Below are 110,977 nucleotides of genomic sequence, written 5' to 3'. Positions count from 1 at the left end.
TCCGCCTTGGCCGCGGCTTGGTAGTAGTAAGTGTCCAGACGCTCATGCAGATGCCAAGGCTCTTTCATGCCGGCCCACTGATCCATGCGCAGGATCTTGAACTGGATCAACTTCATCCAGCCATCACTTACCACGGCCTGATAGAGCGCAGTGCCACCGGCCACGAGGGTCAGCAAACGAGCCTTGAAGACACCCGTCGCTGCGTCGCCCATGTAGAGCGCATCCAGCACCACGCCGCTGGCACGACCCTCGGGAAAAGGCAGCTGATCTTCATTGATGAAGCGCCGCTTCATGGGGAAGGCCACCAGCACGCCAAGAATGGATGTCACTGCCATCCAAATGATCATCTGCCACCAAGGAATGATGCGGCCCGTGATCAACATATAGGCTGCCAGGCTGGTGTAAAGCGGCGCCACCACATAGCCCGCCGCAGTCGCGATCGATTGCGTGCAGTTGTTCTCGAGGATGGTGTAGTCCTTGGCCAGACCCGAAGCGTGCAAGGCGCGGAACAAGCCAAACGACAGAATCACCGCGGTCAGCCCCACGCCGATGCCGATGCCGGTCTTGCCGCCCACATAGAGCGCGGTGGCTGCCAGAACGGCGCCGAGCAAGAAACCCGTCAGGGCAGATCGCAGGGTCAGCTGCGGCATATCGCCGCGGAAGATGTTCTTGAACCACCACTCGTCCTTTTGGGCGCGAGTCCAGGTCTGGATTTGCTCTTCGGTCAGTTGTTGGATAGCCATGGCATCAAGTCATGTTGAAGGGCGGGCTCGATCAAGCCCAGTCGCGCGCAATTCTGTGGTTCGAGCTGCGGCCAGAGAAGTCGCGCTAACCCAGGGCGCACAAACCCCGGTGTCAAATACGACTGCCTTACCTTTCTCCAGCACAAACAAAAAACCCGCTGCAAACTCGCGCTTGCAACGGGTATTCGATAAGGGTCTTGGTCGGGGCGGCGGGATTCGAACTCGCGACCCTCTGCTCCCAAAGCAGATGCGCTACCAGGCTGCGCTACGCCCCGACGAAGACCACTATTCTAGCCTGGAATTCAAGCGCTCCCAAGAAAACTCCAAAAACTTCTTCCAGGCCACTGCAAACAACAAGCCATTGCCGAAATCATGCCCCCCCCCGAAAAACATCCGAGTTGTTTTCACGTTAGCGACCCAGCAGCCAAGAATCAGAAGGCAAGCGCAGAACACAAGTCGTTGCGCTGATTCGCGAGCACGTGAAGCCGACCGCTCCACCATGGCCCCATCGTCACGACCCCAAATCCTTTGTGTCAAAATCCAACGACACTCAAGCCAGCCACGTCTGGCCACTTTGTCGGCAGCCCTGCCGAGACCCCGTCCAAGGACACTCCATGAGCAGCGAACTGATCAAACACATTTCCGACGCATCCTTTGACGCCGATGTGATCCAAGCCGGCAAGCCCGTGCTGGTGGACTACTGGGCCGAATGGTGCGGCCCCTGCAAGATGATTGCCCCCATCCTGGACGAAGTGTCCAAGGACTATGGCGATCGCCTGCAAATCACCAAGATGAACGTGGACGAAAACCGCGAAGTGCCCGCCAAGTTCGGCATCCGCGGCATCCCGACCCTGATGCTGTTCAAAGACGGCCAGCTGGCCGCCACCAAGGTCGGTGCTTTGTCCAAGGCCCAATTGACGGCCTTCCTGGACGCTAACCTATAATCTCCTCCAATCTGTTGCCGGGAACATATCGAATCCTCTCGGATTCCCGGCTCCCGGCGACAGTGAATTGCCAACACGCCCTGGCCGCATCGACGGCTCTGGCGCGTGGACTCGGCGCCCAAGCTCCCTCGTTTTTTGTTTCGCGGTTTCGCTGACTGATTCTGTGCCGTTGGCGTGGCTTGCAGGGCAATGTGCGCTTGCCGCTGAAGTTTTAAGTCCCCGGTCCTTGGCAGGACCCTGACGACCTACCGGGTGTTCACCCATGCATCTTTCCGAACTGAAAGCGCTTCACGTCTCCGAGCTCATCAAGATGGGCGAGGCGCTGGAGATCGACAACGTCGCTCGCATGCGCAAGCAGGAGTTGATGTTTGCGATCATGAAAAAGCGCGCCAAAGCCGGCGAACAAGTGTTCGGCAACGGCGTGCTCGAAGTGCTGCCGGATGGCTTTGGCTTCCTGCGATCCATCGACGACAGCTATATGGCGTCAACCGATGACATCTACCTGAGCCCCAGCCAGATCCGCCGCTTCAACCTCCACACCGGCGACATGATCGAAGGCGAAGTGCGCGTGCCCAAGGACGGCGAGCGCTACTTTGCCCTGGTCAAGGTTGACCGCGTCAACGAACTGACGCCCGAGGAGAGTAAGCACAAGATCATGTTCGAGAACTTGACGCCGCTGTTCCCGCGCGAACAGTTCAAGCTCGAACGAGACAACTTCAAGGGCGAAGAAAACGTCACCGGCCGCATCATTGACCTGATCGCGCCGATCGGCAAAGGGCAGCGCGCTCTGATCGTCGCCCAGCCCAAGACCGGCAAGACCGAGATGATGAAGAGCATCGCTCATGCGCTGGTCGCCAATCATCCCGAGTCTCACCTGATCGTGCTGCTGGTGGACGAGCGCCCCGAAGAAGTGACCGAGATGATCCGCACCGTGCGCGGTGAAGTGATCAGCTCCACCTTTGACGAGCCGGCCGCCCGCCATGTGCAGGTGGCCGAGATGGTGATCGAGCGCGCCAAGCGCCTGGTCGAACTCAAGAAGGATGTGATCATCCTGCTGGACTCCATCACCCGCCTGGCTCGCGCCTACAACAATGTCCTGCCCTCCTCCGGCAAGGTGCTGACCGGCGGCGTGGACGCCAACGCCCTGCAGCGCCCCAAGCGCTTCTTCGGCGCTGCGCGCAAGGTGGAAGAAGGCGGCTCGCTGACCATCATCGGCACTGCGCTGATCGACACCGGCAGCCGCATGGACGAAGTGATCTACGAAGAGTTCAAGGGCACCGGCAACTGCGAAATCCATCTGGATCGCCGCATGGCCGAAAAGCGCGTCTACCCTTCGATCTTGATCAACAAGTCCGGCACCCGCCGCGAAGAACTGCTGCTCAAGCCCGAGATCCTGCAAAAGAGCTGGATCTTGCGCAAGCTGCTCTACAACATGGACGAGATCGAGGCGATGGAGTTCGTGCTGGACAAGATGAAGTCCACCAAGAACAACCTCGATTTCTTCGACATGATGCGTCGCGGCGGTTGATTCTCCAGCCCCTGCCGGCGCAGGGACGGCCGCGGCATGCTGCGGCGGTGGACACCCGGCCCGCTGGTTTCGGTGGGCCGACGGGCACCTTCAAACGGTCGCCCTGAAAAATTTTGCTACAATCCGCGTTTTTGTCGCTGTCGGAAAGTGCGTCGCATGGTGCGACATGGCTCCCGGCACGTCAGCGCAAAGCGAGAGGTCTCTCATGAAAGACGGCATTCACCCCAATTACCGCGACGTTTGCTTCGTGGATCAATCCAATGGTTTCAAGTTCATCACGCGTTCGACCGTGAGCAGCAAGGAAACCATCACGCTGGACGACGGCCGCGAAGTGCCGCTGGTCAAGCTGGAAACCACCAGCGAATCGCACCCCTTCTACACCGGCCAGCAAAAGAGCATCGACAACCTGGGCGGCCGCGTCGAGAAGTTCCGCAACAAGTTTGCCGGCTTCGCCAAGAAGTAAATCCGATTCGACCCGGACTTCGGGTTCTCGGTACAGGAAGGCAGCTCTGGCTGCCTTTTTTCATGCCCGCTTCGCCAAGCCCCGTGCAGCCCTCGCCCCACACGCTCATCTTCGCAAGACGCTCGCCTCGCTGCCATCACAGCTTTGCGGCATGATCCAGGCATCTTTCATTCACACCCAACTGCTCCACGCGTGAACCTGCCCACCCCTGCCATCGTTGCTGAGCGAAGTGCGCAGCGCCTGCCCCGCCTGGCACTGCTGCTGTTTTGCGCAGCCTATGTGCTGCCTGGCCTGTTCGGCCGAGATCCCTGGCGCAATGCAGACCTGAGCGCCTTTGGCTTCATGGCCAGCATTGCGCAAGGCAGCGCCCCATGGTGGCAACCTGCGATCGCGGGCATTCCGGCAGAAGGCGGCCCCCTGCCCTACTGGGTGGGTGCGGCAGCCATCCAGGCCCTGCCTTTCGCCGACGCTGCTTTCGCGGCGCGCCTGCCATATGCACTGATGCTGGTCCTGGTCCTGGTGCTGGTTTGGTACAGCAGCTTCCATCTGGCGCGCACCGATGCAGCACAACCCGTGGCCTTTGCATTTGGCGGGGAAGCACAGGCCGTCGATTACGCCCGCTCACTGGCCGATGGCGCCCTACTTGCCTTGATCGCCAGCCTGGGTCTGCTGCAACTGGGTCACGAAACCACGCCCGAATTACTGCAGTTGCTGGCTGTCAGCCTCTACCTATACGGCCTCGCCGCGGCCCCCTATCGCCCCAGCAAATCGCGCTGGGCGATTCTTGGAGCACTCCCCATTTTGGCAGCCAGTGGCGCGCCCGCGGTGGCGCTCGCGCTGTCGCTCATTGGCGCCTGGCTTTGCCAGCGCTCGCGGTATCTGGAAGTGCGGAGCCTCATCTTATGGCTGCTTGCTTCAGGCTGCTTGGCCGCCATGAGTGCCTGGGAATTCAATGCCTGGGCTTGGCGAATCAAAGGCGAACTGGATCTGGATCAGTTGCTGCGCACCCTCAATTTGCTGGCTTGGTTCTGCTGGCCGGTCTGGCCCATGGCCCTCTGGACCCTGTGGCGCTGGCGTGCACATTGGCAAGGCAGGCATATCCTTCTGCCACTGATCGCCGCCCTGATCCCTTTGCTGACCAGCATCCTGATGGGCGGCTCGGATCGCGCTTTGTTGTTGAGCTTGCCGGCGCTCGCAGTGCTCGCCAGTTTTGCGTTACCCACCTTGCAGCGCGGCATCGCCGCAGCCATGGACTGGTTCTCGGTGTTCTTCTTCAGCGCCTGGACATTGCTGTTCTGGCTGCACTACATCTCCATGCATCTGGGTGTGCCGCGCACGCCCATGACCAATCTGCGCCGCCTGGGTTTGGGTGAAGAGTTCGAACCACGCTTCAGCGCACTGGCCCTGGTATTGGCCGTATTGGCTACTGCGGCATGGATCGCACTGGTTCGTTGGCGCACCGCCCGGCATCAGCATGCGCTTTGGAAGAGCTTGGTCCTGCCCGCCGGTGGCGTGGCCCTTTGCTGGCTCTTGATCATGACCTTGTTGCTGCCGCCACTGGATTTCATTCGCAGCAACGGCCCCTTGGTGGAGCGCTTGCGGGCTCACCTGCCGCAGAACGCCAACTGTGTCGCAGCACCGGATCAGTCCCTGGCAACCTTGGCCTCGTTGCAGTTCCAGGGCCGATGGAGGGTCGATGCTCAGCATTCCCTGCAAAACACCCGCTGCAGCCATGCGCTGCAGAGCAACAGTCAGGAGATTCCCTCCGGCTGGAGCGTGGTAGCGGCCGTAAGTCGGCCTTCCGACAAGTCGGGCGGGTTCTTGGTTCTCAAGCGCCCCTGAATCGACCACTGCCTGGCAATCAAGCAAAAAGCCCCAGATGACATGTCACCTGGGGCTTTTCATTTCAGCGTCAAGGGTTCGGGCAAATGCAACACACTGCAGCACACCCGCCCCGAACCATCATCACATCAGGCCTTGACGGCCTCCGCCAAGCGTTGCGCACTTTGCTGTGCCAAGGCCGCATCGCTGGCCTCCACCATCACCCGCAGAAGCGGCTCGGTGCCGGAGGCGCGGATCAGCACACGGCCGCGGTCGCCGAGCTCAGCCGTCACTTCGGCTTGCTCGCGCGCCAGGCGGGCATTGCTGCGCCAATCCTGACCCGGCTGCAAACGCACATTGATCATGGTCTGCGGGAACAAGGTGACGTCTGCCAGATGCTCCGACAAAGAGCGGCCGGTGCGGCTGACGGCCTGCAGAATCAGCAAGGCGCTGACGATGCCATCGCCCGTGGTGTGTTTGTCCAGGGCCAGCAGATGCCCTGAGCCTTCGCCACCCAGCTGCCAGCCGCGCGCGCTCAGCTCTTCCAAAACATAACGGTCACCGACCTTGGCACGGACGAAGTCCACATCGCGCGAGCGCAGCGCCAGCTCGACCGCCATATTGGTCATCAAGGTGCCCACCGCGCCAGGCACACGCAGGCCCTGACCCAGGCGATCGGCCACCATCACATACAGCAACTCGTCACCGTTGTAGAGGCGGCCTTGTGCGTCCACCAGTTGCAGGCGATCGGCGTCACCATCCAGCGCGACGCCGTAGTGCGCGCCGTGCTCATGCACGGCCTTGACCAGGGCGGCGGGCGAAGTGGCACCAAAACCGGCGTTGATATTGAAACCATCGGGGCTGCAGCCAATGGAGATGACCTCGGCACCCAGCTCGTGGAACACATCGGGTGCCACGTGGTAGGCCGCGCCATGCGCTGCATCGACCACGATCTTCATGCCCTTGAGGGTCAAATCGGAGCCGAAGCTGTTCTTGCAGAACTCGATGTAACGACCACGCGCATCGCCGATGCGGCGAGCACGGCCAAGATTGGCCGAATCAATCCAGGTCGGCGGCTCGTCGAGTGCCGCTTCGACGGCCAGTTCCCAGGCATCGGGCAGCTTTTCACCCTTGGCCGAGAAGAACTTGATGCCGTTGTCGGCGAAGGGATTGTGCGAAGCACTGATCACCACACCCAGATCCTGGCGCAGCGCGCGAGTCAGGTAGGCCACGCCCGGCGTGGGCAGCGGGCCCGTCAGCTGCACATCGACACCGGCCGAGGCAAAACCGGCCTCCAGGGCCGACTCGATCATGTAGCCAGAAATACGCGTGTCCTTGCCGATCAAGACGCTGGGGCGGCTCGACTGCTTGCGCAGCACCTGGCCCACCGCATGGCCCAAGCGCAACATGAAGTCGGGCGTGATCGGCGCTTGGCCGACCGTGCCACGAATCCCATCGGTACCGAAATACTTGCGGCTCATTGTGAGCACCCTCCTGAAAATCAATCCGCTATTGTCGGTCAGCGGCTGTGGCAACCGCGTAACAGTATTCACGCTCCGCCGGCAGCCGCATGCCAGACCTTGAGCGCATCGACCGTCGCCGCCACATCGTGCACGCGCACGATGCGGGCGCCGCGTGCCACCGCGGCCAACGCCGCGGCCAAACTACCGGCCAGGCGCTGGTCCACAGGCCGGCCGGTCACATCTCCGATGGCCCGCTTGCGCGACCAACCGATCAACAATGGGTAGCCCAAACCTTGCAACTCTTGCAGTCGCGCCAGCAGCTCAAAATTCTGTGCCGTGGTTTTCGCGAACCCGTAACCGGGGTCCAGCACGATACGCTCCGCCGCCACGCCGGCTTCACGCAAGACGCGCGCCCGGTCGACCAAGAAGGCAGCCACCTCCGTGACCACATCGCCGTAGTCCACCAAAGCCTGCATGGTGGATGAGTCACCGCGCATGTGCATCAGGCACACGCCCGCATCTGCATGGGACGACACCGCCTTGAGCGCACCTGGCATTCGCAAGGCCTGAATGTCATTGATGATGTCCACTCCGAGATCGAGCGCACGCGCCATCAGTGCCGGTTTGTAGGTGTCGATGGACACCGGCACGCCCAGCTTAACCGCCTCGGCCAGCACAGGCGCCACACGCGACCACTCGTCGTCCTCGCTGAGCAACTGCGCGCCGGGGCGGCTGGATTCGCCGCCAATGTCGAGGATGTCCACACCGTCCGCCAGCAGGCGCTCGCAATGAGCGATGGCGCTGCGCGCTGTCCCGTGCTGGCCACCGTCGGAAAAGGAATCCGGTGTGACATTGACGATGCCCATGACCTGGACACGCTGCAGATCGATGGCAAAGCGGCGGGTGCGCCAGGTCGGCGCGGACTCAATAGGTGATGCACTCAAAGCAAGACTCAAGTCGTAAGAAAGAACTGCGAGCAGGCTGCAGGCAACTCGGCGAGCCTGAAGGAATGCGCCAAAGAAAAAAGGCCCGGCTTCAGAAGCCGGGCCCCACTCAATTTCAGCCTTTGTCAGGCGGCAGCAGGCGCTCCATCGGTGCTCACGGGCGGAGTGCCGCCGCTGCTGGCACTGTTGCGCGGCTGCGAGCCGTCACCCGGATCGCGGGGCGGGCGACCAGCCATGATGTCCAGCACCTGATCCCGGTCGATGGTTTCCCACTTCATCAGCGCCGCGGTCATCTCTTCAACCTTGTCGCGATGGGTTTCCAGAATATTGCGAGCCACCGCGTACTGCTCGTCCAGGATTCGGCGCATTTCGGCGTCGACCTTTTGCTGCGTGCTTTCGCTGATATTGGACGTCTTGGTCATGCTGCGGCCGAGGAAGACTTCGCCCTCGTTCTCTGCATACACCATGGGGCCAAGCACCTCGCTCATGCCGTAGCGCGTGACCATATCGCGCGCGATGCGGGTGGCACGCTCGTAGTCGTTGGACGCCCCGGTGGAGATGTCCTTGACGAACAGGTCTTCGGCGATACGGCCACCGAACAGGATGCTGATTTCATTCAGCATCTGCTTGTAGTAACGGCTGTACTGATCGCGCTCCGGCAGCTGCCAGGTCACCCCCAGGGCGCGGCCACGCGGCATGATGGTGACCTTGTGAACCGGGTCCGTACCCGGCAGCATTTCGGCCACGATAGCATGGCCGGACTCGTGATAGGCGGTCGCCCGCTTCTCCTCTTCCGTCATCACCATGCTCTTGCGCTCGGGGCCCATGTAGAGCTTGTCCTTGGCGCGCTCGAAGTCGATCATCTCGACCAGGCGAGCACCGCGGCGGGCGGCGAACAAGGCGGCTTCGTTGACCAAGTTGGCCAAATCGGCACCGCTCATACCGGGCGTGCCACGCGCCAGGATACTGGCGTTGACGTCCTGACCCACGGGCACCTTGCGCATGTGCACATTGAGGATCTGCTCACGGCCGCGGATGTCCGGCAAGGTCACATAGACCTGACGGTCAAAACGACCGGGGCGCAGCAGCGCCGGGTCCAGGATGTCCGGGCGATTGGTCGCAGCGATCACGATGACGCCGAGGTTGGTTTCAAAACCATCCATCTCGACCAACATCTGATTCAGGGTCTGCTCGCGCTCGTCATTGCCGCCACCCAGGCCCGCTCCGCGATGGCGACCGACCGCATCGATTTCGTCGATGAAGATGATGCAGGGCGCGCTCTTCTTGGCCTGCTCGAACATGTCGCGAACACGGGCAGCACCGACGCCGACGAACATTTCCACGAAGTCGGAGCCCGAGATCGTGAAGAACGGCACCTTGGCTTCACCGGCGATGGACTTGGCCAGCAAGGTCTTGCCGGTTCCCGGGGGGCCGACCAGCAACACACCGCGCGGGATACGACCGCCCAACTTCTGGAATTTTTGCGGGTCTTTCAGGAAGTCGACCAGCTCCTTCACTTCTTCCTTGGCCTCGTCGCAACCGGCCACATCAGCAAAGGTGATGTTGTTGCTGGCTTCATCCAGCATGCGAGCCTTGCTCTTGCCGAAGCTGAAAGCGCCACCCTTGCCGCCACCTTGCATCTGACGCATGAAGTAGACCCACACGCCGATCAAGAGCAGCATCGGGCCCCAGCTGACCAGCATGCTGATCAGGAAAGAAGGCTCTTCGCGAGGCTTGACGTCGAACTTGACACCGTGATTGCGCAGATCACCGACCAGACCGCGGTCCAGATAGGTGGCTGTGACACGGATCTTCTTGCCATCCGAGCCCTCGGCAATGATGTCGGTGCCGCCATTGCCTTCTTGCAGAGTGACCTGCTTGATGCGGCCGGACTGGACTTCATCGAGGAACTCCGAGTAGCCCATGGCATTGCCCGGGGCTGCGCTGCGGTCAAACTGCTTGAAGACCGTGAACAGCACCAGAGCGATCACGATCCAGACCGCTACTTTCGAGAACCACTGATTGTTCACCGCCACTCCTTGTTCATTACGGCCAGGCTGCACTATTTACAGCCACGTGCACGGCATATGGGGTTGATTCTATTGCAGTCAAGAGGCCAGGCTGATTTGCATGGCCATGCGAAATCACCGGCATTCACGCCGGCGTGTCTGCCTTCGGTACGGCAGGCTTCTTGAGGCCGATGCCGATCAGGAAAGTCTCGGACGAACGATCGCGCGAGGCTTTGGGCTTCAGGGGCTTGACCTTCTTGAAAGTCGCCTTGAAGAGTTCCACCAGCTGCGTGTAACCGCTGCCATGAAACACCTTGGCCACCAGCGCACCTTCAGGCTTGAGATGCGCTTGCGCGAACTCGATGGCCAATTCGACCAAGCCGGCCACACGCGCCGCATCCGAACTCTCGATACCCGAAAGATTGGGCGCCATGTCGGACACCACCACATCGACGGACTTGCCGTCCAGGGCAGCCTCCAACTGATGCAGCACCGCCTTCTCCTGGAAATCGCCTTTGATGAAATGCACGCCCTCAATCGGCGCGCAATCGAGCAAGTCCAGCGAGATGATGGTGCCGTTGAGCTGCCCCACGGCTGCGCCGCCGGTACCTGCCTCCTTGGGGGCAAAGCAGCGCCGCAAATACTGGCTCCAGGCGCCCGGTGAAGCACCGAGATCCACCACGACCTGGCCCGGGCGGATCAGCTTGAGCTCTTCGTCAATTTCTTTGAGCTTGTAAGCCGCGCGGGCGCGATAACCGTCACGCTGGGCCATCTTGACGTAGGGATCATTGATGTGATCATGCAACCACGCCTTATTAAGTTTTTTGCTTTTTGTTGTGAACTTCATGTTGCACGGATAATACGCCTATGCCTGCGATTCAATTGACCCCTGCCCAGCGCAAGGAAAAACGCTCCGAAGCCCATCATCTCGACCCCGTGGTCATGATAGGCGCGGATGGACTCACCCCTGCCGTCGTGAAAGCGACCGACGCCGCCCTCAATGCCCACGGGCTGATCAAGGTGCGGATCTTCTCGGACGACCGCGCCAACCGCGAAGGCATCTTCGCCAGCCTGTGCGGCGAGCTGAATGCAGCGCCGATTCAGCACATCGGCAAGCTGCTCATCATCTGGCGCCCGATTCCGCCCAAGGAAGACGAAGCCAACACCCGCGCAGACAGCAAGCTGGGACCGCGCGTGGTCAAGATCGTCAAGTTCTCGAAGAGCGGCAACCACCGCCCGCAGACCAAGAAGCTGCGCGTTTTGGGCAACGAACGCGTTGCCCAGGGCGGCGAGATCAAGCGCGCCAAGCGCCGCCTCACCAGCATCAAGAAGAGCTCGCAGGATCAGTGATCCTGCTGCATGCCACCCAGCCTGGGCCCCGCCCGAGGCTGGCTGGCATCAGAGCGCCACGCGCTCAGGCCCGGCTGCTACGCCAGGCCAGTGCCAAGACCAGCAAGGTCTTGAGCCCGTAAAACCCAAACGACACCGCATGCAGGCTCATGAACGACCATGAGCCCTGCCCGGCACGCGCGGCCGCCATCAAGGGCTGCAGCGCAAAGTAACCCAGCACGGTACAAAACAAGGCGCCCGCCGGCAGAAGGAACTCGGCAGACAAGGCACGAGCCTGCTCGTCGCGCGCCAGGCGGCGCTCCATCAGCATCAGCAGCACCGCAGCCGCCAAACTCAGGTTGGCTTCCTGCGCAAACAGGCGGCCGACAAAAGCACCGGCCTGCGCCTTTTCCAGCGCCGCAAATGCACTGGGCGCCGCCACAAAGGCCACGCACAGCAGCAAACCTGCCCAGAGGGCAGCCAGCAGCAGGCGCGAACGCTGGAGCAGAGTCACGAAACCGCCTGCGTCATCAAACGTAGCGGACTTCCACCACCTCGTAGCGCTTGACGCCGCCGGGCGCCTGCACATCGGCCACGTCGCCCGCTTCCTTGCCGATCAGCGCGCGCGCGATGGGCGAGCTGATCGAGATCAGGCCCAGCTTCAGGTCGGCCTCGTCGTCACCGACGATTTGGTAGGTCACCTCGGCGCCTGTGGCCTCTTCTTCGAGGTCCACGGTCGAGCCGAAGACGATGCGGCCGCCGGCATCCACCGAGGCCGGATCGATGATCTGGGCCGCAGCCAGCTTGCCTTCGATCTCCAGGATGCGGCCTTCGATGAAGCCCTGCTTGTCCTTGGCGGCTTCGTATTCGGCGTTTTCAGACAGATCGCCTTGAGCACGCGCCTCGGCAATCGCATTGATCACGGCATGACGCTCAACGCTCTTGAGTTGATGCAGCTCGGCTTTGAGCTTCTCGGCACCGCGGGTGGTCAATGGAATGGTGGCCATGATTTGAATGAATGAAACCTTGAAAAAGCCTGGGCGCCGACCACGTCTGCGGCGCGGCGCCGGGAGAACGGCGAGTCGCAAGCCCGAAAGGGGCTCATTTCCTCGCTCCACAAAATGAAGCCGCCGCTGCGACCCTGCTTCCAGGGGCGCGGCGGCGGACTTCATTCAGACGCAGTTTAGTGCAGTTCGGCGTGCAGTTCCTGCAGGGATTGCACCAGCAGGCCGTTCTGGTGCTTCATGCCCTCCACCGCGGCCTCACAACCCGCCATGGTCGTGTAGTAGGTGACTCGCGCGGCCAGCGCTGCCTGACGGATGTGGCGACTGTCGGCGATGGCGGTGCGGGTCTCGTCCACGGTGGTGAAGACCAGCTGAATGTCGCCGCCCTTGATCATGTCGACGATGTGCGGGCGGCCATCCTTGACCTTGTTGACCACGGTCACCGGCACGCCGGCTTCGCTGATGGCGGCCGCAGTGCCCTTGGTGGCCACGACGCCGAAGCCCAAGGCATGCAGATCCTTGGCCACGGCCACGGCACGCGCCTTGTCGCCGTTCTTCACGGTGATCAGGATATTGCCCTGACGCGGCAGGCGCGAGCCGGCACCGAGCTGGCTCTTCAACATCGCTTCACCGAAGGTGCGTGCTGCCCCCATCACTTCGCCGGTGGAGCGCATTTCCGGGCTGAGGATGGGGTCCACGCCGGGGAATTTGTTGAAGGGGAAGACGGCCTCCTTGACGCTGTAGTACGGCGGAATCACCTCGGCCGGGATGCGACCCAGGCGGTCCTTCTGGTCCTTGAGCTTCTGGCCCGCCATGCAACGCGCGGCGATCTTGGCCAGCTGCTGGCCGGTCGCCTTGCTGACAAAGGGCACGGTGCGCGAGGCACGCGGATTCACTTCCAGCACATAGACAGTGGCGCCGTCGAGGCCGCCCGTCACGTCACCCTGGATGGCGAACTGCACATTCATCAGGCCCACGACCTTGAGCGCCTTGGCCATGGCCGCGGTCTGACGGCGCAGCTCGTCCTGCAGCTCTTGCGACAGGGTGTAGGGCGGCAGCGAGCAGGCCGAGTCGCCGGAGTGGATGCCCGCGGCTTCGATGTGCTCCATGATGCCGCCGATCATGACAGTCTCGCCGTCGCTGATGCAGTCGGCATCGACTTCCACCGCGTCCTCCAGGAAGCGATCGAGCAGCACCGGTGACTTGTCGGTGACGCGCACCGCTTCGCGCATATAGCGCTCCAGGTCCTTGTCGCCGTGCACGATTTCCATGGCGCGGCCGCCCAGCACATAGCTGGGGCGCACGACCAGGGGGTAACCGATCTCGTTGCCCAGGGCCACGGCCTGCTCTTCGGTACGAGCGGTGCGGTTGGGCGGCTGCTTCAGGCCCAGCTCATGCAGCAGCTTCTGGAAGCGCTCGCGGTCTTCGGCGATGTCGATGCTGTCCGGCGTGGTGCCGATGATGGGCACGCCGGCGCGCTCCAGATCCAAGGCCAGCTTCAGCGGCGTCTGGCCGCCGTACTGCACGATCACGCCGACGGGCTTCTCCTTGTCGACGATCTCCAGCACGTCTTCCAGGGTCACCGGCTCGAAGTAGAGGCGGTCCGAGGTGTCGTAGTCGGTGGACACGGTCTCCGGGTTGCAGTTGACCATGATGGTTTCATAACCGTCTTCGCGCATGGCGAGCGCGGCATGGACGCAGCAGTAGTCGAACTCGATGCCCTGGCCGATGCGGTTCGGGCCTCCGCCCAGCACCATGATCTTCTTGTTGTTCGTCGGCTCGGCCTCACACTCCTCCTCGTAGGTCGAGTAGAGGTAGGCGGTTTCGGTGCTGAATTCGGCAGCGCAGGTGTCCACGCGCTTGTAGACCGGGCGAACGTTCAAGGCATGGCGCGCAGCGCGCACCTCGTGCTGGTTGGTGCCCAGCAGCTTGGCCAGGCGGCGGTCCGAGAAGCCCTTCTTCTTGAGCAGGCGCAGCTCATCGGCGCTCAACGAGGCCAGGCCGCGGCCGGCCAGCGATTGCTCGATCTTGATGATCTGCTCGATCTGGGCCAGGAACCAGGGGTCGATGGCGGTCTCTTCGAAGACCTCTTGCAAGCTCATGCCCAGGCGGAAGGCGTCGCCGACGAAGAGGATGCGCTCCGGGCCGGGCTCGCCAATTTCCTGGATGATTTCTTCGCGATCGCTCGAGCGTTCGCTCAGGCCGTCGATGCCGGTTTCCAGGCCGCGCAAGGCCTTCTGGAAGGACTCCTGGAAGGTGCGCCCCATGGCCATCACCTCGCCCACCGACTTCATCTGCGTGGTCAGACGCGAATCGGCCATGGGGAACTTCTCGAAGGCGAAACGCGGGATCTTGGTGACCACGTAGTCGATCGAGGGCTCGAAAGACGCCGGAGTCACACCGCCGGTGATGTCGTTCTTCAGCTCATCCAGGGTATAGCCCACGGCCAGCTTGGCCGCGATCTTGGCGATCGGGAAGCCGGTGGCCTTGGAGGCCAGCGCCGAGGAACGCGACACACGCGGATTCATCTCGATCACGGTCATGCGGCCGTTTTGCGGGTTGATCGAGAACTGCACGTTCGAGCCGCCGGTGTCCACGCCGATCTCGCGCAGGATGGCGATCGAGGCGTTGCGCAGCAGCTGGTATTCCTTGTCGGTCAGCGTCTGGGCCGGGGCGACGGTGATGGAGTCACCGGTGTGGACGCCCATGGGGTCCAGGTTCTCGATTGAGCAGACGATGATGCAGTTGTCGCGGCTGTCGCGCACCACTTCCATCTCGTACTCTTTCCAGCCGATCAGCGATTCTTCGATCAGCAGCTCATTGGTCGGCGACAGATCCAGGCCGCGCTTGCAGATCTCTTCGAACTCTTCGGGGTTGTAGGCAATGCCACCGCCGGTGCCACCCAGCGTGAAGCTGGGGCGGATGACCATGGGGAAGCCGGTGCCGCCGATTTCGTCCTTGATGCGCTTTTGCACGGCCAGCGCTTCTTCCATGGAATGCGCAATGCCGGACTTGGCGGAGTCGAGACCGATCTTGGTCATCGCATCCTTGAACTTCAGGCGGTCTTCGGCCTTCTCGATCGCCTTCTCGTTGGCGCCGATCATCTCCACGCCATACTTGGCCAGCACGCCGTGCTTGTGCAGATCCAGGGCGCAGTTCAGCGCGGTCTGGCCACCCATGGTGGGCAGCACGGCGTCCGGGCGCTCCTTGGCGATGATCTTCTCGACCACCTGCCAGGTGATGGGCTCGATATAGGTTACGTCGGCCGTGTCCGGGTCGGTCATGATGGTCGCCGGATTGCTGTTGACCAGGATGACCTTGTAGCCTTCCTCACGCAGGGCCTTGCAGGCCTGGGCGCCGGAATAGTCGAACTCACAGGCCTGGCCGATGATGATGGGGCCGGCGCCGATGATGAGGATGCTCTTGATGTCTGTACGTTTGGGCATGTCTTTACTCCATCAGGCCGTGATCAGGACTTGGCCATCAGACCGATGAAGCGGTCAAACAGGTAGGCGATGTCGTGGGGGCCGGGGCTGGCTTCGGGGTGACCCTGGAAGCAGAAGGCCGGCTTATCGGTGCGGGCCAGGCCTTGCAGCGTGCCGTCGAACAAGCTGATGTGGGTGGCGCGCAGATTGGCGGGCAGGCTGTCGGCATCGACCGCAAAGCCGTGGTTCTGGCTGGTGATGCTGACGCGGCCGTTGTCCAGGTCCTTGACCGGATGGTTGCCGCCGTGATGGCCGAACTTCATCTTGAAGGTCTTGGCGCCCGAGGCCAGAGCCATGATCTGGTGACCCAGGCAGATGCCGAAGGTCGGGATGCCCGATTCGATCAGCTGCGCTGCGGCTGCGATCGCGTAATCGCAAGGCTGCGGATCGCCAGGGCCGTTGGATAGAAAGACACCGTCCGGCTCCAGATCGAACACGGCCGAGGCCGGGGTCTGGGCCGGCACCACGGTGATCTTGCAGCCGCGCTCGGCCAGCATGCGCAGGATGTTGCGCTTGACGCCGAAGTCATAGGCCACCACATGGAAACGCGGCTGGCTCAGCTGGCCATAGCCCTTGCCCAAGGTCCACTCGGTTTCGGTCCAACCGTGGCGCTCGGGGGTGCTGACCACCTTGGCCAGGTCCAGTCCGGACATGCTGGGCGCAGCCTTGGCCTTGGCGACTGCGTCGGCGATCAGCGCCTCGGTCACGACCTGACCCTCGGGCACTGCCAGGATGCAGCCGTTCTGGGCACCGGTCGTGCGCAACAGGCGGGTCAGACGGCGGGTGTCGATGTCGGCAATGGCGACCGTGCCTTCGTCGCGCAGGTACTGCGCCAGGCTGCGGGTCTTGCGGAAGTTGGAATCAAGGATGGGCAGCTCCTTGATGATCAGGCCAGCGGCATGGATCTTCGGGGCCTCGACATCCTCGTCGTTGACGCCGTAGTTGCCGATGTGCGGATACGTGAGGGTCACGATCTGCCGGCAGTAGCTCGGGTCGGTGAGGATTTCCTGGTAGCCGGTCATGGCGGTGTTGAACACCACCTCGCCGACCGTGTGACCGGCTGCGCCGATCGAGGTGCCTGTGAAGACCGTGCCGTCTGCCAGGGCGAGAATCGCTTTGGGGGTTTGGAGCAGATCGGGCAGCACGGGGAACTCCGGTGAGGTGCGCACGCCCAGCTCTGCTCTTGCAGCCAGCCGGGCTCAGGGGAGAACCGGGCCGAAAGAGCCTGAGTTTGGTGGAGAAACTGAAGCGAGTTTCGCTGGGGTGGCGGTGGTTGCGGGTAAACCTGCTAAGTATAACCCACCAGGGTTATCACCAAGCCCGGTTTTGCCTACTTTGCGCAAATGACGGCATCAAGTCAGCCTTCGCCAGATGCCATGCCAGCCGCCACAAACCACCCCAAGTTCAAGGGGAAGGAGGCAGCGCCCCCCCTGCCCCAGCCCTCCGCGGGCTCAAGCCAGCGCCGCGATGCCCGCGCGCGCGATCTGCGCGTCTTCGCTGGACTTGACGCCACTGACACCCACGGCGCCAATGCAATGACCGTCTACCAGCACCGGCACGCCACCCTCGAGCAAGCCGCTCAAGCCCGGCGCGCTCAGGAAGGACACGCGGCCCTGGTTGATGATGTCCTCGTACACCTTGGACTCGCGACGACCCAGCGCGGCGGTGTGCGCCTTGGCCGGAGCGATCTGGGCCGACACGGCAGGCGCGCCGTCCAGGCGCTGCAGCCACAGCAAATGGCCGCCGTCATCGACGATGGCGATGGTCACCGCCCACTGGTGCGCCAGGGCTTCAGCCTCGGCAGCGGCGGCAATGCGCTTGACGTCTTCCAGGCTCAGATACGGCTTTTGTTTCATGGTCTCTCTTGAATCGGAACGGGGAAGGCCGCACTTTAGCTGCATGGGTGCCAGCCATTCATGCGCTGGCATGCAGCACTGCCCTGACCCACCCGCGCAGCCTCACGCGCGCGCAGAGCACCATTTGCGCGATCGCGCCACAGGGCACAGCACGGCGGGCCGACACGCGCTACATTTCGCCCTGAGTGACGCGGCGCACTGGGACAAGCCAAGCCGGACCATCGCCGCGCCGCCGATGGTTTGGATGATGGAGGACGCTTGAAATGAATGAAACCCTGCAAACCCAACTGAACGCGAGCCTGGGCCAAGGCCTGGCGGCCGAGCGCCAGCGCGTGCTGCGCAACACCTACTGGCTGCTGGCCCTGTCCATGGTGCCCACCGTGCTGGGCGCCTGGGTGGGCGTGTCCACCGGCCTGATGGCCAGCATGGGCACCGGCATGAGCTTGATCGTCTTCATGGCCGGCGCATTCGGCCTGATGATGCTGGTGGAAAAAACCAAGAACAGCAGCACCGGCGTCTACGCCCTGCTGGCCTTCACCTTCTTCATGGGCCTGATGCTTTCGCGCCTGCTGGCTGCGGTGCTGGGCTTCAAGAACGGCAGCAGCCTGATCATGACGGCCTTTGGCGGCACGGGCGCCATCTTCTTCGCCATGGCCAGCCTGGCCACGGTGATCAAGCGCGACCTGTCCAACATGGGCAGGTTCCTGTTCGTGGGCGCCATCATCATGCTGGTGGCCGGCGTGGTGAATGTGTTCCTGCAGTCCTCGGCCCTGATGCTGACCCTGCTGGTGTTGTCCATGGCCGTGTTCTCGGCCTTCATGCTCTACGACATCAAGCGCGTGCTGGACGGCGGCGAGACCAACTACATCTCGGCCACCCTGGCCATCTATCTGGACCTCTACAACGTGTTCCAGAGCCTGCTGTCCCTGCTGGGCATCTTTGGCGGAGAAAGGGACTAACACCCCCTACCGGCTGCGCCGGCCCCCTCAAGGGGGCGAGCCCGACGGCCCGGCAGAGCCGGATCCGCGGACTCCGCGCGATGAGCGCCAACTGCGTGGCGCATAAAAAACGAAAGGGCCTGACGGCCCTTTCTTCATTTCAGCGCTCGAACACCGCAATGCTCTCCACATGCGAGGTGTGCGGGAACATATTGACCGCACTGGCCGCCGTGCAGCGATAGCCCGCCACATTGACCAGCAAGCCTGCATCGCGCGCCAGTGTGGACGGGTTGCAGGACACGTAGACGATGCGCTTGGGCAAGGTCCAGCCGGGCGACAGCTCCGGGTTCTGCGCAATATCGGCTACCGCCTTGGCCAAGGCGAAAGCACCGTCGCGCGGCGGGTCAACCAGCCATTTGTCGGCCACGCCATCGGCCACCAGCAGTTCCGGCGTCATCTCGAACAGATTGCGGGCTACAAAGCGGGTCTTGTCGGCCAGACCATTGCGCGCGGCGTTCTCGCGCGAGCGCTGCACCAAGGTCTCGCTGCCCTCGATGCCCAAGACCTCGCGCGCCTGCGTCGCCAAGGGCAAGGTGAAGTTGCCCAGGCCACAAAACCAATCGATCACCCGCTCATCAGGCTGCACCGCCAGCAAGCGCAGCGCGCGACCGACCAGCACGGTGTTGATGTGCGGATTGACCTGGGTGAAATCGGTGGGCTTGAAGGGCATGACCACGCCGAACTCGGGCAGGCGGTAGGCCAACTCGGGGCCGCCTTCATCGAGCAGATGCACGGTCTCCGGCCCCTTGGGCTGCAACCACCATTGCACGCCGGGGTGCAGCGCCGCAAAGTCACGCAGGCGCTGACGATCCGGCTCCAACAGGGGATTCAGGTTGCGCAGCACCAGGGCGATGACCTCGTCCCCCATGGCCAGCTCGATCTGCGGCAGGCGGTCGCGCTCGTCCATGCTGGCGATGAGATCGCGCAGCGGCATCAGCAGGTCGCTGACGCGCTGCGGCACCACCTTGCAGACCTGCATATCGGCCACGTAGCGGCTCTTGCGCTCGTGGAAGCCGATCAAGACCTGACCCTTCTTCGGCACATAGCGCACCGAAAAGCGGGCGCGGTAGCGGTAGCCCCAGGTCGGCCCCTCGATCGGACGCAGCAGCATCTCGGGCTTGACCTTGCCGAGGTGCCAGAGGTTGTCCTCCACCACACGCTGCTTCACGGCAACCTGGGCACCAGCGTGCAGATGCTGCATCTTGCAGCCCCCGCAGGCGCCAGCATGGAGACCGAAGTGCGGGCAGCCGGGCGTGACGCGCTGGGCGCTCTCGCGCCGCATGGCCGTCATCGTGCCCTGCTCCCAGTTGTTCTTCTTGCGGCCGGTGCTGACCTGGACCTGTTCACCCGGCAAGGCGCCTTCGATGAACACCACCTTGCCGTCTTCCTTGTGGGCCACGCCCTGGGCATCCAGGTCGATCGATTCGACCGTCAGCCATTCTGTTTCTTGACTCATGCTGCAATTATCGCCGCGCGCCGCGGCGGGCCGACCGGCCGCTCAGAAGATGGAGTCGCGGTCGATGCCGTGGCGCATCATGTTGCGCTTGAGCTTGGCCAGCGCTTCGATCTGGATTTGGCGGATGCGCTCGCGCGTGAGCTTGAGCCGCACGGCCAGCACATCGAGGGTTTCGGGCTCGCGGTCGAACAGACCGAAGCGGCCGGCCAAGACCTCGCGCTCTCGCTCGTTCAAGGCCGACATGCCGTGGCGCAGCAGCTCATCCAGCTCATGGCTGAGACGCAAGCCCAGCGGATCGACGGTCTGCTCATCGGCCACCAGGTCCATCATCGATTCGCCGCCCTCGCCGTTGCGATCGACCGGCGCATCGAGCGAGCTGGGCAGCTCGGCATAGGCCAGCAACTCAGACACCTCGGCCAAAGGCCGGCCCAGCGCGGCAGCGATGTCTTCGGCCCGCACCTGGCCAGCGCCGCCATTCTGGCTCTGCACGGCTTCGAGTGCCCGCCGCGCCTTCAGCACATGGTTGAGTTCCCGCACGATGTGCACCGGCAGACGCACCAGGCGGGCCTGGTGCATCAAGGCGCTCTCGATGCTCTGGCGTATCCACCAGCTGGCGTAGGTGGAGAAACGAAAGCCACGCTCGGGCTCGAACTTGCCGATGGCATGCATGAGGCCGAGATTGCCATCTTCGATCAGATCACTAAGCGGCAGACCGCGGCCCAGGTAGTTCTTGGCGATGGAGACGACCAAGCGCAGGTTGTGCTCGATCATGGACTGGCGGGCCGCGAAATCACCGGCGCGTGCGCGCTGGGCGGTCTCGAACTCCTGCTGCGGGCTCAGCAAAGGTGTGCGGCGGATGTCGCGCAGATAGGCCTGCAGCGCATTGCCCACTTCCAGATCGCTGCCGGTGTTGAGGCGGCCATTCAGGCCGGCCACTTCGTCTTCGGCTTCGTCGGCAGCGCGCTCGCGAGCATCAGAGATCGAGCCCGCGGCCTGCCCCGCCAATCCCGCCGCCAGCGGCAGCGAATGGGACAGGGGCGATGGCGAGGACGGGCTGCGTTTCATGGCGGGCTCACATCGAACGCGCCAGCCCGAGATCAGGCTAGCGAGCGGGCAGGACCTTGGCAGGGTCGATCGGCTTGCCCAGCTTGCGCACCTCGAAATGCAGTTTCACCTGCTCGGCGTCGCTGGACCCCATTTCCGCGATCTTCTGTCCCTTGCGCACGGCCTGATCTTCTTTGACCAGCAGGGTTTGGTTGTGTGCGTAGGCCGTCAGGTAGGTCGCGTTGTGCTTGATGATGACCAGATTGCCGTAGCCGCGCAAGCCCGAGCCTGCGTAGACCACGCGGCCATCGGCAGCCGCCAGCACCGCATCCCCCGGCTTGCCGAAGAAGGCCAGGCCCTTGTTGCGCTGCTCGTCAAAGCCCGCCCCCACAGCCGTGCTGGTCGGCCAAGCCCAAGCAGGATCCTCGTCGTTGTCTCGGCTGGCCACGGTACCCGACGCAGCTGCGGACGCAGCCGAAGCCGAGCTGGAAGCAGCCGAGGCGGACTTGTCCGCCGCCGTGGGAGCCGAGGCCGCACCGGCATTGGGCTTGCTGTCCAGCGGGCGGGTTTCCACCTTGGCCGTGCTCACGGGGCGGGCCGCCACGCTGCCGGCATCGACGCCAGGCGGCAGCACGCGCAAGACCTGACCCACCTCAATCAGATTGGGCTTGTCGAGGTTGTTCCACTTGCTCAGATCCCGCCAGTTCTGGCCGTTATCGAGGGCGATGCGGATCAGGGTGTCACCGGGTTTGACGGTGTAGTAGCCGGGCTTGCCGGCGTTCTCGGCGCCGGGCAGGGGCTTGGCTTCAGCCGCAGGAGCGCTGCTCGGCGATGGAGCCACGGGCGCGGCGGGCGCGGGCTTGACGCTGCCCCCCACCGGTCGCTCTTCCACCGGCGCGCGATTCAGGCTGGTGCCGCAAGCCGTCAAGGAAAGCAGGCCGCAGGCCAGCAAGAGCTTGATGGAAGGATGAAATGTCGGTTGCATGCGTCGCTGTCGGGGCTGGTGCGTTGGAAGGCTCCGGCCTTCATTCATTCACACATTCATTCAAAGCCGGAGTCCAAAAAGGGCGAGGCCGGCCGAAGGCCGCCTCACATGACGCCGGATTTTAGGGGCACGAAGAGCACTGCCTCGTGCTCTGTGCGCACAAAGCGACTGCGGCCGTTTTCCAGCAGATGATCGACCCGCACCAAGACCTGACCCCGCCCCCCCGGCGCGGCCATGGGCGCGATCAGGCGGCCACCCGGCGCCAATTGCTCCAGCCAGGCGCTCGGGATGTCATCACCACCAGCCGCGGCGACGATGCTGTCGAAGGGCGCCGCGCCCGGCGCACCGAGCCGGCCGTCGCCGTAAATCAGGCGCACCTGGGGCAGATGCAGCGGCGCCAGATTGTTGCGCGCCTTGTCGTGCAAGGGCTTGAGACGCTCGATCGACACCAGGCTCTGCGAGAGCAAGGCCAGCACCGCCGCCTGGTAGCCACAGCCCGTGCCAATCTCCAGCGTGCGGCCGAGATGGCCGCGCTGGCTGGCCGACTGACCGCCGAAGAGCATGGCGATCATGCGACCCACGACCGAGGGCTTGGAAATGGTTTGCTCGTGACCGATGGGCAGGCTGGTGTCTTCGTAGGCCTGGATGGCCAGGGCGCTGTCCACGAACTCATGGCGCGGCACGCGCGACAGGGCTTCCAGCACGCGCTCATCGTGCAAGCCGTCGCGGCGCAAACGCAGCACCATGCGCTGGCGCACCTTGGCCGAATCCAGGCCGAGCCCGCTGGGCGCCAGCTGGCGCGCCGCATCCAGCGCCGCTTCGCGCAAATGGCGCTGCGGCATCAGCACTTCACGCGCCACACCGCCGCCCACGCTGGCATTGGCCCCGCCCACCTTACCCAAGGGCAGAGGGAATCGTGACGCACGAACCACGGGTTTACCGTCGCTGCCGCTGTTGCTCATGCCGGCCGGTCCATGCGCTGCGCCCATGCACCCAAGGCCGCATGGTGGGTCAAATCCACCTGCAGCGGTGTCAGGGAGACCATGCCGTTCGCGGTGGCGTGGAAATCGGTGCCCTCGCCCGCTTCACGCGCATCGCCAGCAGGGCCGATCCAGTAGATCGGCTCGCCACGCGGGCTCATCTGCTTGATCACTGGCTCGCTGGCATGACGCCGGCCCAGGCGGGTGACACGCCGCGGCAGATCGCAGGCATCCGCCCGGTTCGGAATGTTCACATTGAGCAAGAAGGCCGAGCCCAGGCCGCCGGCCAGTACCTGCTCGACCACCTGGCGCGCCAGCGCTGCCGCAGCATCGAGATGACCCCAACCTTTGTCGACCTGGGAAAAGGCGATCGAGGGGATGCCGAACAGGAAGCCCTCGGTGGCCGCGGCAACGGTGCCGGAATACAGGGTGTCGTCGCCCATATTGGCGCCGTTGTTGATGCCCGAAAGCACCAGATCGGGCTTGTAGTCCAGCAAGCCGGTCAAGGCCACGTGGACGCAGTCCGAGGGCGTGCCGTTGACGTAGCGAAAGCCGTTGCTGGCGGTGTAGACGGACAGCGGGCGACCCAGAGTCAGCGAGTTGGAAGTACCGCTGGCGTTCTGCTCGGGGGCGATGACTTCGATCTGCCCCAGACCATCACAAGCCTTGACCAGCGCATGCAGCCCCGGCGCCAGGTAACCATCATCATTGGCGATCAATATGCGCATGGGCGGCATTGTAGGCAAGCAGAGACTCGCCCACCCCTTCCGCAACCCTGCCCCAGTGGCACACCATGTCCCAGTCGGAGGCCACGGCAGCATCCCGACGCGCAGGCCAGCGGGCGCCGTGTCTCCGCCCTCCGTGGATTCCCTAGCTTGTGACGCAGCGCTCGGACAACAGCCGAGCCGGGATGTGTAAACAGCTGTCTCCGCGACGGCTTCGGGTGGCGGTTGTGCGCTAGGATGGAATTTGTGCTGACCTTCTCACTATGGCCGTCAAAGTACTGATCATTGAAGACAACCCGGTTGCCCGGAGCTTTCTCTGCCGCGTGGTGCGCGAGAGCTTCAGCGATCCCATGGACATCTCCGAAGCCGGCGACCTGGAAGGCGCGCGCCGCCACATCAGCCAGTTAAGCCAGAGCGACCCGGAGGCCAGCTTCCGCCTGGTGCTGGTGGATCTGGAGTTACCCGATGGCAACGGCATGGAGCTGCTGGCCGAGATGGCCGGCTCGCCGGCGCTGAAGATCGTCACCACCCTGTACTCGGACGATGACCATCTCTTCCCCGCCCTGCAATGCGGCGCCGACGGCTATTTGCTGAAGGAAGACCGCTTCGAGGTGCTGGTCGAAGAACTGCAACGCATCGTCAAGGGCCAGCCGCCGCTGTCACCGGCGATTGCGCGCCGCCTGCTCTCACACTTCCGCCCCAACTCCAGCGGCGACAGCGGCCCCATGGCCCTGAATTCAGGCTTCGGCACCTTGTCGTCCTCCGGGGTGCACAGCACCTTCGGCAACGGTCGCGGCGTGGTGCTCGACCCACCGCCCGAGTGGGAACGGCTGACTCCGCGCGAAAGCGAAGTCCTCACCTACCTCAGCAAGGGCTTCACCATCAAGGAAATCGCCAACCTGATGGGCATCAAGTGGTTCACGGTCAACGACCACATCAAGAGCATCTACAAGAAGCTCAATGTGTCCAGCCGCGCCGAAGCCGCTGTGCTGGCGAGCAAGCAGGGCCTGGTCTGAAATCCTGACTGCACTCAGTCAACGGACTCTCACGGCCAGATCACGGCGCAGCTGCGCCTCATTGCCCTGCTGGTCGCGGGCGATCACGCGGAGCAGATAATCTCCCGGCGGTAAGGGTGCATCCAACAGCGCTGAGGGCGCACTGAGCCCATCGCGCACCTGCGCCCCCAGCTGGTAGCGAAAGCGCGTAACGGCGCTGCCATGCACGGTCACGCCGCTGCGCGCGGCATAGGCCTGCTTGACCGCCTTGTCGTCCACCGGCAGGCGGCTGAAATCCAGCGTCATGCGCGGCTGCTCGAAACCAGTGACCGGTCGGCCGTCCTCGTGCAGCAGCTGGTAGCCCAGGCTGTGCAGGCCCAGGCGGCGGCGCTCCTCGTTGCCATCGACCTGGTCCCAGGCATCGACCACAAACTGCAGCTCACGCCAATCGGCAGGCAGGCGCAGGCGCCCCTGCTCCAGCTGCCGCAAGCGCCGCCCTGCGACGTCAAAGACTTCGATGCCCTCGATCAAGGGCGGCTGCTGGTCGCTGAAACTGGCAAAGCCCATTTGCAAGGGGTTGCGGTGGTAGCCGCCTGTGCCCAAATTGATGTGCACATGGGCCATGTGATTGATGTTGCCGAGGGCATCGCCCGCCGCGAAACGCGTGCCGCGACGCACGCGGATGCGCTCGGGCCGACCAGCCGCATCGAGCACCAGCTGGAACTGCCGAGGGTTGAGCAGATGGCCCCGCTTGTCACGCCCCACCCGGATGTGGATGTAGGCCAGACGATCCAGAGACAGGCCCTCGGCATTGCTGCCGTAGGCCCAGTTGGCCAGCGGGCTGCTGACTTTGGCATCGGCCATGGCCACCACCAGCTCGCCGACATCGCCCTTCACATCCAAGCCCTCATGCAGATGGTCGCGCGCATCGCCGCCGCGGCGGCCGCGCACCTCGCCCGGCGTGCCCACCACCTCGTGCCAGCTCTGCTGGGGCAGCAGCGGCCAACGCCCTTCGGTGCGCGGCAAGGCCAGATCGGGCGCAGGCCCGACATCGGCGCGCGGCGCGGTGCTGGCGTCTTCCGGCTCGCCCTGCCCCCAGCTCAGGCGATGGATGCGAAACGAGGCCGCGTCGGTGATCAAGAGCTCACCGCGCGGCGTCAGCGCCAGCCCGGCGGGCCGGGCCAGGTGGGCGCGCGGTCCACCGCTGAGGCGGTGCACGCGGCCATCCGGCGCGATCTGCAGCAAGGCACCCCGGCGCAGGACACCGACGTAAAGGTAGCCGTCGTGGCTGCGCGTCAGGCTCAAGGGGCGGCGCAGCAGTTCCTCTTCGTCCTCCTCATCGCCGCGCGCAAAGGTGCTGACCGTGCCGTCCGGCTGCACCAGGCGCACCGCGTCATTGCGGCTGTCCAGCACCCAGACGCGATCCTGTTCGTCCACAGTCAGGGCGGTCGGCGTGTCGAACCGGGCCTTGGCGCCCGGTCCATCCTGCTCGCCCGGCCAGGCGCTTCCGGCCAGGGTGCGCACCTGGCCCGCAGGGCTGATGACACGGATGCGGTCGTTGTAACTGTCCGCCACATAGACCGAGCCATCGCGCCCCACCGCCACGCCCAGTGGACCGTTGAAGCGGGCCTGCTCGGCCGGGCCGTCGCGAAAGCCCGGCTGGCCATTGCCGGCCACGGTGCTGACCTGGCCCTGCGGGCTGATCTTGCGAATGGCATGGTTGCCGGTGTCGGCGACAAAGAGATTGCCCTGCGCATCGACCGCCAGGCCCGAAGGGGTGTGGAACGCAGCCTCGGCCAGCGGGCCGTCACGGAAGCCTTCGACGCCGCCACTGAGGGTGTCCACCTGCCCGTCGGTTCGCAAGCGCCGGATGCGGTTGCTGTCGCCGCCATCGCTGATGTAGATCACGCCGGCTGCATCGACGGCGATGCCGTAAGGATCGGCAAATCGCGCTTGCGCGCGCGGGCCCTCGCGCAAGCCGGCATGGCCATCACCGGCCAGCAACTCCAGGCGGGCGGGCGCAGCAAACTCGCTGGGCGGCGGCAGGGCCGGCGCTGGCGGGGCTGCGGGCTCCACGGCAGCAGCCGCCGGCGCCGACGGCGCCTCAACCGGCGCGACGGGGCGCTCGCGCTGCAGCTTGAGCAGGGCCAGCACGATGATGATCAACGCGGCCCCGCCCGCGAGCGTCAGCCACAGGCCGCGAAACGAAGCCCGTGCTTTGGCTGGCGAGAAATTTGGAACTGGCGGCATGGTCGCTGCGGTGCAAGTGCTGAACAAGACAGGTGGATTGGAGCGGCGCAAGTCGCTTGTGCTGAGGCGGAGGCGGGCTCGAAACCGTCGCGAGAGGGGCACAACTCGCGGCTTGCATCACGGAGTGCGGCGCCATTGACGCGGCCGACTCAAGGGCCTGACCGACGCCCGCAGAAGGGCAAGAAAAGCCTGTGCTTCAGGCCATCAGGGCTCAGCGCTTGCCTTTTTTCTTGTTCGGGTCAAGTTGACCCAGCGCTTCCATGGCCTTCTCGCGCCGCGCGGCTTTCTTTTCATCCATGCGCTGCATGGCCTTGCGCTGGGTGTAGCCGGTGCCATCGGCCCAGGCCCACCAGGCCACGGCCAGACCAAAGGGCAGCAACACCAGGAACCAACTGCTGCTGGCCACAGGCTCGACGCCCAGCCATTTCAGCAACACCGCCAAGACACCTATGGCCAAAAACAACATAGAGAGAAACCCCTTGCGCAAGCAGTTCAAGCCCATTGCTGAACACTACAATTCTCCCAGCGCTGGTTGGCCTGAACTGTAGAGCACAAAGCCGACCGGCATCTGCGGAATTGCCCCTTGGTCTGCCCCCGAAAGGAAGTCATGAAGTTCGCATTCATTCTGGCCGCTCTGGCCACCGCCGCCGCTGCACCGGCCGCTTTCGCCAACGCTGAACTGGCACAAAAGAAAAACTGCATGGCCTGCCACGCCGTCGACAAGAAACTGGTCGGCCCGGCCTACAAGGATGTCGCTGCCAAGTACGCCAAGGACAAGGACGCCGCCACCAAGCTGGCCGACAAGATCATCAAGGGCGGCTCCGGCGTCTGGGGCCCCGTGCCCATGCCGGCCAACACGCAGGTGAGCGCGGCTGAAGCCAAGCAACTGGCCACCTGGGTGCTGAGCGCCAAGTGAAGCCACCCCGCTGAAGGGCCAACAGCTCTTTCAGCCCAGCACGTAAAAACAGGCCCCGCGGGGCCTGTTTGTTTTTCTGGAGCCGCGGCGTCAGTAAGCCTGACCCAGTGGCTCGAGGATGGCCGGGTTCTGATGATCCCCCACATCGCTGCGCGATATGAGTGATCCCCGAAACCTCGCCAGCAGCTGCGCTGCCCTCGCGCTCAAGCGCGACTCAAGCACCAGGGTCAGTAAGCCTGCCCCAGTTGTTCGAGGATGGCCGGGTTCTCCAGCGTGCTGGTGTCCTGGGTGACGGCTTCGCCCTTGGCGACCGAGCGCAGCAGGCGGCGCATGATCTTGCCGGAACGGGTCTTGGGCAGGTTGTCGCCGAAGCGAATGTCCTTGGGCTTGGCAATCGGGCCGATTTCCTTGGCCACATGGTCGCGCAGTTGCTTGGCGATGGCCTTGGCCTCGTCACCCGAAGGACGGGGGCGCTTGAGCACCACGAAGGCACAGATGGCCTCGCCCGTGGTGTCGTCCGGGCGGCCGACCACGGCGGCTTCGGCCACCAGCTCGGTGCAGCTGACCAGGGCCGACTCGATCTCCATCGTGCCCATGCGGTGGCCGGACACATTCAGCACATCGTCGATGCGGCCGGTGATGGTGAAGTAGCCGGTGTCGGCGTCACGGATCGCGCCGTCGCCTGCCAGGTAGTAGCCCTTGAGCTCGCTCGGGTAGTAGCTCTTCTTGAAACGTTCAGGGTCGTTCCAGATGGTGCGGATCATCGAAGGCCAGGGCTTCTTGACGACTAGGATGCCGCCTTGACCATTGGGCACATCGTTGCCGGTCTCATCGACGATGGCGGTGGTGATGCCCGGGAAGGGCAAGGTGCAGGAGCCCGGAATTAGGGGCGTGGCACCCGGCAGCGGCGTGATCATGTGGCCGCCGGTTTCGGTCTGCCAGAAGGTGTCGACGATGGGGCAGCGGCCGCCACCGACATGCTTGTGGTACCACTCCCAGGCGGCGGGATTGATGGGCTCACCGACCGAGCCCAGCAGGCGCAGGCTGCTCAGGTCATAACGAGCCGGATGCACGGCTTCGCTGGTCTCGGCCGCCTTGATCAGCGAGCGGATGGCCGTGGGCGCGGTGTAGAAGATGCTGACCTTGTGCTTCTCGATCATCTTCCAGAAGCGGCCGGCATCCGGGTAGGTGGGCACGCCCTCGAACACGATCTCGGTGCCGCCCAGAGCCAATGGGCCGTAGGCGATGTAGCTGTGGCCGGTGACCCAGCCGATATCGGCCGTGCACCAGAACACATCGTTGTCCTTGAGGTCGAAGGTCCACTTGGTGGTCAGCGCGGCATGCAGCAGATAGCCACCGCTGGAATGCTGGACGCCCTTGGGCTTGCCGGTGGACCCGGAGGTGTAGAGCAGGAACAGCGGGTGCTCGGCCTCGACCCACTCGGGCTCGCAAACGGTGGACTGAGTGGACAGCAACTCGTGCAGCCAATGGTCGCGGCCCTCGACCCAGCCGATCTTGCCGCCGGTGCGCTGGTAGACGATCACGTCCTTGAGCGTGGGGCAACTGCCATCGGCCAGGGCTTCATCGACGATGGATTTGAGCGGCAAGGCCTTGCCGCCCCGCAATTGCTCATCGGCTGTAATGACCATCACAGCGCCGGCATCCTGCACCCGGTCGCGCAGGCTCTGCGCCGAGAAGCCACCGAACACCACCGAGTGGGTGGCGCCGATGCGGGCGCAGGCCTGCATGGCCGCGACACCCTCGACCGACATCGACATGTAGATGACGACGCGGTCGCCCTTCTTCACGCCGCGCGACTTCAGCACATTGGCCAGCTGGGCCGTCTTGGCCAACAGCTCGCTGTAGGTGACCTTGGTGACCGCGCCATCGTCGGCTTCAAAAATGATGGCGACCTTGTCGCCCAGGCCGCGCTCGACATTGCGGTCCAGGCAGTTGTAGGAGACGTTCAGGCGGCCGTCTTCGAACCACTTGAAAAACGGGGCGTTGCTCTCGTTGAGCACCTGGGTGAAGGGCGTCTGCCAGGTGACGAACTCGCGCGCCAGACGGGCCCAATAGCCCTCGTAATCGGCTTCGCTCTCGGCCACCAGGGCCTGATAGGCGGCCATGCCCTTGACGTGGGCCTGTTCTTGCCAGGCGGCGCTGGGCAGGTACGCTTGTGTCTCGCTCATGAAGGTGTCTCCTCGGGCAGGGCTTGATTGCAAACTGTGCGAATGTTTGCAACTGTGCGTCTTGTCTCTGACGAAGCGCTTACTCTAGCGCGGTAACTCAGCGTACCGAAGCGCGTGCCAGCCACGCCTTCCTCTGTTCGCACACCCTGGGCTGCCCTGCCTCGGCCTGCTGTTTTCTCCTGGGGAATCAACAAGTTCGGGGCCTGCCTTCATGGGCATGCAAAGCGCGGCCCCTAGAATCGCGCCAGTTCAAATCGACCACCGAGTGAAAACCCTATGAGCACACCGTCGCGCCCTTTGCGCCCCTTGCCCAACGTCATCTTCGCCAGCCGCTGGCTGCAGCTGCCCCTGTACCTGGGACTGATCCTGGCGCAGGCGGTCTATGTGTTCCAGTTCTGGACCGAGCTGGTCCATCTGATTGAAGCGGCCTTTGGCAACCAGGACGCCCTGGGCATGTTGGTCAAGAGCATTGGCTACAAGGCCACCGCCATCAAGGACGCGACCGGAGCCGTGATTGGCTATGAACCGATTGCCAAGCTCAACGAGACCATCCTGATGCTGGTGGTGCTGGGCCTGATCGATGTGGTGATGATCTCCAACCTGCTGATCATGGTGATCGTCGGCGGCTACGAGACCTTTGTGTCGCGCATGGGCCTGGACGGCCACCCCGACCAGCCCGAATGGCTGAGCCATGTGAACGCCTCGGTGCTCAAGGTCAAGCTGGCCACCGCCATCATCGGCATCTCGTCCATCCACCTGCTCAAGACCTTCATCAACGCCGACAACTACAGCGAGAAAACGCTGATGTGGCAGACCTTGATCCACATCGCCTTCCTGTTCTCGGCCATCGCCATTGCCTACACCGACAAGCTGCTCAACAGCAGCCACGGCAAAGAGTCAGCTCACTGAAGCACGCTGCCCCACGCTGGGGCCTGGCCAAGAACAACGGCCGCCCAAGGGCGGCCGTTTCGCTTTTGCAGGCCCCATGGAGACCCGCTGGACCCCATGCCCGCGGGGGGCTTCTGCAGCTCAACCCGGCTGCTCGTCACCCAGGCGAAAGGTGTGAACCACCTCGGCCAGCCGCACCGCCTGTTCCTTGAGACTCTCGGCCGCTGCCGCCGATTGCTCGACCAAGGCCGCGTTCTGCTGCGTCATCTGATCCAGCTGCAAAACCGATGAATTCACCTCACCGATGCCGCTGGACTGCGCGGCGGCGGCCGAGGAGATGTCGCCAATGATGTCGGATACCTTCTGCACACTGGCCACGATCTCATCCATGGTGCGGCCAGCATCGGCCACCAGGCGGGTGCCGCCCTCGACCTTGTCCACCGAGGCGCCGATCAAGGTCTTGATCTCACGCGCCGCCTGGGCGCTGCGCTGGGCCAGGGAGCGCACCTCGCTGGCCACCACCGCAAAACCCCGGCCTTGATCGCCCGCCCGGGCCGCTTCCACCGCGGCATTCAAAGCAAGGATATTGGTCTGAAAGGCAATGCTGTCGATCACGCCGATGATGTCGCCGATCTTGCGCGAGCTGGTGTTGATGTCCTCCATGGTGCTGACCACCTGGGCCACCACCTCGCCGCCGCGCGCTGCCACCTCGGCCGCCGTGGCGGCCAGGCGGTTGGCCTCGCCGGCAGAACTGGCGGAGTGCTTGACCGTGCCGGTCAGGTGATCCATGGACGAGGCTGCCTGCTGCAGATTGGAGGCCGTCTGCTCGGTGCGGGTGCTCAGGTCCTGATTGCCATGGGCGATCTCGGCACTGGCGGTGCGGATGGATTCCGACGAGGCCATCACCGTGCGCAACGAACGCCCCAGCTGTGCGGCCATGGCCGCCAGGGCCCGCATCAGATCACCGACCTCGTCCTGGCGCTGACTGCTGGCATCGATGGTCAGGTTGCCTGCCGCCACCTCGTTGGCCAGATCGGCCGCACGGCGCAGCTCGGCGGTCAGGGCCCGCTGCATCAGCCAGGACGCGGTCACGGCCAGCACACCGCATAGCAGACCCAAGGCTCCCAAGCCCCAGGCCAGGTGCTTGGAGGTCCGGTCCGATGCATCCATGCTCGCAGTGGCGAACTCGTCCGCATGCTCGACCACCGCATTCATCTGCGCGGCCAGGGCCTTGAAGGTAGCGTCCGCCTCCTGCATGGACGCCACGCCAATATTGGGGTCCATGGTGGCCAGGTCCAGGGCGGAATCGGCCTGCTTCAAGTACTTGTCGATCAGCACACCGAGTTTCTCAGCGGCGGACTTGACATCTTCATCGGCCGCCGGTGAATCCCCCAGAGCCAGGGTGACCCGTTTGACGCCCGCCAGCTGCAATGCCAAGTCATCACGCACGCTCTTGACCTTGGCTTCGTCCAGCGACGCAATGATGGTCAGCGTGCGGTAGACGCTGGCATGAACCAAGGCCAATTGCTCGCGCGAGCTGGTCAGAGTGCGAAAGACATCTTTTTGCGCCTCAAAGCTGGCGCGGTTTTCGCTCGCCGCTCGACTCAGAAAAATGGCATTGATCTGCCCGGCGCCGAACACGAGGACCGCGGTCAACAGCGGGGCGGCGAGCAATTTGCTTGCGAGTTTCATAGGACTCCCTGGGGATGGTGCACATGATGCAGGCGGGCGTTTTGTTTTACTTGTAGATGCCGCCGCAAACCACCGTCTCTTCGAGCCGCTCGCAGTACATGCTCTTGGGCTCGATCTTCTTGGTCTCGGGATTGGTGAACTTGTAGTCCTGCCAGAAGCTGGGCTTGGCCTTGCCCATCTCCACGCGCTCCTTGACGAAGGCCTTGCCGTCCACGTCCTTCAGATCGATCAGGTTCTTGCCCACCATCTTGATGTTGGCCCCATGTGCATGGACGACGCCGTCCAGTCCATAGACCACCAAATAGAGATCCTCAAAGCTGAACTGACCACCCTTGACCGAGATCTCGGCGTAGCCCTTTTCCTTGCCTTCCTTCTTGATGAAGGCCACGCCCTTCTTGACCATGGCCACCGCCTGTTCAGGCGTGGCACCGCCGTCGGCCGCCAGGGCCGGGCGCGGCAAAAGCGCGGAGAACGCCAGCAAGGCCGGCGCGACCAAGCTCATCAAGAGAGCCGGTGCGGCAGAGACCGCGAAGGAGCACGGGGCAGCGTGGACAGGCAAGGATTTCATAGCGGGTTCCTTTTCTGAGATCGAGCGGATGAATGACGACGAAGAAGTCGCTGCGAAGCCATTGAAGCTCGGTCTCATGACAAAGATCCGACTTGCGAAGCGACGCAGCCCCAAACTGACAAATCTGGCACGCAAATGACGCGTCAGCACCGGCCGAACGCCATCCCGCGCCAGTCTGCTTCTTCGACCCGATGCCGTCGAGCTTGAGCGTTTTTCCTGGGCTGCCCCGCAGCAGCCCAGCGCTTGGGGAATTTTTACCTGCTCGCCGCCGGCGCCGCCTTGCTCAGGATCAAGGCGCCCAAGACTCCGGCCAGGAGTGAGCCGCTCAGCACGCCCAGCTTGACCCGCGTCTCAAAGCTCGGATCCAGGCCGGCAAAGGCCAGGCCACCGATGAAGAGGCTCATGGTGAAACCAATGCCGCAGAGCACGCAGACGCCGAAGAACTGAGTCCAGCTGGCGCCCTGCGGCCGGCTGGCCGCGCCGGTTTTGATCAACAGCCAGGCGCTGCCGAACACGCCCAGGGCCTTGCCCAGCACCAGTCCGGCGGCAATGCCGAGAGGCAGAGGCTCCAGCAAGGCCGCAGGGCTCAGGCCCGCCAGCGAGACCCCGGCATTGGCAAAGGCAAACATGGGCAGGATCAGGAACGACACCCAGGGATGGAGGCCATGCTCCAGGGTCTCCAGCGGCGAGTGACCGCCTTTGGGGTCGTGCATGGGGATGAAGAGGGCCGTGGCCACGCCGGCCAGAGTGGCATGCACGCCCGACTTGAGCACGCACAGCCACAGCAGCAGGCCCAGCACAATGTAGACATCGCTGCGCATCACACCGGCGCGGTTCAACAAGGCCAGGCCCAGCAGGCACAAGGCCGCCAGGCCCAGCATCAGCAGGGACAGCTGCTGCGTGTAAAACAAGGCGATCACGACGATGGCGCCCAGGTCATCGATGATGGCCACGGCCGTCAGGAAGACCTTGAGCGAGGCCGGCACGCGCGAGCCCAGCAGCATGACGATGCCGATGGCAAAGGCAATGTCGGTCGCCGCCGGAATCGCCCAGCCGCGCAGGGCCTGGGCATCGCCCCAGTTGATGGCGCTGTAGATCAGGGCCGGCACCACCATGCCGCCCAGGGCGGCCACCGCCGGCAGCACCGCCTGGCGGCGCGAGGCCAACTCGCCCGCCACAAACTCGCGCTTGATCTCTAGGCCGACGAGGAAGAAGAACACGGCCATCCAGAGGTCATTGACCCACACCAGCAAGGGCTTGGCCAGCAGCAGGGCCGTACCGCCGGCGCCATCGCCGATGCGCACCTCGCCCGGGATGCGAGTGAAGGCCTGGTAGGCCTCGGCCCAGGGCGAGTTGCTGATGATCAAGGCCAGCACGGCGGCGCAGGCGAGGATGATGCCGCTGGCGGACTCGCTGGCAAAGAAACGGCGCAGGGCTGGGGTCACGACGGGATCCTCCTCGACATTACACTGGTGGGCATGCTTGACCTGGCGCGCCCGGCCGGCCATCTCGTCCTGGATGTCCCGGCCCATTCAGCGCCCCGCAAGCTCAGCCCGGCATGATGCCGCAAGAATTTCTCAGTTCCTCCCACTTCTCCCCTCCCCTGTACGGACTCACACCATGAGCACACAGATTCGCTACCAAGATCTGGTTGACAGCGTCGCCGGCGCCCTGCAATACATCAGCTACTACCACCCGGCTGACTACATCGCCCATCTGGCCCGCGCCTACGAGCGCGAGCAAAGCCCGGCCGCCAAGGACGCGATCGCGCAGATCCTGACCAACTCGAAGATGTGCGCCGAGGGCCGTCGCCCGATCTGCCAGGACACCGGCATCGTCAATGTGTTCCTGAAGATCGGCATGAATGTGCGCTTCGTGGACTTCCCCGGCTCGATCGAGGATGCGATCAACGAGGGCGTGCGCCAGGCCTACAACCACCCGGACAACAAGCTGCGCGCCTCGGTGCTGAACGACCCGATCTTCGAGCGCAAGAACACCAAGGACAACACACCCGCCGTCATCAACATGACCCTGGTGCCCGGTGACACGGTCGATGTGATGGTGGCCGCCAAGGGCGGTGGCTCCGAGAACAAGAGCAAGTTCGTGATGATGAATCCCAGCGACAACCTGGTCGACTGGGTGCTCAAGACCGTGCCCCTGATGGGCGCGGGCTGGTGCCCGCCGGGCATGCTGGGCATCGGCGTCGGCGGCACGGCCGAGAAGGCCATGCTGATGGCCAAAGAGTCCTTGATGGACGACATCGATATGTACGAGCTGCTGGCCCGCGGCCCGCAGAACAAGCTCGAAGAGCTGCGCATCGAGCTCTACGAGAAGGTCAATGCCCTGGGCATCGGCGCCCAAGGATTGGGCGGCCTGACCACGGTGCTGGACATCAAGATCAAGACCTACCCCACCCACGCGGCCAGCAAGCCGGTGGCCATGATCCCCAACTGCGCCGCCACCCGCCACGGCCACTTCGTGCTCGACGGCTCGGGCCCGGCCTTCATCGAGCCGCCCAGCCTGGACCTCTGGCCCGATGTGAAGTGGGCGCCGGACTACAACAAGAGCAAGCGCGTCGACCTGAATACCCTGACCAAGGAAGAAGTGGCCAGCTGGAAGCCGGGCGATACCTTGCTCTTGAACGGCAAGATGCTGACCGGCCGCGACGCCGCGCACAAGCGCATCGCCGACATGTTGGCCAAGGGCGAAAAGCTGCCGGTGGACTTCACCAACCGCGTCATTTACTACGTCGGCCCGGTCGATCCGGTGCGCGAAGAAGTGGTGGGCCCCGCCGGCCCGACCACCGCCACCCGCATGGACGGCTTCACCCGCATGATGCTGGAGAAGACCGGCCTGATCGCCATGGTCGGCAAGGCCGAGCGCGGCCCGGTTGCGATTGAAGCCATCAAGGACAACCAGAGCGCCTACCTGATGGCCGTGGGCGGCGCCGCCTACCTGGTCAGCAAGGCCATCAAGGCCGCGCCCGTGGTCGGCTTCGCCGACCTGGGCATGGAAGCGATCTACGAGTTCGACGTGGTCGACATGCCGGTGACCGTGGCCGTGGATGCCGGCGGCACCAGCGCCCACATCACCGGCCCGGCCGACTGGAAGGAACGCATCGCCAGCGGCAAGACGGTGAGCATTCCGGTGAACGCGGGCTGATCGCAGCGCCCACCAGCCCATCAGAAGAGCCGGCAGCGATGCCGGCTTTTTTCGTTCTCGTTCTCGGCACATCGCGGACCATCGTTGTGCTCGTCACTCTCGCTGCGGTGTCTCGGCCCGCCGCCGGGCTCATGGTTCGCGGGTCGGCTCTGCGAGCCGACTCCCCTCGCTGCTCACTCCGCGGCTCAGCGGCGCCAAACTCCCTCCGTTCGCTGCGCTCACTGTGGTCAAACAGTGGCGCCGAGTCAAAGGTTGAAGCGCGCGAGCACGCGCGCCTGAGCCGCTCCGCTGCGCCCTCGGCCGCGCACAAATCGCCCGTCGGCGGGCCGAGCCACCTCCGGAAGTGGCGTGTTCCACCGTGGAAGGGGCACATCGCCCGCGATGCAAGCGCCCTGCAGCCCGTGCCGCTGCCGGGCGATTTGTGCCGGGCCGAGCCGCACAGCGACTCGTGCGCTTCAAGTACTGACTTGGCGCTTCTGTCTGAACGAAGCGAACGCAGGGAGCGAAGTGAGTTATGCGCCAGCCCCGAGGCGCGAGCAGCGCAGGGAAGTCGGCCCGTCAGGGCCGACCCCGGAACCATGAGCCCAGTGGCGGCACGGGCGGCAGGGCCTCACGAGAAAAACCAGCGGCTGCTCTGTGCCGCGACCAGACAACGCTAGGCCTGCCGCACCACCCGCTGCGGGAAGGGGATCTCGATGTTCATGCCATTGAGCAGGCGCAGGATGGCCAGATTGACATCGGAGCGCACGCCGCCCTGGCCGTTCTCGGGATCGGCGATCCAGAAGAACACGGTCAGCTCCAGGCCGTCGGCGGCAAAGCTGCTCAGTTGCACCGAAGGACCGGGCTCGCCGAGCACGCGGGGCACCTCGCCCACCCGCGCCACCAGCTTGGGGATCAGATCCTCGACATCGGTCCCGTACGCCACCTGCACCACGGTGCTGAGCAGCACCTTGGGATCGGCCAGCGAGGAGTTCTCCACCCGCTGGGTGATCATCATCTCGTTGGGCACCACGGCCTCGCGGCCATTGAGCGCGCGGATCACGGTGTAGCGGGTCTTGATGTCGCTGATGCGACCCTCGAAATTGTCGACCCGGACCATGTCGCCGATGCGCAGCGAGCGCTCGGCCAGGATGACAAAGCCCGAGACGTAATTGGCCGCCAGGCGCTGCAGGCCCAGACCGATACCCACGCCCAGCGCACCACCCAGCACGCCCAGCGCCGTCAGGTCGATGCCGGCCGCCGACAAGGCAAACAAGAGGCCCACCAGCAAGAGCAAGGCACGGGTGATGTTGGCGGCGATCTTGCGCAGGGACAGGTCCATGCCGCCGCCGCGCAGCAAGCGCGCCTCGATCACGGACGACACCCACAAGGCCAGGACCAGCACCACCACCGCGGTGAAGGAGCCTTCGATCAGATTGCGCAGCGAGATCTTGGTCACCCCGACCTTGAAATCGATCGCATCCAGCTCCTCCAGAAACCAGGGCAGCACGCCCGTCACCCAGAGGATGGAGCCGCCCCAGGCCATCCAGGAGACCGTGCGCTCGATCACCTTGACCAGGCCCGAGGTGGGCATGGCCGCGCTGAGCACGCGCACCGTCATGCGAATCGCGAGCAGGGACACCAGCACCGGCACCGCCAGCTTGAACACCGCCGGCGACAGGCCGAAGTGCGGCAGCACCTGCTTGGCCAGCAAGGCCAGCAGCAGGGCCAGCACGGGGAACAGCGCGCCGTCCACCACATGACGGCCAAACAGCACGGACGCCGGCCGGTGGGCCACGCGCCGGTTCAGCACGCTGACCACCAGCCAGGACAGGCCCAGGCAGGCCACCAGCACCACCAGACCGACCAAGGCGGTCGGGCTGAACAGGGCCGCGGTCAAGGCATGAAGTTCTTGGAAATCGATCGGTTTGCTGTTGCTCGTGCTCATGCGCTCAGTGAAGCGCAGGCCTGTGAAGCCTGCGTGAAGAAGAGAAATCAGTGAAAAGGAAGGCGGCGGCCGAAACGCCGCCGCCAGGGTTCAGATGCCGGCCAGCACCCGCAGATGCACACCCACGCTGCGCGCCAGCGCATCGAGGTTGTAGCCGCCCTCCAGGCAGGACACGATGCGGCCCTGGGCATGGCGCTCGGCCACATCCTTGATGCGCTGGGTGATCCACTCGTAGTCGGATTCCACCAGGCCGAGCTGACCCAGATCGTCCTCGCGGTGGGCATCAAAACCGGCCGAGATGAAGATCATCTGCGGCTTGAAACGCTCCAGCGCCGGCAGCCACATGGCCTCGATCATGGAGCGCACCTCCATGCCCCGGGTGTAGGCCGGCACTGGCACATTGACCATGTTCTCGCCCTTGGGCACGGCGCCGTTGTAGGGGTAGAGCGGGTGCTGAAAGATGCTGACCATCAGCACGCGGTCATCGCCGGCGATGATGTCCTCGGTGCCATTGCCGTGGTGCACGTCGAAGTCGACGATGGCCACACGCTTGAGGCCGCGGTCGTCCAGCGCATGACGCGCCGCCACGGCCACATTGTTGAAAAAGCAAAAACCCATGGTCTGGTCGCGCGTGGCATGGTGGCCAGGCGGGCGCACGGCGCAAAACGCGTTCTCAGCGCCACCATCAATCACCAGATCGGTGGCCCGCACGGCCGCACCCGCGGCGCGCAAGGTGGCGGCCCAGGTGTGGGGCGTGGCCACGGTGTCCGGGTCCACCGCATGCGATTCGCCACGCTCGGCCAGGCCTTGCAGCAGATCGGCCAGCTCGGCCACATAGCTGTGGCTGTGCGCGCGCTCCACGGCGGCCAGATCCACCAGCGGAGCCTCGTGGCGCTCCAGCGCCTGGTCGATGCCGGTGGCCAGCAGCCAGTCGTCGATGGCCGTCAGGCGCTGCGGGCATTCCGGGTGGCCAGGGCCCATGTCATGCCGGCGGCAGTCGGGGTGGCTGAAATAGGCTGTCGACATGGGGGCGCAAAGTTGAGGGGACGGAACCAGCCGCACGGTTTTCCGCTATGGTGTCCTGCATGACGCGTGAAACACAGACCCTACAAGACAGCGCAGCGCAACTGACGGCTTTGCAGCAGCAGGTTAGCACGATCATCAAGGGCAAATCGGCGCAGATCCGCGACGGACTGGCCTGCCTGATTGCCGGCGGCCACCTGCTGATCGAAGACCTGCCCGGCGTCGGCAAGACCACCCTGGCCCATGCCCTCGCCATCAGCCTGGGCCTGCAGTTCTCGCGCCTTCAGTTCACCGCCGACCTCATGCCCTCGGACCTGCTCGGCGTCAGCATCTACGAGCGTGAGAAGGCCGGCTTTGTCTTCCACCCGGGCCCGGTGTTCGCCCAGGTGCTGCTGGCCGACGAGATCAACCGCGCTGGCCCCAAGACCCAGAGCGCCCTGCTCGAGGCCATGGAGGAGAACCAGGTCAGCATCGACGGCGCCAGCCACGCCCTGCCCCAACCCTTTTTTGTGATCGCCACGCAAAACCCCAGCGAGCAGCTCGGCACCTACCCCTTGCCCGAATCGCAGCTGGATCGCTTCCTGATGGGCATCTCGCTCGGTTACCCGGACGAAGCCGCCGAGCGCGAGCTGCTGGCCGGCCAGGACAGCCGCGAGGCCTTGCGCGCCCTGCGCCCGGTGATGACGCCCGCGCAGCTGCTGGCCACCCAGGCCGCAGTGCGAAACATCCATGCCGCACCGGCCCTGCTGGATTACCTGCAAGCGCTGATCAAGGCCACCCGCTCGGGCGAGTGGTTTCGCGAGGGCCTGAGCCCGCGGGCCGGTCTGGGCGTGCTGCGTGCGGCGCGCGCGCGGGCCTTGCTGGAGGGGCGCGATTTCGTCTCGCCGGACGATGTCCAGGCCATCCTGCCGCAGACCATCGCCCACCGCCTGCGACCCAAGGCCGGCGCGGGGCGCGGGCCTCGCGAGCAGGTGAGGGCCATGATCGAGGCCATCGCCCTGCCCTGAGCCCGCGCCATGGCCCTGACAACCGCAAGCCCGCTGCGCCAACGCTGGCAGGCCTGGTGGCTGGCGCGCCACCAGCGCAGCGACCAATGGCAGCTCAGCCAGCGCAACCTCTACATCCTGCCCAGCCGGCCCGGGCTGTTCTTCTGCGCCACCTTGCTGGTTCTGCTGCTGGCCTCGATCAACGAGCAGCTGAGCCTGGGCTATCTGCTGACTTTTTTGCTCGGCGGTGCGGGCCTGGCCTCCATGCACAGCACGCACGGCAATCTGCAAGGGCTGAAGCTGGAGCTCAAAGCGCCCGAGCCCGTGTTCGCGGGCGACGATGTGCAACTGGAGCTGCGCCTGCACAACGACGACGCGCGGCCGCGCTGGGGCGTGAGCCTGGCCGTGCAGCCGCAGCGCCTGTCCAGTTTCAAGACCGGCAGCGAGTTCGCCTGGACCGATGTGCCGGCGCGCGACCAGGCGCCGCTGCAGCTGCGCTTTGCCAGCCCGGCACGCGGCCACCACCCGCTGCCAGCCTTGCAGATCATGAGCCGCTTTCCGCTCGGCCTGTTCCGCGCCTGGAGCGTCTGGCGGCCCGCGGCCGGGCTGTGGGTTTATCCGCAGCCCGAGCGCTCGCCACCGCCCTTCCCCGAAAGCGCCGGCGGCGGCGAGGGGCAGGCGCAAGCTCAGACCCGCGGCCTGCGCCAGCCCGGGCTGGAACTGGACGGCGTGCGGGGCTACCAGCGCGGGGACTCCATGCGCCAGGTGCTGTGGAAGAAAGCTGCGCTGAGCCTGGACAGCGGCGTGCTCGGCGCGCCGCTCTGGGTGCGCGACAGCCAGGCCCTGGCCTCGCAAGAGCTGTGGCTGGACTGGCGCGACACCGCCGGCCTGGCCGATGAAGAGCAACGCCTGTCGCGCCTGTGCGCCTGGCTCTTGGCGGCCGAAGCATTGCAGAGGCCCTACGGCCTGCGCCTGGACGGCCAGGAATGGCCGCCCGCCCTGGGCCCGGCGCAGCAGCAAGCCTGCCTGCGCGCCCTGGCCCGGCATGGTCAGACCGAGACCTTGGACACTCCGCACGAGGATGAGAGCGAGGGCCTAGCATGAGCCGCGCCGGCATCCCCATGGTCCAACGCTCTGGCAGCCTGCCGCGCGAGGCGCGCGACACCCTGTTCCTGCTGGCCACCATCGCCGCCGTGCTGCTGCCCCATCTGGATCACCTGCCGGCCTGGGCCAGCGGCATCACGGCCCTGGTGCTGGGCTGGCGCGGCTGGCTGGCCTGGCGGGGTCAGGCCTTGCCCGGGCGCTGGGCCCTGGTGGCCGTGCTCCTGCTCACCGCCGCGCTGACCTGGCTGACCCACCGCACCCTGCTGGGCCGCGAGGCTGGCATCACCATGCTGGTGATGCTGATGGCGCTCAAGACCCTGGAGCTGCGCGCGCGGCGCGACGCCTTCGTCGTGTTCTTCCTCGGCTTCTTCCTGGTGCTGACCAATTTCTTCTACTCCCAGTCGCTGTTGACGGCGATCTGGATGCTGGCCAGCGTCTGGGCCCTGCTCAGCGCCCTGGTGCTGGCGCAGATGCCTGTGGGCCAGCCCAGCCTGCGCATGGCCGCAGCCCAGGCGGCGAGCACCACGGCCTGGGGCCTGCCGGTGATGGTGCTGCTCTTCCTGCTGTTCCCACGCATCGCGCCGCTCTGGGGCGCGCCGACGGATGCCGTCGGCCGCACCGGCCTGTCCAACACCATGGAGTTTGGCGCCATGGCCGAGATCGCCAACGACGAGGCGGTCGCCATGCGCCTGCGCTTCGAGGGCGATCAAGCGCCGCCACCGCCCGAGGCGCGCTACTTCCGCGGCCCGGTGCTGGCCCAGTTTGACGGCCGCAGCTGGCGGCCCGCCCCGCAGACCTGGCCCGGACGCAGCGACAGGCTGACGCTGAGCGGCGCACCCCTGCGCTACGAGCTGACCCTGGAGCCGCTGCGCATCAGCGTGCTGCCCCTGCTGGAGATGAGCCCCGGCCAGGCCGGCGAGGCCCTGGAGCTGGACGGGCTGAGCCTGCGTCGCGCGCCGGAGCTGCAGTGGCAGGCCCCGCGCCCCATCACCGAGCGCGTGCGCCTGAGCACCAGCACCTACCGCGACTACCGCCATGGCCCGCAGCAGAACGAGCTGGTGCTGCAGAACTACCTGGATCTGCCGCCGGGCCTGAACCCGCGCACCCTGCAATGGGCGGCCGATCTGCGCCGCCAGCCGCGCTATGCGGGCCTGGAGGAAGCGCAGCTGACGCCCCGTCTGGTCGAGGCGGTGCTGGCCCACATCCGCAGCGCCGACTTCATCTACACGCTCGCGCCGGGCCGCTACGGCGCCGAGTCGCCGCATCTGATCGACGAGTTCTGGCTGGACCGGCGCCTGGGCTTTTGCGAGCACTTTGCCTCGGCCTTTGTCGTGGTGCTGCGGGCCATGGGCGTGCCGGCGCGCGTGGTCACCGGCTTCCAGGGCATGGACCCGATGCCGCAGGACGGCTACTGGATCGTGCGCAACAGCAATGCCCACGCCTGGGCCGAGTACTGGCTGCCTGGCCGCGGCTGGCTGCGCGCCGACCCCACGGCGGCCGTGGCGCCCGAGCGGGTGCTGCAGGGTCAGGCCTTGCGCCCGCCGCCGGGCCTGCTCGCCAATGCCCTGGGTCAGATCAACCCCACGCTGTGGCTGAACCTGCGCCGCGGCTGGGAGCTGCTCAACAACCGCTGGCAGCAGCAGGTGCTCAACTACTCGCGCCAGAACCAGTTCGACCTGCTCAAGCAACTGGGCGTCAGCCAGCCCGACTGGGCCGCCCTGGGCCAGCTCAGCGCCGGCGTGATCGCCGCCCTTGGACTGCTGGGCGCCGCCTGGAGCCTCTGGCAGCGCCACCGCCCGCAAGACGCCTGGAGCCGCCAGCGGGGCCAGGTCTTGCGTGAGCTGCAGGCCCTGGGCCTGCTCGAGGCCGGCCCGCATCAAGGGCCGGGCGCCTGGGCGCAGATGCTACGCGCTCGCTTCGGTGCCAGGGCCGAGCCGGCCGCGCGCCTGCTGCAGGCACAGGAGCTCGCGCGCTACGGCCGGGGCGCCGAAGCCCAGACAGCGGGGTGGCGCGAACGGCGGCGCTGGCTGCTGGCCTTCCGCAGCGCCTGCCAGCAATGCCGCGGCTGAGGCCCTGACGCCCTGCTTCAGTGCCATGGGCGACGATGGAGGCGGCAGCAAGCCGGGTATGCTGGGCCCCGTTTTCTGATCGATTGGATGTCTTGTCTTTCTGTCTGTCTGCCTGCCCGCCTGCTTGCTTGCTTGCTTTTTCGATGCGTCTGCCTTCTTTGCTCTTCCACTCCCCCGTGCGGCCGCACGCCCCCGTTTCCCAAATGTCAGCGCCACCGTCACCCTGGCTGCGTGGACGCTGCGCGGGGCTGATCTTCTGCGCAGGCCTGCTGCTGGGTCTGAGTGCACCCAGCACCAGCCTCGCCGCGGCCTCTGCCATCACGGAGGCCGGCAGCCCAACAAGCAGGCCTAAAAAGGCCCCGGCAAAGACTGCGGCCAAGCGGAGCGCCAAGCCGGCCGCCAAACCGCCAGCCAAAGCCAAGGCCAAGCCGGTGGCGCTCAAGCCCTTGGGCAGCCGGCCCGATGTGCTGGCCTTTGCCGCCGGCCTGGCCAGCGAGCAAGGCTGGGACGAAGCCAGCCTGCAGCGCCTGCAGCAGCAATTGGCACAGGCCCACATCCACCCCACGGTGCAGCGCCTGATCATGCCGCCGCCGGCCGGCACGGCCAAGGATTGGGCGGCCTACCGCGCCCGTTTTGTCGAGCCGCGCCGCCTGCAGGCCGGCCTGCGATTCTGGGAGCAGAACGCCGCCAGCCTGGCCCGCGCCGAGAACGAGTACGGCGTGCCGGCCGAGCTGATTGCCGGCCTGATCGGCGTCGAGACCTTTTACGGTCAGATCACCGGCGGCTTTTCGGTGCTGGACGCGCTGGCCACCCTGGCCTTCGAGTTCCCCAGCGGCCGCAGCGACCGCAGCTCTTTTTTCCGCAGCGAACTGGCCGAGTTCCTCAAGCTCTGCCGCCGCGAGGGCCTCAATCCCGCCGAGGTCAAAGGCTCCTACGCGGGCGCCATGGGCTGGCCGCAGTTCATGCCCGGCAGTTGGAACCGCTATGCCGTGGACTTTGACGGTGACGGCCACATCGACCTGATCCAAAGCCCGGCCGATGCCATCGGCAGCGTCGCCCACTACCTGGCCCGCCACGGCTGGCAGCGCGGCCTGCCCACCCACTACAGCCTGGCCATGCCGGTGGACACCAGCGCCCGCGCGCGTCTGCTGGCTCCCGACATCAAGCCCAGCTTCACCGTGCAAGAACTGCGCGCTGCCGGCGCGGAGCCCAGCGAAGCTGCGCTGGAGCACCCGCCCAAGCAGCTGCTCGCCGTGGTGGAGCTGCAAAACGGCGAGGCCGCACCGAGCTACTGGATCGGCACCGAGAATTTTTATGTGCTGACCCGCTACAACTGGTCCAGCTACTATGCCTTCGCGGTGATCGAGCTGGGTCGCACCCTGGCCGGCATGCGGGCGGCGGGGCGCTGAGTGAGCGCCTCATTGATGAGGAGAGGATGCCGCATGAAGGAGATGATGATGAAGCTCGTGGTCTGTGGACTGGCCACTTGCGGGTTCCTGTCGGCACAAGCAGTTCAGCCGGTCGATGCCGGCTTGCAGCCTTTGCATGAGCGCTTGAGTGCCCTCGCGCAAGATCAGAAGCGTCTGGACGAACAGCTCAGCCGTGAAGACTGCAGCGCCGAAGCACTCGCCCATGCCTGGCGCCGCAGCAAGGCCCTGGCCGCGGAGCGCGCACAGCTGGAGCGTGACATCGCTCTGGCACGGCTCCGTGCGCAATCGCCCTTGTTGATGCATGCAAGCCCGAGCCCCAGCGAGTCGAGCCCAGCAAGCCAAGCACCAGCGAATCCATGAAGGCAAACGAACTGTCCTACACCGTGCTGCTGGCCACCCCCAGCATCGAGACCTATCGCCATCTGCGCAGCGCCAGCGGCCTGAGCGCCAAGACCGAGGAGGCCGCCCGCCGCGGTCTGGCCGGCAGCTTGTTTGCCGTCCAGATTCAGCATCAGGGCGAGACCGTGGCCATGGGCCGCCTGATCGGTGACAGCGGCTGCTTCTACCAGGTGACCGACATCGCCGTCCTGCCCGCCCACCAAGGCCGCGGCCTGGGCAAGCGGGTGATGGCCGAGATCATGAAACACATCGAGACCGAGCTGCCCGAATCGGCCTACGTCAGCCTGATCGCCGACGGCCAGGCCCATGAGCTCTATGCCCAATTTGGTTTCAAGCCGACCGCACCACGCTCGGTGGGCATGGCGATCCTCGTGGGCCCGCGCTCGGCGCCCGTCTGAAGCCATCCCACCGGTTCATCGTCCCGCCAGGAGTGCCTCCATGTCGTCTGATGCCCTTGCTTTCGGCGCCGTCGTGTTCGCCAAGGATGTGCCCGCACTGGCCCGCTTCTACGAAGCCGTGCTCGGCCTGCAACGCATGCACAGCGCCGACGATCACTGCGTGCTGCGTGCCGACTCGGGCATGGAGCTGGTAGTGCATGGCATCCCCCGCGCAATTGCCGACAGCTTCAGCATCAGCAGCCCGCCCGAACGCCGCGAAGACTGCGCCCTCAAGCTCTTCTTCCCCGTGCCCAGCCTGGCCGCGGCGCGGGCGCGAGCCCGGGCACTGGGTGGCGATGTGCTGGGCCCGGAGCGCGAGTGGCAGATGCGCGGCTTTCGCGCCTGCGACGGGCATGACCCGGAGGGCAATGTGATGCAGCTGCGAGAGCCGGTTCTGGAATCGCCTCGGTCGACATGAATCCCATCAAGGAACCCACCACCTGGCGCGCCGCCTGCTATTGCGGCGCCGCTTCCTTGAGCTGCAGCGCCGCACCGCGCGGTTTCATGCACTGCCATTGCGGCCAATGCCGGCGGCTCAGTGGTGGCGCCTTCAGCTCCTGGCTCAGCCTGCCCGGGGAAGCCGTGCAGATCCAGGGTCAGGCCGCCTTGCGCGAGTTCGCACCCACGGCAAACGGCCGGCGCTTCTTCTGCGGCCACTGCGGCAGCCATCTCTACACCCTGGACTCGCGCATGCCCGAGATCATCGGCGTGCCTGCCGGTGCCGTGCTCAGGCCCGAAGCTGGCGGCCCGGCCGTCGACGCGTGGCCATGTGCCAGCGGGCACTACTTTTGCAGCGATGGCGCACCTTGGGTGGCCTTGCCGGAGGACGGCCTGCCTCGCCGCGGCGGTGTGGATGGCATGAGCCCGCTGCCCGACTGAAGGATCGACGGACGGAGTGACGGACAGGGCGGCGCGCCCGTCACACGCAACCCAGCACTGCCGTAACCCCCGGTCCAGCTGAGGCACACTGCGGCCTGCGCCGCGCCGCCCCCCCGTTCTCAACCACCGCACCGTTCTCATGACCCCTGCTGCCTTGCCGCACACCCGCCGCATCTGGTTTCGCCATGGCCTGAACCTGGCCTTGCTCGCCGCTGCGCTGGCTCTGGGGAGCTGGAGCCCGGCGGCGCGCGCGCAGCGCGTGGCCTTGCCGGTGGACGAGCCCGAGGTGGTCAAGCGTTACCCGCATGACCCCACGGCCTTCACCCAGGGCCTGCTGTTCCGCGACGGCCAGCTGTTTGAGAGCACGGGGCTGAACGGTCGCTCCAGCATCCGCCGTGTGCGCCTGGACGATGGCCAGGTGCTGCAGAAACGGGACATCGCGCAAGAGCATTTCGCCGAAGGCCTGACGGCCTGGAAGGACGAGCTCTACCTGCTGACCTGGACGACGCACAAGGTCTTTGTCTTCGACCTCAAGAGCTTCGAGCCCAAGCGCGAATACAAGCTGCCCGGCGAAGGCTGGGGCCTGACCCACGACGAGCAGCACCTCTACCTCAGCGACGGCAGCGCCGAGCTGCGCGTACTCGACCCCAAGACCTTGCGCGAGCTGCGCCGCATCCCGGTGCGCGCCCTGGGCCAGCCGGTGGACCAGCTCAACGAGCTGGAATGGGTGGACGGGGAGATCTACGCCAACATCTGGCAGGCCGACATCATCGCCCGCATCGACCCGGCCAGCGGCCAGGTGCGCGGTTGGATCGACCTGCGCGGCCTGCGCAGCCAGCTGCCGCCGCAAACCCGCAGCGGGCCGCGCAAGCCGCAGGCCGAGGACGCGCCCGAGGTGCTCAACGGCATCGCCTGGGACGCGATCGGAAAGCGCCTTTTCGTCACGGGCAAGTTGTGGCCGGCCCTGTTCGAGATCAGGCTGAAGCGTCGCCACTGATCCCGAGCCCGGTCAGCGCGAGGGGTTCAATCGGCCGTCGAGCTGACGCAGCAAGGCTGCCACCACATCACGGGTGGACTCCCAGCTCATGCCTGTGATCAGGCGACCGTCCACTTCCACATGCGGCTGGTTGCGCGGGCCCTGGGTGAAGACGGCCTTGCGCTCCAACAAGCGCTGTTCGATCGAAAAGGGAAAGCTCTTGTAGTAGGCCGCGTTCTTGTTCTCGAAGGCATCGGGATAGCCTGTGACCCGCTTGCCGCGAACCAGGGGCGTGCCATCGGCCAGGTGCAGTTCGGTGAGCCCCGCGCTGCCATGGCAGACCGCCGCCAGCAGCCCCGACTGCTGCTCGTAGATCTGCAGAGCCAGGGCGCGCACAGCCGGGTTGTCGGCCACGCCGAACATGGCTGCGCTGCCGCCCATGTACATCAACGCCACGTAGTCAGAGGCCTGGACTTGCTCAGGCTTGCGGCTGTGGGCCAGCGCCCACATGAAGTCGGCGTCGTACACATGGGCGCGCTGATCAACGTCGCGGGTATCCACATAGGCCAGGGGAACCGCCCCGCCTTCCGGGCTGACGAACTGAACGCCATAGCCGGCCTCACGCAAGCGCGAATAGGTATGCACCAGCTCCACAAAGCTATTGCCAGCGCCGAGTGTGGTTCCAGGCATCTGGCTCACATTGGACAGCACCACCAGCACCCGCTTGACATGGGCCGGCCCAGCATGGCGGGTGGCCGTCTTGCTGATGATCTTCCACTGGCCCTCAAAGCGTCGCAGCAGGAACAAATCGGTGAATCGCGCGGGCTCACGCCCCATCACTATCTCGGCCTTGGCGCTGGCGATATCGCCATCGACCTGCACATTCAGCAAGTGACCCACCCGACCATTGAACTGGCCCGGAGAATCGTTGAACCAGGCGGCGTACTCCGCGATGCCCACCTCCCGCATGGCGCCGTCCTTGCCGCTCAGGTAGAGCCGGGCATCGGCATGAAAGGCGCGCCGCAACTGATCGCTGCGGTTGTAGCTGCTGCCGTCGAGATAGTCCTGGATGACGGCGGCGACGCCAGCGCGCTCGGCGCCCGACGAGGCCGATGCCTGAGCTCCAATGAAAAGCAGGCAAGCCGCCAACGCCAGGCTCCAGGCCCTGGCGTCAGCCAGGCGCAAACTCAGTCGAGCCATGGCGCGGAAAAAAAGCGGCGACGGTTGAGAACAAGATCGCATGAACAAGCTCCGATTGAAACGAGAGCTCGATGTTGCGCAAAGCCCTTGTCAATCAACAGCTTGCCATCGGTTTCCGGAGTCCGAGAACCGGTTTCAGGAGCCCTCGGCCACCTGTCGAGCCTGTCGCCAGGCGGCCGGCGTGGCGCCTTCGGCCTTCTTGAAGCTGCTGTAAAAGGTCGACATGGACAGAAAGCCCGAGGCCTCGGCCACTTGCTCCATGGGCAAGGCCGCCCCCTCGCTCAGCAACTGTTTGGCGGCATCGATGCGCAGCTGGTTCAGGTACTGCCGGAAACTGATGTCCTGGTTGTCGTTCAGCAGTTGGGACAGTCGCGCCGGCGGCATGGACAAACGCCGAGCCAGCTTGTTCAGGCTGAGGCCGGGGTCGCGGTAGAGTTGCTCTTCGGCCATCAGGCGGTGCAGGGCCGCCAGCTCAGCCTCCGCGTCGGCCGGAGCAATCTTGCGCTGCTGATAGGGTTCGTGAATCGGAGCCGTTGGGCTCAAGGCCGGTCGCCGAAACACGGCCAATCCGATGCTCAGACACACCAGCACCGTGAAAGACAGTGCGCCGGCAATGTAGGAAGTCCAGCCCGACCAGAAGTACGCCGCCCACACCAGGGCGACTCCGGCCGTGACCGCCGCAGCGAAGCCCGGCCCAAGGTTCAAGTACCGTGCCTTGCTCAATTCGCGGCGCTGCGCTGCAGCCCATGCGAGGCGATGACGCCAATGCTGCACAAGACAGGCCAAACTCAGCAGCAAACAGGCCAGCCAGAAGTACTGGATCGAATGCCAGATCGGCCCCCGCCACAGCGCAAGGTGGACCGAGTAGGGGTACAGCCAGCCAAAGACCAGGGTCAGCCCAATGAGTCCGAGCACAAGGAAATGGTCTCGGCCGCTGCGCTCGCCCAAGGGATCAAGGCAGGCCCGCACGAAACCGAGCAAGCAAGGCCCAATCAAGAAGCAGGCCGACAGCCCGACCTGCAGCACCAGCTTGCCGATATCGGGCCAGAAGTAAAACAACACCGACTTGCCCGTGCGCACACTGAGCATCAAGACCAGGGCGGCCAGCCAAGGCTGCGCCGGGCTGGCCGGGCGATGCCAAAGCAACCAAGCCGCGATCGCCAATCCATTGAACGCGCCCAGACCGGCGAAGAAAAACAGCAAATACGACACATCCATCGAACAAACCCGATTGAAGGAAGGGACTCAGCCCGCCAGCGAGCCGCCCCGCACGCTACACCACAAGCCCCACACCAGAAATGAAGCAGAGGACATGCGCAATCATCTCAGCCGGACCGTTCAGCCATCCTCTTCGAGATGAGCGCCTGGCGCCGGCGGTCCCTGCCATGACAAGCCCGCTCGATCCGCAGAGGGCTGGCGATGCCAGTAACGCCGACCCAGCTGGCGTTGACAGCTGGGCGCCACAGCATCGCTGCGCCAGCGCCAAGCGCCACAGTCGGGGCTGTTGAAGACCTCGATGCCGGCCGCCTGGTAGCGCGCCAGCACCGGCAGCGCCGGGTGGCCAAAGCGATTGCGGTAGCCCGACTGCACCACCGCCCAGCGCGGCGCCACGGCCGCCAGCAGCTCCGGCGTGGACGAGGTCTTGCTGCCGTGGTGCGGCACCAGCAACAGCTCGGCGGGCAGGTCTTGAGGACGATGGCGGCGCAGCAGCTCTGCTTCCTGCCCCGCCTCCAGATCGCCCATCAGGAGCGCGCTGCGCTGGCCCGAGGCACTGCGCACGCGCAGCACGCAAGACAGCTCATTGCTCTTGAGCTGTTGCCGCTGCAGCTGCTCGGCGCTTGGGTGCAGCAGCTCGAACTGCACGCCGTCCCAGACCCAGCCCTGGCCGGCCTCGCAAGGCAGAGAGCTCGGAAACAGGCGGTGCAGCGGATGGCTGGGCTCCAGCGAGCTGTGCAACACGCGCACAGGCAGGCCGGCGGCCACAGACGCCGCACCGCCCACATGGTCGCTGTCACGGTGGCTGAGCAGCAGCTGGTCGAGCTGGCGCACACCGAGCGCGCGCAACAGCGGCAGCAGCACACGCTGGCCCGCGTCCACCCCGGGTGCGTACTGCGGGCCGGCGTCGTAGAGCAAGGCATGGTTTGCCGTGCGCAGCAGCACGGCCGTGCCCTGCCCCACATCGGCGGCCAGAAACTCGAATTCGCCCTCGCGCGGGCGCTCGGGCGCCGGCCACAGCAAGGGCAGCGCCAGCGCCAAGCCCAAAGCACGCAGCCGCCACGGCAGGGGCAACACCAACACAATGCCGCCCGCCAAGCCTGCAGCCTGCGCCCACAAGGGCGCCACCGGCACCGTCCAGACCGCCAGCGGCCAGCTCACCAATCCGCGCAGCAGGGCCATCATCAGGTCCACGCACCAAGCACCCCAGATCCACAAGCCCGGCAGGATCGCCCCACCCAGGGCCAAGGGCGTGATCACCAGGCTGACCCAGGGAATCGCCAGCAGATTGGCCAGCACGCCCACCACGGACAGCTGCTGAAAGAACAGCAGGCTCAGCGGCGCCAGGCCCAAGGTGGCCACCGCCTGGTTGCGCAGGCCGGCCATCAGCTGGGCCCGCCAGCCGCGCGCGGGTTCACTGTCACCCGCCGCCATCAAGAGACCCACGGCACAGAAGGACAGCCAGAAACCGGCCTGACAGACCGCCCACGGGTCAACCGCCGTGACCAGCAGGGCGGACAGCAGCAAAGCCAGCGGCCAGGGCCAACGCACACCCGCGCTGCGCAGCAGGGCCAGGCTGGCCAGCATCCAGACCGTGCGCTGCGCCGGCACACCCCAACCCGAAAACAAGGCATAAGCCAGGGCCGCCGCCACCCCGCCCCAACGGGCGACTGCGGGCGCCGGGCAGCACAGGCACAGGCGCGCACTGCCGCGCCAGGCCCAGCCCAGCAAGCCCTGGGCCGCCCAGGCGAACATGGTCACATGCAGGCCGCTGACGCTGAGCAAATGACTCAGGCCGGTGTCGCGGAACAAGGCCCAGTCGCTGCGGCTGATGGCGGCCTGGTCACCCAGGCTCAAGGCCGCCAGCACGCCGGCCGCGCTGGGCTCGCTGACGCGGCGCTGCAAGGCCTCGCGCAGGCGCTGGCGCGCCGCATCGATGCTGGCGAAGGGTGCCTCGGACAGGCGCCGCTGCGCCCCACCCGGCCGCAGCACGCCGCTGGCGCGCAGGCCTTGCTCGAACAGCCAGAGTTCGTAGTCAAAACCGTGCGGGTTCATCAGGCCCTGCGGCTGCTTGAATCGCACCAGCAACTGCCAGCGTTCGCCCGCACGCAGCGGCGGCGGCGCGGCATCGGCATGCTCAGCAAACGCGCTCAGCAGCAGGCGCGCCGGCAACAGCAGCGGTGGATCGCTGGCCAGCGGCCCGGCATGGGCGGCCTCCAGCGCGAACTCGAAGCGCCAGCCCGGCGCCCCGGCCTGGCCCAGGGTGGCGGCCGGCAGCGAGTCGACACGGCCGATCAGCAGCAGATCGCGCCCCTCCCAGGCCTCGGGCAAGCGCTCGGCCAGGCGCTGTTCGGCGCGCCAGCTGCCGTAGCTGAAGGCCAGCATGCCAGCCGCAAGACTGAAGCCGAACAGGCGCAAGGCAGCCACAGCGCGGCTGCGCATGGCCGCAATCAGGCTGGCCAGGCCGAACAGCAGGACCGCCGCAAACGCGCCCTCGCCCGGCAGCTCACGCTGCAGCTGCACACAGGCCAGACCGCTCAGCCAGGCCAGCGCCGGCAGCGCCAGGCGAAACGGCCAGAGCGACGCCGGCCCACGGCGCGCCACAGCCTGCAGCGGCTCAGCAGTTGCGGGAGAGTGCATGCGTCTCATGGGCTCCGGCAGCAGCGCTTCCCAGCAGGGCGGTGGCCGTGTCGAGGCGGCCCGTCGGGCCGCTCGGTGTAGGATGCGCGCCACCCGATCGTAGCCAGGGCGGAGCCGCTTTCACAGCCGGCTGCCCGCGCCGCGATCCCCCAGATTCAGCATCAACTCGAGTGAGCCCGCAAATGAGCAACACCAATATCTACACCACGCTAGAAACCCTGGGCATCACCCTGCCGCCCGTGGCCGTGCCCGTGGCCGCTTACGTGCCCTTTGTGCGCACCGGCAACCTCGTCTTCCTGTCCGGCCACATCGCCAAGAAGGACGGCAAGGTCTGGGTCGGTCAGCTCGGCCGTGACACCGACACCGCCACCGGCCAGGCTGCCGCGCGCGCCATCGCCATCGATCTGATGGGCACCCTGCACGCCGCCGTGGGCGATCTGAACAAGATCAAGCGCATCGTCAAGCTGATGAGCCTGGTCAACAGCGCACCGGACTTCACCGAGCAGCACCTGGTCACCAACGGCGCCTCCGAGCTGCTGGCTCAGGTCTTTGGCGACAAGGGCGCCCATGCCCGCAGCGCCTTCGGCGTGGCGCAGAACCCCATGGGTGCATGCGTGGAGATCGATCTGGTGGTGGAAGTGGAAGCCGACTGATGTTCCTCAAGGTCTCGAAGTTCCCCGAGCAGGCCTTGGCCGGCATCGGGCTGGGCAGCCTGGCCGCCGTGGCCTTCGCCCTGGTCGCCCAGCATGGCTTCGGGGTCAAGCCCTGCCCCTGGTGCGTGATGCAGCGTGGCATCTTTTTGCTGATCGCCGCCGTGGCCCTGCTGGGCTGGCTGTTCAAGCGCCAGCGCCCGCTGCGCACGGCCAGCCTGACGGCACTGCTGATCCTGGCGGCGGCTGGTCTGGCTGCGGCCTACTACCAGCACGAAGTGGCCGCGTTGATGGACACCTGCAAGCTGACCTTTGCCGAAACGGTGCTGGAGGCGCTGGATCTGGAAATGCGCTGGCCTTTCGTCTTCATGGTCACCGCCACCTGCAAGGAGGCTGCGGCCTACCGCCTGCTGGGCCTGCCCTACGAGATCTGGAGCGGTCTGTCCTTCCTGCTGGTCGGCGGCCTTAGCCTGCTGGCCCTGAGCAAGAAGACGCAACGCTGATCCCGATCAAGGCCGCGGCGCTCGCCCGGCCTTAGGCTGGGCGACCATGTCGATCCAGCCCTCTTCCACCTCCTCTTCCACCCCCTCCTCCTCGCTGCCAGACGAAACGCAGCGCGTGCTAATCGTTGGCGGCGGCCCCGCCGGCCTGAGCATGGCCTGCGCCCTGGCCGATGCCGGCATCCGCAGCTGCGTGCTAGAAGCCGCGCCCCTGAGCGCCCTGCAAGATCCGGCCGAGGACGGCCGAGAGATCGCCCTCACCCACCCGGGCCGGGCGGTGCTGGAGCGCCTGGGCCAATGGGCCCTGCTGCCACCGGAAGAAATCGCACCGCTGCGCCGCGCCCATGTCTTCGATGGCACCGCGCCCGAGCACCTGGGCTTCGGCACCGCCGACGGCCAGGGCGAGCTGGGCTATCTGGTCGCCAACCACTGGCTGCGCCGGATTGCCTATCGGGCCGTCGAGCGGCGCGCCGAGCACATCGAACTGCGCAGCGACTGCCGCGTCAGCGGCCTGAGTTTGAACGCCACACCGGAGCTGGCCGAAGTGCAGCTGAGCACCGGCGAGCGCCTGCGGGCGCCCCTGGTGATCGCCGCCGACAGCCGCTTTTCCGCCCTGCGCCGCATGGCCGGCATCGGCGCACAGATGCGCGACTTCGGCCGCAGCGTCATCGTCTGCCGCCTGGCCCACAGCGCGCCCAACGAGGGCATCGCGCTGGAATGCTTTCACTACGGCCACACCCTGGCCCTGCTGCCACTCAAGGGCAGCTGCAGCTCCCTGGTGCTGACCGTCAGCGCCGACCGCGCGGCCGAAATGCAGGCCTGGGAGGCGGAGCGCTTCCGCGCCTGGGTGCAGACCCAGCTGCAAGGCCGGCTCGGCGAGATCCGCCTGGCCAGCCCTCGCCACCTCTACCCCCTGGTGGCCTGCTACGCCCACCGTTTCGCCACCCGGCGCCTGGCCCTGGTCGGCGATGCCGCCGTGGGCATGCACCCGGTCACCGCGCATGGCTACAACTTCGGGCTCTACGGGGTGCAGACGCTGGCTGATCTGCTGGGAGGTGCCCAGCAGCGCGGCCAGGACCTCGGTGATGCCGAGCTGCTGCAGCGTTATGCCGACCAGCACCGCCGCCGCACCTGGGCCATCTACCAGGGCACCAATGCGGTGGTGAATCTGTTCACCGACGAGCGTGCGCCGGCCCGGCTCTTGCGCAAAGGCGTGCTGACCCTCGCCCGCCATCTGCCGCCGCTGCAGGCGGCCATCAGCGCCCAGCTGACCGGCCGCCGGCCATCACTGGGGATCACGCGCCTGCCGCGGGCGAGCCGCAGGCCTGTGGGCTGATCGATTCAGCGATCGTAGGGGCGGCCATGGTGGTGGCCATGATGATGGCCTTGGCCATGGCCGCGCCCGTGACCCGGGCGCCACGCCTGTTCACCGCCGCGCCGCGGGCCATAGATCTCCCGGTACCAGCCTTCCTGCACAAAGTACACCGGCCGGCCGCAGGCGCCGTAGTCGCCGCAATGGCGCGCCCAATGGCGGGCATGGCCCGGGGGTACATAGAGATACCAGGGCTCCACGCGCTCGCGCGCGCGGTGGTGGTGATGCGGGCGGCCCTGCACCCAGACCGGCTCGTTGTAGATCAGGCGTGGCGCCGGGGCGGCCGAGCCGAGATCGATGCGGCCGTAGAAGCCGGGTTGGCCGACCGCCACCGACACGCCGATGTCCGAGGCCTGAGCGGCCGATCCCAAACCAGCCAGGCCCAGGGCCAGGCCAGCCACAAAGGCTGAGGTGCGCGAGGTCCGCATGATGCAAGCTCCGAGAAGAAGGTGGCGATGAGCTGCCCAACGCCCGAGCTCGACCGGGCGATGACGAGATCGCGCCTCAGGCTGTAAGCAAATGCGAAGCCCGCGCACTCCGGGCCGGCTCAGTCGCCGCGCACCGCGCCGTCGCGCCGCGGGTCGGCCCCACCCAGCCAGCCCGTGGGGCTGCGCTGGATGGCCTGGATGCCGCTGGTCAGCTCGGTTTCCACCAGGCGGTGGCCGCGCGCCTGCAGGTCCTCGCGCGTGGCCGCCGGGAAGCGCCCTTGCTCCAGGAACACCGGGCCGCCGAAGTTGGCGAAATTGGGCTGGTCCAGCGCCTGCTGCACATCGAGCTGCCAGTCGGCCGTAGCCAGCAAGGTCTTGGCCACGAAATGGATGATGGCCGGTCCGCCGGGCGAGCCCAGGCTCATGCTCAGACGGCGGCCGCTGGCGTCGAACACCAGGGTCGGTGCCATGCTGGAGCGCGGGCGCTTGCCCGGCTGCAGGCGGTTGGCCACCGGCCGGCCCTGCTCGTCGCGTGGCGCCAGGGCAAAGTCGGTCAGCTGGTTGTTGAGCATGAAGCCGCCGGGCAGGCCGGTGCCGCCGTCGCTCATGATCCGGGCGCCAAAGCCAGCCTCGATCGAGGTGGTCATGGCCACCGCCCGGCCGGCCGCATCGATGATGCTGATGTGGCTGGTGCCATGCTCGGGCTGATCGGGCATGGGTGCCCAGCCGACGCGCAGCGCTGCGGCGGGCTGACCGGCGGCGGCGCTGGCCATGCTGCGTGGGCCGATCAGCGCTGCGCGCGCCTGCAGGTACTCGGGCGCCAGCAGGCTGCGCCAGTCGCCGCCGGGCGCGGCTACGAAATCGGGGTCGGCGATGAATTGCGCGCGGTCGGCAAAGGCCAGCTTGCTGGCCTCGGCATAACGGTGCAGCCAGGCGGCACTGGGCACACCCTCGCTGAAGGCCTGGGCCGGGGTCTGCGCCGGCATCATGCCCAGCATCTGCATCACGGTCAGATGGCCGGAAGACGGCGGCGGGAAGCCGCAGACCTGCTGGCCGCGCCAGGGCGTGCACAGCACCTCGCGCTGGCGCGGCTGGTAGCCGGCCAGATCGGCCTCGCTGAGCAGGCCGGGGTTGCTGGCATGCCCGCGCACGCGGCGCACGATGTCCTGAGCAACAGTGCCTTTCAAGAAGGCATCGGCGCCACCGGCCGCCACCTGGCGCAACACGGCGGCCAGGGCCGGGTTGCGCAGCCGGCTGCCCTCAGGCAGCGCCTGGCCTTGGGCATCGAAAAAGTAGGCGCCGGCCTGCGGGTCCTGGCGCAAGGCCGTGTTGTTGAGCAGCTGCTTGTGGCTGCGCCCGCTCAAGGCATAGCCCTGCTCGCACAGGCGGATGGCCGGCTCGAACAATCGCGCCCAGGGCAGCTTGCCATGCTGGGCATGGGCTTGCTCCAGCATGCGCAAGAGGCCTGGCGTGCCCACCGAGCGGCCGCCGACCACGGCCTGCAGATAGGGCATGGGCTTGCCGTCGGGCTTGAGGAAGAGGTTTTCGTCGGCGGCGGCCGGCGCGGTTTCGCGGCCATCAAACGCCTGCACCTTGGCGCCGTCCCAGTGCAGCAAAAAGGCCCCGCCGCCGATGCCGCTGGACTGCGGCTCGACCAAGGTCAAGACCATCTGCACGGCGATCGCCGCATCGAGCGCGCTGCCACCGGCCAGCAGGATCTCGCGCCCGGCGTCCGAAGCCAAAGGATGAGCGGCGGCCACGGCGAAATGGGCGCTGGCCTGGGCCTGCTTGGCCGTCCAGCCGCTGGCGGACTCGGGCTGGATCAGATCGGGCGATGTGGGCTTGCTGGACGGTGCCAGGGCGCCGGGCGTGGTGCAGGCGGCCAGCGCCAGCAGGGAGAGCAAGGCCAGCGCGCGTGGGTGCAGCGCCGGCCGCAAGAAGCGAACGAAACGTGGGGGCATGGGGCGAACGATCGGACAAGGATCGAAAAGATGGGGACGGGGGGGACCCGTCGATCCTAGTCCAGCCGCTGCCTGGGCCTCAGAGGAAGAATCCCAGGTCGGCTTGCGAGTAGTTCTTGATCTGCGGCATCACCCGGCCCAGGTCGCTGGCCGGCACACCCATCCAGCTGGCCAGGGTGGCGCCGAGCTGATCGACCGAGCTGGTGGGCAGCAAGCGGCCCTGGCCGACATCGTCCGGCCCGTTGACCGCCACCACCGGCGCCTGGCCCCAGAAGCGCCCGCCCTTGACCGCGCCGCCCAGCACGAAGTGATGGCTGCCCCAGCCATGGTCGGAGCCATCGCCATTGCTGCTCAAGGTGCGGCCGAAATCGCTGGCAGTGAAAGCGGTGACCTGGTTGGCCACGCCCAGCTCCACCGTGGCGTCGTAGAAACTGCCCAGCGCCTCAGACACCTTGCGAAGCAGGCCGGGGTGCTGGTCGGGCAGGAAATCATGCAGATCAAAGCCGCCGATGGAGACGAAAAACACCTGGCGCTTGGCGCCCATGCTGCTGCGCGCGGCGATCATCTTGGCCACCATCTGCAGCTGGGTGGCCAGGCTGTTGGTGGTGTCGAAGACCGTGTTCAGGGCCGGTAAGGTGTTCAGGGCCGAGGCGACGATGGCCTGGGCATTGACCGAGCGGCTGACCACGCGGTTGAGCTCCTGTTCCATCCAGTGGCTGCGTTCGGCCGTGATCAGGCTGCGCAGTGCATCGGCGCAGGCCTGCGAGCCGTAGAGCGGCCGCGTGACGCCGTTGATGGCGACCGCACCGCTGGTCGACATCTGGTACTGCACCGCCTGCTGTCCGGCCATGAAGACCGCATTGCCCGAGACATTGATGCAAGTGAAAGTGGCGTTGCCGTTGGCGCTGAGGAACTGGTCACCCAGGCGACCGCCCCAGCCGGAAATGGCCCCCTCGGGGTTGCTGGCCTGCCAGACGCTTTGCTGATCGTTGTGCGAGAACAGCTTGGGCGGCAGGGGCACGCTCTGCGCCTTGTACTGCGCCAGGGTGGTGGGTTGGACCAAAGGGCCGACATTGAGCAGCACGCCGAGCTTGCCCGCGTCAAATATCGTTTTCAGCCGCGTCATCTGCGGCGACAGCGCCATCTGCCGCGCATCGGGCAGGGCCACACGCGGTGTCAGCGCCGTGGCGGCCAGTTGATCGCGCGGGATGGCCAGGGTCTGGCGTATGGTCTGGTAGGCCGTGTGGCTGGGCGCGTCGTAGGGAATGACGGTGTTGCCGTAGTCATTGCCGCCGTAAAGGAAGACGCAAACCAGGGCTTTGTAATCGCTGGGCGCCGTCTGCGCCGCGGCTTCGCCCAGGGCAGCCAGATTGAGGGCCCAGGGAGCTGCGGCACCGGCCAGGCCAAGCGCGGAGGCACGGCGCAGGAACTCGCGGCGTTGCAGGGTGGGCAGACGGTGAACCGATGTCATGGCGGATCTCTCTCGTTTCACTTCTGGATCAGGTATTCAGGGCTGGCCATGACCAGGAGGACGGCGGCCTGCACACGGTTCAGCTTGCCGGCATCGCTGCTGGCATTGATCGTGGCCACCGCGGTAGCGATGGTGTTGACCGTGGTGGGGCTCAAACCACCGCCAGCCAGCAGCAAAGCAAGCCGCTGCACCAGGGCCAGCGCATCGGCCGCCAGCGCCAGCTCGGCCGTGTAGCTGGGCTTGACCTCGCCCGTGCCATTGGCGATCACGTTCTGCATGTAGTTGAGGTAGCCGGCCACCGTGCTCTCGTTGCAGAGCTGGAACTCGGGCGCTGTGATCTGGGCCGTGCCCAGCTGCGAATTGGGCGGCACATAGCCAGGCCGGAAAAAGTTGAAGACCGAGGGGCTGCGCAGCGGGCTCTGACCCAGGCGGCTGGCCGGGTTGCTCAGATCGCCGATATTCCAGAGTTCGGTCGGTGAGCTCACACCAAAGCTGCGGCCCCATTGAATGAAGCGCTGGATGGGCTCACGCAGGCGGCCGCTGGAGGGCGAACTGCCGGGCGTGCGCGCTTCGCTGTCCAGCAGCACCGCACGGATCACCGCCTTGAGGTCGCCGCGCTGGCCCTGCCCATTGTTGTTGAACACGGCCGCCACGCGCTGCACATAGGCCGGGCTGGGGTTGGACGCGACCAGGCGCTGGATCAGCTGGCGGCTGAAGAAGGGGCCGACATTGGCATGGTTGGCGAGGGTGTCGAGCACGATCTTGAGCGCCTCCGGCCCGGTGGCCGAGGCCGGCACATCGGCCGACAGCACCTTCTTGGGCCCGACCGAGAAGCGCGCCGCCAGGTGCACCATGGGCTTCTTCATGAAGGCAGGATCGGTGGCGCTGGCGCCATCGAACTCCCAGCCGGTCAACACCCGTGCCAGCTCGCTGATCTGTGCCTGGGTGTAGGTGTCCTTGGGCTTGCCCGCAGCATCGAGCACCGGTGTGCCATCGAGATTGAGCTCCACCAGGCCGATGGTGAAGAGCTGCATCAGTTCGCGCGCATAGTTCTCGTCCGGCACCCGGCCGGTCTTGGCGTCCTCCTTGCGATTGCCGCGCATATTGAGGTAGACGCCCATGGCGTTCGACAGGCTGACGCCCTCGATCAGCTCGCGGAAGGTGCCGAAGGCGCGCTGCTCCAGCATGTCCACGTAAGCCGCGACCGCAAAGCCGGCCCAAGCCACTGGCAGGCCGGCCATGGAGACCACAAAAATCTCCGACAACGCCAGCACCACCTTCTGCCGCAACAGATCGGGCGAGCTCAGCAGCTTGCGCCAGAGCGTGTTGTCCACGCCGTTGAAGTTGTTCTTGTTGGCCTCGACCGCATAGCCCTTGGCCACCATCCAGTCGAAATGCCCCTGGCTGCCTGTGGCCGCGAACTGCTCGTTGAGCCAGGCGCTGTAGCCGTGGGCCTGGACCTTGGCCATCTCGGCCGTGCTAGCGGCGAAACTGGCCTGGGCCAGAAACCGCGCCGCTTCCGCCTCGGTGGGCGGCGCCGGCGGCGGAGCCGGGGTGGGCGCAGGGGCCGGGGCCGCGCCGCTGTCACCGCCGCCGCCTCCACCACAGGCGCTCAAGGCCGCCAGCGAGGCCAGAGACAGGGCCTTCTGCGGCTGCGAGGCCGTGGCCGGAGCCTGAAGCCCGCCGGCCTCACGCGGCGGGCTCGGAGCCGGTGCAAGTAGCGGGCGCTGATCGGTGCAGTCTTCGGCAATCATGGCAGCAAGAGGCAAGCGGCGCGCCGTCCCGGGCAGGCCCGGCGCAGGAGGACGATCGCTCACTCTAGCGGCTGCGTGCCCCGGGCTTGTGAAGACCTGCTTCGGGCTTGCAAGCAATTGTTGCCGACCGTCGATGCGCGGCTGCGCCCTGCGGGCTTCAAGCCGGGGGGGTCGTGGACTCGTCCGCCGGTGCTGCAGGCGCCTGCATCTCGGTCAGAAGCGCCAGGAAGCGCCGCACCCGGTCCTGCGCCTGGCGAGCCTGCGTCTCAGCGCCGCCAGCCAGATGCCGGCCCAGGCGCTCGAGTTCGGCGGTGCAGCCGGGCGCGCCCCGGCGGCAAGCCGGGTCAAGCAACCACTGCACGGCATCGATCTGCGGCGCCAACTCGGCCCGGGCCAGATGCAGGGCGGCCAGGGCCACCACCTCCTGCTCCTGCCACTCGGGCGGCTCGGGCAGCAGCGCTTCCATCCGCTGCCGCAAACCTGGCCACCAGGCCAGCCCGGAGGGCAGGCGCGCATAGCTGCGGGCATTGACGCGCAAGGCCAGATAGCGGCTCAGGTTCATGAAGCGCTTGATCTCACGCGGCGCCCGCAGCGACTCCAGCTTTTGCAGCAGGGGCCGGCAATCTGCCAGCGCATCTTCATAAGCCTCGCTGGCGCGAATCTGCTGGCGTTGCCGGCTCAATAGGATCCCGGCCAGCATCAAGGCGGTGAACACCATCATGGGCAGGTAGATGGCCCAGACCTCGGTGGGCAGCTGGGGCGAGGCTGGCGTGGGCCGAGCCTCGGCCAGACGGGCCATCTGCGCCTCGGAAGCCCGGGGCGCCGCCGGTCTGTCGCCCGGGCGCTCGGCGGCATCTGGATCCAGGCGGCACACAGGGCCCTGCTCCGCCGCCCGGAAAGCCTGCAGGCCCTCGGCCAAGCCGGCCAGGCTGTCATCCAGGGCTTGCACGCTGCGCTCCATGTCCTGATAAGCCTCGTCGCGGCGCTGCTGGCTGAGCTTGTCCAGCCAGGCTTGAGCCTCCTGCGAGCGCTGCCAGGCCTGCTCCTGCTGCAGCACCTGGCGAGCCTGCTGGGCACGAAGGTAAGCCTCGTCCGGCGGCGGGGCGGGAGGGACGCTGGGCGCGCGCCGAAGCGCACCGGAGTCCAGAGCTGTCGAGGCCGCCGGCCTGGGAGCCGGCGCTGCCACCGACGACGGCGCCGGCATGCGCTGAAGCGAGAGCCAATGGGCATAGCGGCGCGCCTCGGCCACGGCCGCCTGGCGCTGCAGCAGGGTCTGATCCCAGGCTTGCATCTTCGCCGTCGCATCATCGCGGCGGGCCTGTTCCCGCTGGGCGTTCCACTGCTGGCCCTCCGATGCCAGCCACAGCAGGGCCAGCAAGACGAAGGCGAAGCGAAACACGCTCCAGAAACGCCGGTTGAACTGGGCCAGGCTTTGCTCCAATGCCAGCGCCCGGGCCACGGCGGCGCGCTGCGGCAGCGTGGGACCACCCTCGGCCAGCAGCTGCGCCAGGCCCTCCTCGCTGGGCGAAGGCACGGGCACATAGATCTGCACCAGCTTTTCCAGATACTTGCGGGCATAGCTCAGCTGCACCTGCTGGCTGCTGGGCGCAGCCTTGGGCGGCGGCGCCTCTGATGCAGCCGCAAGATCATCCGAGGCCTTGCCGCTGGCATGGGTCCGCGCACCCTCTTGCGCCTGGCGCGCGAGATCGAAATCATGCTTGCGCTGTGCCAGGTCCTTGTAGGTTTCACCCAGCTGGGCCTCCACCACCTCCATGGCCATGCCCAGAACGATGAAGCAGGGGCCGGCATCGCTGAGGTAGTTCACCGCCTCCAGCATCTCGGCCGCCTTGGCCGGCTCGCAGCGGTCCAGGTCGTCGATGAACACGGTCAAGGTGCCCGGCCGCAGGGCCTGGGCCACGTCGAGAAAATGGTCGCGAAAGCGCTGGCGAAAGCCGGTCTGTTCCTCCGCCGCGGCAATCGAAAAGCGGGGCCCCAGGCTGCTCAGCAGCGCCCCTGGCCGCGCCGGAAAGGCGCGCGCGAAATGACTGAACAGAAAGAAGACCGAGAGCAGCCCCCACAGCGTCAGCAGCAGGGGCACGATCTTGGCCGGCTGGCTACCCAGGGCGCCCACGGTCTCGCGCAGGAACTTGCTCCACTCGCCGGCCATCAAGGCCTCGCTGGCCGGGTTGCCGGTCACCAGGGCCGCCAGCGCCAGCAGGCCGTCGGCGAGCGAGGCGAAAGCCGGGCTGCCCTGAGAAAGCGCCACCCCCGAGAAGCCATACATCAGCGTGCCCACCAACAGGTACAAGGGCACGAAAAGCGTCATGAAGAACCAGATCAGCAAGGGGCCCAGGCCCAAAAAGGGCTGGCGGGCAAAGCGCAGCCACACCAGCTTGCTGCGGAACGCCCAGCCGCTCACCGTCAACCAGCCCGGCACCGCCTGCGCACTCAAGGCATTGAGCAAGGCCGCCAGCAGCACCGGCTCCTTCTGGTGGTGCCAGACATTGAACCAGACCGTGTGCAGGCCGCCGCGCTGCAGCTTGTCCTCCAGCATGCGCATCATCGAGCTCTTGCCCCGGCCCCAGGGGGCGGCCAGCGCCACGGTCAGAGGCGCTTGCGTGGCCTGGTGGCGCAGAAAGTAGCTCAGCGCATCCACCACGGGGCGGAAGTTGAGCTTGTCCTGGTCGCCCCGGCTGATTGGCGTGTCGGCTTCGGCACGGGCATTGAGCAGGCCGCGCAAGCTCTGTGGTGTGCCCCGAAAGCGCCAGGCCATCACCCCCACCAGGGACAGCAAAAGCAGCGACAGGCCCGCCAACAAGGCCCAGAAGCCGGGCACCGGCCACTGCGCATGACCGCTGCTGGCCAGGGCCCAGCTCTGGCCGCCATCACGGCTGCTGAGGATGAGCCCGCCCTGGCCGGCTGCCAGACCCGTCAAGCCATCTTCAAGAAAGCTGACGCTGGCCAGCGCTAAGCGCTCGACACCGGCCGGCAAGGTCTTGGCGGCCTGCCAGCTGCTGCCGCCGTCGCGGGTGTAGAGCAAGCTGCCCTTTTCTCCCGCCACCCAGCCGCGTTGCCCATCGGAAAGAAAGCTCACACCCAAGAGAAACCCGCGGGCAGACGCCAACTGCTGAAACTGCCAAGTCTGCCCGCCGTCCTGGCTGCGCAGGAATCGACCGCCCTCGCCCACAGCCCATAGCCGCTGGCCATCTGACGAACCGGTCACAGCCAACAACCTAACCTTGAAGGGCGTCGCGCCAGCACGTTTCCAGCGCTCGCCGCCATCCTCACTGAGCCATACGCCGTGATCGCCCACCACGCACAGACGCCGCCCGTCCGCCGAAGCGTGAATGCCGAACAGCGCCACCTCCTTCTGAGCCTCAGCGTCCAGGCTGCGGTCCAGCCAGGTCAGGCCGCCATCGACCGTGGCCCGGATCAGCCCCTTCTGACCCACCGCCCAGCCCCTGAGTCCGTCAGGCAGGAAGTACACGTCCACGAGATCCCTATCGACTTGGCCACGGGCCTGAGGCAGCCAGGTCTTCCCACCATCGCGGGTCGCCAAAATGGCGTCGCGGTTGCCGACCACCCAGCCACGCAGCCCATCGATCAAAAATGCACCTCGGTGCAAATCATCGCGCGCGCCCGTGGCCTGCACCTGCCAGACTCGCCCCCCGTCCACCGTGCGCTGGATCACACCCGGCGGACCGGCCACAAAAGCCTGCCGCCCATCTGGCATCAAAGCGACCTGGTGCCAGGTCGGGCGCAGGCTGGATTGCTGCAATCGCCAGTGCTGCCCACCATCGACGGTACGCAGCACCGTCCCTTGCTCGCCGACGGCCCAGCCTCGCAGGCCATCGGGTGCAAAGCTCACTGAGTGCAAATCGGCGCTGCTGGCACTGGCCTGCAGCGCCCAAGTGCGTCCGCCATCGCGGCTGAGGGCGATGCGCCCACGCCGGCCCACCGCCCAGACACTCAGGCCATCCTCATGCGCGTGGACCGATGAGATCTCCAGATCCGGAAGCTGGGCGGGTGAGGCCCAGCTCGCGCCGCCATCCTCGGTGAACTGCAGCAAGCCTGAACGGCTCAAGGCCCAAGCCCTGGTGCCCAGGGCGGAAAGCTGGACGCGGCTCGGAATGCCCAAGGGGTCCCGCGTCTGAAAGTGCTGCCGCTCGCTCAAACTGCGCGAGCGCCAGGGCTCACTCAGGCTCGCGCGGTCCCAGGCCTGCCCGTTGCCGTCCATGGCCCACAGGCGCTGGCCTCCGGCTTGCAAGGCCAGCCCCAGGATGCGTGCCGGCAGCTCCGCCGCCTGAGAAGCCCAGGTTTGGCCACCATCCGCCGAAGTATGGACCTCACCTTGCTCACTCAAGGCCCAGACTTTCAAACCATCGGCCGTGCTCAGCAGCTGCATCCAGCGCTTACCCGCTTCACGCCGCTGCAGCTTCCAGTTCTTGCCGCCATCGAGCGTGGCCAGGATCTCGCCGCCCTCCGCCGCCGCCCAACCGCGCAAGCCGTCGGCCGCGAACACCAGGGCGTTCAGGATGGGCGAGTTCAGCTCGGCAGGCAGATCCACCAGATCCCAGGAGTGGCCACCGTCCTCGGTGCGCAGCAGGGCGCCACGGCTGCCGACGGCCCAGCCGCGCTGCCCGTCCGCATGGGTGTGGACGGCGCGCAGCTCGGCCAGCAAGTCCATGCCATGACGGCGCTCAGCGCGGTTGCGCTCGATCGGACAGGCCCACCACTCGCGGCTCCAGGCTGCCGGGCCGGGCTCCAGCGGGTTGCCACAGGGCTCGAAGCGCGCCTGAAAAAAATAGGCCGCCGGAATCAGCAGCAGGGCCAGCATGCTCAGAAAGAACAGGGCGGCCCGCCAGCGCAGACGCGCTTCGGCGGCACCATCGGCGCCAGTCTCCTGAGACTCGCGGCTCGCACTAGCGGATACCATACAGCTGCGGCGCTGCTCACGCCGATTGTCGTGGAAGGCCTCACTCTAGCCAGCACCCTGCCGCTTGAAATTCTGGTTAATGCGGGGGCCGATCCCAGCCCCCCATGAAACACAGGCCAACAAAAAGCCCCGCAACCATGCACGATGGCGGCGGGGCTAGACGCCCGAGCGGGCGCCGTGAATCTCAGCCTCGGCTCAGAGCAGGGGCACGCCGGTCTTGCTCTGCACCTCTTCGCGCGTCACGCCTTCGGCCAGCTCGACGAGCTCGAGACCCTCGGGCGTCACGTCGATGACGGCCAGGTCGGTGATGATGCGGTTGACCACGCCCAGGCCGGTCAGCGGCAGGGTGCACTGGGGCAGGATCTTGAGGTCGGTCGTGCCGTCCTTCTTGCGCGCCACATGCTCCATCAGCACGATCACGCGCTTGACGCCGGCCACCAGGTCCATGGCGCCGCCCATGCCCTTGACCATCTTGCCCGGGATCATCCAGTTGGCCAGATCTCCCTTCTCGCTGACCTGCATGGCGCCGAGGATGGACAGATTGATCTTGCCGCCGCGGATCATGGCGAAGCTCTCATGGCTGCCAAAGATGCTGGAGCCGGGGATGGTGGTGACGGTTTGCTTGCCGGCGTTGATCAGGTCGGCGTCGACCTCATCCTCGGTCGGGAAGGGGCCGATGCCCAGCATGCCGTTCTCGCTCTGCAGCCAGACTTCGATGTCCTTGGGCACGAAATTGGCCACCAGGGTGGGAATGCCGATGCCGAGGTTGACGTAGAAGCCGTCTTGCAGCTCCTGGGCCGCGCGGGCGGCCATTTGGTCTTGGGTCCAGGCCATGATCAGGCTTCCTTCACAGTCAGGGTGCGTTTCTCAATGCGCTTTTCGGGCGTGGCATTGACCACGATGCGCTGGACGTAGATGCCGGGCAGGTGCACCGCATCAGGATCGATCTCGCCGACCTCGACCAGTTGCTCCACCTCGACCACGGTCACCTTGCCGGCCATGGCCACGGCCGGATTGAAGTTGCGCGCCGTGCGGCGGAAGACCAGATTGCCGCTCTTGTCGGCCTTCCAGGCCTTGACCAGGGCCACATCGGGCAGCAGGGCGTGTTCCAACACATAGGTCTGGCCGTCGAACTCGCGCAACTCCTTGCCTTCGGCCACGATGGTGCCGACGCCGGTGCGGGTGTAGAAGGCCGGAATGCCGGCGCCACCGGCGCGCAGCTTCTCGGCCAGCGTGCCTTGCGGGGTGAACTCCAGCTGCAGCTCGCCGGCCAGGTACTGGCGCTCGAACTCCTTGTTCTCGCCCACATAGCTGGAGATCATCTTCTTGATCTGGCGCGTTTCCAGCAGCTGGCCGAGGCCGAAGCCGTCGACGCCGGCGTTGTTGGAAATGACCGTCAAGTCCTTGACGGCGCTGTCGCGCAGCGCGGCAATCAAAGCCTCGGGGATGCCGCAGAGGCCAAAGCCGCCCACGGCCAGCAGCTGGCCGTCTCGGACCAGGCCGGACAGCGCCTCAGCCGCGCTCGCAAAAACCTTGTTCATCGATGCTTCTCCATCAATCCACCGGAAGATTCGCAGCTTACTACTTACTCCATTACGTAGAATCGCCTAACACTCGACGGTCGGAATGCGCACATGCGCTCACTCCAGGAGAACCGCATGAAGGGATGGCAAAAGCCTCGACCCGCCTGGGTCGCGCGGCTGATGGGGCTCGGGTGCCTGCTCGGCGGCCTGTCCAGCCCTGCGCTCGCTGAGGGCGCTCCCGGCGCGCAGGGCCTGCAGCTGGAAGGCTTCGGCACCCTGTCGGCCTACCGCAATGACGATGCCGTGGTGGCGGCCCGGCCCGGCGAGCGGGTGCGGCTGGCCTCGCAAGCGGGGCAATGGCGCGCCGATGGCGACACCGTGCTGGGCCTGCAACTGCGATGGTCCAGCAGCGACACGGTGGAATGGGTCTGGCAGGTGCAAGCCCGGGACGAACTGTCCCGCGGCTACCGACCGAACACCGAATGGGCCTATCTGGGCTGGCAATTCGCGCCGGATTGGTCCTTGCGCATCGGGCGCCAGCCGCTGCCGATTTTTCTGAGCTCGGAGAGCAGCCGCGTGGGCTTTGCCCACACCCCCGTTCGCCCCATGTCGGCCGTCTACGGCCTGAACAGCAGCGAACCGGTTGACGGCATCAACGCCAGCTGGAGCGGCGCAGCCTTGGGTGGCACCCTGAGCTGGGACCTGGGCGCCGGGCGCAACCGCCTGACCGTGCCGCGCGGACGGGTGGACACCCAGGCCCTGCTGGCCAGCGCCCTGCGCTGGCAGCGTGAGGGCCTGGCCTTGCGCCTGGGCGGGGCCGCATTTCGCTTTGACTTGATCTCGCCCGGCCTGGAGGCGCAGTTGCAGGCGCTGAGCAACTCGCCGCAGCTGTGCCTCAATTGCAGCGAGGTCCTGCCACAGCGCGCGCGCACCCGGGGCGTCCAAGGCCATGTGATCAACCTCGCCCTGGTCTGGGAGCATGCGGACTGGACGCTGACCGCCGAGGCCATGCAGCGCGGCGGCAACTCGGTCTTCAACGCCAAGGTCCAGGCCTGGTACGCCCTGCTGGCGCGCCGTTTCGGGCGCTGGACGCCTTATGCCGCGGTCGGCCGTTCCGCCCACACCGAAGCGCCGCTGGGCTTGCAAGCAGCACCCGGCAGCCCCGAAGCGAGCGCGCAAAGCCTGGCCGACCTGGACCGCAGCCTGCAGCGCCCCTGGGACCGCCGCATCGAACTGCTGGGCCTGCGCTGGGATTGCTTTGAGAAGCTGGCCCTCAAGCTGCAGCTCGAACGCTGGACCGCCACGCGCGACCGCAGCACGCCGCGCGATGGCGAGATCCGCCTGCTGCCCAACAGCGCCCCCTGGGATGGGCGCTTGAACCTGCTGACGGTCAGCGCAGATTTTGTGTTCTGAACAGGCTGCGGACATGCGCCACTCTCAAGACACCGAGCGCCGCAGGTCCCGCAGGCCGGGCAAATGGCTCGCGGGCTGGTGGGCCCTGTGCTCGACCTTGGTCCTGTGCGGCAGCCTGCCCGAGCCCGCCCGCTGTGCAGAGGAGCCGCCGGCCCTGCGGGTCGCGATCTCCCGGGCCAACAGCCCGCCCTTTGTGATCTGGCGAGAGCAGCAGGTCAGCGCCGGCATCGATGTCGAGATTGGCCAGGCTTTGGCGGCACTGCTTCATGCACGCTTCGAATGGCAGGCCCTGCCACGGCTGCGCATCGAAACGGCCTTGCTGAACGGCGAGGCCGACATGGCCTGCAATCTCAGCCCCTTGCAGGCCCCTCGTCCGGAGCCGCTGCCGCAAAGCCCGGGTCTGTTCGATGTTCAGGACCTGTTGGCAGCCCACCCCGACGCAGCGGCAGTGGACTCGCTGGAGCAAGTGCCTCTCGGCAGCACCATCGGCGCCTTGCAAGCCCAGGCCTACCCCGTGCTCGACACCCTGGTTGCGCAGGGCCACCTCAAGCGCGACGACGCACTGGACGAGGAGCGCATGCTGCGCAAGCTCGCCCTGGAGCGCCACCCGTATGCCGTTGGCAGCCGACAGACACTGAGCTGGTTCACCAGCCAGAGCGGCAGCGAAGGACCGGCAGGGCTGGCGTCCTGGCGCCTGCTGCTGGGCACACGGGCCTACCGCTGCTGGTTTTCGCCGCGTGGCCGCTACGAGGTCAAGCACATGCTGGCGGGTATGGAGCAACTGCTCAGCAGCGGCCGCATCGAAGCCATCGTCACCGCGCGCAGCGCACCCGCGTTGGCGGTGGTGGTGTCCGTACGCAGCCCTCTGCGGCAAGTCAGTCGCAAGGCACTGGCCGAGCTGTTCCTGGGCTTGCGCCACAGTCTGCAAGACGATCTGCCGGCTCTGCCGGTGATGAGCAACGGCCCCGAGCGTCAACAATTTTTTGCGTCGATACTCAAGCGAGAGCCCGCCCAGTTTCGAGCCTCCTGGGCGGCGCAACAGTTCGGAGGTCGCCGTAAAGCCCCCGCAGAATTGAGTTCGGCCGAAACCACCAAGCTCTTCTTGCAGCGTCACGCGGAAGCCGTGGGTTTTTTGCCCCTGGCCCTGGTGGACCCGAGCCTGCGCATTGTCTACATGCCTTGAGAACCAGCCATGAGCACCCACACCCCTCCGCCGGCGCCCGGCCTCCAGGCCTCGGACCTGCAAGCCGCCCTGCCCCGAATCTTCGCGCCCTGGATCGTCGACATGGGTCTCGAGGTGCTGAGCTGCAGCCCTGGTGAAGTGAGCCTGCGCCTGCCGGTCAAGCCCGCGTTTGTCCATGTCGGCGGCGTGATGTGCGGCCAGGTGGCCATGGCCGCGGCCGATACGGCCATGGTGCTGGCCATGATGACCGAGCTGGGTGAATTCAAACCCATGACCACCGTGCAGTTGCAAACCAGTTTTTTGCGTCCGATCTCGGGGCCCTTCTGCCTGATTCGCGCCACGGTGCTGCGACGGGGCAAGAGCCTGGCTTTTGGCAGCATCGACATCCTCAACCCCGATGAACGCCTGGCCGCCCAGGCCACCACCACCTACGCCCTGCTATGAAGGACGCGGCACACCACGGCTGGCGACCATCGGTGCTGTCGGCCCTGCTGCTGGCCGCGGGCGCCATGGCTGTGCGTGCCGAACCCGAGCCTATGCCGAACGCGGAAATCGGCGCCGCACCGGCCGCCGGCGACCTGGCCGAATGGGTCAAGCTCGATGGTTTCGGCACCCTGGGCGCCTACCGCTCCAACGACGCCGTGGCCAGCATGCGGCCCGATGCGCGCAATGCCAATGCCTCGCTGCGCGACTGGCGCTTCGACGGCGACAGCCAGCTCTCCGGGCAGCTCACCCTCAACCCCAACGGGCCGCTGCGCCTGGTGTGGCAGGTGCTGGCCAAGGACGATATCGTGCTGCGTTTCCGGCCCCGCACCGAATGGCTCTACCTCGGCTGGGAGACCTCGACCCCGCTGAGCCTGCGGGCCGGTCGCCTGGCACTGCCGGTGTTCATGTTGTCTGAGACCCGCAATGTGGCCTACGCCCTGACCAATGTGCGGCCATACAGCTCGCTCTACCACCTCAACCCCATCACCAAGGTCGATGGCCTGGGCGCCATCTGGCGCCACACCTTGGGTCCGGGCGAGCTGAGCCTGGACGCGGTCCACGGCCGCGCCAAAGTGGACCTGACCACCGGACGCATCAAGGCTCGCGCCATCACGGCCCTGGCAGCCCAATGGCGCCAAGGGCACTGGAGCTTGCGCCTGGGGCGCTCGGAGTATCAGATCGACGCCCAGCTGCCCGCCACCTTGGCCCAGTTGCAAGTGCTGGCCTCGGGCGCCACAGGCTGCGCCAACTGCGCCAGCGTCCTGAGTGCCCGAGCGCCGGCTCAGGTGCGCGCAGTCATCGATACCGGGGGGTTCAATCTGGAGCAAGGTGCCTGGACCCTGAGTGCCGAATGGATGCGGCGCCGCTCCGACTCCATCCTGGTGGCCGACGCCAATGCCTGGTATGCCCAGCTGTCTCGCCGCATGGGCGCCTTCACGCCTTTCCTAGGCATTGGCCAGACCCGCTTCATCGAGGCAGCGTTGGGATTTCAGAGCGCTGCCGGAACGCCGCCGGCCGCGCAGGCGGCCAACGCTGCCTTTGATCGCTTCCTGCAAAGCGCCAACGGACGGCGCAGCTGGCAGGCCGGCCTGCGCTGGGACTTTGCAGAGAACCTGGCACTCAAGCTCCACCATGAATGGCTGAAGAACACCCAGGAGATCCGCCTGGGCCAGACCGGCAGCGTGAGCTACCCGGCGCCTCCGCCCATCGGCAGCTACCGCGGCCCAAGCTGGGACGGCCAGTTGCGCGTGCTCAGCCTGAATCTGGATTTTGTGTTCTGAGGTGAAGCACCCATGAACGCACGCGCCCGCCCCTGCACCTGCGCCAGCCTGCGGCTCCGCCCGGTGCCGGGCCGGGCCGGACGTGCCTGCCTGCCAGCTTTGCTGCTGGCGGCCTCGGCGATGCTGGCGACACCGGCCCTGGCCCAGCCGTCGGTTCAGACGCCGCTTCAAACGCTGGCTTCGGCGCCCGCCAGATCGGAGGCCGGCAAAGCACTCCGAGTCTCGGCCGTGCAGTCGTGGTCGGCGCCCTATGCCTTTTACCGCGATGGGGCACTGGTGGCAGGCATCAACCACGACATCGTCCACACCCTGGCCGAGCAACTGGGTCTGACGGTGCAAACCCAGGTACTGCCGCGCACCCGGGTCGACGCGGCGGTGCTGGCCGGTGATGTGGATCTGCGTTGCCACCTGAGCCGCGACTGGGTGCGCAACCCCGAGGCTTACCACTGGGGTCCGCCGCTGTTCGAACTGGCCACGGTGCTGGCCGGTCATGAATCGGCTGTGCCCATCACAGCACTCGATCAGCTGCACCGCGGCCAGACCATCGGCACGGTGCTGGGCTTTGTCTACCCCGGGCTGGAGGAGCGCTTCAATGATGGGCGGCTGCGCCGGGACGACACCTTTGCCGTCGATCGCAATCTGCAAAAGCTCAAGCTGATCCGCTCGCCCTACATCGTGTCCGACACGCGCGAGATCGAATGGCATATGCGCAACACCCCCGGCCACCAGTTCGCCAACTGGCGGCTTCCCATCACGCGCACCGAGTTCCGCTGCGCCGTGCCGCGCAACGGCCGGCTTGATGCCGCCATGCTGCTGGCCGGACTGGAGCGGCTGCAGGCCAGCGGTCGCATCGAGCAGATCATCAGGAACTACAGCCCGCCCCAGCCGGTGCTGGTGATGTCGGCCCAGAGTTCGGTCAAGCTGCTGAGCCAGCAGCAGGTGGCGGCCTTGTTCCTGGGCGAAACACTGGAACTGCCCGGCGGCGGCCGGCCGGTGCTGGGCAGCCAGAGCGGTGAGCTCAAACACGAGTTCTACAACCGGGTGCTTGAGAAGGATGCGGCCCAGGTCAAAGCCATCTGGTCACGCATGACCTTCAGCGGCCGTGGCCGCGCGCCGCGCGAGTTCGGGCAGAGCGCAGCGCTGCGCGCCTGGTTGTTGAACACACCCAATGCCCTGGCCTTCATGGACAGCAGCGGCCTGGATCCCTCGCTCAAAATCGTCTACATGCCGCCGGTCAGCCCACCCTGAACGCTGCGCAGCGCCCTGAAGCGATCCGCCTGAGCCACAATCGCGCCCCACAATCGCGCCCCACAATCGCGCCCCGCCATCGCTTGCCTGCCGACTGCCCATGCCGCTCGACTACCGCACCGCCTTTGACCTCGCCCCCATGGGCCTGGTGCTGTCGGCGCAGCGCCTGATCCAGGACTGCAACCAGCAACTGCTGGCCATGTTCCAGGCGCGGCGCGAGGATCTGGTCGGCCAGAGCCTGGAGATCCTCTACCCCAGCGTGGTCGAGTTCGAACGCACCGGCGAGCGCATCATCGCCAGCCTCGACGCCCAGGGCTGCTATGCCGACGACCGCCTGATGCGCCGCCTCGGCAACGGCCAGCTGTTCTGGTGCCATGTCTCGGGCCGCGCGCTCAAGCCCAGCGATCCGCATGCGGAAGGCATCTGGAGCTTTGTCGACCTCTCGCCGCACCGCCGCCTCAAGGCCGAGCTGACCCCGCGCGAGCGCGAAATCGCCGCCCTGCTGATCGAGGGCCTGACCAGCAAGCTGATCGGCCGCCGCCTGGCCATCAGCCCGCGCACGGTGGACGTCTACCGCGCCCGGCTGATGAAGAAATACGGCGCCGCCTCCACGCCCGACCTGATCCACAAACTGCTGGTGGTCTGAGCCGGCTGCTCTCTTCTTTTCTCCTGCGACATGCCTCCCATGAACCACGCCCCAGTGAACAGCATCTTCGACACCGAGTTCACCGAGCGCCTGTGCGAGATGTTCGAGCGCCAGATCTGCTTCAACCAGGTTCTGGGCCTGCAGATCGAATCGCTGACCGCCGATGCCGCCAGCGCCCGCCTGCAGATGCGGCCCGAGCTGATCGGCCATTTCACGCACCAGCGCCTGCACGGCGGCGTCATCAGTGCCACGCTCGATGCCATGGGCGGCCTGGCCGTGATGGCAGCCATCGGCGCGCGGCACCTCGATGAGAGCGCTGAGGCGCGCCTGCAGCGCTTTGGCAAGCTGGGCACCATCGACCTGCGCATCGACTACCTGCGCCCGGGCAACGGGCCCGCCTTTCGCGCCACCGCCCAGGTGCTGCGCCTGGGCAGCCGGGTGGCCTCCACCCGCATGGAGTTCTTCGATGCTGAAGGCCGCCTGATCAGCTGCGGCGCCGGCGCCTACATCGTGTCCTGAGACGGCTCGGACCGGGCTGCTTCGCGCCGCGCCAGGCGCAGCAGCAGCAAGGACGCGGCCACGCAGCAGACGCCGCCCAGGCCCATGATCCAGCGTGTGGACAGCAGGGCCAGGCCGCCGCCGATCAGCGCCATCAAGACATTTGACAGGCAGAACACCGTGGACAGCAGGCCCATCACCCGGCCCTGGCCATGGCCGGCAAAACGCTCGGACATCCAGGCCGGCAGCACCGCGTTGTAAAGCGCCAGCGGCAAGCCCAGGCCGACGATGGCCGCCAGGCCCAGCGGCCCGGGCAGCAGCACCAGGCTGCTCAGGCCCAGGGCGGCACACAGCGCCAGCAGGGCCGCCCGCCGCAGCGGCCGGCGGCTGGCCGGCAGGCGGCCGGCCACCACACTGGCCGTGGTCATGGCTGCACATTGCGCCGCCGTCACCCAGGCGATGCCAGCGCTGCCCAAGCCCATGTTCTCCAGCATCCACAGCGGCGCGAACTCGTACAGCGCGTTGACGCCCAGGCAGTACATCAGCTGCAGCGCAAACAAGGCCGCCAGCACCGGGTCGGCACGCAAGAGCCCCAACACCTGCTGCTCGCGCAGCTGGCGCCAGAAACCCGAGAAACCCGGCTGAGGGGCGCTGCCGGCCGCTGGAGTCGGCCGCCAATCGGGCACCCAGAGCGTCAGCACCAGCAGGCAGGGCAGCATGGCCAGGCCGGCCAGCAAGAACGGCACGCTCTCGCCCAGCGGTAGGGTCAGGCCACCGACCAGGGGGCCCAGCAGCCAGCCCATGTAGAGGCAGGCATTGAGCCAGGCAAAAGCCTGGGTGCGGTCGATCTGCTCATGCATATCGGCCAGCAGAGCGCGCGCCACCGCCACATTGCCCTCGGTCAGGCCGGTGATGAAGCGCGCCAACACAAACAGCAGGTACCAGCGCTGGCCGAGGGCAAAGGCCGTGAGCCCGTAGCTGAGCAAGGTGGCGGTGATGGTCACGGCCAGCACGCGGCGCCGGCCATGGCGATCGGACAGCGGGCCGATGAAGAGATTGCCGATCAGGATGCCGAGCGGGTTGGCCGCCAGCGCCAGCCCCATCAGCAGGCGCGGGTCCAGGCCGGCGAAATGGGTGAAGTCATCGACCGGCCCGCCGACAAAGATCGGCGCCAGGATGGGATAGGGCAAGGCCATGCCCACCGTGCTCATCAAGGACAGGGCGCAGATGGCCAGCAGCACCCAGCTGGGGTGGCGGATGGCGGGCGCGGCGGTAGCTGGACTCATCGGGGACAGGGCATGAAAAGAATGTGTTCGCCATGCAAAACAAGACGGCCGCCATCATGGCAGCTTGGCTGCATGAGAAGCCGCTTGCAGGGCACAATCGCGACGCCTTTCGCCCCGCCCTTCAAAGCCTGTCCACCCTCCTCTTCTCAGCTCATGCGCATCAAAGACTGCAACTGGTCCATGGTCGAGCGCTACCTGCGCCAGGACGACCGCGCCGTGCTGCCCCTGGGCAGCGTCGAGCAGCACGCGTTTCTGTCCCTGGCCGTGGATGCCATCCTGGCCGAAGAGGTGGCGGCGGCGGCAGCCGAACCGCTGGGTGTGCCTGTTTTTCCGGCCCAGGCCTACGGCGTCACACCCACTTACATGGCCTACCCTGGCACCATGAGCTTGCGCCTGGAGACCTTGCTGCAGGTCTTGCGCGACCTGATCGGCTCGCTGCACCAGCATGGTTTTCGCCGCATCGTCATCGTCAACGGCCATGGCGGTAACTACGGCGCCTCCGCGCTCTTGCAGGCCTTGGGCGCCGAGCTGCCGGGCATCCAGCTCAAATGGCACAACTGGTGGGCGGCACCGTGCACCATGGCTTTTGTGCGCGAGCACGACCCGCAGGCCTCGCACGCCAGCTGGACGGAGAATTTCGAGGGCCTGACCCGCCTGCCCGGCGTCGCCCTGCCCGATGCACCCAAGCCCCTGGTCGACTACGCCCGCATGGCCTTGATGGACCCGGTCGCCAAGCGCGCCTACCTCGGCGATGGCTGCTACGGCGGCCACTACCAGCAGCCGCCCGAGGTGATGGAGCGGCTCTGGACCATCGCTGTGCAAGAAACCCGCGATATCCTCGATGGTCCCTGGCTGGACTCCGCGTCCGCCCGCCTTCCCTGAAGCCCTGACAACATGCCGTTTCGCCCCGTTTCCCTGCCTGCGCTGGATCCACATTCCTCGGGTCGCCTGTGGCTGCAATCCATGCCCGGCCGCCTCGAATCCTGGCCCGCCTTCCTCGACGAAGCGCGATTGCGCCAGCTGCATCTGGTGGTCTGCCTGAACCCGCTCGAAGAGGTAGCCCAGCTCTCGCCCGGCTACCACAAGGCAATCGCCGAGGGGCGGCTGCCCTTCCGCTGGCAACACCTGCCCATGCGCGACTTCGGCCTCGGTGCCGACCCGCAGGCCTTCCGCCAGGGTGTGGAGCAGATCGCCCACAGCCTGGTGCTGGGCGAGCAGGTGCTGCTGCATTGCGCCGCCGGCATCGGCCGCACCGGCACCGTGGCCGCCTGTGTGCTGAAAAGCCTGGGCCTGCCGCGCGAGGCAGCCCTGGCCGCCGTGCGCGCGGCCGGCTCCAACCCGCAATCGGCCTTGCAGTCGGGCTGGGTGGACCAGTTCTGAAGGTGAAACCCCTGCCCGCCCTGAACCTGCTGGTTGAGCGCGAGGAGATCCTGCTGCTGAACAAGCCCAGCGGCCTGCTGTCCGTGCCCGGCCGCGGCGAGGACAAGCAGGACTGCGCCATCCACCGCGCCCAAGCCCGCTTTCCCGAGGCCCTGATCGTCCACCGCCTGGACATGGCCACCTCCGGCCTGCTGCTGCTGGCACGAGGCCCCGAGTGGCAGCGCAGCCTGAGCCAGGACTTTGCCGAGCGCCGCGTGCACAAGCGCTATATCGCGGTGGTGCGAGGCAGCCTGGCGGCGGGAGCGGACTGGCAGCTGATCGACCTGCCCCTGATCACCGACTGGCCAAATCGGCCGCGCCAGAAGGTCTGCTTCGAACAAGGCAAGCCCTCGCAGACCCGCTACCGCGTGCTCGGCCATGAGCTGCGCGAGGGCCAGGCCTGCACCCGTGTCGAGCTGGAGCCGATCACCGGCCGCACCCACCAGCTGCGCCTGCACATGCTGGCCCTGGGCCACCCCATCGTGGGCGATGCCTTGTACGCACCCGAGCACCCCGCACCTCGCCTGCTGCTGCACGCCTGCCACCTGAGACTGCCGGAACACGGCTGGTCCTTCGATTGCCCGCCGGAGTTTTGATGTCCTCAGCCTTGCCCGAATCACCTGGCGCCCGGCACTCGCCGGCCGCCGAGCGCAACAAACAACCCATCTTGGAGGCCTTGCAAGCCCTGCTGCCGCCCCGCGGCCGGGCGCTGGAGATCGCCAGCGGCAGTGGCCAGCACATCGCGCATTTCGCCGCCGGCCTGCCCGGCTGGCATTGGCTGGCCTCCGACCCATCGCCCGAGGCCCGCACCTCCATCGCCGCCTGGTGGCCGCAAGGGCCGGCGGCCCTGGCCCTCGATGTGCAGAACCCCGACTGGGGCCTGCCGGCCGAGCATCTGCCGCTGGACCTGATCCACTGCGCGAACATGCTGCACATCTCGCCCTGGGCCAGCAGCGCGGCGCTGTTCCGGGGCGCGTCCCGGCATCTGGCCGCGACCGGTCTGCTGACGGTTTACGGCCCTTTTGTCGTGCCGGGCGAGGCGACCGCGCCCAGCAATCTGGCCTTTGACGCCGATCTGCGCAGCCGCAACCCCGCCTGGGGCCTGCGCAGCCTGGATGCGGTGCAGGCCTGCGCGCAAGAGGCCGGCCTGCGGCTGCGCCAGCGCCTGAGCCTGCCGGCCAACAATCTGCTGCTGGTGTGGGAACGCCAGCCCTGACCCACGATTAGCGCAGGAGAACCCATGAGTGCCACTCACGAACTTTTCATCATCACCGGCGCCTCACGCGGCATGGGCGAAGCCATCGCTCAGCAACTGCTGGCGCCCGAGCATCAGCTGATCGGCATCTCGCGCGGCCGCAGTGAGGCCTTGCAGCGTGAGGCCGACACGCGCGGCCTGGCGCTGGAGCAATGGCAGGCCGATCTGGCCGAGCCCTTGGCGGCCGCCGAGCGCCTGGCGGCCTGGCTGGCGCAGCAAGACCTGAGCCGATTCCGCCGCGCCACCTTGATCAACAACGCCGGCGTGGTCAGCACGCCCGGCCCGGTGGATGGCGTGCCGCTGGCCGAACTGTCCATGGCCTTGCGCGTGGGCCTGGAGTCCTGTCTGCTGCTCAGCAGTGCCTTCCTGAGCGGCACGGCCGCGCTGGGGTCCAAACGGCGCATCCTCAACATCTCCTCCGGCCTGGGTCGCCGCGCCATGGCCGGCAGCGCGCCCTACTGCGCCGCCAAGGCCGGCATGGACAACCTTTCGCGCGCCATGGCCCTGGACGAAGCCGCCAAGCCCGCCGGCCAGGGCGCCGTCATCGTCTCGCTGGCACCCGGCATCATCGACACCGAGATGCAGCTGCAGCTGCGCAGCGCCGACCCGGCCAAGTTTCCGAACCGCCAGGTCTTTGCCGATTTCAAGAGCGGCGGCCAGCTGATGAGCCCGGCCGAAGCGGCGGGCAAGGTGCTGCGCTTCCTGGCCTCCGCAGGTTTCGGCAACACCGTGCTGGCCGACGTTCGCGAGTCTTGAAATCCCCCGCGCCTCCCCCATCTGCCACTCTGGTCACGTCTGACCTTCAAGGAGTTTTTGTGAAACGTGCTTTGTTGTCTGCCCTGATTGCCCTGAGCGCCGTCTCGGTTCTGAGCCTGGCCTCCTTCGACGCCGAGGCCAAGCGCCTCGGTGGCGGTGGATCGGCAGGCATGAAACGGGCCGTGCCCCAGCAAAACCATGATGCGGCCAAGAGCGCCCCCGGCGCGCCGGCCCAAGGCCAGCAGGCCACGCCCTCACCCCAGCAAGCCGCGCCGGCAACCCCTGCAGCTCAGCCGGCCGCCGCTGCCGCGGCGCCCAAGCGCAGCTGGATGGGTCCGATTGCCGGCCTGGCCGCCGGCCTGGGCATCGCCGCCCTGGCCAGCCACTTCGGCATGGGTGGCGCCCTGGCCAACATCATGACCATGGTGCTGATTGGCGGCGCTGCGCTGCTCCTGATCACCTTCCTGATGCGCCGCTTCGCCGGCAACAAGAACGCCCAGGCTGGCGGCCTGCAATACGCCGCGGCCGGCCCGGCGTCTTACCCGGCTAACTCCCCAGCCGCACAACCGGCCCAGCCCGCCCCGGCACTGCAGCCGCAGGCCTTCCAGCCGGCACAACCCGCAGCCGCCAGTGCCGCGCCGGTCGCGGCCGGCCCGAGCGCTGAAGACGCCGCCTTCGAGCAAATCGCCAAACGCGTCTTCATCCGCCTGCAAGCGGCCAACGATGCCGGTGACCAGGCCGATCTGCGCCGCTTCACCACGCCCGAGATGTACGGTGCCGTGCAACAAGAGCTGCTGGACCGCAAGGGCGCGACCCAACGCACCGATGTGCTGCAGCTGGACGCCCGCGTGATCGAACGCACCCAGGAAAACGGCCAGCAAATCGTCAGCGTGCGTTTCTGGGGCCTGATCCGTGAGCAGAGCGAGGCCGCGGCGGAGAACTTCGATGAAGTCTGGCATCTGGTGCGCCCGCTGGACGAAAGCCGCGAATGGGCGATTGCCGGCATCCAGGCAACCGCATAAGTCAGAGCGCCCCTAAAAAAGCAAAGGCCCGCAGCTGCGGGCCTTTTTCATGGGGGCAACAGCTTCAGACGTTGCGCCCGCTGCGGGCCACCGCCTCGTAGGCGCGCAACTCGGCGAGGTTCTGACGCCGGCTGGCCTCGCTGCTGCTCTCGGCCGTGCTGGCGGCCTTGCCGTCCAGGGTCGGGTAAGCGAAATCGTAAATCTTGCGCTCCATCACATCGATGGTGCCGTCCTGGTTGGCATCGGCATCTTCGAACTGGGAGCTGCTCAAACCTTGGTCGGTCGGCGCATTGCTGCTGATCTGCACGGCGGCGGGGGCGCTGCGGGTGGCAGATTGAGCCGCCGGTGGCGGCGAATCGGGCGGCAGGCTGATGGGCGCGTCGTTGCGATCGGTCGAGGCCTCCACAGGCCGCTGCTTGCGGCCTGTGGGATCACCACCGGATGTGCTCGGCGGCAGCGGGCCTGGGGCCGGCTCGGGCCGCACGGGCGCCGACTGGGCGCGACGCGCACCTTCGCTGGAAATCTCCACCACGGCCGATTCAGGCTCGGCAGGCAGCGGTGCCTGCTTGACCGGCACGGCCTTGCGCGTCTGCACCTCGGCGCTGCTGCTGGTGTTGGCACTGAAACGAACCGGCGCGACGATGGAGGCGCTGGCGGCTTCGTTGTGACTGGCGACGTTGTTGATCATGGCAAACCTCCACGAGAGAGACTTTGCAGGGCTGGCCCACAAACAGCGGGGGCGGCATCACACCGCAAAACCACTGGCCGACCAGTACATGGATTGGATTTCGACCAATCCATCACGCAACTTGAATACTTCCACTTTAATGCGTGAGCGGAGGTCTTGCCCAATCATCTCGCCGTGCCGACAAGGCAATCGCCGAAATCAAGCCCAAAACACCAGCCAAACCCGCGCTAGAACTGCGGCAGGCGCCTGTCAGCCGACCAAATTGGCCAGGGTCAGCAAGGCCAGCAGCAGCATCCACAAGACCACCGAGCGCCAGATCAGACCGACCACGCTTTGCAGATGGCCCAGCTGGGCCGGCTGCCCGGGCGTGCTGCCCTCGGCGCGGGTGGCGTCGGCATCCACGCCGGCTTCGAAAGTCTTGCTGCGATCGGGCGTCACGCCCGGTGCGGCCACGCCGCCCAGCTGCAAGCCCAGTGCGCCGGCGGCCGAGGCCAGGATGATGCCTTCGTTGGGATGCAGCCACAGCCCGGCATCGCGGCGCCAGCCATTCACCGCCTCTTCGAAATTGCCGACGATGGTGAAGCCGGTGGCGGTGAAACGTGCCGGCAGGTAATCGATCCAACCGAACAGGCGGCGCGAGAGCAGCATCAGGCGTTCATTGGTCGGCGCATCCAGCGTGCGGCTCTTGAAGGCCCAGTAGCGGCTGGCGAATTCGGCCATGCGGTACAGCACCGCACCGGCCGGGCCCAGCCCGACCGTGGACAGCACGACGAACCAGAAGAACACGCCAAACACATGGCGATGCGCGGCCAGCAGCGAGTGCTCGATGGCATGGCGGACCAGCTCGGTGCGCGGCAATTCACTGGCGTCCAGGTGGCGCCATTCGGACAACAGGCGCCGGGCCTCGTTGTCATCGCCGCGCTCGAGCGCATCGCGAATGTCGGTGAAGTAATGGCTGAACTGGCGGAAGCCCAGAGTCAGGTAGAGCACCACCACATCGAGGGCCAGCGCCAGGATGACGCTGAAATGGTGCACGGCCAGGTAGATCGCGGTGGTCAGCAGGGCCGGCCCCAGGGCGGTGATGGACCAGACCACGGTGGCGTGGTGCTCGTCGCCGGCATCGAAGTTGCGACCGGTCCAGCGCACCCAGGCGATCACGCCTTGATGGATGCCATTGCCGTGGCGGAGAGGTTTGAGCTGTTCACACAGCAATGCCAGGAGGACCGCGAAGAAGTTCATGGGCCGGGATGATAGCGGGCGCCACCGCTCAGGCTGAGAGGAAGCGGTAGAAGTTGCGCAAGATCGCGGCGGTGGCGCCCCAGATGAAGTCATCGCGCTCACCGGCCTGCCCGCCCCAGGGCATGGACAGGAACTGGCGCTGCCCGCCGGCGTAGACGAACACATGCCGGCGATGGTGCGCCGGCGTCATCAGAAACTGCAGCGGCACCTCGAACACCTCGGCCACTTCGCCGGGGTCCAGACGCAGATCAAAACCGGGCTGCACCAAGGCCACCACGGGCGTCACCTTAAAAGAAGTGACCGTGGTGTAGATCGGCAAACTGCCCAGCACCTCGATGTGAGCGCTGAGCAGCCCGATCTCCTCCTCGGCTTCGCGCAGGGCGGTGGCCTCCGGACCGGCATCGTCGGGCTCGGTCTTGCCGCCCGGCAGGCTGATCTGGCCGGCGTGGTGGCGCAGATGGTCGGTGCGCCGCGTCAACAGCAACTGCAAACCGTCCGGGCGCTCGACCAGAGGCAGAAGCACGGCCGCCGCCGCTGGGCTGCGCTCGGCGAAACCCGGGGCGCCCCCATCTCCGGCAAGCTCCGGCTGCCACGTCGGCGGTGAGGCAAAGCGCTGACGCAAGGCTCCGGCCTGAAGGCGCAAGGGTTCGACGGGTGGCAGGTGGGCATCCACGCCGCTGACTGGCACGGCGCGGGGGTCAAGAATCGGAGGTCGGCTCATGGGCGGCAAGCATAGCTTTGGCAGCACCCCGCCCCAGGGTGCAGCTCGCTCGTGGCTGAGCCGATGGGGCATAAAAAAAGCCGCCCGAAGGCGGCTTTCTCGCAGGGAAACCTGGCAAGCGCCAGATCAGCCCAACTTTTCCTTGATACGAGCCGACTTGCCCGAACGATCGCGCAGGTAGTACAGCTTGGCACGGCGCACATCGCCGCGGCGCTTCACTTCGATCGAAGCGATCAGCGGGCTGTACAGCTGGAACGTACGCTCCACGCCTTCACCGTTGGAGATCTTGCGCACGATGAAGCCGGAATTCAGGCCGCGGTTGCGCTTGGCAATCACGACGCCTTCGAATGCCTGCACGCGCTTGCGGGTGCCTTCAACGACATTGACGCTGACGATCACGGTGTCGCCAGGGGCGAACGACGGAAAGTTCTTGTTCAGGCGAGCAATTTCTTCTTGCTCAAGGGTTTGGATCAAGTCCATGAGGTTCTCCAAATGATCGTGGCGGCGACGATGCTCGGACACGTCACTCGACGCACCAAGACTGCTGAAATAGCGCCGATGAAAACAGGTCTTGCAACCTGGGCTTCACGGCTGTGTGAGGGTTTTTCTGCTGGCCAAGGCAAGCAGCTCTACCCCCGTTCGACCCGCCAGAGGATCGGACAGCCCGCCATTATAGCCCGCTTAGCGCCGATTCACCAAGGGCCAGCCCGCTTGAGCCGCTCAAGATGACTGCCGCCATGGCGCCACTGGGCCACGCCGACGCCCTCCCCGAAGCCGCGGCTCAGCGTCCTTCTGCAGGCAGCTGCGCCAGAAAGCGCTCGTCCGCCTTGCTCAGACGGCCTGCAGCACGCGCAGCCAGGATCAAATCGGGGCGGCGGCGCTGGGTCAGCTCCAGCGAGCGCTCGCGGCGCCAGCGCGCGATCTGGGCATGGTGGCCGGACATCAGCACCGCCGGCACCGGCAGGTCTTCGGTCTGGCCCGGCAAGCCGGTCAGGACCTCGGGGCGGCTGTAGTGCGGGCAATCGAGCAGGCCATCGGAAAAACTGTCCTGCACATGCGACTGGGCATCGCCCAGCACGCCGTCCTGCAGGCGCGCGACGGCGTCGAGCAAGGCCAGGGCGGGCAACTCACCGCCCGAAAGCACGAAATCGCCGAGGCTGATTTCCAGCGTGACATGGCGATCGAGAAAACGCTGATCCATGCCTTCGTAGCGACCGCACAGCAGCACGGCACCGGGCCCACGCGCCAGCTCCTGCACCAGGGCCTGATCCATGCGCCGGCCGGTGGGGCTGAAATGAATGATGGCAGGCGGCGTGTCGGCCGCGCCATCCGCCAGCGCCTCCATCCGCGCCGCCTTGGCCGCGGCCAGCGCACGTTCGAGCGGCTCCGCCAGCATCACCATGCCTGGGCCACCGCCAAAAGGACGATCGTCAACACGGCGGTAGTTGTCGCTCGCGAAATCGCGCAGCTGCCAGAGATGGACATCGACCTGGCGGCTCTCGAAAGCGCGCCGCGTCACCCCCTGGCTCATATGCGGGCCAAAGAGCTCGGGAAACAGGGTCAGGATGTCAAAGCGCATGAGGAAGGGTGCGCAAAGGAAGACGGTGGCCGGGAGGAAAACCGAGGCACAAAGCAGGCGGCTGAAGCATCACAGCGCGCCGCCTGGGCTCAGTAGTCCAGACCCCAGTCCACGGTGATGATGCGCTGCTCCAGATCGACATCGTCCACGTAGGCGGAAACGAAGGGAAGCAGGCGCTCTTGATCCGACTTGATCGGCGCGCTCAGGCCGGGCGGTGCAATGCGCAGCACGCTGTGCGGGCCGGCATCGATCAGACCCAGCACCTCGCCCAGGGTTTCGCCCTGGCGATTGACCACCGACAGGCCGATCAGGTCGACCCAGTAGTACTCATCCGGGTCCGCCGCCGGGAAGGCCGAGCGGGAGATGAAGATGCGGGCGCCGCGCAAGGCTTCGGCCGCATTGCGATCCGCGCAGTCCTGGGCGTTGGCCACCAGGCCCTCGCCATGTTCGCGGATCGAGAGAATCTTGAGCAGGCGGGGCAAAGGCTTGTTGACCTTGACCACCGCCGGCGCGTTGCCCTCGGGCGCACGGAGGAACCAGCGCCGCGAGGAGAACAGTGCCTGGGCATCGCTGGAATAGGCCTGCACCTTGAACCAGCCTTTGACACCCCAGGCGTCCAGAATGCACCCGACTTCCACCGCGTCCTCAGGCCAGGCCAGCTCTTCGGAGCCGGTGCTGGCAGGAGCGCGCGAATCGGAGGCGGGTGTTCTCGACATTTAGACCGCGGCCTTCTTGGCTTCGGTCACCAGACGCTCGACGGTCGGCGACAGTTGGGCGCCCACGCCGGTCCAGTAGCTGACGCGGTCCAGCGCCACGCGCAGGGACTCAGCAGCACCCGAAGCGACCGGGTTATAGAAGCCGACCTTCTCGATGAAGCGGCCGTCACGGCGCTGGCGGCTGTTGGCCACGACGATGTTGTAGAAGGGGCGCTTCTTGGAGCCGCCGCGAGCCAGACGAATAACAACCATGATGTTTCCTATGAATCTATTGCATCCATCGCACCAGGAGACACTCAGGGCGAGTAGATCGGGGTGGCCTCGGGCTACATCAAACACCAGCCTTGCCTCGCACCCTGAGCACACCCCGTAGGAATGCACTGCACAATGCGCTGCCAGCTTTGCTGCTGAACACCTTCTGCCGTGACTGGCCCTGTAGATACGCCGCACCGACCGCCTTCGCGAACGCCCCGCGGTGATGAACACCACCCAAGCGCACGCTCCACCAAACCAGTTCGACCAAGGCCAAAACCCAGCATTATAAACTCGGCGCCAAGGATCAACAGAGATATGAGCACAGAAAAAAACACGAATCCCGCCAGCGCGACCCTGCTGCGCCCCAGCACCGACGCCGACATCCCCGCCATTCAGGCCATTTACGCCCATGCTGTGGCGCACGGCACCGGCACGTTTGAGACCGAGATCCCCGACACAGCCGAAATGAGCCGCCGCCGCGCCGAGGTGCTGAGCCGCGGCCTGCCCTGGCTGGTGGCCGAGCGCGAAGGCCAGATCCTGGGCTATGCCTACGCCAACTATTTCCGCCCGCGCATGGCCTACCGCTTCTGCCTGGAGGACTCGATTTACCTGCACCCGGACAGCCAGGGCCAAGGCATCGGCCGCCTGCTGCTGGCCGAGCTGATGGCTCGCTGCGAGGCGCTGGGTGCGCGCCAGATGTTAGCCGTGATCGGCGATGCCGAGAACCAGGGCTCCATCGGCCTGCACCGGGCGCTGGGCTTTCAGGACACCGGGGTGCTGAAGAGCGCGGGCTGGAAATTCGGCCGCTGGCTGGACGTCATCCTGATGCAACGCCAGCTCGGCCTGGGCGACAACGGGAGCCCGGAATGAGCGAGCTGAAGCCGACCGACGCAAGCCCGAGCGGCGCGCACAAATCCAAGACCCTGGCCACCTGGTTGGCCCTGGTGCTGGGCAGCCTGGGCCTGCACCGCTTCTACCTCTACGGCTTCGGCGACCGCCTGGCCTGGCTGCACCCCTGGCCGACCCTGCTGGGCCTCTACGGCCTGCAGCGCATGGAATTGCTGGGCCAGGACGACCGCTTGAGCTGGGTGCTGATGCCCTTGCTGGGCCTGATGCTGGTCAATGCCATGATTTGCGGCATCGTCTACGGCCTGAGCTCGGACGAGAAATGGGATGCCGAGCACAACGGTGGCCGGGCCAGCCGACCCAGCGGCTGGGGTGCCGTCATCGGGGTGGTGGCTTGCGTCTTCCTTGGCGGCATTTCGCTGATGACCACCATCGCCTTCAGCGCCCAGCGCTATTTCGAAACCCAGGTCGAGGCAGCGCAGGAAATCAGCCAGGACCCAAGCAGCAGCAGCGGCAGCAGCCGCTGAGCGCCCATCAAACCGGCCCGATCAGGGGCCGCGGAAGATGAAATAAACCGCGCCCATCAAGCACAGACCGGCCCAGATGAAATCGGTCTTGAAGGGCTGGCCCATGTAGATCACCGAAAACGGCACGAAGACCGCCAAAGTGATCACCTCCTGCGTGATCTTGAGCTGGGCCAGACTGAAGCCGGCGCCGTAGCCGATGCGGTTGGCCGGCACCTGCAACAAGTACTCGAACAGGGCAATGCCCCAGCTCAGGAGTGCCGCGATCCACCAGGGCTTGGACGCCATGTTCTTGAGGTGGCCGTACCAGGCCACCGTCATGAAGAGATTCGACAGCAGCAGCAGACCCAGGGTCTGCCAACCCGCAAGACTGCTCAGCATGTGACGCCTTTCCGGTCGCTCAGGATCGGACCCAGGCATTCGATGAACTGACCCTGAACGCCCGCCAGATACGAATCCAAGCGCTGCAGGCCCGGCAGGCGCAGCTCGGGCGCCAGCTCGATCAAGGGCCGCAGGACAAACGCTCGCTGATGCAGGCGCGGGTGCGGCAAGCGCAGGCGCGGCAGATCCAGGTTCAGGCCGCCATGGCTGAGCACATCCAGATCCAAGGTGCGCGGTGCATTGACGAAAGGCCGCTCGCGGCCGTGGCGCAGCTCGATGGCCTGCAGCGCATCCAGCAATTCCAAGGGCGCCAGCCCGGTCTGCAGCCGAGCCACGGCATTGAGGAAATCCGGCCCGCCCGCCTCCACCGGCGCGCTGCGGTAGGCGCTGGACACGGCCAGCAACTGCGTATGCGGCAAGGCCGCCAACTCCGCCAGTGCGGCGTTCAACGTGGCCGCCAGATCCCCGAGATTGGCACCCAGACCGACGAAAACCTCAGCGGCTGAGCCCTGCACACCCGCAGTGGCCAAGGACTCAGGCCCCACCGCCCGAACCACCCTCACCACCCGAACCGCCCTCGCCGCCCGATGCCGTCGCTCCGCCCTCACCGGCGCCGCGCTGCGAGGCCGGCTTGCGGCGGCGACGGCGCTTCTTGGCCGGCGCCTTGCCCTCGGACAAGGCCTCGGCCACATCATCGGGCGCGCCCACCGGGCCTATGCCCTCCTTGCGCGGCAGCTGATGGGTCTTGGCAGCGCGGCGCTGCTGCTTCTCCAGCTCGCGCACGTCTTCCAGCAGGGCTTCGCGCTCGTCGTCGCTGCCCAGGGCAAAGTCTTCCCACCAATCGGCCAGGGCCGGCTCGATCTCGCCGGCATCGGCGCGCAGGCGCAGGAAGTCAAAGCCGGCGCGGTAGCGCGGCTGTTCGATCAAGGTGTAGACCCCGCTGCCGCTGCGGCGCTCGAAGCGCGGCTGCATCATCCAGATCTCGCGCATATCGGTGGCCAGCTTGCCGCGGCCCGAAATATCGCCGATGCGGGCGTCGAAGACCGTGTCGATGGCCTGCTGCAAGGCCGGCACCACCGGCTCGCCGGCTTCGCGCAGGCGATTCCAGCGTTCCAGCACCTCGAACCACAACATGCAGGCCAGCATGAAGCTGGGCGAGACACCACGGCCTTCGCGTACGCGCAGGTCGGTATCCTCAAATGCCATGCGCACAAAATCGCCGCGCATGCCGGCCGGCAGCTCGCCCGATTCGGTCAGCATGGCATCCAGCACCGGGAACACCCCGCGCGCCAGACCCAGCTTGCGCAGCGACTCCAGGCTGGCCAGGGAGTGGCCGGTCTGCAGCAGCTTGATCATCTCGTCGAACATGCGCGAAATCGGCACATTGCTGAGCAAAGCCGCGCTGGCCTGGATGGGCGCACGGGTCTTGGGTTCAAGCTCGAAGCCCAGCTTGGCGGCAAAACGCACGGCACGGATGATGCGCACCGGGTCTTCACGGTAGCGGGCTTCCGGGTCGCCAATCATGCGCAGCACGCGCTGCTTCGCATCGGCCAGGCCGCCGTGGTAATCCACCACCAGTTGACGCTGCGGGTCGTAGTAGAGGGCGTTGACGGTGAAGTCGCGGCGGGCGGCATCCTCGATCTGCGGACCCCAGACGTTGTCGCGCAGCACGCGGCCTTCGGCGTCCACCACATGGCTTTTGCCGGCCAGTTCGGCCTTGGAGGTTTTCTCGTTGCCGCTCACTTGCTCGGCCGATTCCTGGCCCAGCAGGGCGCGGAAGGTCGACACCTCGATCACCTCATGTTCACGGCCCCGGCCGTAGACCACATGGACGATGCGAAAGCGCCGGCCGATGATGAAGGCACGGCGGAACAAGCCCTTGACCTGCTCGGGCGTGGCATTGGTCGCCACATCGAAATCCTTGGGCCGCATGCCCAGCAGCAGGTCGCGCACCGCGCCGCCGACGATATAGGCCTCGAAGCCCGCATTGGCCAGGGTCTCGACCACGCGCACCGCGCGTTCGTCGAGCAGGCTGGGGTCGATGCCGTGATCCTCAACGCCCACCTCGACCCGCTTGCCGAGCGAGCCATGGCCGGTCTTCGCTTCCTTGGGTGCCTTGGCGGCCTTGCCGGCGGAGGGCTTGCCCAGCAGCTTGTCTATGAATTTTTTGATCATGCGAACAGATTCAGTTGGGGCCAGCCGCGGGCGGACGCGATGTCCGCCAGGGCCGGCGTCGGGTTGGTGGCCACCGGGTGGCTGACCAGCTCCAGAAGCGGCAAATCGTTGATCGAGTCGCTGTAGAAGTTCACGCGCTCGAAGTCCTGCCATTGTCGTCCCAAGCCCGCCAGCCATTGCTGGACGCGCTCGATCTTGCCGGCCTGGAAGGACGGCACGCCGTCGATCCGCCCGGTGCACTGGCCCTGCCCGTCGCGCTCCAGGCGCACGGCGATCAGGTGGGGCACGCCAAAAGCCGCAGCAATCGGCGCCGTGACGAACTCGTTGGTGGCGGTGACGATGGCCAGCAAGTCACCAGCGTCGGCATGCCGCTGCACCAGCGCCCGCGCATTGTCACCGATCAAGGGCGCCATCACCTCGGCCATGAAGCGCTCACGCGCAGCCAGGGCCTCGGCCGTTGGGCGGCGCCGCCAGACCGAGGTGGCAAACTCGATGTAGGCATTCAGATCCAGGCAGCCGGCCTGGTACTGGGCATAGAACTCGTCGTTGCGCGCCTGCCATTCGGCGCCATCGGCCCAGCCAATCTGGACCATGAAGCTGCCGAAGGCATGGTCAGAGTCGTTCGGGATCAGGGTGCCGTCGAGATCAAACAGGGTCAGGGCTTGCGGGGCGGGCGCATTCATCCGGCCATTCCTTCATCGGCCAGCATCTGGCGCAGCAGGGGCACCGTGACCGCGCGCTTGGCGGCCAGGGCAAATTCATCGAGACGATCGAGCAAGCGCATCAGGTGCTTGAGATCACGGGCAAAGCGGGTCAACAAATAATCGATCACCTCATCGGCCAGCAAAATGCCACGCCGGTCGGCCTCGCGGCGCAGGGCCGCGCGCATCTCCTGCTCGCTCAGCGGTTGCAAGGCAAAGGTGGGGCCCCAGCCGAGGCGGGTGCGCAGGTCCTCGCGCAAATCCAGATCGACCGGCGGCGCGCTGCCGCTGGCCACCACGGCCAGGCCATGGGTGGCCGCCTCGACAAACAGGGCAAAAGCGGCATGCTGCTGGCCCGCATCGAAGCGCTCGCAATCGTCCATCAGCAAAAGGCTGGGCTGGCTGGGCAGCTCCCAGGGCAGCGGCGTGTCGGCGTCATACCAGCCGACCTGGGCGCCCGCCTCCTGCCAGGCGTGGGCCAGGGCACGCAGCACATGGGTCTTGCCGCAGCCGGGCACACCCCAGAGGAAGACCGGCGGCGGCGCCACCGAACCGGTGCGCAGCGACTGCAGATGGGCCAATGCCGCGCTGTTGGCGCCGGGCAGGAAATTGTCAAAGGTGAACATCGGCGCGGGGCCGATGGCAAGCGGGATCTGCTTCAAAACCGGTTCATCTCCAAGACCACGTTCACCTCGTACCTCATGCACACCCCATGCGAGCTGGCAGCAAACGCCTGTGCCCTGCAAGCCAAAAATCTGTCAGCCCAAGCCAACAGCTTGCTCGCGGCGGCCCCGATTCTAAAGGCGTGCGCCGGCATGAAATTCATCGCCAGCCCTCAATGCAGCGCCGGGCCGCCTCGCTCGCGCAGACGCGCCAGCCGCTCCTGCAACATGGGGCCGTCGAGCGCCTTGGGCTCCTGGGCCAGGTAGGCCTCCAGATCCTCCGCCGCCGCCGGCCAATGGCCGAGTGACTCCAGCACCAGGCCACGATCCCGACGCTCGAGGGCCGAATGCGGCAGCAGGATCACCAGGCGCTGCTGCACCGCCAGCAAGCGGGTCCAGTCCTGGGCGGCACGGTGAATTTCTTTCAGATTGCGCAGCATGCGGGCCAGGATGTCGCGCGGCGGCGTGGGCTGCAGGAACAAATCCACCGGCAGATCCACCTCACCCTGCAGGCCGGTGCTGCCGCGAAAAGCCTGCAGCATTTCATCCAGCCGGCTGCGCGACAGCGATTGGCCGGTGAACGGGTCCAGGATGAGCTCGCCATTGCCCATGCTGATGCGCACCAGGAAATGCCCAGGAAAGGCCAGGCCCTGCGCACGCAGCCCCAGCTGTGTGGCCAGCTCCAGAAAAACCACCGCCAGGCTGATGGGGATGCCGCGCCGCGTGGCCAACACCTGATGGATGAAGCTGTTGTCGCGCTCGTAGTAGTTGTTGACGTTGCCGGCAAAGCCCAGCTCTTCGTAGAAGTAGCGGCACAGGCTGCGCAGCTTGCTCTGAGCCGAGGCATCGGCCGGCAGGCGCTGGCGCAGACGCAAGCCCATCGCATCCACCTCGGACAAGACGGCCTGCACATCCAGATCCGGGTGCTCATCCTGCGCCAGCGAGGCGGCCGCCTCCAGCAGGTTCAGGCCCGCATCTTCGGCCACCAGCGCGGCAAAGTACTCGATCGGCGTGGGCGCCTCCAGGCGCAGGGAATGGCTCATGGCCTCAGTTTAGGCGCGGCGCATGAACTGACGCAGGCGCAAGCCCATGACCGTGAGCAGCAGGAAGTACAGCAAGGCCGACGCGCCCAGGCTGCCCGCCATCCAGAGCGCCCGCAGACCCTCGGTCTTGCCCAGGGCGATCCAGTCCAGGCGCTGCGCCAGCTGCCACTGCAGCACGCCCATGGCTGCGCTGGCCAGCACCACCTTGAGCGCAAACAGCCCCCAGCCCGCCACCGGACGGTAGCTGCCCTGCAGCCGCAGGCCACGCAGCAACCAGAAGGCATTGACCATGGCGCCCAGGCCGATCGACAAGGCCAGCCCCGCCACGCCCACCAGGGGCACAAAAATCAGATTGAACAGCTGCGTCAAGGCCAGCACGCCGAGGGCGATGCGCACCGGCGTGCGCGTGTCCTGCTTGGCATAAAAGCCCGGCGCCAGCACCTTGATGGCCAGCAAGCCCATCAAGCCCACACCCCAACCCATGACCGCGTGACCGGTGTTCACGACGTCCACCGCCAGAAACGCCTTGCGGTGGTAGAGCACCGCCACCAGCGGCTCGGCAAACACCAGCAGCGCCACGGCGCACGGCAGACCGAAAAGCAGCACCAGGCGCAAGCCCCAATCCAACAGATCGGAATACTGCTGACCATCGTCCTTGGCCTGCGCGGCCGAAAGCTGAGGCGTGAGCACCGAACCCAGGGCCACGCCCAGCAAAGCCATGGGGAATTCCATCAGGCGGTCGGCGTAGTTAAGCCAGGAGGTGGCGCCTTCGGCGATGTGGCTGGAAATTTGCGTGTTGATCAACAAGGACAGCTGGGCCACACCCACGCCCAGCAGGGCCGGCCCCATCTGACGCAAGATCGTGCCCACGCCGGGGTGGGTGCTGGCGCGACGCAGGCCCGAGGGACGAAACGCAATGCGCGGGCGCACGCCAATGCGGCTCAGCGCCGGGAATTGAATCAGCAATTGCAGGACGCCACCGACCATCACCCCGACGGCCATCGAATAAATCGGCGGGTAACCCCAATCCGCCACCACCGGCGTCATCCACCAGCCAAAAGCCAGCACACAGAGGTTGAGGATCACCGGCGTGACCGCCGGCACCATGAAACGCTTCCAGGTGTTGAGAATGCCGGCCGCCAAGGCCACCATGGACATGCAGCCGATGTAGGGGAACATCCAACGCGTCATCACCACGGCCGCATCCTGTCCCTTGTCAGGCATGCCAGAGCCCAGCATCCAGACCAGCACCGGCGCCGCCAGCACGCCGATCACACAGGTGGCCGCCAGAGCCCAGGCCAGCACCGAGGCCACCGCATCGATCAAATCACGGGTCGCCTCGTCACCATGCTTGGCGCGCGTGGCCGCCAGCACCGGCACAAAGGCCTGCGAGAAAGCACCTTCCGCAAACAGGCGGCGCAACATATTCGGAATGCGAAAGGCCACCAGGAAGGCGTCCGACAGCACGCCCGCACCGAACATGGCCGCCACCATCTGCTCGCGCATGAGCCCGGTGATGCGCGACACCAGGGTGAAGATGGAAATCAGGGACGCAGCGCGCAATAAATTCATGGTCGACACAAACTCAATCAAGAGCAAGACGGCCGCTGCGCCGTGCGCAGCGAGCTCAAACAGAAAGAAAGAACAGGGGCCGAGGCAAACCAAGCCGGCGGCACAGCGGCATGCGCGAGAACAACCGCCCTTGCCCACCGCTTCAGCTGCGCGAAACCAAGCCGCAAGCAAGTCGCACAGGTCACACTGGAAGCAGGCCACAGCGCGCTTGATGGCGAGCCGGGCGACGCATTATGATGTGCGCCCTCGTCGCTTTCGAGCGGCCAACGCCGCATGGGCCTTTGTTTCACTGTTATTTCAGTGCTATACTCGCGGTCTTTGCACCAACTGGGTAGATTTACAGCATGGCATCCTCTTCCAAAGTCAAGAAGACCGTCCGTACGGCATCGGGCCTCAAGCGCGCTCGCCAGGACATCAAGCTCAACGCAGCCAACACGGCTCTGCGCTCCCATTTCCGCACGGTCATCAAGAACGTGCAAAAGGCCGTGATCGCTGGCGACAAGCCCAAGGCCGCCGAACTGTTCAAGACCGCTCAATCGGTGATCGACTCGGTCGCTGACAAGGGTATCTTCCACAAGAACAAGGCTGCTCGTCACAAGAGCCGTCTGTCGGCAAAGATCAAGGCGCTGGCCGCCTAACAACCAGTTCTGGTGCAAAGTCGAAAAGCCCGCGCAAGCGGGCTTTTTTGCGTCTGGACCGCGTCAAAGTCGCAAGCACACTGCTGCGCAGCGCTCAGCCTGCGCCGCATCGCGCCTCCCCCATCAATGCCACTCGCCGTGATCCAGGCCCTGCATGCGACGCATCTTGAGCCAGTCACCCACGGCCTGCGCGACCCAGGGGCCATCATCCAGCGGCAGATCATGCCCGGCATGCTCATGCAGGCGCAAAGGCGCACCCCAGGCCCGGCTGATGGCCTGTGAGCAGCGCCAGTCGACCAGGCGATCGGCCTTGCTGCACAAGAGCAGGATGGGCGCCGCCGGGCGGCGCCGGCTGGCTTCGTAGCGCGCGGCCGCCAGCAACTGCCGCACGGTGTTGCGCACACCCACCGGCCGCTCGCGCTGCAAGGCCACCCAGTGGTCCAGCACTGCCTCAGGCTGCTTGAGCAATCGCGTGGTCATGCGCAGCACCTTGGCCTCGCGCTGGCGATAGCCCAGGCGGCTGAGGCTCAGCATCAGCAAGGTCATATAGTTCAGCGGCCGCAAGCGGCGGTAAAAAGGGCTGAACGGCCGCAAGCTGGTGTTGATCAAGACGCCAGCGCAGACCTCGCTGGGGTAGCGGGCGATCCAGTCGCTGGCCACCATGGCACCCAGCGACATGGCCAGCACATGGACAGGCCCCTGCACACCAAAGCGCGCCAGCTGCGCCCGGCAGGCCTCCACCATGGCCGGCACCTCGCTCGGGCTGGACTGGCGGTGCAGCATGCCATTGCCCGGCAAATCCAGCATGATCAGCTGCGCGCCCGGCTGCTGTTCACGGATCTTGCGCAAGAGCTGCTGCGGGAACTCACCCCAATGCCCGGACTCGCGGGACAGGCCACGCAACAACACCCAGGTCGCAGCTTCATCAGCAACTGCGGACTCAGAGGGCAGCAATGCCTGGGGCACGGTGTCCGCCAATGCCGACGATTTCACCCCGCTCATGCACGTGCTCCCCGCCGGTACCAGCGATTCAAGGCCTGCTCTTCATGCCAGAGCCGCTGCGGCCCCGAAGGCAGCCAGCGCGGCATGCCGGCCGCCGCCCGAAGAATGAAATCCAGCCATGCGATATGGCGGCGCAGTACACGCTGCTGACGATGACTGACCAAGGGGTTGAACATGCCGTGACGGGAAAACAATTGCCGAGGATTCTTCCTGATCCACAGCCATGAACCCATCTCCAGGGTCAATGGCAGGTGGAGGCAGGCCGGGCGGCTGCAGGCCTGCAGGTAGAGATGGTCCCACAGGTCGCCATGCGTGAGGTACTGGCGGCTCTGCGGCTCAAAAACATAACGGTGTTGCGCATGGGTCTGATCGAGGATCTGACTCAGCGCGTGCATCTCGGCCAGGTGGGGGATGGGCCGCGCCGAATGGGCGTAAGGAAACCAGATCCGGTCGACCAGGCCAAAACCCGAATGGCAATCGACCGCCAGCGATTGCCCGTGGCTGAGCAGTTCGCGAGCCACCAATTCGCACAAGGCCTGACTTTCAGACTCCATCGGCCCGCCCTCGATACCGCGGTACCACGGCAGTTTGGCGCTGAGCCTCTGACCCCCCACCCATGGCGAGGCGCCGGCACCGGCATCCACGGGGGCATTGCGCATCAGATCCACGCCCTGAGGATTGGCCCGGGTGCCGCGCCAGATGCCCCCCGGATTGACCAGGGGCAGAAACACCACGCGCAAAGACTCCAGCATGCGGTGCAGGCTGCTGTCCCAGTTCAGGCGCGAGATCAGGCTGGACAAAAAAGCCATCACCACCTCAGCGCCGATGCGCTCCAAGCCATGGACACCGCCAAAGAATCCCACAGCCGGCACCGCCGGATCGGGGTTACCCAAGGTCAGGGCCAGCACCGGCAGACTGCCGCCCGGCAACACCACATCACCCAGGTGATGACGCTGCAAAAGCGCCCCACCCTGCTGCAGCAAATGCTCCAGCTCCGCCAGCTCGGGCAGCGCCGGTGCGGGCAAAGACAGGCTGCGCTGCGCTGAAGAGGAGTGAAAACCAGGCACCGGACGGAATCCGCTGAGACCAGACGTTTGGACGCCCGCGCAGGCGCGCGGAAGGCGGCAAGCATAGCTGCTGAATGCGGCGGACTCCAGACCTTGCTGCAGCCAGGGCGCATCTGACCAGCCGAAGGGCTCAGGCCAACCGTCACCAATTCTTCACAATGCCGGTTTAGGCTCGCCCTCATGGACATTCAGGCCCACGCCCCAAACACCGACACCTGCGCCGACACCTACACGCCCAGCCTGGGCCTGCGCCTGCGTCAACAGCTCAGCTGGCTGCTCTGCCTGCTCGGTGGCGGGATCGAAATGCTGGCCTTGCTGAGGGCGCGCCGCGGCCGCTGAAGCCACGCCCGAAGCGGCAACCACACCGCCCAGGCACCCGACCTCGCATCGCTTCAGTCCGTGGCTTTGGGCGCCGACGACGGCGCGGCCGCAGAGCCTGCCTCGGGCAGCAAACAGGCCTCGGCGACCTGCAGATTGTTGTCGCGCGCGAAGTTCATGACGAAGTCCCAGGCCATGGGCTCCAGGCGGCGCAGCTCTTCGTTGACGATCACGCATTTGACGCCGTTGATCACCCGCGGCACGCACAGCGGCGAATAGCCGATATAAGCACCAATCCCGCCGCGCGCGCCACCCGGGCGGAAGCAGGACATGGCGCCCGCCAGACGCTCGGCCCAGTCGCTGGGCCGGAAGGTCCGGCCCTCCAGGGTGAGGCCCTGGATGAAAACTTCGCGCGATTTGGGGGACTGGCTCATGGGTGGGCGACTTCGACGCCGGGCTGGGTGCCAACCCCGCGGCCGCGAAAATAGACGGTTTTACGACAGGCGCTATTGTGCCCTGGATGTGTTGCGCCGCAGCACAGGCAGTCCAGGAAGACCGGACATTCGCACGCGTCAGGCCGGTGTCAGGCCGTGAAGAAAGACCAGGCCTTTAGAATCCGCCGACGTTTCGGGCCGCCGAAACGTCTTCTTTTTTTGCATGCCCCAACCCATGGAGAGTTGATGAACGCCCCCGTTGTCCCGTCTGCTGTTGTGCCGTCCGAACCTCACGTGATGCAAACCTATGGCCGTCTGCCCATCGCCCTGGCGCGTGGCGAAGGCTGCTGGGTCTGGGACGTGAACGGCCGACGATACCTGGACGGGCTGGGCGGCATTGCCGTCAACACCCTGGGCCATGCGCATCCGCGCCTGGTGCCGGCCCTGCAGGAGCAGGTGGCCACGCTGATGCACAGCAGCAACTACTACCACGTGCCGCTGCAGGAGCAGCTGGCCGCCAAGCTGTGCGAGTTGTCCGGCCTGGACGTGGCCTTCTTCTGCAACAGCGGCCTGGAGGCCAATGAAGCGGCGCTGAAGATCGCCCGCAAGTTCGGCAACGACCGGGGCAACCACAACCCGGAAGTGCTGGTGTTTGAAGGCGCCTTCCACGGGCGGTCGATCGCCACGCTGTCGGCCACCGCCAACCCCAAGATCCACGCCGGCTTCGGCCCGCTGGTGCCCGGTTTCGTGCGCGTGCCGCTGAACAACCTGGCCGCGGTCGAAGCCGCGCTGGACGCCCACCCCAACATCACCGCCATCTTCCTGGAAACGATTCAGGGCGAAGGCGGCATCAACGAAGCGCGCATCGAGTTCCTGCAAGGCCTGCGCCGCATCTGCGACCAGCGCGATCTGCTGCTGATGCTGGACGAGGTGCAGTGCGGCATCGGCCGCACCGGCAAATGGTTCGCGCACCAGTGGGCCGGCATCCAGCCCGATGTCATGCCTCTGGCCAAGGGCCTAGGTTCGGGCGTGCCCATCGGCGCCGTGGTCTGCGGCCCGCGTGCCGCCAAGATCATGCAGCCGGGCAACCACGGCACCACCTTCGGCGGCAACCCGCTGGCCATGCGTGCCGGTGTCGAGACGCTGAAGATCATGGAAGAAGACAGCCTGCTGGCGCACGCCGCCCTGGTCGGTGGCGAACTCAAGGCTGCACTCAAAGCGGGCCTGGACGGCGTGCCTGGCGTGGTGGAAGTGCGTGGCCAGGGCCTGATGCTGGGCGTGGCCCTGGATCGCCCCTGCGGCGCCCTGCTGCAGCGCGCGGCCGATGCCGGCCTGATGATCAGCGTCACCGCCGAGCGCGTGGTGCGCCTGGTGCCAGCCCTGATCCTGAGCCGCGAGGAAGCCGCCCAGATCGCCGCCATCCTGGTGCCCCTGATCAAGACCTTCCTGTCGGAGCCGCAAGCATGAAGCCCGGCAACGCACTGATGCGCCACTACCTGCAGTTCAAGGATTTCCGCGCTGAGGAGTACGCCTACCTGTTCGAGCGCGCCGCCATCATCAAGCGCCGCTTCAAGAACTACGAGCGCTACCAGCCCCTGGCCGACCGCTCGCTGGCCATGATCTTCGAGAAGGCCAGCACGCGCACCCGCGTCAGCTTCGAGGCCGGCATGTACCAGATGGGCGGCTCGGTGGTGCACCTGACCACCGGCGACAGCCAGCTGGGCCGCGCCGAGCCCATCGAGGACAGCGCCCGCGTGATCAGCCGCATGGTGGACCTGGTGATGATCCGCACCTTCGAGCAGACCAAGATCGAGCGCTTTGCGGCGCACTCGCGCGTGCCCGTGATCAATGGCCTGACCAACGAGTACCACCCCTGCCAGATCCTGGCCGATCTGTTCACCTTCATCGAAAACCGCGGCATGAACCAGCGCGGCATCGTCGATGCCGACTGCCTCAAAGGCCGGGTCGTGGCCTGGGTGGGTGATGGCAACAACATGGCCAACACCTGGCTGCAGGCGGCCGAGATCCTGGGCTTCACCGTCCATGTCAGCACGCCCAGCGGCTACGAGGTGGACGCGCAGGTGGCAGGCATCCAGAACACCGACTGCTACAAGGTCTTCAAGAACCCGCTCGATGCCTGCCGCGGCGCCGACCTCGTGACCACCGATGTCTGGACCAGCATGGGCTACGAGGCCGAAAACGACAAACGCCGTGAGGCCTTTGCCGATTGGTGCGTCGATGCCGAGATGATGGGCGTGGCCAAACCCGACGCCCTCTTCATGCACTGCCTGCCGGCCCACCGCGGCGAAGAGGTGACCGCCGACGTGATCGACGGCCCCCAATCCGTCGTCTGGGATGAGGCAGAAAACAGAATGCACGTGCAAAAGGCACTCATGGAGTACCTACTGCTAGGTCGCATCGGCTGACCAGCCGATGTGAACCCTGCCCGTCAGGGCAGCATGCGATTCGGGGTGCACTCACTTGGCGCCCGCCAAGTGAGGCCGCGTCAGCGGCGGGTGCACACCCAAACAGAATGCACGTGCAGAAGGCTGAGTCAGGGCTGAAGACAGGCCCGGCGGCCTGTCTGACGCCTGACGAAGGCCAGCCCTTGTCCGCAAGGGCTGGCACTCATGGAGTACCTTCTGCTGGGTCGCATCGGCTGACCAGCTGCCGCGTGCGAGCCGCTCAGCGCGGACGCACGCTGCCGGTCAAGCTACCCGGCGGGTAGTGTTTGACGAACTCGCGCCAGATCTGGCCTGACTTGGCCGCGCGCTCCAGCAGCGCCAGCAGGCTCTGCCGGTCTGCTTCGGACAAGGCGGTCTTGGAGACGTAGACCCCGCTCTCACCCCAGGGCAGTTCGTCCACCGGCTCGTAGCGCAGCTGCTCCAGCAAAGGCCGCACACGGGCATCGCCCAGCATGGCACCGACCAGGATGCTGGGTGCCATCACCGTAGCCTCGGCCATGCCGTTGCCCAACATGCGGGCCACCGACACGGCATCCACCGCCAGCAACAGGCGCCCCTGCTGGTCCAGCTCCTTGATCAGCGCCTGGTACGACTCGCCGTAATCAAAGCCCCGCACCAGCACCACGCGGATCTCGCGGCGCGCCTGCAAATCAGCCAGGTTGCGCAGCGGCGCGCGCTCCGCATGCATCATGGAGATCACCATGGCCCGGCTGCTGACCATGGGCACGAACACGCCCGACTCATCGCGCTTGGGCGTGCGGGTAGCGGGCACCAGCAAATCAGCGCGGCCGGTTTCGAACATCAGCTCCTGCCGCGCCCGAGGCACCACCGAGAACTTCAGCGGACAGCCCTCACGAGCCAGGCTGCTGCGCAAGACCTCGGGGTAAACGCCCGCGACCTCCTCGCCCGTCACCGTGACGCTGAGACCAATCGGCGCCACGGGCACCACCAGCTCGCGCGAACAGCCGGCTTGCGCCGCCGCTGCGCCAGGCAGGGCCGCCAAGGCCAGGGCCAGGGCCATCAGACCCGCGGACCCGGCCGCCCGACAAATGTTCGCTCCTTCGCACCACGGCCACCGCAACATCAGGCACCTTTTGAGAATTTCGGGGGATTGCAGGCACACGAAAGGCCCGCTTGCGAGTCGCCCGCAGCTTACGCGATCTGGCGTTTTCGCGTGTCGCTGCCGCGCGAATGCAGGGGCGGGTCAATCCTGTTGCCCTTTGTGCCCGCAAACGGCAAGCTGTACCGGAGGCCACGGCTGCGCAAGACCTGGCACCCTCGATCCAACGCCGCGGCCATCCGCTCCCCTCCTCCAACTCCGGGCTTCACCGCCTTCTGCCTGCCTTCAGCCTGCCGTCAGCCGCTCATGGCAAGCTCAGCACCGCCATGAAAATTGCCCTCATTTCCGACATCCATTCCAACGCGCAGGCTTTCGCTGCGGTGCTTGAGCATGCCCAGGCCCAGGGCGTCAGCGACTATGCCTTGCTCGGCGATTTCGTCGGCTACGGCGGCGACCCGGCCTGGGTGGTGGACAAGGTGGCCGAGCTGGTGGCGATGGGCGCCGTGGCGGTCATGGGCAACCACGATGCCGCCGTCGTGCAAGGCAGCTCCAGCACCATGCGCGAAGACGCCCGCCTGGCGGTGGAATGGACGCATTCACGCCTGAACCCAGCCCAACTCGAGTTCCTGTCCAAGCTGCCACTGAGCGTCACCCGCGAAGACCGGCTCTATGTCCACGCCAATGCCTTCGACCCGGCCGGCTACGAGTACATCCAGGGCCGCCTGGAAGCCATGCGCAGCCTGCACGCCACCGAATGCCGCTACACCTTTTGCGGCCATATGCACGAGCCCATGCTCTACCACCTGAGCCTGACCGGCAAGGCCGGCGAGTTCACCCCGGCCGAGGGCGTCAGCATCCCCTTGCTGCCCAATCGCCAGTGGCTGACCATCCCCGGCTCCTGCGGCCAGCCGCGCGATGGCAACCCGGCCGCCTGCTACGCCATCTTCGACAGCGCGGCGAGCGAGCTGAGCTTTCAGCGCGTGGCCTACGACGCCGAAGCGGCGGCGGCCCAGATTCGCGCTGCCGGCCTGCCCGAGCGCCTGGCCGCGCGCCTGCTGCAAGGCGAGTAGCATCCCGATTCAAGGCAAGACCTGACCCCATACTCGCGGCCAGAGGCCGCACTGGCCCCAGCACAGGATCTTCACCACCATGCCCAGCTCCGCGTCCGGCCCCCACAGCGTCCAGCACCTCCCGCAGCCCCTGGGCCCGCTGGAGCCCGGCATGGAGCTGGACGGGTTCCGCCTGGAAGAACGCATGCACCAGGGCGGCATGGCCCATATCTGGCGTGTGACGCGGGTGCAGCCCAAGCCCGGTGAAGACTTTCCGCTGATCATGAAGGTGCCGCGCATCAAGGGCGGCGAGGACCCGGCCACCATCGTCGGCTTCGAGGTCGAGCAGATGCTGATGCCGGCGCTCAAAGGCCCGCATGTGCCGCGTTTCGTGGCCCGCGGCGACTGGACCCGCCAGGCCTATATCGTGATGGAACAGGTGCAGGGACAGTCCTTGCGGCCGCGCCTGGATGAGGCACCGCTGCCACTTGACGAGGTGGTGGACATCGGCATCCGCGTGGCCACCGCCCTGCAAGACCTGCACCGCCAGCATGTGGTGCACCTGGACATCAAGCCCAGCAACATCATGTTCCGGCCCGACGGCCTGGCCGTGCTGGTGGACTTCGGCCTGTCGCGCCACGACCACCTGCCCGACCTGCTGGAGGAAGAGTTCTCCCTGCCCATGGGCACGGGGCCGTACATGTCGCCCGAGCAGGTGCAATTCGTGCGCAACGATCCGCGCAGCGATCTCTTTGCCCTGGGCGTCATGCTCTACCACCTGGCCACCGGTGAGCGGCCTTTCGGCCAGCCCAGCTCGGTGCGCGGCCTGCGCCGCCGGCTCTACATCGAACCAGTGCCCCCGCGTGCCATCGACCCCGAGCTGCCACGCTGGTTCCAGGAGGTGGTGCTGCACTGCCTCGAGGTCAAGCCCGAGCGCCGCTATCAAAGTGCCGCCCAGCTGGCCCTGGATCTGCAGCAGCCCGAAGGCGTGACGCTGACCCGGCGCGCCGACAAGATGACGGGCAGCAGCAGCCTCAAAACCCTGAAGCGCTGGTTCTTCGCACTGGGCTCGGAGCCAGCGCCGCAGGCCACCGTCACCACCCAGGTCACGCGCAGCCCCATCATCATGGCCGCCGTCGACACGCAGCACGCCACGCCGGCCCTGCTGGAACAGCTGCGCGAGACCGTGCGCCGCATCGTGCAGACCGAGCCGGGCGCCCGCCTGGCCTGCGTCAGCGTGATGAAGATTGCCCGCATCGGCATGGACGAGCTGACCGACAAGGATGGCAAGAGCGTGCATGTGAAGCAGCTGATTGCCCTCAAGCACTGGGCGCGGCCGATCAGCAAGGCGCTGAATCTGGAAGACGGCCGCCTGACCTTCCATGTGCTGGAAGCACCGGACGTGGCCACCGCCATCATCGAGTTCGCCGCCAAGAACGGCGCCGACCACATCATCATGGGCGCGCGCGGCGCCTCGGCCCTGCGCCGCTATCTGGGCAGCGTATCGGCCCAGGTGGTGACGCAGTCGGAATGCTCGGTCACCGTGGTGCGAGAACCGCTGGGCGCCGAGGCCTGAGCAAGTCCGGCGGGCAGCGCATCGCTCAAGCGCAGCTCACTACACTGGCGTGATGTCCACCACTGCGCCCTCCCCTACCCCCGCTCCAGCGCCCGCTCCAGCGCCGGCTGCCAACCCCTGCATCCAATGCGGCGCGTGCTGCGCCAGCTTCCGCGTCGATTTCGCACGCGAAGAGCTGCAAAGCGAGGGCGGCTGCGTGCCCGATGGCCTGAGCGTGGAGCTCAACGACAGCCTGGCCCGCATGCGCGGCACCGACCATGCCCGCCCGCGTTGCGCCGCCCTGGTGGGCACTGTGGGCCAGGCCGCGCATTGCGGCATCTACGAGTGGCGCCCCGGTCCTTGCCGGGAGTTCGGCTTGCGCGCGCCCATGGGCATAGGGGATGAGGCTTGTGCACGAGCCCGGGCGAGGCACGGCTTACCGCCGCTCGCCTGAGCCCATACAACGCCGCTCAATGGAAGATGTGCTTGCGAGAGCGCAGTGAATCCATTTTGGCGGTGTAAAGCTGCTTCTCGCGCTCGGTGCTGCTGTTCTCCAAGGCCAAGGCCATGTGCTTGTGGGCGGCTTTGACATCGCCCAAGCCATAGTTGGCCAGCGCCGCCCAGAAATGGAACTCATGAAAAAAGGCAGAGCGCGCCAACTCGCGTTCAAACAAGGCCTTGGCCTGCTGATAGTCGCCCCGCTGCATGGCAAGCACACCTTCGTCAAAAAACTTGTAAGGCGGGTAAGGCTGCAAGTCGCGCAAGCGCGCGCTCAGGCTCGCGGCGGCCTGTGACTGCCCGCTTGCTTCAAGCACCAGCACCAGATTGGACATGGCCTGCACATTCTCTGGCTCCAGACTCAAGACCGCCTGAAAGCTGGCCTTGGCCAAATCCAGTTCCCCTCGGCGACGATAGACCACGCCAAGCGTGTTGTAGGCCGACAGCATTCTCGGGTCAGCCTGCAGCGAAGCTCGCACCCACCAATAGGCATCGTCCACCGCACCCTGAGCCAAGCTTTCGGCCGCACGGTTGTTCATGAACATGGCGATCACGGTGTGCTCTTCAATCACACGACGCCGCTGCCCGCGCAGATCCACACCAGGCAGGAAATCAACCGTCATCATCTCCAGTTCCTGGAGCGACGTGGCGTTGATTTCAGACCGGCGCGCTGCCAGAGCCATATTGACATGGCCGGTCTGGAAGTACATATCACCGCGACGACTCCAGAACTCGTCCACAAACACGCTGTGAAAGCGCACCGGCAAGTTCAGATGCTTGGCGAAGGCTGCTGTCATGATCACCAGCGACAGGCAATTGCCCCGCCGCTGCTCAAAGGCCTGGGCCGCCGTGCGGGTGACTTCGGAGTCGTAGTCCAGCTGCAACTGACCCTTGGTGTAGAGCGAATCGAGCAAGGCCTCGCGCGCCCCGCGGCTGCGGATGCGGTAGGCGATCTCATGATCGACATAGTCCCGCATGGCCGGACTCAAGGCGAACACCGCCTCAGCCGAGATCGGGCTGCTGCTGGGCTTGAACAAATCGTCACGCAACAGCTCGAGCGGCGGCCCCTTGGGAAGCGCCACGGTTGCACAGGCGGACAGCATGCCAACGGCCGCCCACAGGCACAGACTCCGCAACACCGAAAAGATGCTCATGGTCGCCCCCTTTCCAGCAATTCAGCACGTCCGGCTGGATCGCCGGTGATGCTCAAAGTGTAGGCAGCCCTCGTCCTTTTGCGAGCCCAGATGAACACCCATGACTTTTGGGATTCAGAAGCCCCCGCGCAACCAAGCCAAGCCTTGCGATGTGGCACCCGGTGTCACCCCGCGCGCCGGCCGGTACTCGCAGCCCACCCAGCCCGCATAGCCCAGTTCGTCGAGGAGCCGGAACAGGTGGCGGTAGTTGATCTCGCCAACATCCGGCTCATGACGCTCGGGCACGCCGGCAATCTGCAAATGGCCGACACGGCCGCCAGGCAGGTACTGGCGCAGCTTGGTGCTCAGGTCGCCCTCGCTGATTTGCAGGTGGTACAGATCCATTTGCACCTGGACATTTGGCGCGGCGATCTCGTCGAGCAAGGCATGGGCCTGATCCTGGCGATGCAGGAAATAGCCTGGCATGTCGCGCTGGTTGATGGGCTCGATCATCAAGCTCACGCCTTGGGCCGCTGCCAAGCCGGCAGCCTCGCGAAGGCGCCGAACATACAAGGCCCGCGTAGTTGCAGGCGACTCATCGGCAGGGATCAGGCCGGCCATCACATGCAGCCGCGGGCATTGCAGCGCCCGGGCATAGACCAGGGCCTGCTCGATGCCGGCTAAAAACTCGGCATCGCGCCCAGGCAGGCAGGTCAGGCCGCGCTCGCCGGCCGCCCAATCACCCGGCGGGGCGTTGAACAGCACCTGTTGCAGCCGGTGCTCTTGCAGCCGGTCTGCCAGCGCCTCGGGCGCAAAGGCATAGGGAAACAGGAACTCGACCGCCTGGAAACCATCGCGCGCGGCGGCGGCAAAGCGGTCGAGGAAATCCAGCTCGGTGTAAAGCATGGACAGATTGGCAGCGAAGCGGGGCATGGCAGGTCCGGGCAGCAAGCGGTTTGGTAACCCGATTGATTGTGTCCCGCCGGGCCGGACTCACTAAGATGCCCGCCATGAAACTCGCACTGATCGCCCACGACGGCAAGAAAAACGAGATGGTCGCCCTGGCGGCCGAGTTCAAGGCCTTTTTGCAGGGCTGTCAGCTGATAGCCACGGGCACCACCGGTGGCCGCCTGGTGGCCGAGCTGGGCCTGAGCGTGGAGCGCCTGCTCAGCGGCCCGAATGGTGGCGATTTGCAGATCGGCGCGCGCCTGGCCGTTGGCGAGGTGGATGCCGTGATCTTTCTGCGCGACCCGATGACGCCGCAGCCGCACGAACCGGACATCAACGCCCTGGTACGCGCCTGCGACGTGCACAACGTGCCCTGCGCCACCAACACGGCCGGCGCCCGGCTGATGCTGGAGCGCTGGGCTCAGCTGCGCTGAAGCCGAGCCGACTCAGCGCTCGACCAGCACCAGGGCCGTGCGCCCCGGCACTTTGATCTGGCCGCTGGCGGCCTCGAAAGCAAACTCCCGCTTCGGCCGCGGGTCCGCCGCCCCGGGCGCCAGATGCACCGGGTGCAGCGCATAGCGCCGTCCGGCCAGCTCGGGCAGCTGCAAGACCTGGGCCTCGGGGCTGGTGTTGAAGAAATAGGCCAGGCGAGCAAAGCCCGCGTCCTTTAGGCCCTGACCGTCGATTTCAGCGGCCAGCACCATCGGGTTCTGCGCCGGGCCGGTGTTGAGAAACCGCAGGCGCTGGCGGATCTCGGCCGCGCTGCTCAGGCGCAGCAGGCGGCTGCTGGCGCGGATCTTCAGCAGGTCGCGAAAGCCATCGCGCATCCAGGCGATCTCGGACGGGCCGGGGGCGATGCCCGGGTCGGCCAACAAAGGCGCCAGCCAGGGGTACATGGCTTGGTTGTCGGCGGCCGGCGGCAGGCCGGTGCCGAAGAAGTTGCGCTGGTAGCTCCAGTCCAGGCGGTTGAACCAGTCGCCCGAGTCGTAGCTGTTGCGGTCCAGAGATTTGGAGCGCAGCACATCGATGCCAGCGTGGAAGTAGGCCACGCCCTGGCTGAAGGCCGTCAGCGCCGCGCCCAGCAGCTGGACGCGCGCCCGCTCGGCGCGCGGCGTGTCCTGGGGCAGCTTGAGCACATTGATGTCGAACAGGGTCTGGTTGTCGTGGTTGTCCACGTAATTGACCACCTCACCGGGCTCCGAGACATAGCCGGCCGGCTGGTCGCCGTAGGCGATCTGCTCCGCACGCAGGCGCGGGCCGCGCCAGGTGTCCAGCTCGAAGTTGCGCAGCGAGCCGGCCAGACCCACGCGCAGCAGGTCGGCGCTGGCCATGAGCTGCGTGGCCGCTGCGGGCGTGCCGACGTGGCGGTTGGGCGCAAAGCCCAGGCCATTGAGCCAGCCCTGGTTCTTCAGCACATCGAGGCCGTTGTCGCCGGCGCTGCCGCCGCGGGCCGCGTCGCGGGCGCGGTCGCTGAAGGTGCCGATGCCGCTGCCGTTGAGCGAGAGCTGGGAGGCCTGGACAAAGCGAGCACCGTTGGCCACCTCGCCGAAATTCCAGCCCTCGCCGATCAGCTGCACCGGCTGGCCGGCGGCCGCATTGACGCGCTGCTGCAGCGCCTCCATCACCGCGCGCGGCTGGTGGGCCATGAGGTCAAAGCGGAAGGAATCGATGCGGTACTCGCGCGCCCACATCGCCACCGAGTCGATCATCAGCTTGGCCATCATGCGCTGCTCGGTGGCCGTGTTGTCGCAGCAGGTCGAACGCTCGACCTGGCCCTTGGCATCGAGGCGCTGGTAGTAGCCGGGCACGATGCGATCGAGCACCGAGTGGCGCCCCTGGCCGCTGGCGGCCGTGTGGTTGTAGACCACGTCCATGCCCACGCGCAGGCCGGCCCGGTGCAGGGCCTGCACCATCTGGCGGAACTCGCGGATGCGGCGCTCGCCCTGCTGCGCATCGCTGGCATAGCTGCCTTCCGGCGCGCTGTAGTGCCAGGGGTCATAACCCCAGTTGAAGCAATCCTGGCCGGCCAGCTTCATCACCGCAGCCTGCTGGGCCGGGCTGTCGGCGGCCGCCTCCGGCACTTGAGGTGTCAGGCAGCCTTGCTCGGGCACGCTGGCCAGGTCGAACACCGGCAGCAGATGCACATCGGTCAGGCCGGCCTGAGCCAGGGCGCGCAGGTGGCGCATGCCTTGCGAGCCGGCCTGGGTGAAAGCCAAGTATTTGCCGCGCTGCGCCGGCGGCACGCTGGTGTCGCCGATGGAGAAGTCGCGCACATGGAGCTCGTAAATCACCATATCGGTGGACTGCTGCACCCGGGCCGAGGCCTGGCGGTGCGCGCGGCGGTCTTGCCAGCCGGGCGGCTGCAGGCGCGGATCAGCCCAATCAACCACCATACTGCGCGCCGAATCGGCGCTCAGGCTCAGAGAGTAGGGATCGGTCACCCGGTTGCGCACCCGACCCAGGCCTGGCACCCAGACCTCGACCAGATAGCGGTAGTAGCTGCCGCTCAAATTGGCGGGCAGGCGCTGCTGCCACAAGCCGCTGCGCGGATCGAAGGTCAGCGCTTTAACGTCCTGCGCCGGGCTCTCTGGGCCGGCATAGCGGCACAAGTGCACCTGCTGCGCGGTCGGCGCCCAGAGCTTGAACTCTGTCTGCCGGCCCTTCTTCACCAACGCGCCCAGCTCGCCCGCCGCCTCGGCCGCATCGGCATACAGCGCGTCAAGGGCACCCGGCGTCTGCAGCCCGGTGACCGCCAGCACCTGACCTGCTGCGTCTTCCTTGACCAGCAGCAGCTCGCCGCGCAAGAGCTGGGGCAAGCGGGCTTGGTCGGCCGCACTCAGGGCCAGGCGCAGGCCGGGGCCGAAGGATTCGAGGTATTTGAAACGCTGAGCCAGCTCAGGGAGCAGCTGGGCCTCGCTGAGCGCCAGCTCGACGCGCTGCTCCACACCCTGGGCTGCCGCACCGAGCTTGACCTGCACGCCGCCGCGCGCGCTGGCCAACAGGGCCACGCGCTCGCCGGGACCCAAGCTCTGGCCCGACCACTGCAGCAATGCCGGGCTCAGGGCAAAGGCACGGGCCTCGGGCGCGGCAATGGCGGCCGGCTGCAAGACGATGGCGGCATCGGCGCTGTCGCAGGCGGCACGCAGCTCGGCGGCTGAAGCAGCCGTGACTGATCCGGCCCAGGTGGCACTGGACAGCAAGTTCAGCGCAAGGATCAGGCCCAGCCGGGAAGAAGAAAGGGAAGTCATCGACAGCGATCCGATCCGGTGCAAGAGGTGAAGTCGCTGCGCCCACAGGACTCGCAGCCTCAAGCTCAAAATAGTAGCAAAACTACATCAATAGCGACAGCACGGATACCATGAGCCGCCCAAAGCATCTAAGCTTTTCACCATTGAAATCCTGCCAAGGCGCGATCCATGAAAAGTAACTCAATTACAGAATCAGGAAGCCGCCTTGCACCTTGGAGACGCCTGCTCCCCAGCCTGGCACTTGGCGCCGCCCTGATCAGCGGCGTCAGCCTCGCCGCCCCGCCGGTGGATCTGTCGCACGTGCCCGCCCGCCCCAAGGCCAGCGCCCTGCCCCCGGGCTGGGAGCATGGCGCCTTCATGGAAATTTTCGTGCGCGGCTACCAGGACAGCGATGGCGATGGCGTCGGCGACCTGCGCGGCCTGATCCAGCGCCTGGACTATCTCAAGGATTTGGGCATCAGCGGCATCTGGCTGATGCCCATCACCGCCAGCGCCGACCACGACCATGGCTACGCCAGCACCGATTTCCGCCGCATCGAGCCCCAGTACGGCAGCCTGCGCGATTTTGACGAGCTGATCCGCCAGGCCCACCGGCGCGGCATCGGCGTCATCATCGACTATGTGATCAACCATGCCTCGCACGAACACCCGCTGTTCCAACAGGCGCTGAAAGACCGCCACAGCCCCTACCGCGACTGGTTTGTCTGGCAGGACCGTGCGCCCGAGGGCTGGGACATCTGGGGCAAGAACCCCTGGACCACCGCCACGAAGGCCAGCGATGGCAGCAGCAGCAACAACAACAACAACAACCTTGGCGCCTACTTCGGCACCTTCGGCCCGCACATGCCGGATTTCAATCTGCGCCACCCGGCCGTGCTCGACTACCACCGCAGCAGCCTGCGCTTCTGGCTGAACCGCGGCCTGGACGGCTTCCGGCTCGATGCCGTGCCGCACCTGATCGAGAACAACGCCGTCGACTGGAACGACCAGCCCGAGAGCCGCCGCCTGACCCGCGAGCTGCAAGCCCTGATCAAGCAGTACCCGCGCCGCCATGTGGTCTGCGAAGCCACCGCCAACCCACAGCAGTACGCCAGCCCCGAGGTCTGCGGCAGCGCCTTTGCCTTCGGCCTGGAGGCGCAGATGATCAAGGCCGCGCGCGGCGAGACCGCTGCCGTGGGCGAGATTGCCCGCATCTTGAGCCAGGCCCCGAGCACCATGGCCAATGTGCTGGCCAACCACGACATCTTTGCCGGCGCGCGCGTCTGGGACCAGCTGGCCGGCGACGAGGCTCGCTACAAGCTGGCGGCGGCCAGCTACCTGCTCGCGCCGGGCACGCCCTTCATCTACTACGGCGAAGAGATCGGCATGGCCGGCGTCTCGCAGCTGCCCGGCGACGAGCCCCTGCGAGCCCCCATGAGCTGGACGGCTGACATCAGTGGCTTCACTTCCAGCGCCACGCCCTACCGACCGCTCTCGCCCAATGCCGCCAGCCACAACGCCGCGGCGCAGGCGCGCGATCCGGGCTCGCTGCTGAACTTTTACAAAGCCATGATCGCCCTGCGCCGCCAGCTGCCCTCAATCGCGCGCGGAGACCTCCGCCAGGCCCGGGCCGAGGCGCAGGTCTTGAGCTTCCAGCGGCGACTCGGCGACGAGCTGAGCCTGGTGCTGATCAACTACGGCGAGCTGGCCGCCACCCAGGCGGTCAGCGGCCTGCCTGCGGGCGCCCTGCTGCAGCAGGCCTATCCGAAGACCGCGGCGCAAGCCACCCTCGGCAGCGACGCGCAAGGCCAGGCCCTCCTGCGCGCGCCGGCCCGGTCCGTGCAGGTCTGGCGTTTGGACCTGCCCAAGAAAGGCCGGCCATGAAGCGCCTGCAACTCGCCGCCCTCCTCCTGGCCACCGCCCTGTTGCCCGCCAGCCGCAGCCTGGCCCAAACCGTAGACCAGATCGAGCCGCCCAGCTGGTGGGCCGGCATGAAGGAGCCGCGCCTGCAGCTGATGCTGCAGGGCTCGCAGATCGGCAGCCTGCGCCCGCGGCTCCACACGCCCCATGCCGGCGTGCGCCTGCTGCCGCCCGAGCGCGTGGCCAGCCCGGACTACCTCTTCCTGAACCTGCACATCGCCGCCACCGCCAAACCGGGCACGCTGCAGATCGAGCTGCTGAAGCCAAACGGCCGCGTCGCCCAGCGCCTGAGCTATGCCCTGCAGGCGCGCGCGCCCGGCTCGGCCCAGCGCCAGGGCTTTGGGCCGCAGGATGCGATCTACCTGCTGGTGCCCGATCGTTTCGCCAAGGCCGGCGAGAGCGTCTCGAAGGCCGAGCTGCTCGAGGCCGAAGACCGCAGCCAGCCCGGCGGCCGCCATGGCGGCAACCTCGCCGGCCTGCGCCAGCATCTGGACTACATCGCCGGCCTGGGCTTCACCCAGATCTGGCCCACGCCCCTGGTCGAAAACAACAGCGCCAGCTACAGCTACCACGGCTATGCGGCCACCGATTTCTACCGCATCGACCCGCGCTTCGGCCGCAACGAGGACTACCGCGATCTGGTGGCCGAGGCGCGGAACAAAGGCCTGGGCGTGATCCAGGACATCGTGCTCAACCACATCGGCGCCGGCCACCGCTGGCTGCGCCAGCTGCCTGAGCCCGACTGGCTCAAT

At 66.4% G+C, this 110,977-nt stretch carries 101 protein-coding genes, 1 tRNA gene and 1 pseudogene (2 of these 103 only partly in view); 47 read left to right on the top strand and 56 right to left on the bottom strand.

Annotation, left to right across the window (positions count from 1 at the left end; genetic code table 11):
• Window positions 1-743, bottom strand: partial view of an OPT family oligopeptide transporter gene (locus tag AC1Q6P_RS09110; protein ID WP_171826163.1) — the beginning only. It extends 1,246 nt beyond the left edge of the window; the window shows 743 of its 1,989 coding nt (coding positions 1-743); the start codon lies at window positions 741-743; its stop codon lies beyond the left edge, outside the window.
• A 198-nt stretch (window positions 744-941) separates the two neighbouring features.
• A tRNA-Pro gene (locus AC1Q6P_RS09105) sits at window positions 942-1,018 on the bottom strand.
• A 339-nt stretch (window positions 1,019-1,357) separates the two neighbouring features.
• Between AC1Q6P_RS09105 and trxA the strand changes: the two genes are divergently transcribed.
• From trxA to AC1Q6P_RS09085, 4 genes are all read left to right on the top strand, one after another.
• Window positions 1,358-1,687 (top strand): thioredoxin TrxA, encoded by a 330-nt coding sequence (trxA, locus tag AC1Q6P_RS09100; RefSeq protein ID WP_102770131.1) that lies wholly within the window; start codon window positions 1,358-1,360, stop codon window positions 1,685-1,687.
• A gap of 262 nt (window positions 1,688-1,949) precedes the next feature.
• The gene (gene rho / locus AC1Q6P_RS09095; RefSeq protein WP_102770130.1) at window positions 1,950-3,215 is read left to right on the top strand and encodes a transcription termination factor Rho; all 1,266 of its coding nucleotides are present in this window, start codon (window positions 1,950-1,952) and stop codon (window positions 3,213-3,215) included.
• Between the two features lie 205 nt (window positions 3,216-3,420).
• Complete coding sequence (locus AC1Q6P_RS09090) at window positions 3,421-3,678, top strand: type B 50S ribosomal protein L31 (protein WP_102770129.1); 258 nt, start codon at window positions 3,421-3,423, stop codon at window positions 3,676-3,678.
• A 342-nt stretch (window positions 3,679-4,020) separates the two neighbouring features.
• Window positions 4,021-5,520: a glycosyltransferase family protein gene (locus AC1Q6P_RS09085; RefSeq protein ID WP_492703146.1), complete on the top strand. Its 1,500-nt coding sequence runs from the start codon at window positions 4,021-4,023 to the stop codon at window positions 5,518-5,520.
• Window positions 5,521-5,648: 128 nt separating this feature from the next.
• Here AC1Q6P_RS09085 and glmM read toward each other — a convergent pair whose 3' ends face one another.
• The 4 genes from glmM to AC1Q6P_RS09065 all read right to left on the bottom strand — a co-directional run bounded on the left by glmM (window position 5,649) and on the right by AC1Q6P_RS09065 (window position 10,762).
• Entirely contained in the window at window positions 5,649-6,980 is a 1,332-nt protein-coding gene (gene glmM / locus AC1Q6P_RS09080; RefSeq protein ID WP_102770128.1) for a phosphoglucosamine mutase, read from the bottom strand.
• Between the two features lie 68 nt (window positions 6,981-7,048).
• Window positions 7,049-7,828: a dihydropteroate synthase gene (folP, locus tag AC1Q6P_RS09075; RefSeq protein ID WP_492663689.1), complete on the bottom strand. Its 780-nt coding sequence runs from the start codon at window positions 7,826-7,828 to the stop codon at window positions 7,049-7,051.
• Window positions 7,829-8,031: 203 nt separating this feature from the next.
• Window positions 8,032-9,936: an ATP-dependent zinc metalloprotease FtsH gene (gene ftsH / locus AC1Q6P_RS09070; RefSeq protein WP_171826162.1), complete on the bottom strand. Its 1,905-nt coding sequence runs from the start codon at window positions 9,934-9,936 to the stop codon at window positions 8,032-8,034.
• A gap of 124 nt (window positions 9,937-10,060) precedes the next feature.
• Window positions 10,061-10,762: an RlmE family RNA methyltransferase gene (locus AC1Q6P_RS09065; RefSeq protein WP_492663579.1), complete on the bottom strand. Its 702-nt coding sequence runs from the start codon at window positions 10,760-10,762 to the stop codon at window positions 10,061-10,063.
• Between the two features lie 20 nt (window positions 10,763-10,782).
• Between AC1Q6P_RS09065 and AC1Q6P_RS09060 the strand changes: the two genes are divergently transcribed.
• The gene (locus AC1Q6P_RS09060) at window positions 10,783-11,265 is read left to right on the top strand and encodes a YhbY family RNA-binding protein (protein ID WP_171826160.1); all 483 of its coding nucleotides are present in this window, start codon (window positions 10,783-10,785) and stop codon (window positions 11,263-11,265) included.
• A 64-nt stretch (window positions 11,266-11,329) separates the two neighbouring features.
• On the opposite strand, the gene AC1Q6P_RS09055 is transcribed toward AC1Q6P_RS09060, so the two are convergent.
• The 5 genes from AC1Q6P_RS09055 to AC1Q6P_RS09035 all read right to left on the bottom strand — a co-directional run bounded on the left by AC1Q6P_RS09055 (window position 11,330) and on the right by AC1Q6P_RS09035 (window position 17,589).
• The gene (locus AC1Q6P_RS09055; RefSeq protein WP_349497356.1) at window positions 11,330-11,758 is read right to left on the bottom strand and encodes a DUF4149 domain-containing protein; all 429 of its coding nucleotides are present in this window, start codon (window positions 11,756-11,758) and stop codon (window positions 11,330-11,332) included.
• 16 nt (window positions 11,759-11,774) lie between these two features.
• A complete protein-coding gene (gene greA / locus AC1Q6P_RS09050; protein WP_102770124.1) occupies window positions 11,775-12,251 on the bottom strand; it encodes a transcription elongation factor GreA in 477 nt (158 codons plus the stop codon).
• Between the two features lie 176 nt (window positions 12,252-12,427).
• Window positions 12,428-15,694 carry a carbamoyl-phosphate synthase large subunit gene (carB, locus tag AC1Q6P_RS09045; RefSeq protein ID WP_492663580.1) on the bottom strand — a complete coding sequence of 1,089 codons (3,267 nt, stop codon included), beginning with the start codon at window positions 15,692-15,694 and terminating at the stop codon, window positions 12,428-12,430.
• Between the two features lie 23 nt (window positions 15,695-15,717).
• On the bottom strand, window positions 15,718-16,902 hold the full coding sequence (carA, locus tag AC1Q6P_RS09040; RefSeq protein ID WP_394341047.1) for a glutamine-hydrolyzing carbamoyl-phosphate synthase small subunit: 1,185 nt from the start codon (window positions 16,900-16,902) through the stop codon (window positions 15,718-15,720).
• A 282-nt stretch (window positions 16,903-17,184) separates the two neighbouring features.
• Window positions 17,185-17,589 carry a GlcG/HbpS family heme-binding protein gene (locus AC1Q6P_RS09035; protein ID WP_171826157.1) on the bottom strand — a complete coding sequence of 135 codons (405 nt, stop codon included), beginning with the start codon at window positions 17,587-17,589 and terminating at the stop codon, window positions 17,185-17,187.
• A gap of 263 nt (window positions 17,590-17,852) precedes the next feature.
• On the opposite strand from AC1Q6P_RS09035, the gene AC1Q6P_RS09030 reads away from it, so the two are divergent.
• Window positions 17,853-18,548 carry a Bax inhibitor-1/YccA family protein gene (locus AC1Q6P_RS09030; RefSeq protein ID WP_492663581.1) on the top strand — a complete coding sequence of 232 codons (696 nt, stop codon included), beginning with the start codon at window positions 17,853-17,855 and terminating at the stop codon, window positions 18,546-18,548.
• A gap of 139 nt (window positions 18,549-18,687) precedes the next feature.
• Here the strand turns inward: AC1Q6P_RS09030 and rlmD are convergent, their stop codons facing one another.
• The 5 genes from rlmD to surE form a co-directional block, all read right to left on the bottom strand.
• Window positions 18,688-20,043, bottom strand: coding sequence for a 23S rRNA (uracil(1939)-C(5))-methyltransferase RlmD (rlmD, locus tag AC1Q6P_RS09025; protein ID WP_492663582.1), 1,356 nt, complete (start codon window positions 20,041-20,043; stop codon window positions 18,688-18,690).
• Between the two features lie 42 nt (window positions 20,044-20,085).
• Window positions 20,086-21,108, bottom strand: coding sequence for an RNA polymerase sigma factor RpoS (gene rpoS / locus AC1Q6P_RS09020; protein WP_492663583.1), 1,023 nt, complete (start codon window positions 21,106-21,108; stop codon window positions 20,086-20,088).
• Between the two features lie 37 nt (window positions 21,109-21,145).
• Entirely contained in the window at window positions 21,146-22,072 is a 927-nt protein-coding gene (locus AC1Q6P_RS09015) for a peptidoglycan DD-metalloendopeptidase family protein (protein WP_492663584.1), read from the bottom strand.
• Between the two features lie 104 nt (window positions 22,073-22,176).
• The gene (locus tag AC1Q6P_RS09010) at window positions 22,177-23,034 is read right to left on the bottom strand and encodes a protein-L-isoaspartate(D-aspartate) O-methyltransferase (RefSeq protein WP_492663585.1); all 858 of its coding nucleotides are present in this window, start codon (window positions 23,032-23,034) and stop codon (window positions 22,177-22,179) included.
• Window positions 23,031-23,780, bottom strand: coding sequence for a 5'/3'-nucleotidase SurE (gene surE, locus AC1Q6P_RS09005; protein WP_102770116.1), 750 nt, complete (start codon window positions 23,778-23,780; stop codon window positions 23,031-23,033). The genes AC1Q6P_RS09010 and surE overlap by 4 nt, the downstream gene beginning before the upstream one ends.
• A gap of 260 nt (window positions 23,781-24,040) precedes the next feature.
• On the opposite strand from surE, the gene AC1Q6P_RS09000 reads away from it, so the two are divergent.
• On the top strand, window positions 24,041-24,793 hold the full coding sequence (locus tag AC1Q6P_RS09000) for a LuxR C-terminal-related transcriptional regulator (RefSeq protein ID WP_271009165.1): 753 nt from the start codon (window positions 24,041-24,043) through the stop codon (window positions 24,791-24,793).
• A gap of 18 nt (window positions 24,794-24,811) precedes the next feature.
• Here AC1Q6P_RS09000 and AC1Q6P_RS08995 read toward each other — a convergent pair whose 3' ends face one another.
• Together AC1Q6P_RS08995 and AC1Q6P_RS08990 are read right to left on the bottom strand one after the other, a co-directional pair.
• Window positions 24,812-27,022 (bottom strand): NHL repeat-containing protein, encoded by a 2,211-nt coding sequence (locus AC1Q6P_RS08995; RefSeq protein ID WP_492663586.1) that lies wholly within the window; start codon window positions 27,020-27,022, stop codon window positions 24,812-24,814.
• 211 nt (window positions 27,023-27,233) lie between these two features.
• Entirely contained in the window at window positions 27,234-27,488 is a 255-nt protein-coding gene (locus AC1Q6P_RS08990) for a TIGR04438 family Trp-rich protein (protein WP_102770114.1), read from the bottom strand.
• 141 nt (window positions 27,489-27,629) lie between these two features.
• Between AC1Q6P_RS08990 and AC1Q6P_RS08985 the strand changes: the two genes are divergently transcribed.
• Window positions 27,630-27,938, top strand: coding sequence for a c-type cytochrome (locus tag AC1Q6P_RS08985; protein WP_492663588.1), 309 nt, complete (start codon window positions 27,630-27,632; stop codon window positions 27,936-27,938).
• A 227-nt stretch (window positions 27,939-28,165) separates the two neighbouring features.
• On the opposite strand, the gene acs is transcribed toward AC1Q6P_RS08985, so the two are convergent.
• Window positions 28,166-30,127: an acetate--CoA ligase gene (gene acs, locus AC1Q6P_RS08980; RefSeq protein ID WP_492663589.1), complete on the bottom strand. Its 1,962-nt coding sequence runs from the start codon at window positions 30,125-30,127 to the stop codon at window positions 28,166-28,168.
• 276 nt (window positions 30,128-30,403) lie between these two features.
• Between acs and AC1Q6P_RS08975 the strand changes: the two genes are divergently transcribed.
• Complete coding sequence (locus AC1Q6P_RS08975) at window positions 30,404-31,036, top strand: TIGR00645 family protein (RefSeq protein WP_492663590.1); 633 nt, start codon at window positions 30,404-30,406, stop codon at window positions 31,034-31,036.
• A gap of 120 nt (window positions 31,037-31,156) precedes the next feature.
• Here the strand turns inward: AC1Q6P_RS08975 and AC1Q6P_RS08970 are convergent, their stop codons facing one another.
• The 3 genes from AC1Q6P_RS08970 to nhaA all read right to left on the bottom strand — a co-directional run bounded on the left by AC1Q6P_RS08970 (window position 31,157) and on the right by nhaA (window position 34,807).
• Entirely contained in the window at window positions 31,157-32,707 is a 1,551-nt protein-coding gene (locus AC1Q6P_RS08970) for a methyl-accepting chemotaxis protein (RefSeq protein ID WP_171826149.1), read from the bottom strand.
• A 46-nt stretch (window positions 32,708-32,753) separates the two neighbouring features.
• On the bottom strand, window positions 32,754-33,209 hold the full coding sequence (locus AC1Q6P_RS08965) for a cache domain-containing protein (RefSeq protein ID WP_171826429.1): 456 nt from the start codon (window positions 33,207-33,209) through the stop codon (window positions 32,754-32,756).
• Window positions 33,210-33,529: 320 nt separating this feature from the next.
• On the bottom strand, window positions 33,530-34,807 hold the full coding sequence (nhaA, locus tag AC1Q6P_RS08960; protein WP_492663591.1) for a Na+/H+ antiporter NhaA: 1,278 nt from the start codon (window positions 34,805-34,807) through the stop codon (window positions 33,530-33,532).
• An 88-nt stretch (window positions 34,808-34,895) separates the two neighbouring features.
• On the opposite strand from nhaA, the gene AC1Q6P_RS08955 reads away from it, so the two are divergent.
• Window positions 34,896-36,437 carry a fumarate hydratase gene (locus AC1Q6P_RS08955; RefSeq protein WP_492663592.1) on the top strand — a complete coding sequence of 514 codons (1,542 nt, stop codon included), beginning with the start codon at window positions 34,896-34,898 and terminating at the stop codon, window positions 36,435-36,437.
• Between the two features lie 655 nt (window positions 36,438-37,092).
• Here AC1Q6P_RS08955 and AC1Q6P_RS08950 read toward each other — a convergent pair.
• A complete protein-coding gene (locus AC1Q6P_RS08950; protein ID WP_492663593.1) occupies window positions 37,093-38,364 on the bottom strand; it encodes a mechanosensitive ion channel family protein in 1,272 nt (423 codons plus the stop codon).
• Window positions 38,365-38,454: 90 nt separating this feature from the next.
• The gene (locus AC1Q6P_RS08945) at window positions 38,455-39,390 is read right to left on the bottom strand and encodes a histone deacetylase family protein (RefSeq protein WP_492663594.1); all 936 of its coding nucleotides are present in this window, start codon (window positions 39,388-39,390) and stop codon (window positions 38,455-38,457) included.
• Between the two features lie 59 nt (window positions 39,391-39,449).
• Between AC1Q6P_RS08945 and AC1Q6P_RS08940 the strand changes: the two genes are divergently transcribed.
• The 9 genes from AC1Q6P_RS08940 (at window position 39,450) to AC1Q6P_RS08900 (ending at window position 47,688) form a co-directional block, all read left to right on the top strand.
• Window positions 39,450-40,394 (top strand): AAA family ATPase, encoded by a 945-nt coding sequence (locus tag AC1Q6P_RS08940; RefSeq protein ID WP_492663595.1) that lies wholly within the window; start codon window positions 39,450-39,452, stop codon window positions 40,392-40,394.
• Between the two features lie 9 nt (window positions 40,395-40,403).
• Window positions 40,404-41,477, top strand: a complete 1,074-nt coding sequence (locus AC1Q6P_RS08935; RefSeq protein ID WP_492663596.1) for a DUF58 domain-containing protein — start codon at window positions 40,404-40,406, stop codon at window positions 41,475-41,477.
• Window positions 41,474-43,546 carry a transglutaminase TgpA family protein gene (locus AC1Q6P_RS08930; RefSeq protein ID WP_492663597.1) on the top strand — a complete coding sequence of 691 codons (2,073 nt, stop codon included), beginning with the start codon at window positions 41,474-41,476 and terminating at the stop codon, window positions 43,544-43,546. The genes AC1Q6P_RS08935 and AC1Q6P_RS08930 overlap by 4 nt, the downstream gene beginning before the upstream one ends.
• Before the next feature lie 431 nt (window positions 43,547-43,977).
• Window positions 43,978-44,955 (top strand): lytic murein transglycosylase B, encoded by a 978-nt coding sequence (mltB, locus tag AC1Q6P_RS08925; protein WP_492663598.1) that lies wholly within the window; start codon window positions 43,978-43,980, stop codon window positions 44,953-44,955.
• 33 nt (window positions 44,956-44,988) lie between these two features.
• Window positions 44,989-45,336, top strand: coding sequence for a hypothetical protein (locus AC1Q6P_RS08920; protein ID WP_492663599.1), 348 nt, complete (start codon window positions 44,989-44,991; stop codon window positions 45,334-45,336).
• Entirely contained in the window at window positions 45,333-45,773 is a 441-nt protein-coding gene (locus AC1Q6P_RS08915) for a GNAT family N-acetyltransferase (protein ID WP_492663600.1), read from the top strand. Before AC1Q6P_RS08920 ends, AC1Q6P_RS08915 begins: the two co-directional genes overlap by 4 nt.
• Window positions 45,774-45,813: 40 nt before the next feature.
• Window positions 45,814-46,230: a VOC family protein gene (locus tag AC1Q6P_RS08910; protein WP_492663601.1), complete on the top strand. Its 417-nt coding sequence runs from the start codon at window positions 45,814-45,816 to the stop codon at window positions 46,228-46,230.
• On the top strand, window positions 46,227-46,691 hold the full coding sequence (locus AC1Q6P_RS08905; protein WP_492663602.1) for a GFA family protein: 465 nt from the start codon (window positions 46,227-46,229) through the stop codon (window positions 46,689-46,691). Before AC1Q6P_RS08910 ends, AC1Q6P_RS08905 begins: the two co-directional genes overlap by 4 nt.
• 139 nt (window positions 46,692-46,830) lie before the next feature.
• Window positions 46,831-47,688: a glutaminyl-peptide cyclotransferase gene (locus tag AC1Q6P_RS08900; protein WP_492663603.1), complete on the top strand. Its 858-nt coding sequence runs from the start codon at window positions 46,831-46,833 to the stop codon at window positions 47,686-47,688.
• Between the two features lie 12 nt (window positions 47,689-47,700).
• Here the strand turns inward: AC1Q6P_RS08900 and AC1Q6P_RS08895 are convergent, their stop codons facing one another.
• From AC1Q6P_RS08895 to AC1Q6P_RS08885, 3 genes are all read right to left on the bottom strand, one after another.
• Complete coding sequence (locus AC1Q6P_RS08895) at window positions 47,701-48,867, bottom strand: nuclear transport factor 2 family protein (protein WP_492663604.1); 1,167 nt, start codon at window positions 48,865-48,867, stop codon at window positions 47,701-47,703.
• A gap of 135 nt (window positions 48,868-49,002) precedes the next feature.
• Entirely contained in the window at window positions 49,003-50,070 is a 1,068-nt protein-coding gene (locus AC1Q6P_RS08890) for an AraC family transcriptional regulator (RefSeq protein ID WP_492703143.1), read from the bottom strand.
• Window positions 50,071-50,205: 135 nt separating this feature from the next.
• Window positions 50,206-52,722: a DNA internalization-related competence protein ComEC/Rec2 gene (locus AC1Q6P_RS08885; protein ID WP_492663606.1), complete on the bottom strand. Its 2,517-nt coding sequence runs from the start codon at window positions 52,720-52,722 to the stop codon at window positions 50,206-50,208.
• Between the two features lie 182 nt (window positions 52,723-52,904).
• On the opposite strand from AC1Q6P_RS08885, the gene AC1Q6P_RS08880 reads away from it, so the two are divergent.
• The 3 genes from AC1Q6P_RS08880 to ubiM are packed head-to-tail and all read left to right on the top strand — an operon-like array spanning window position 52,905 to window position 55,208.
• The gene (locus AC1Q6P_RS08880; RefSeq protein ID WP_102770094.1) at window positions 52,905-53,375 is read left to right on the top strand and encodes a RidA family protein; all 471 of its coding nucleotides are present in this window, start codon (window positions 52,905-52,907) and stop codon (window positions 53,373-53,375) included.
• A complete protein-coding gene (locus tag AC1Q6P_RS08875; protein ID WP_165794731.1) occupies window positions 53,375-53,875 on the top strand; it encodes a disulfide bond formation protein B in 501 nt (166 codons plus the stop codon). Before AC1Q6P_RS08880 ends, AC1Q6P_RS08875 begins: the two co-directional genes overlap by 1 nt.
• Before the next feature lie 46 nt (window positions 53,876-53,921).
• Window positions 53,922-55,208: a 5-demethoxyubiquinol-8 5-hydroxylase UbiM gene (gene ubiM, locus AC1Q6P_RS08870; RefSeq protein WP_492663607.1), complete on the top strand. Its 1,287-nt coding sequence runs from the start codon at window positions 53,922-53,924 to the stop codon at window positions 55,206-55,208.
• A gap of 5 nt (window positions 55,209-55,213) precedes the next feature.
• Here the strand turns inward: ubiM and AC1Q6P_RS08865 are convergent, their stop codons facing one another.
• From AC1Q6P_RS08865 to AC1Q6P_RS08835, 7 genes and pseudogenes are all read right to left on the bottom strand, one after another.
• Window positions 55,214-55,672 (bottom strand): hypothetical protein, encoded by a 459-nt coding sequence (locus AC1Q6P_RS08865; RefSeq protein ID WP_492663608.1) that lies wholly within the window; start codon window positions 55,670-55,672, stop codon window positions 55,214-55,216.
• Window positions 55,673-55,791: 119 nt separating this feature from the next.
• Entirely contained in the window at window positions 55,792-57,633 is a 1,842-nt protein-coding gene (locus AC1Q6P_RS08860; protein WP_492663609.1) for a gamma-glutamyltransferase family protein, read from the bottom strand.
• Window positions 57,634-57,712: 79 nt separating this feature from the next.
• The gene (locus AC1Q6P_RS08855; protein ID WP_492663610.1) at window positions 57,713-59,104 is read right to left on the bottom strand and encodes a DUF1501 domain-containing protein; all 1,392 of its coding nucleotides are present in this window, start codon (window positions 59,102-59,104) and stop codon (window positions 57,713-57,715) included.
• A gap of 17 nt (window positions 59,105-59,121) precedes the next feature.
• Window positions 59,122-60,858, bottom strand: a complete 1,737-nt coding sequence (locus AC1Q6P_RS08850) for a DUF1800 domain-containing protein (RefSeq protein WP_492663611.1) — start codon at window positions 60,856-60,858, stop codon at window positions 59,122-59,124.
• A gap of 1,741 nt (window positions 60,859-62,599) precedes the next feature.
• A pseudogene (locus tag AC1Q6P_RS08845) lies at window positions 62,600-65,545 on the bottom strand (YCF48-related protein); the annotation flags it as partial.
• Window positions 65,546-65,989: 444 nt separating this feature from the next.
• Window positions 65,990-66,628 (bottom strand): CoA transferase subunit B, encoded by a 639-nt coding sequence (locus AC1Q6P_RS08840; protein WP_492663612.1) that lies wholly within the window; start codon window positions 66,626-66,628, stop codon window positions 65,990-65,992.
• Window positions 66,629-66,630: 2 nt separating this feature from the next.
• Entirely contained in the window at window positions 66,631-67,335 is a 705-nt protein-coding gene (locus AC1Q6P_RS08835; protein WP_102770085.1) for a CoA transferase subunit A, read from the bottom strand.
• 117 nt (window positions 67,336-67,452) lie between these two features.
• On the opposite strand from AC1Q6P_RS08835, the gene AC1Q6P_RS08830 reads away from it, so the two are divergent.
• The 7 genes from AC1Q6P_RS08830 to AC1Q6P_RS08800 all read left to right on the top strand — a co-directional run bounded on the left by AC1Q6P_RS08830 (window position 67,453) and on the right by AC1Q6P_RS08800 (window position 74,092).
• Window positions 67,453-68,730: a hypothetical protein gene (locus tag AC1Q6P_RS08830; protein ID WP_492663613.1), complete on the top strand. Its 1,278-nt coding sequence runs from the start codon at window positions 67,453-67,455 to the stop codon at window positions 68,728-68,730.
• 13 nt (window positions 68,731-68,743) lie between these two features.
• Entirely contained in the window at window positions 68,744-69,913 is a 1,170-nt protein-coding gene (locus AC1Q6P_RS08825; RefSeq protein ID WP_492663614.1) for a substrate-binding periplasmic protein, read from the top strand.
• Window positions 69,914-69,922: 9 nt separating this feature from the next.
• Window positions 69,923-70,357: a PaaI family thioesterase gene (locus AC1Q6P_RS08820; RefSeq protein WP_492663615.1), complete on the top strand. Its 435-nt coding sequence runs from the start codon at window positions 69,923-69,925 to the stop codon at window positions 70,355-70,357.
• The gene (locus AC1Q6P_RS08815) at window positions 70,354-71,679 is read left to right on the top strand and encodes a hypothetical protein (protein WP_492663616.1); all 1,326 of its coding nucleotides are present in this window, start codon (window positions 70,354-70,356) and stop codon (window positions 71,677-71,679) included. The genes AC1Q6P_RS08820 and AC1Q6P_RS08815 overlap by 4 nt, the downstream gene beginning before the upstream one ends.
• A gap of 12 nt (window positions 71,680-71,691) precedes the next feature.
• Window positions 71,692-72,927, top strand: a complete 1,236-nt coding sequence (locus AC1Q6P_RS08810; protein ID WP_492663617.1) for a substrate-binding periplasmic protein — start codon at window positions 71,692-71,694, stop codon at window positions 72,925-72,927.
• A gap of 100 nt (window positions 72,928-73,027) precedes the next feature.
• A complete protein-coding gene (locus AC1Q6P_RS08805) occupies window positions 73,028-73,573 on the top strand; it encodes a helix-turn-helix transcriptional regulator (protein ID WP_492663618.1) in 546 nt (181 codons plus the stop codon).
• A 39-nt stretch (window positions 73,574-73,612) separates the two neighbouring features.
• The gene (locus AC1Q6P_RS08800) at window positions 73,613-74,092 is read left to right on the top strand and encodes a thioesterase family protein (protein WP_492663619.1); all 480 of its coding nucleotides are present in this window, start codon (window positions 73,613-73,615) and stop codon (window positions 74,090-74,092) included.
• Here AC1Q6P_RS08800 and AC1Q6P_RS08795 read toward each other — a convergent pair.
• Complete coding sequence (locus AC1Q6P_RS08795; protein WP_492663620.1) at window positions 74,077-75,357, bottom strand: MFS transporter; 1,281 nt, start codon at window positions 75,355-75,357, stop codon at window positions 74,077-74,079. The genes AC1Q6P_RS08800 and AC1Q6P_RS08795 overlap by 16 nt on opposite strands.
• Before the next feature lie 153 nt (window positions 75,358-75,510).
• Here AC1Q6P_RS08795 and AC1Q6P_RS08790 point away from each other — a divergent pair, with 153 nt between their 5' ends.
• Genes AC1Q6P_RS08790 through AC1Q6P_RS08765 form a run of 6 tightly spaced genes read left to right on the top strand, consistent with a single transcriptional unit; the run spans window position 75,511 to window position 79,809 of the window.
• Window positions 75,511-76,239 carry a creatininase family protein gene (locus AC1Q6P_RS08790; RefSeq protein ID WP_492663621.1) on the top strand — a complete coding sequence of 243 codons (729 nt, stop codon included), beginning with the start codon at window positions 75,511-75,513 and terminating at the stop codon, window positions 76,237-76,239.
• 12 nt (window positions 76,240-76,251) lie between these two features.
• Complete coding sequence (locus AC1Q6P_RS08785; protein WP_492663622.1) at window positions 76,252-76,737, top strand: protein-tyrosine phosphatase family protein; 486 nt, start codon at window positions 76,252-76,254, stop codon at window positions 76,735-76,737.
• A 2-nt stretch (window positions 76,738-76,739) separates the two neighbouring features.
• A complete protein-coding gene (locus tag AC1Q6P_RS08780) occupies window positions 76,740-77,372 on the top strand; it encodes a pseudouridine synthase (RefSeq protein WP_492663623.1) in 633 nt (210 codons plus the stop codon).
• Window positions 77,372-77,992: a DUF938 domain-containing protein gene (locus tag AC1Q6P_RS08775; protein ID WP_492663624.1), complete on the top strand. Its 621-nt coding sequence runs from the start codon at window positions 77,372-77,374 to the stop codon at window positions 77,990-77,992. Before AC1Q6P_RS08780 ends, AC1Q6P_RS08775 begins: the two co-directional genes overlap by 1 nt.
• Window positions 77,993-78,016: 24 nt before the next feature.
• Window positions 78,017-78,787, top strand: coding sequence for an SDR family NAD(P)-dependent oxidoreductase (locus tag AC1Q6P_RS08770; RefSeq protein ID WP_492663625.1), 771 nt, complete (start codon window positions 78,017-78,019; stop codon window positions 78,785-78,787).
• A 59-nt stretch (window positions 78,788-78,846) separates the two neighbouring features.
• Window positions 78,847-79,809, top strand: coding sequence for a Tim44 domain-containing protein (locus AC1Q6P_RS08765; RefSeq protein ID WP_492663626.1), 963 nt, complete (start codon window positions 78,847-78,849; stop codon window positions 79,807-79,809).
• Window positions 79,810-79,873: 64 nt separating this feature from the next.
• Here the strand turns inward: AC1Q6P_RS08765 and AC1Q6P_RS08760 are convergent, their stop codons facing one another.
• The 7 genes from AC1Q6P_RS08760 to rpsP form a co-directional block, all read right to left on the bottom strand.
• On the bottom strand, window positions 79,874-80,497 hold the full coding sequence (locus AC1Q6P_RS08760) for a hypothetical protein (protein ID WP_492663627.1): 624 nt from the start codon (window positions 80,495-80,497) through the stop codon (window positions 79,874-79,876).
• Between the two features lie 249 nt (window positions 80,498-80,746).
• Window positions 80,747-81,736, bottom strand: a complete 990-nt coding sequence (locus tag AC1Q6P_RS08755) for a CobD/CbiB family protein (RefSeq protein ID WP_492663628.1) — start codon at window positions 81,734-81,736, stop codon at window positions 80,747-80,749.
• A gap of 28 nt (window positions 81,737-81,764) precedes the next feature.
• Window positions 81,765-82,457 (bottom strand): CoA pyrophosphatase, encoded by a 693-nt coding sequence (locus AC1Q6P_RS08750; RefSeq protein WP_492663629.1) that lies wholly within the window; start codon window positions 82,455-82,457, stop codon window positions 81,765-81,767.
• Between the two features lie 126 nt (window positions 82,458-82,583).
• The gene (gene rplS / locus AC1Q6P_RS08745) at window positions 82,584-82,937 is read right to left on the bottom strand and encodes a 50S ribosomal protein L19 (RefSeq protein ID WP_102770423.1); all 354 of its coding nucleotides are present in this window, start codon (window positions 82,935-82,937) and stop codon (window positions 82,584-82,586) included.
• A 301-nt stretch (window positions 82,938-83,238) separates the two neighbouring features.
• On the bottom strand, window positions 83,239-84,036 hold the full coding sequence (gene trmD / locus AC1Q6P_RS08740; RefSeq protein WP_492663630.1) for a tRNA (guanosine(37)-N1)-methyltransferase TrmD: 798 nt from the start codon (window positions 84,034-84,036) through the stop codon (window positions 83,239-83,241).
• Between the two features lie 89 nt (window positions 84,037-84,125).
• Window positions 84,126-84,752 carry a ribosome maturation factor RimM gene (gene rimM / locus AC1Q6P_RS08735; RefSeq protein ID WP_492663631.1) on the bottom strand — a complete coding sequence of 209 codons (627 nt, stop codon included), beginning with the start codon at window positions 84,750-84,752 and terminating at the stop codon, window positions 84,126-84,128.
• Window positions 84,753-85,004 (bottom strand): 30S ribosomal protein S16, encoded by a 252-nt coding sequence (gene rpsP / locus AC1Q6P_RS08730; RefSeq protein ID WP_171826041.1) that lies wholly within the window; start codon window positions 85,002-85,004, stop codon window positions 84,753-84,755. It lies immediately after the preceding gene.
• Window positions 85,005-85,322: 318 nt separating this feature from the next.
• Between rpsP and AC1Q6P_RS08725 the strand changes: the two genes are divergently transcribed.
• Window positions 85,323-85,877, top strand: coding sequence for a GNAT family N-acetyltransferase (locus AC1Q6P_RS08725; RefSeq protein ID WP_492663632.1), 555 nt, complete (start codon window positions 85,323-85,325; stop codon window positions 85,875-85,877).
• Window positions 85,874-86,380 carry a hypothetical protein gene (locus AC1Q6P_RS08720; protein ID WP_492663633.1) on the top strand — a complete coding sequence of 169 codons (507 nt, stop codon included), beginning with the start codon at window positions 85,874-85,876 and terminating at the stop codon, window positions 86,378-86,380. The genes AC1Q6P_RS08725 and AC1Q6P_RS08720 overlap by 4 nt, the downstream gene beginning before the upstream one ends.
• Window positions 86,381-86,401: 21 nt before the next feature.
• On the opposite strand, the gene AC1Q6P_RS08715 is transcribed toward AC1Q6P_RS08720, so the two are convergent.
• The 7 genes from AC1Q6P_RS08715 to murJ form a co-directional block, all read right to left on the bottom strand.
• On the bottom strand, window positions 86,402-86,758 hold the full coding sequence (locus AC1Q6P_RS08715) for a DMT family protein (protein ID WP_171826038.1): 357 nt from the start codon (window positions 86,756-86,758) through the stop codon (window positions 86,402-86,404).
• Window positions 86,752-87,273, bottom strand: a complete 522-nt coding sequence (folK, locus tag AC1Q6P_RS08710) for a 2-amino-4-hydroxy-6-hydroxymethyldihydropteridine diphosphokinase (protein WP_492663690.1) — start codon at window positions 87,271-87,273, stop codon at window positions 86,752-86,754. The genes AC1Q6P_RS08715 and folK overlap by 7 nt, the downstream gene beginning before the upstream one ends.
• 19 nt (window positions 87,274-87,292) lie before the next feature.
• Window positions 87,293-88,933, bottom strand: coding sequence for a polynucleotide adenylyltransferase PcnB (gene pcnB / locus AC1Q6P_RS08705; protein WP_492663634.1), 1,641 nt, complete (start codon window positions 88,931-88,933; stop codon window positions 87,293-87,295).
• Window positions 88,930-89,616, bottom strand: coding sequence for a histidinol-phosphatase (locus AC1Q6P_RS08700; protein ID WP_492663635.1), 687 nt, complete (start codon window positions 89,614-89,616; stop codon window positions 88,930-88,932). Before AC1Q6P_RS08700 ends, pcnB begins: the two co-directional genes overlap by 4 nt.
• Entirely contained in the window at window positions 89,613-90,296 is a 684-nt protein-coding gene (gene hda, locus AC1Q6P_RS08695; protein WP_102770060.1) for a DnaA regulatory inactivator Hda, read from the bottom strand. Before hda ends, AC1Q6P_RS08700 begins: the two co-directional genes overlap by 4 nt.
• Before the next feature lie 173 nt (window positions 90,297-90,469).
• Window positions 90,470-91,339, bottom strand: a complete 870-nt coding sequence (locus tag AC1Q6P_RS08690; protein ID WP_492663636.1) for a SirB1 family protein — start codon at window positions 91,337-91,339, stop codon at window positions 90,470-90,472.
• 9 nt (window positions 91,340-91,348) lie between these two features.
• Window positions 91,349-92,911 carry a murein biosynthesis integral membrane protein MurJ gene (gene murJ, locus AC1Q6P_RS08685; protein ID WP_492663637.1) on the bottom strand — a complete coding sequence of 521 codons (1,563 nt, stop codon included), beginning with the start codon at window positions 92,909-92,911 and terminating at the stop codon, window positions 91,349-91,351.
• Between the two features lie 344 nt (window positions 92,912-93,255).
• On the opposite strand from murJ, the gene rpsT reads away from it, so the two are divergent.
• Window positions 93,256-93,549 (top strand): 30S ribosomal protein S20, encoded by a 294-nt coding sequence (gene rpsT, locus AC1Q6P_RS08680; RefSeq protein ID WP_102770057.1) that lies wholly within the window; start codon window positions 93,256-93,258, stop codon window positions 93,547-93,549.
• Between the two features lie 123 nt (window positions 93,550-93,672).
• Here rpsT and AC1Q6P_RS08675 read toward each other — a convergent pair whose 3' ends face one another.
• Together AC1Q6P_RS08675 and AC1Q6P_RS08670 are read right to left on the bottom strand one after the other, a co-directional pair.
• Entirely contained in the window at window positions 93,673-94,551 is an 879-nt protein-coding gene (locus AC1Q6P_RS08675) for an alpha/beta fold hydrolase (RefSeq protein ID WP_492663638.1), read from the bottom strand.
• Window positions 94,548-95,618: a M14 family zinc carboxypeptidase gene (locus tag AC1Q6P_RS08670; protein ID WP_492663639.1), complete on the bottom strand. Its 1,071-nt coding sequence runs from the start codon at window positions 95,616-95,618 to the stop codon at window positions 94,548-94,550. The genes AC1Q6P_RS08675 and AC1Q6P_RS08670 overlap by 4 nt, the downstream gene beginning before the upstream one ends.
• A 180-nt stretch (window positions 95,619-95,798) precedes the next feature.
• On the opposite strand from AC1Q6P_RS08670, the gene AC1Q6P_RS08665 reads away from it, so the two are divergent.
• Window positions 95,799-95,957: a hypothetical protein gene (locus AC1Q6P_RS08665; protein WP_492663640.1), complete on the top strand. Its 159-nt coding sequence runs from the start codon at window positions 95,799-95,801 to the stop codon at window positions 95,955-95,957.
• Between the two features lie 53 nt (window positions 95,958-96,010).
• Here AC1Q6P_RS08665 and AC1Q6P_RS08660 read toward each other — a convergent pair whose 3' ends face one another.
• Window positions 96,011-96,370, bottom strand: a complete 360-nt coding sequence (locus tag AC1Q6P_RS08660; protein WP_492663641.1) for a DUF3579 domain-containing protein — start codon at window positions 96,368-96,370, stop codon at window positions 96,011-96,013.
• A 246-nt stretch (window positions 96,371-96,616) separates the two neighbouring features.
• Here AC1Q6P_RS08660 and AC1Q6P_RS08655 point away from each other — a divergent pair, with 246 nt between their 5' ends.
• Together AC1Q6P_RS08655 and argF are read left to right on the top strand one after the other, a co-directional pair.
• Window positions 96,617-97,837 (top strand): aspartate aminotransferase family protein, encoded by a 1,221-nt coding sequence (locus AC1Q6P_RS08655; RefSeq protein ID WP_492663642.1) that lies wholly within the window; start codon window positions 96,617-96,619, stop codon window positions 97,835-97,837.
• Entirely contained in the window at window positions 97,834-98,796 is a 963-nt protein-coding gene (gene argF, locus AC1Q6P_RS08650; protein ID WP_171826031.1) for an ornithine carbamoyltransferase, read from the top strand. The genes AC1Q6P_RS08655 and argF overlap by 4 nt, the downstream gene beginning before the upstream one ends.
• Before the next feature lie 259 nt (window positions 98,797-99,055).
• On the opposite strand, the gene AC1Q6P_RS08645 is transcribed toward argF, so the two are convergent.
• Window positions 99,056-99,856, bottom strand: a complete 801-nt coding sequence (locus tag AC1Q6P_RS08645) for a substrate-binding periplasmic protein (protein WP_492663643.1) — start codon at window positions 99,854-99,856, stop codon at window positions 99,056-99,058.
• Between the two features lie 365 nt (window positions 99,857-100,221).
• Between AC1Q6P_RS08645 and AC1Q6P_RS08640 the strand changes: the two genes are divergently transcribed.
• The 3 genes from AC1Q6P_RS08640 (at window position 100,222) to AC1Q6P_RS08630 (ending at window position 102,953) form a co-directional block, all read left to right on the top strand.
• Complete coding sequence (locus AC1Q6P_RS08640; protein WP_492663644.1) at window positions 100,222-100,965, top strand: metallophosphoesterase family protein; 744 nt, start codon at window positions 100,222-100,224, stop codon at window positions 100,963-100,965.
• 79 nt (window positions 100,966-101,044) lie between these two features.
• Window positions 101,045-102,520 carry a bifunctional serine/threonine-protein kinase/universal stress protein gene (locus AC1Q6P_RS08635; protein ID WP_333780330.1) on the top strand — a complete coding sequence of 492 codons (1,476 nt, stop codon included), beginning with the start codon at window positions 101,045-101,047 and terminating at the stop codon, window positions 102,518-102,520.
• Between the two features lie 52 nt (window positions 102,521-102,572).
• Window positions 102,573-102,953, top strand: a complete 381-nt coding sequence (locus tag AC1Q6P_RS08630; RefSeq protein WP_492663645.1) for a YkgJ family cysteine cluster protein — start codon at window positions 102,573-102,575, stop codon at window positions 102,951-102,953.
• A 16-nt stretch (window positions 102,954-102,969) separates the two neighbouring features.
• On the opposite strand, the gene AC1Q6P_RS08625 is transcribed toward AC1Q6P_RS08630, so the two are convergent.
• Together AC1Q6P_RS08625 and otnI are read right to left on the bottom strand one after the other, a co-directional pair.
• The gene (locus AC1Q6P_RS08625; protein WP_492663646.1) at window positions 102,970-104,151 is read right to left on the bottom strand and encodes a tetratricopeptide repeat protein; all 1,182 of its coding nucleotides are present in this window, start codon (window positions 104,149-104,151) and stop codon (window positions 102,970-102,972) included.
• Window positions 104,152-104,265: 114 nt separating this feature from the next.
• Window positions 104,266-105,063, bottom strand: a complete 798-nt coding sequence (gene otnI / locus AC1Q6P_RS08620; protein WP_492663647.1) for a 2-oxo-tetronate isomerase — start codon at window positions 105,061-105,063, stop codon at window positions 104,266-104,268.
• Window positions 105,064-105,140: 77 nt separating this feature from the next.
• On the opposite strand from otnI, the gene AC1Q6P_RS08615 reads away from it, so the two are divergent.
• On the top strand, window positions 105,141-105,512 hold the full coding sequence (locus AC1Q6P_RS08615; protein ID WP_492663648.1) for a methylglyoxal synthase: 372 nt from the start codon (window positions 105,141-105,143) through the stop codon (window positions 105,510-105,512).
• Window positions 105,513-105,524: 12 nt separating this feature from the next.
• On the opposite strand, the gene AC1Q6P_RS08610 is transcribed toward AC1Q6P_RS08615, so the two are convergent.
• Window positions 105,525-108,326 carry an alpha-1,6-glucosidase domain-containing protein gene (locus AC1Q6P_RS08610; protein WP_492663649.1) on the bottom strand — a complete coding sequence of 934 codons (2,802 nt, stop codon included), beginning with the start codon at window positions 108,324-108,326 and terminating at the stop codon, window positions 105,525-105,527.
• 300 nt (window positions 108,327-108,626) lie between these two features.
• Here AC1Q6P_RS08610 and AC1Q6P_RS08605 point away from each other — a divergent pair, with 300 nt between their 5' ends.
• Window positions 108,627-110,189, top strand: coding sequence for an alpha-amylase family glycosyl hydrolase (locus tag AC1Q6P_RS08605; RefSeq protein WP_492663650.1), 1,563 nt, complete (start codon window positions 108,627-108,629; stop codon window positions 110,187-110,189).
• Window positions 110,186-110,977, top strand: the beginning of a protein-coding gene (locus AC1Q6P_RS08600; RefSeq protein ID WP_492663651.1) for a glycoside hydrolase family 13 protein. 1,068 nt of this gene lie beyond the right edge of the window; only the first 792 of its 1,860 coding nucleotides appear in the window; it begins with the start codon at window positions 110,186-110,188; its stop codon lies off the right edge, out of view. Before AC1Q6P_RS08605 ends, AC1Q6P_RS08600 begins: the two co-directional genes overlap by 4 nt.

It is taken from the genome of Roseateles sp. GW835-FHT13E02 (assembly GCF_058794035.1).
This window is presented reverse-complemented; position numbering and strand designations above follow the sequence as displayed.

What these genes read in the sequence shown, in the direction of transcription:
- trxA (WP_102770131.1), top strand. Translation starts at nt 1,358, where the DNA reads ATGAGCAGCGAACTGATCAAACACATTTCCGACGCATCCTTTGACGCC.
- rho (WP_102770130.1), top strand. Translation starts at nt 1,950, where the DNA reads ATGCATCTTTCCGAACTGAAAGCGCTTCACGTCTCCGAGCTCATCAAG.
- AC1Q6P_RS09090 (WP_102770129.1), top strand. Translation starts at nt 3,421, where the DNA reads ATGAAAGACGGCATTCACCCCAATTACCGCGACGTTTGCTTCGTGGAT.
- AC1Q6P_RS09085 (WP_492703146.1), top strand. Translation starts at nt 4,021, where the DNA reads ATGGCCAGCATTGCGCAAGGCAGCGCCCCATGGTGGCAACCTGCGATC.
- glmM (WP_102770128.1), bottom strand. Translation starts at nt 6,980, where the DNA reads ATGAGCCGCAAGTATTTCGGTACCGATGGGATTCGTGGCACGGTCGGC.
- folP (WP_492663689.1), bottom strand. Translation starts at nt 7,828, where the DNA reads ATGGGCATCGTCAATGTCACACCGGATTCCTTTTCCGACGGTGGCCAG.
- AC1Q6P_RS09065 (WP_492663579.1), bottom strand. Translation starts at nt 10,762, where the DNA reads ATGAAGTTCACAACAAAAAGCAAAAAACTTAATAAGGCGTGGTTGCAT.
- AC1Q6P_RS09060 (WP_171826160.1), top strand. Translation starts at nt 10,783, where the DNA reads ATGCCTGCGATTCAATTGACCCCTGCCCAGCGCAAGGAAAAACGCTCC.
- greA (WP_102770124.1), bottom strand. Translation starts at nt 12,251, where the DNA reads ATGGCCACCATTCCATTGACCACCCGCGGTGCCGAGAAGCTCAAAGCC.
- carB (WP_492663580.1), bottom strand. Translation starts at nt 15,694, where the DNA reads ATGCCCAAACGTACAGACATCAAGAGCATCCTCATCATCGGCGCCGGC.
- AC1Q6P_RS09035 (WP_171826157.1), bottom strand. Translation starts at nt 17,589, where the DNA reads ATGAAACAAAAGCCGTATCTGAGCCTGGAAGACGTCAAGCGCATTGCC.
- AC1Q6P_RS09030 (WP_492663581.1), top strand. Translation starts at nt 17,853, where the DNA reads ATGAATGAAACCCTGCAAACCCAACTGAACGCGAGCCTGGGCCAAGGC.
- rlmD (WP_492663582.1), bottom strand. Translation starts at nt 20,043, where the DNA reads ATGAGTCAAGAAACAGAATGGCTGACGGTCGAATCGATCGACCTGGAT.
- rpoS (WP_492663583.1), bottom strand. Translation starts at nt 21,108, where the DNA reads ATGAAACGCAGCCCGTCCTCGCCATCGCCCCTGTCCCATTCGCTGCCG.
- AC1Q6P_RS09015 (WP_492663584.1), bottom strand. Translation starts at nt 22,072, where the DNA reads ATGCAACCGACATTTCATCCTTCCATCAAGCTCTTGCTGGCCTGCGGC.
- AC1Q6P_RS09010 (WP_492663585.1), bottom strand. Translation starts at nt 23,034, where the DNA reads ATGAGCAACAGCGGCAGCGACGGTAAACCCGTGGTTCGTGCGTCACGA.
- surE (WP_102770116.1), bottom strand. Translation starts at nt 23,780, where the DNA reads ATGCGCATATTGATCGCCAATGATGATGGTTACCTGGCGCCGGGGCTG.
- AC1Q6P_RS09000 (WP_271009165.1), top strand. Translation starts at nt 24,041, where the DNA reads ATGGCCGTCAAAGTACTGATCATTGAAGACAACCCGGTTGCCCGGAGC.
- AC1Q6P_RS08995 (WP_492663586.1), bottom strand. Translation starts at nt 27,022, where the DNA reads ATGCCGCCAGTTCCAAATTTCTCGCCAGCCAAAGCACGGGCTTCGTTT.
- AC1Q6P_RS08990 (WP_102770114.1), bottom strand. Translation starts at nt 27,488, where the DNA reads ATGTTGTTTTTGGCCATAGGTGTCTTGGCGGTGTTGCTGAAATGGCTG.
- AC1Q6P_RS08985 (WP_492663588.1), top strand. Translation starts at nt 27,630, where the DNA reads ATGAAGTTCGCATTCATTCTGGCCGCTCTGGCCACCGCCGCCGCTGCA.
- acs (WP_492663589.1), bottom strand. Translation starts at nt 30,127, where the DNA reads ATGAGCGAGACACAAGCGTACCTGCCCAGCGCCGCCTGGCAAGAACAG.
- AC1Q6P_RS08975 (WP_492663590.1), top strand. Translation starts at nt 30,404, where the DNA reads ATGAGCACACCGTCGCGCCCTTTGCGCCCCTTGCCCAACGTCATCTTC.
- AC1Q6P_RS08970 (WP_171826149.1), bottom strand. Translation starts at nt 32,707, where the DNA reads ATGAAACTCGCAAGCAAATTGCTCGCCGCCCCGCTGTTGACCGCGGTC.
- AC1Q6P_RS08965 (WP_171826429.1), bottom strand. Translation starts at nt 33,209, where the DNA reads ATGAGCTTGGTCGCGCCGGCCTTGCTGGCGTTCTCCGCGCTTTTGCCG.
- nhaA (WP_492663591.1), bottom strand. Translation starts at nt 34,807, where the DNA reads ATGGGCCGGGACATCCAGGACGAGATGGCCGGCCGGGCGCGCCAGGTC.
- AC1Q6P_RS08955 (WP_492663592.1), top strand. Translation starts at nt 34,896, where the DNA reads ATGAGCACACAGATTCGCTACCAAGATCTGGTTGACAGCGTCGCCGGC.
- AC1Q6P_RS08950 (WP_492663593.1), bottom strand. Translation starts at nt 38,364, where the DNA reads ATGAGCACGAGCAACAGCAAACCGATCGATTTCCAAGAACTTCATGCC.
- AC1Q6P_RS08945 (WP_492663594.1), bottom strand. Translation starts at nt 39,390, where the DNA reads ATGTCGACAGCCTATTTCAGCCACCCCGACTGCCGCCGGCATGACATG.
- AC1Q6P_RS08940 (WP_492663595.1), top strand. Translation starts at nt 39,450, where the DNA reads ATGACGCGTGAAACACAGACCCTACAAGACAGCGCAGCGCAACTGACG.
- AC1Q6P_RS08935 (WP_492663596.1), top strand. Translation starts at nt 40,404, where the DNA reads ATGGCCCTGACAACCGCAAGCCCGCTGCGCCAACGCTGGCAGGCCTGG.
- AC1Q6P_RS08930 (WP_492663597.1), top strand. Translation starts at nt 41,474, where the DNA reads ATGAGCCGCGCCGGCATCCCCATGGTCCAACGCTCTGGCAGCCTGCCG.
- AC1Q6P_RS08920 (WP_492663599.1), top strand. Translation starts at nt 44,989, where the DNA reads ATGAAGGAGATGATGATGAAGCTCGTGGTCTGTGGACTGGCCACTTGC.
- AC1Q6P_RS08915 (WP_492663600.1), top strand. Translation starts at nt 45,333, where the DNA reads ATGAAGGCAAACGAACTGTCCTACACCGTGCTGCTGGCCACCCCCAGC.
- AC1Q6P_RS08910 (WP_492663601.1), top strand. Translation starts at nt 45,814, where the DNA reads ATGTCGTCTGATGCCCTTGCTTTCGGCGCCGTCGTGTTCGCCAAGGAT.
- AC1Q6P_RS08905 (WP_492663602.1), top strand. Translation starts at nt 46,227, where the DNA reads ATGAATCCCATCAAGGAACCCACCACCTGGCGCGCCGCCTGCTATTGC.
- AC1Q6P_RS08900 (WP_492663603.1), top strand. Translation starts at nt 46,831, where the DNA reads ATGACCCCTGCTGCCTTGCCGCACACCCGCCGCATCTGGTTTCGCCAT.
- AC1Q6P_RS08895 (WP_492663604.1), bottom strand. Translation starts at nt 48,867, where the DNA reads ATGGCTCGACTGAGTTTGCGCCTGGCTGACGCCAGGGCCTGGAGCCTG.
- AC1Q6P_RS08885 (WP_492663606.1), bottom strand. Translation starts at nt 52,722, where the DNA reads ATGCACTCTCCCGCAACTGCTGAGCCGCTGCAGGCTGTGGCGCGCCGT.
- AC1Q6P_RS08880 (WP_102770094.1), top strand. Translation starts at nt 52,905, where the DNA reads ATGAGCAACACCAATATCTACACCACGCTAGAAACCCTGGGCATCACC.
- AC1Q6P_RS08875 (WP_165794731.1), top strand. Translation starts at nt 53,375, where the DNA reads ATGTTCCTCAAGGTCTCGAAGTTCCCCGAGCAGGCCTTGGCCGGCATC.
- ubiM (WP_492663607.1), top strand. Translation starts at nt 53,922, where the DNA reads ATGTCGATCCAGCCCTCTTCCACCTCCTCTTCCACCCCCTCCTCCTCG.
- AC1Q6P_RS08865 (WP_492663608.1), bottom strand. Translation starts at nt 55,672, where the DNA reads ATGCGGACCTCGCGCACCTCAGCCTTTGTGGCTGGCCTGGCCCTGGGC.
- AC1Q6P_RS08860 (WP_492663609.1), bottom strand. Translation starts at nt 57,633, where the DNA reads ATGCCCCCACGTTTCGTTCGCTTCTTGCGGCCGGCGCTGCACCCACGC.
- AC1Q6P_RS08855 (WP_492663610.1), bottom strand. Translation starts at nt 59,104, where the DNA reads ATGACATCGGTTCACCGTCTGCCCACCCTGCAACGCCGCGAGTTCCTG.
- AC1Q6P_RS08850 (WP_492663611.1), bottom strand. Translation starts at nt 60,858, where the DNA reads ATGATTGCCGAAGACTGCACCGATCAGCGCCCGCTACTTGCACCGGCT.
- AC1Q6P_RS08840 (WP_492663612.1), bottom strand. Translation starts at nt 66,628, where the DNA reads ATGGCCTGGACCCAAGACCAAATGGCCGCCCGCGCGGCCCAGGAGCTG.
- AC1Q6P_RS08835 (WP_102770085.1), bottom strand. Translation starts at nt 67,335, where the DNA reads ATGAACAAGGTTTTTGCGAGCGCGGCTGAGGCGCTGTCCGGCCTGGTC.
- AC1Q6P_RS08830 (WP_492663613.1), top strand. Translation starts at nt 67,453, where the DNA reads ATGAAGGGATGGCAAAAGCCTCGACCCGCCTGGGTCGCGCGGCTGATG.
- AC1Q6P_RS08825 (WP_492663614.1), top strand. Translation starts at nt 68,744, where the DNA reads ATGCGCCACTCTCAAGACACCGAGCGCCGCAGGTCCCGCAGGCCGGGC.
- AC1Q6P_RS08820 (WP_492663615.1), top strand. Translation starts at nt 69,923, where the DNA reads ATGAGCACCCACACCCCTCCGCCGGCGCCCGGCCTCCAGGCCTCGGAC.
- AC1Q6P_RS08815 (WP_492663616.1), top strand. Translation starts at nt 70,354, where the DNA reads ATGAAGGACGCGGCACACCACGGCTGGCGACCATCGGTGCTGTCGGCC.
- AC1Q6P_RS08810 (WP_492663617.1), top strand. Translation starts at nt 71,692, where the DNA reads ATGAACGCACGCGCCCGCCCCTGCACCTGCGCCAGCCTGCGGCTCCGC.
- AC1Q6P_RS08805 (WP_492663618.1), top strand. Translation starts at nt 73,028, where the DNA reads ATGCCGCTCGACTACCGCACCGCCTTTGACCTCGCCCCCATGGGCCTG.
- AC1Q6P_RS08800 (WP_492663619.1), top strand. Translation starts at nt 73,613, where the DNA reads ATGAACCACGCCCCAGTGAACAGCATCTTCGACACCGAGTTCACCGAG.
- AC1Q6P_RS08795 (WP_492663620.1), bottom strand. Translation starts at nt 75,357, where the DNA reads ATGAGTCCAGCTACCGCCGCGCCCGCCATCCGCCACCCCAGCTGGGTG.
- AC1Q6P_RS08790 (WP_492663621.1), top strand. Translation starts at nt 75,511, where the DNA reads ATGCGCATCAAAGACTGCAACTGGTCCATGGTCGAGCGCTACCTGCGC.
- AC1Q6P_RS08785 (WP_492663622.1), top strand. Translation starts at nt 76,252, where the DNA reads ATGCCGTTTCGCCCCGTTTCCCTGCCTGCGCTGGATCCACATTCCTCG.
- AC1Q6P_RS08775 (WP_492663624.1), top strand. Translation starts at nt 77,372, where the DNA reads ATGTCCTCAGCCTTGCCCGAATCACCTGGCGCCCGGCACTCGCCGGCC.
- AC1Q6P_RS08770 (WP_492663625.1), top strand. Translation starts at nt 78,017, where the DNA reads ATGAGTGCCACTCACGAACTTTTCATCATCACCGGCGCCTCACGCGGC.
- AC1Q6P_RS08760 (WP_492663627.1), bottom strand. Translation starts at nt 80,497, where the DNA reads ATGATCAACAACGTCGCCAGTCACAACGAAGCCGCCAGCGCCTCCATC.
- AC1Q6P_RS08755 (WP_492663628.1), bottom strand. Translation starts at nt 81,736, where the DNA reads ATGAACTTCTTCGCGGTCCTCCTGGCATTGCTGTGTGAACAGCTCAAA.
- AC1Q6P_RS08750 (WP_492663629.1), bottom strand. Translation starts at nt 82,457, where the DNA reads ATGAGCCGACCTCCGATTCTTGACCCCCGCGCCGTGCCAGTCAGCGGC.
- rplS (WP_102770423.1), bottom strand. Translation starts at nt 82,937, where the DNA reads ATGGACTTGATCCAAACCCTTGAGCAAGAAGAAATTGCTCGCCTGAAC.
- trmD (WP_492663630.1), bottom strand. Translation starts at nt 84,036, where the DNA reads ATGCGCTTTGACATCCTGACCCTGTTTCCCGAGCTCTTTGGCCCGCAT.
- rimM (WP_492663631.1), bottom strand. Translation starts at nt 84,752, where the DNA reads ATGTCGAGAACACCCGCCTCCGATTCGCGCGCTCCTGCCAGCACCGGC.
- rpsP (WP_171826041.1), bottom strand. Translation starts at nt 85,004, where the DNA reads ATGGTTGTTATTCGTCTGGCTCGCGGCGGCTCCAAGAAGCGCCCCTTC.
- AC1Q6P_RS08725 (WP_492663632.1), top strand. Translation starts at nt 85,323, where the DNA reads ATGAGCACAGAAAAAAACACGAATCCCGCCAGCGCGACCCTGCTGCGC.
- AC1Q6P_RS08720 (WP_492663633.1), top strand. Translation starts at nt 85,874, where the DNA reads ATGAGCGAGCTGAAGCCGACCGACGCAAGCCCGAGCGGCGCGCACAAA.
- AC1Q6P_RS08715 (WP_171826038.1), bottom strand. Translation starts at nt 86,758, where the DNA reads ATGCTGAGCAGTCTTGCGGGTTGGCAGACCCTGGGTCTGCTGCTGCTG.
- pcnB (WP_492663634.1), bottom strand. Translation starts at nt 88,933, where the DNA reads ATGATCAAAAAATTCATAGACAAGCTGCTGGGCAAGCCCTCCGCCGGC.
- AC1Q6P_RS08700 (WP_492663635.1), bottom strand. Translation starts at nt 89,616, where the DNA reads ATGAATGCGCCCGCCCCGCAAGCCCTGACCCTGTTTGATCTCGACGGC.
- AC1Q6P_RS08690 (WP_492663636.1), bottom strand. Translation starts at nt 91,339, where the DNA reads ATGAGCCATTCCCTGCGCCTGGAGGCGCCCACGCCGATCGAGTACTTT.
- murJ (WP_492663637.1), bottom strand. Translation starts at nt 92,911, where the DNA reads ATGAATTTATTGCGCGCTGCGTCCCTGATTTCCATCTTCACCCTGGTG.
- rpsT (WP_102770057.1), top strand. Translation starts at nt 93,256, where the DNA reads ATGGCATCCTCTTCCAAAGTCAAGAAGACCGTCCGTACGGCATCGGGC.
- AC1Q6P_RS08675 (WP_492663638.1), bottom strand. Translation starts at nt 94,551, where the DNA reads ATGAGCGGGGTGAAATCGTCGGCATTGGCGGACACCGTGCCCCAGGCA.
- AC1Q6P_RS08665 (WP_492663640.1), top strand. Translation starts at nt 95,799, where the DNA reads ATGGACATTCAGGCCCACGCCCCAAACACCGACACCTGCGCCGACACC.
- AC1Q6P_RS08660 (WP_492663641.1), bottom strand. Translation starts at nt 96,370, where the DNA reads ATGAGCCAGTCCCCCAAATCGCGCGAAGTTTTCATCCAGGGCCTCACC.
- AC1Q6P_RS08655 (WP_492663642.1), top strand. Translation starts at nt 96,617, where the DNA reads ATGAACGCCCCCGTTGTCCCGTCTGCTGTTGTGCCGTCCGAACCTCAC.
- argF (WP_171826031.1), top strand. Translation starts at nt 97,834, where the DNA reads ATGAAGCCCGGCAACGCACTGATGCGCCACTACCTGCAGTTCAAGGAT.
- AC1Q6P_RS08645 (WP_492663643.1), bottom strand. Translation starts at nt 99,856, where the DNA reads ATGGCCCTGGCCCTGGCCTTGGCGGCCCTGCCTGGCGCAGCGGCGGCG.
- AC1Q6P_RS08640 (WP_492663644.1), top strand. Translation starts at nt 100,222, where the DNA reads ATGAAAATTGCCCTCATTTCCGACATCCATTCCAACGCGCAGGCTTTC.
- AC1Q6P_RS08635 (WP_333780330.1), top strand. Translation starts at nt 101,045, where the DNA reads ATGCCCAGCTCCGCGTCCGGCCCCCACAGCGTCCAGCACCTCCCGCAG.
- AC1Q6P_RS08630 (WP_492663645.1), top strand. Translation starts at nt 102,573, where the DNA reads ATGTCCACCACTGCGCCCTCCCCTACCCCCGCTCCAGCGCCCGCTCCA.
- AC1Q6P_RS08625 (WP_492663646.1), bottom strand. Translation starts at nt 104,151, where the DNA reads ATGAGCATCTTTTCGGTGTTGCGGAGTCTGTGCCTGTGGGCGGCCGTT.
- otnI (WP_492663647.1), bottom strand. Translation starts at nt 105,063, where the DNA reads ATGCCCCGCTTCGCTGCCAATCTGTCCATGCTTTACACCGAGCTGGAT.
- AC1Q6P_RS08615 (WP_492663648.1), top strand. Translation starts at nt 105,141, where the DNA reads ATGAAACTCGCACTGATCGCCCACGACGGCAAGAAAAACGAGATGGTC.
- AC1Q6P_RS08610 (WP_492663649.1), bottom strand. Translation starts at nt 108,326, where the DNA reads ATGACTTCCCTTTCTTCTTCCCGGCTGGGCCTGATCCTTGCGCTGAAC.